This is a genomic window from Duganella aquatilis (assembly GCF_009674565.1).
GTDB lineage: Bacteria > Pseudomonadota > Gammaproteobacteria > Burkholderiales > Burkholderiaceae_D > Rugamonas > Rugamonas aquatilis.
This window is the reverse complement of record NZ_WKJL01000006.1, coordinates 115,100-219,472: the sequence shown is the minus strand read 5'-3', so window position 1 is coordinate 219,472 and position 104,373 is coordinate 115,100. Positions and strand designations below refer to the sequence as shown.

The following is a 104,373-nucleotide window of genomic DNA, read 5'->3' as shown; positions in this document are numbered from 1 at the left end:
ACCGGGGTCAGTTCTGCCAATCGCACACGAGCCCTGCCGTAGCGGCTGCTACGGCAGGGCTCGTGTGCGATTGGCAGAACTGACCCCGGATTGGGTTACGCGCGGGCCTTGGTGACCGCGATCTGGTCGAGGATATGTTTCGGCACTTCAGCGTAGTGCTTGAACTCCATCGTGTAGGTCGCCCGGCCTTGCGTCAGCGAACGCAGCGTGGTCGAGTAGCCGAACATCTCGGCCAGCGGCACCGAGGCGCGGATGATCTTGCCTCCGCCGCCAGGGATCTCGTCCATGCCCTGCACCATGCCGCGCCGCGCCGTCAGGTCGCCCATGGCGTTGCCCATGAACTCTTCCGGCGTTTCCACCTCGACCTGCATCACCGGCTCCAGCAACACCGGTCCGGCGCGCTTCATGCCGTCCTTGAAAGCCATCGAACCGGCCATGCGGAAGGCGTTCTCGTTCGAGTCGACATCGTGGTAGGAGCCGAACGTCAGCGTGGCGCGCACGTCGACAACCGGATAGCCGGCCAGCACGCCCTGCTTCAGCGTTTCCTGGATGCCCTTGTCCACCGCCGGGATGAACTCGCGCGGCACCACGCCGCCCTTGATGGCGTCGACGAACTCGTAGCCCTTGCCCGGCTCCAGCGGTTCGACCGTCAGCACCACGTGGCCATACTGCCCACGTCCACCCGACTGCTTGACGAACTTGCCTTCGACGTCGCTGGCGGTCTTGGTGATGGTTTCGCGGTAAGCCACCTGCGGCTTGCCGACCGTGGCCTCGACGCTGAACTCGCGCCGCATGCGGTCCACCAGGATCTCCAGGTGCAGCTCGCCCATGCCGGACATGATGGTCTGGCCCGATTCCTCATCGGTATGCACGCGGAACGACGGGTCTTCCTGCGCCAGGCGGTTCAGGGCGATGCCCATTTTTTCCTGGTCGGCCTTGGTCTTCGGTTCCACCGCCTGCGAAATCACCGGCTCGGGGAAGATCATTTTTTCCAGCACGATCACATGCTCCGGCGAACTCAGCGTGTCGCCGGTGGTCACGCCCTTCAGGCCCACCGCCGCCGCGATGTCGCCGGCGTAGACTTCCTTGATCTCCTTGCGCTCGTTGGCGTGCATCTGCAGGATGCGGCCCAGGCGTTCCTTCTGCGACTTGGTCGGGTTATAGACCGTGTCGCCGGAATTCACCACGCCCGAATACACGCGGAAGAAGGTCAGCTGGCCGACGAACGGATCGGTCATGATCTTGAACGCCAGCGCCGCGAACGGATCGCTGTCGGTCGGATGGCGCTCGATCGGCTGGTCGTCCTCGTCGGTACCGGCGATCGCCGGCACATCGACCGGCGACGGCAGATATTCGATCACGGCATCCAGCATGGCCTGCACGCCACGGTTCTTGAAGGCGCTGCCGGCCAGCATCGGCACGATCTCGTTGCGGATGGTGCGCAGGCGCAGGCCCTGCTTGATCTCTTCCTCGGTCAGCACGCCGCCTTCCAGGTATTTTTCCAGCAGTTCTGGCGTGCCTTCGGCGGCCGCTTCGACCATCTTGTCGCGCCACTCCTGGGCCACGGCCTGCAGGTCGGCCGGGATGTCTTCATAGGTGAACTTGACGCCCAGCGTCTCGTCGTCCCAGTTAATCGCGCGCATCTTGACCAGGTCGATCACGCCATGAAAATTGTCCTCGGCGCCCAGCGGCACCTGGATCGGCACGGCCACGCCCTTCAGGCGGTTGGCGATCTGTTCGCGCACGCGGAAGAAGTCGGCGCCGACGCGGTCCATCTTGTTGATGAAGGCGATGCGCGGCACCTTGTACTTGTTGGCCTGGCGCCACACGGTTTCCGACTGCGGCTGCACGCCGCCGACGGCGTCGTACACCATCACGGCGCCGTCCAGCACGCGCATGGAGCGCTCCACTTCGATGGTAAAGTCGACGTGGCCGGGGGTGTCGATGATGTTGATGCGGTGCTCGGCGAAATTGCCGGCCATACCTTTCCAGAAGGCGGTCGTCGCAGCCGAGGTGATGGTGATCCCGCGTTCCTGTTCCTGCTCCATCCAGTCCATCGTGGCGGCACCGTTATGTACCTCACCGATTTTATGGTTGACTCCGGTATAAAACAGGATGCGCTCCGTCGTCGTCGTTTTGCCAGCGTCGATGTGCGCGCTGATGCCGATGTTGCGGTAACGCTCGATGGGGGTCTTGCGGGTCATTACGATCTCCTTGGGTGTACAACTTGGGAAGTCTCAGGTGCGGCACTCCGTGCCGAATTCAAGACCTCATTAGCGTGCGACATGATTAATGGCAATTAATGTAGTCTGTAACATAATCCGTTAGCTTACCTCTCACCTGGACAATCTGCATGCGAGTACGCCCCCAAACCACCCTGTTCCTGACTTTAGGCATGGCTCCGGCTCTGGCTTTAGCCCAGGCTTCCGACCTTGAACTGCGACTGGAGCGCTGCTCGGTCCTCGGCGACGCCAGCGCGCGCCTGGCCTGTTACGACGGCCTGTCGAAGAGCGCACCGGCGGTCCAGGCCGCCGGCGCCAACGCCATCGTCGCGCCCGCCGCCGACGCCAACAACGGCACGGTCGCCTCGGCCGATGCGCCGGCCCGTACCCAGCCGGCCGGTCCGCCGCCGGAACCGAAGGTGTCGCCCAAGGTCGCCGAGCTGACCACCATACCGCCGGAGGACACGGTGTCGCGCATGGTGCAGGAATGGGAGCTGGACCGCTCGTCGAAACGCGGCGTGTTCAATTTCCGCCCCCATCGTCCCACCTATTTATTGCTGGCCAATTACAGCACCAGCTCCAACGATACGCCTTTTCAGGACTTTACGCCCGGCGGCATCAAATCCAAGCACGTGGAGCTGACATACCAGATCAGTTTCAAGATGAAGATGATAGAGCAGCTGCTCAGCACCCCGGTCGACCTGTGGTTCGGCTACACCCAGAACAGTTTCTGGCAGGCTTACAACCGCGCCGCCTCCAGCCCGTTCCGCGAAACCAACTACCAGCCCGAGCTGATGCTGACCACGCCGCTGAACCTGGACCTGGGCATCCTCGACGTGCGCTACGCCACGCTGGCGCTGAACCACCAGTCGAACGGCCAGACCTCGACGCTGTCGCGCAGCTGGAACCGGATTTATGCGGAAGTGGGGGCGGAAAAAGGCAAGTTCGGCGTCTCGTTCCGCCTGTGGAAGCGGCTGGACAACGCACGCTCGGACAACGACAACATCGATATCACCGATTTCATGGGCCATGGCGACATCCGCGCCACCTACCGCTTCGACGGCCACGAGCTGTCGCTGCTGGCGCGCCGGAATATTTCGACCGGCCACGGCGCCTTGCAGGCCGGCTGGGCCTTCCCGGTGGCGGCCAACCTGAACGGCTATGTGCAAGCCTTCAGCGGCTACGGCCAGAGCCTGATCGATTACAACTACTCGCAGAAATCGATCGGCGCCGGCTTCCTGGTCAAGTTTTAACGGGGATTGCCGCCCAGGATGCGCGCCGGCAGCATGACCACGGCGCGCAGCAGTTCGAACACGCCTTCGACGCCGATGCCGATCAGGCGGAACGGCAAGGTAATCAGCCACAGCAACGGATAGAGCACCAGCGCCAGCAAGGCCAGCGGCCAGCACAGGAACAGCAGCACCAGCCACAAAACAAAACTCAGCATGAGAAGCTCCCGATTCGGTTAATGTTGTCTATGCTGCGTACCTTAACGGCGCGGCGTCCGGCGGACAATCGCCGTGCGACCAACTGCAAAAATACAGCGTCCAAGGGCGCTTTTGGCCGATAAACGGCGCGGCGGCTTGGGATAGAATCATAAAAACAACAATATTTCCTGCTATGGCGGCTGCGTGCAACGGCAATTCCACTACCTTGGGACGGCGTCTGGTCCGGCTGCTGCTATGGTGGGCAGCCTTGCTGCCGCCGGCGCACGCCGCCACGCCCGGCCCGATCGACCTCCACCACGCCGGCTGGACCACGCGCGACGGCGCGCCGGCCATGGCCATGACCATGGCGCAGACCAGCGACGGCTGGCTGTGGTTCGGCGGTCCCAACGGCCTGTTCCGCTTCGACGGCGCGCGTTTCGAGCGTTACGCCGACTTGGTGCTGCCGGCCAACTCGATCAGCATCCTCAGCGCCCAGCCCGCGGGCGATTTATGGATAGGCTACCGCTTCGGCGGCCTGAGCCGGCTTACCCAGGGCAAGTTGCGCAGCTATGACGAGCACGACGGCCTGCCGCGCAGCGTCTCGGTCTGGGGCATCGAGCCGGACGCCAGCGGCCGCATGTGGGCGGCGACTCCGCGCGGCATGTTCTATCTCGACGGCGAACGCTGGCATGCCGCCGAGGCGGATTGGGGATTGACACGCTCGACCTACAAAACGCTGATGCGCGACCGCCACGGCGTGCTGTGGGTTCAGGGCGACGACGGCATCGCCACGCTGGCGCCCGGCGCCAGCCGATTTGTCCGCGTGCCGCGCCAGAGCGGCGTGGGTGTCGTGGCCGAGGTGCCCGATGGCAGCGTCTGGAGCTGGGATGGGCAGAATAACCGGCTCAACCGCCTTACCGCGCCGGCCGACGGCGTCGCGCCGCGCCGCTGGCAGCTGCACGGCGAGGTCGGCGCCGTGTTGTTCGACCGCGCCGGCAACCTGTGGGCCGGGCGGCAGGACGGCGTCGAATACCACACGGCGCGCGGAACGGCCGTCACCGGCCCGCAACAGGGCCTGACCGGCGGCGCCGTGACCGCGCTGCTGGAAGACCGCGAAGGCAATGTCTGGGTGACCACCGCGAACGGCGTCGACCGCTTCCGCGCCAAGCGCCTGACCCGTATCCCGGTCACCGAACATCCCGGCCGGCTACCGATTGCCGCCGACAGCCAGGGCGGCATGTGGGCCGGACGCACGCACCTGGAACGGCAGGAACACGGCAACTTTGCCGCCAGTCCCCTGTGGCCGGCGGCCGCCAGCTACTGGACCGATCAGATTCACTGCGCCTATCTGGATCCCGACGGCGTGCTGTGGCTCGGCGGCTTCGGCGGCCTGTGGCGCAAGGATGGCGAGCGCGTCAGCCGGGTCGCCCTGCCCGACGGCCTGAATGCCGTCCAGTTCAGCGCCATCGCCCGCGATCGCCAGGGACGGCTATGGATTTCCCTGCTGTTGTTCGGCATCTTCAGGCAGGATGAGCATGGCAGCTGGACCAGGATGGACGGCAGCAATGGCTTGCCCGAGGCGCCCGCCCGCGCGATGGCGCCCGGTCCCGGCGGCGACCTGTGGCTGGCCTATCCGCGCAACCGCGTGGTGCGGCAGAGCGGCCAGGGCTGGCGCGTGTATGGTCCGGCGGACGGCGTTCAGCTTGGCGCGGTGCTGGCCATCCATGCTCGCGGCGACCACGTCTGGGCCGGCGGCGAGAACGGCCTGGCGCGGCGGCAGGGCGAGCGCTTCATCACCGTGACCGGCAACGATGGCCAGACCTTCAGCGGCGTCAACACCATGGTGGAACTGGCCAACGGCGATCTGTGGATCAACGCCGTGTCCGGCCTGTTCCGCTTGCCGGCGGCGGAAATCGCCACGCTGCTGAACACGCCGGGATACCGCCTGCGCTATGAGCGGATCGACAGCCTGGATGGCCTGGAAGGCACGGCGCCCTTCCTGGCGCCGACGCCTACATTGGCGCGGGCCACGAACGGTTACCTCTGGGTCACCACCACAACCGGCCTGTTCCGCTTCGATCCCGCCGGCCACGCCGCCCGGCCCGCGCCGCCGGTCATCATCCGCAAACTCGGCGCGGCCGGGCAGCTACGCCCCGCCGTTCCAGGCACACGGCTGCCGCCCGGCAGCGGCTCGCTCCAGATCGAGTACACAGCAATGGCGCTGGGAATGCCGGAGCGGGTGCGTTTCCGCTATCGCATGGACGGGGTCGATACGCGCTGGCAGGAAGCGGGCCGCCGCCGCACCGCCTACTACAGCAATCTGGACGCCGGCAGCTACCATTTCCAGGTGCAGGCCGCCAATGAGGCGGGCGAATGGGACAAGGGCGTATCGACGCTGGATTTCGAGATCGAACCGACCGTCACGCAAACCTGGTGGTTCAAATGCCTGTGTGCGCTGGCCGTGCTGGCCGCGTGCTGGCTGGCCTACCGCCTGCGGCTGCGGCGGATGACGGCGCAGTTGACCGCCAGGATGCAGGAGCGGCTGGATGAGCGCGAACGCATCGCACGCGAGCTGCACGACACGCTGCTGCAATCGGTGCAGGGGCTGATTCTCCACGTCCACGCGGCCGCCATGCGCCTGCCCGAACCGGAGCCGGCGCGCGAACTGATCGAGCAAGCGCTGCAACGGGCCGACGACGTGCTGCACGAGGGCCGCGACCGCGTACGCGACCTGCGCAGCAACGATCACTGCGAACAGGACCTGGCCGAAGTGCTGGCCGCAGCCGCCTGCCGCGCCCAGCCGCCCGGCGCCATGCCGATGCGCCTGCGGGTGGAAGGCACGGTGCGCGCCTTGCATCCCGCCGCGCAGGAAGAAGTGCTGGCGATCGCCCGCGAAGCCATCGTCAACGCCTACCGCCACGCCCAGGCGACGCTGATCGAAACCCAGGTCATCTATAGCGCGCGGGAGCTGCGCCTGGTGGTGCGCGACAATGGCGGCGGGATACCGGCGGAGGTGCTGGACAGCGGCGAACGCGAGGACCACTGGGGCATGCCCGGCATCCGCGAACGCGCCAAACGCCTGAAAGCCAGGCTGCAGGTGCGCAGCGAACCCGGCGCGGGCACCGAATGGGTACTCACCCTGCCCGGCCGCGTCGCCTACGCCGACCAGCTCAAACGCCGAAAATCCCCCGGTTGATGGCGATCATCACCGCATGCGTGCGGTCGTTGGCGGCCAGCTTGGACAGGATGCTTTTCATGTGACCCTTGACCGTATCTTCGGTCACGCCCAGCAGCAGCGAGGCGCGGCGGTTGGAATTGCCCTTGGCGACCAGCCGCAGCACCTCCACCTCGCGCGCGCTCAAGGCGTCGCAGGCCGGCCGCGCCGCCAGTTTCACCGCCACCTCGGGCGGCAGCGGCCGGCCGCCGGCGTGCACCGTCGTCAGACAGCTGAACAACTCTTTCCTCACCGTGTTCTTGAGCAGATAGGACACCGCGCCCAGGCGCAGCGCGCGGGCCACCTGGGCATCGCCGCCGTAGGTGGTCAGCGCCACGATGCGCGCCTCGGGATGCAATGCCAGGATCGCGGTGATGGCCTGGGCGCCGTTCATGACCGGCATTTGCAGGTCCATCAGCACGATGTCGGGCCGGTGCTGGCGGTACAGCTCGACCGCCTGCCGGCCGTCGCCGGCTTCGGCCACCAGCACGAAGTTGTCGTTGGAGGCAAACACGGCGGCCAGGCCTTCACGTATCAACGGATGGTCGTCGGCCACCAAAACGCGGATCGGCGAGGCTGAAGCCATGTCAAATCTCCATGTAGACGGTTCCGTGACTATACTTCAATGTAGCTACTCTTTCGAGTATAGGAGATGGGCGGGAGCGGACTTACATTGATCGCCACCACTTCACCCGGGAGAAAAACATGCTTTCCACCTTTAGTTCCGTCCGCCGCCTTGGCCTGCGCTGCATCGCGGCGTCCCTGCTGTCAGCCGCGGCGATGGGCGCCAACGCGGCGGCCCCCATCGACGTCAAAGTCGACGGCTTTACCGACAAATACGCGCAGGTCAACGGCGTGCGCCTGCACTACAAGGTTGGCGGCAAGGGCTCGCCGGTGCTGTTGTTGCACGGCTATGGCCAGACCGGCCACATGTGGATTCCAGCCATGAAGGCGCTGGTCAAGAACCACACCGTCATCGTGCCGGACCTGCGCGGCGCCGGCGGCTCGGAGAAGCCGGAAAAAGGCTACGACAAGAAAACCATGGCGGTCGACGTTCACGAACTGGTCAAGACCATCAGCAGCGAGCCGGCCGCCGTGGTCGGCCACGACATCGGCATGATGGTGGCGTACGGCTACGCCGCCCAGTTCCCGGCCGACACCAGCAAGCTGGTGGTCATGGACGCGTTTGTACCCGGCATCGGCGACTGGAAAAACGCCTTCCCGCGCGCGGCCGTCTGGCACTTTTACTTTTATGGCGACACGCCGCTGGCGCTGGTGAAGGGACGCGAGCGCATCTACTTTGAACACTTCTGGAATGACTTTTCGGCCGACAAGGGCAAGTCCATCAAGGAAGCGGACCGCCAGCTGTACACGGCGGCGTATTCCCAGCCGGGCGGTATGCGCGCGGGCTTTTCCTACTTCAGCGACTTCGACCGCGATGCCGCCGATTTCGAGCCGATGAGCAAGACCAAGCTGACCATGCCGGTGCTGACCATCGCCGGCGAAAAATCGGCGGGCGACTTCCTCGGCAAGCAGGCGCAACTGTATGCGACCAACGTCAAAAGCATCATCGTGAAGGGATCGGGACACTGGCTGATCGACGAAGCGCCGGATCAGGTGGTGCCGGCGCTGGTCGACTTCATCCAGTAATTACTGGCCGACGCAGATAATCTTGGTAACGTATTCCTTGGCGTTCGGCTTCTTCTTGGTGGCCCAGGCGACCGCCTCGTTGGCTTCCGCGATGGTCAGCACCGAGGCCTTGTCCTTCGATTTGATGAAGGACACGCCTTCGAATACGCCTTCCTTGCTGCGCATGACTTTGGCAAACACGGGCGGCTTGGTTTCGCCGTCGGCGATCTTGTTTTGCTGGATCAGGTAGCGTTGGTCGTTCTCGGTCATACATTTCTCTTTCGTAAAAGACGAAATATACGCTCCGGAACGACCGCCGTGGGGACTTTTTACGCGAAGGCGGGCATGTGCTGCGCGGGCTGCAACACGGCTTCGTACAGCACTTCGGCCTTCAGCGTGGCTTGCAGCGAGGCGATCGAACCGCCGGCGCGGTACTGGAAACTCACTTGCAGCACGTCGCCCTCGCGCGCCTTGACCGGGACGTTCAGCGGCACCGCCATGTAGGGATTGAGCCAGTCGATGGTGCTGGAACGCTCCTGCACCACGGCCAGGATGTTCTTGGTGACGAAGCGCATGGCGTTGACTTCGCCGTTGCGCTCGACCACGAACTTGCCCTGCCACGAATAGATCAGCTCGTTCGGCTGGTTGAAATCGATGATGCTGTACACCGCCGGCTGGGCCAGCTCCACCGTGCCCGGATAGATGGCGGCGGTTTCCTGGAACTGCACGATCGGCGCGCAGAAGCCCTCGAAATCGTATTCCTGTTGCAGCGGCTGCACCGCCATGATCACCGCTTCCGGCAGGAACAGCGGCAGCGGGCCGCCGAAGCGCTCCAGGTAGCGGCGCTTGAACGATTCGATCACTTCCACCTGTTTTTCGCGCAGCATGCCGACGTGGATCATCTCGCAGATGACGACGTCGACCGGCTCCGGCGGCATGTATTCGAAGGCGTCGGCGTGGATCACCTCGACTTTTTCGCCGTTCGGGTTCATCGCCAGGAATTTGCGCGCTTCCTTGACCATGTCCGGGTTAAACTCGACGCAATAGACCTTGGACGCGTTGGCGGCCGCGAACCACGACAGCACGCCCGTACCGCCGCCCAGTTCCAGCACTTTCGCGCCCGGCTTGACGCCGTAGGCGATGGCCGACTTGAAGCCATGCATGCGGTTTTGGTCCATCAGCATATTGTGATGGTAGTGGACCGGAATAAACTGCCCCAGATAGCAGCTCTCGATTTCGCGTTCGTTCAGCATTGGTCGTCCTTGGTAGATGCGCTGGGGACATTATGGTGAAGAATGTTGCGACACTATGCCGGGAACTGGCCGGCAAATACCCTCCAATTCATTTGCGCCGCTCATCGTTAAGCAAAAATCACTATTGCGTTTATACTAGCGGCGATTAATCACGGAGATGTCATGTCTGTACAGTTTCGCAACAACGTTCATTGCCATGGCGATGGCCCCGCCACCATCATGTTTGTGCACGGTTACGGCTGCGACCAGCAGATGTGGCGCTTCATCTACCCCTCGTTCCTGGGGCGCTACCGGGTGGTGCTGATGGACCTGACCGGCAGCGGCGGCTCCGACCTGGGCGCCTACGACCGCGAGAAATACAGCACGCTGCACGGCCATGCGGAGGATGTGCTGGATGTGATCGGCCTGTACGCGAAGGCGCCGGTGGTGTTTGTCGGGCACTCGGTGGCCGCGATGATCGGCATGCTGGCGTCCATCATGTCGCCGGAAAAGTTTGTGGCGCAGATCATGGTCGGGCCGTCGCCGTCGTTCATCAACGATGACGATTACGTCGGCGGCTTCAATGTGGAAGACATCGACGGCCTGCTGCAGATGATGGAGCTCGACTACGACAGCTGGATCAAGCGCATGGCGCCGGTGATTATGGGCGCGCCCAGGCAGCCGGTCTTGCAGCAGGAACTGCTGACGCGCTTCCAGAAGAACGATCCCGAGATCTCGCGCCATTTCGCCCGCGTCACCTTCACCGCCGATCACCGTGCGGACGTGGAAAAATCCACCGTCCCGGCGCTGATCCTGCAATGCAGCGATGACATGATCGCCCCGCGCGAAGTGGGCGACTGGCTGCACCAGCATCTGCCCCACAGCGAACTGGCCGTCATCACCAACATCGGCCACTGCCCTCACCTCAGCTCGCCTTCCGCCAGCTCCGACATCATCAACGACTACCTGCTGCAAATCCAGGCTTGACGAGGCAGCGCTAGCGCGGTTTTTTGTTGGCAAGGAAGGTGTTGATGGTTTTGGCGATCCAGGGCTTGTCGGCCTTGAGGGCGAATTCGGCGGCGGTGAGGTGGAAGCCGCCGTCTTTCAGCGTGGCGTCGGCGCCTTGTGCGAGCAGCAGTTCGACCACTTTTTCCTGGCCTTCGCGGGCGGCGATCATCAGCGGCGTCATGCCGGACGGCGTCTCGGCGTCGATGTAGGCGTATTTGTCGAGCAGGATGGTGGTGATTTCCACGCTGCCGGCGGCGGCCGCGTAATGCAGCGCGGTCCAGCCTTTCTGGTTCACCTGCGCGCCGCGCTGCAATAGCTCCAGCACCGCCGTCTTGTTGTTGCGGAAGGCGGCCATCATCAGCGCGGTGTTGCCGTTGGGCGCCTTCGCTTCGATATCGATGCCCTTCTGGGCCATCAGCACGCGCGCCACGTCCAGCGCTTCGTAGCGCATGGCGACGATCAGGCCGGTCTCGCCGTTGGCGTCCCGTATATTGGGATTGACGCCGCGCGCCAGCATTTTCCGGACGCGGTCGGCGCCATCCAGCTGGGCGGCGCGGAAGAACTCGACTTCGTCGTCGCTCTGCTCGGCCGCGCAGACCGGCGCGGCCACCGCAGAGGCCAGCCCCAGCAGGATCAACCGCCGCGTGCGCCGCATCAGGCCGCCACGTTGAACAGTTTGCGGAAGTTGGCGGTGGTTTGCGCCGCCACTTCTTCCACCGACACACCCTTGAGCTGGGCCAGGTATTCGGCCACGTGCGCCACATAGCCCGGCTCATTCATGCGGCCGCGATACGGCACCGGCGCCAGGTACGGCGAATCGGTCTCGATCAGGATGCGCTCCAGCGGCAGTGCCAGCGCCACCGCCTGCAAGTCCTTGGCGCTCTTGAAGGTCACGATGCCGGAGAACGAGATATAGAAGCCCATCTCGATCGCCGCACGCGCCACTTCCAGCGACTCGGTAAAGCAGTGCATCACGCCCGCCACGCCGCCCGCCTCCGTGCCCGCACCCTCTTCGCGCATGATGCGGATGGTGTCTTCGCTGGCGCTGCGGGTATGAATGATCAGCGGCTTGCGGGTGATGCGCGACGCCTTGATGTGCGTGCGGAAGCGCTCGCGCTGCCATTCCAGGTCGCCTTCCAGACGGTAGTAATCCAGTCCGGTTTCGCCGATGGCGAGGATTTTCGGATCATCGGCCAGCTGCACCAGCTGTTCGACGGTCGGTTCCGGCGTGTCCTCATAATCCGGATGCACGCCGACCGAGGCGTAGATGTGCGGATACGCGTGGGCCAGCGCCAGCACCTGCGGGAAATCCGGCAGATCGACCGACACGCACAAGGCATGGGTCACCTTGTTGTCGGCCATCTTGGCGAGGATTTCAGGCATGCGAGCGGCCAGCTCAGGAAAATTGATGTGGCAATGAGAGTCGATATACATGCCGCGATTGTACCTGATAGCGCCTGCCACCCGTTTTGTGGAAACGATACCACCCCAGATCAAGAAAACGCTTTCATTTTTAATATTGTCGGGATAGTATCGCTCTGCGGTATGTAATTACATTACACAAAAATATAGGGGACATATGAGTACTACCGAAATCTTCCTGCTCGCGATGTTGCTGATCTTCGTCGTGCCTTTCCTGGTCTGGCGCCTTGGGCGCACCGACTATTTCGCTCCGCTGGTGATCGTGCAGATCATCATGGGCATCATCCTCGGACCGGGCGTCATGGGCGCTTTGTTCCCGGATTACCACAAATTCGTCTTCAATCCGGACGTGGTCAAAACCCTCAACGGCGTCGCCCAATGGGGCGTGATGCTGTTCGTGATGCTGGCCGGTATCGAGCTGGACCTGAAAAAAGTCTGGCAGCACCGCCGCGAAAGCGTCACCACCGCCGGCCTGTCGCTGGGCGTGCCGCTGGTGTTCGGCTGCGCCGCCGCCCTGCTGCTGATGAACTACCAGGGCTGGATGGGCGCCAAAGCCGCCAACTGGCAATTCATGCTGGGCACCGGCATGGCCTGCGCCGTCACCGCGCTGCCAGTGCTGGTGCTGCTGATGGAAAAGCTGCAGATCCTGCGCCAGCCGATGGGCCAGCGCATCCTGCGCTACGCCAGCCTGGACGACGTCGCCATCTGGGGCGTGCTGGCGCTGATCATGCTGGATTGGGAACGCGTCGGTCGCCAGCTGGGCTTCCTGGTCGCGTTTGCGTTGCTGACCTTTGCCTTCCGCCGCCTGATGAACCGCCTGCAAAACAGCGACCGCTGGTACGTCGCCATGATCTGGCTGATCGCCTGCTCGTTCGGCGCCGATTGGGCCGGCCTGCACTTCATGGTCGGCGCCTTCCTGGCCGGCGTGGTGATGGATGCGGACTGGTTCGGCCAGGAGCAGCTGGACGCGCTGTTCAAGAACGTGCTGCTGGTGCTGATGCCGGTATTCTTCCTGAGCACCGGCCTGCGCACCAAGTGGGATCTGGGCGGTTACTCGGTGTTCTTCGTCGGCGGCCTGCTGTTGCTGGCGTCGGTGGGCGGCAAGCTGGCGGGCGCGCACATCGCCGGCAAGCTGCTGAACTGGAAGAGCGGTGAAGCGTCGATCATCGGCTGGCTGCTGCAATCGAAGGGCCTGATCGAAATCATCTTCGCCAACATCCTGCTGGACAAGCAGATCATCACCAGCGAAACCTTCACCGCGCTGTTGCTGATGGCTGTCGGCAGCACCATGCTGACCATTCCCATCGTGTATCCTAAGCTGAACCGCGCACAACACCGTGGCCTGGTCAGCCAGGCCAGCTCTTGAGGAAGTAACATGGCACGCACCGGATTAACGAAATCGGAAGTCAAGGCCAGCCGCGACCAGCTGCTGGCCGAGGGGCGCTACCCGTCCGTCGATGCGGTGCGCCATGTGCTGGGCACCGGCTCCAAGTCGACCATCCACCGCTATCTGAAAGAACTCAGCGACGACGACAGCCACCCCGGCATCAAGCGCGACGATACCGCGCGCAGCCTGCAAACCATGGTCGAGCAGCTGGCCAGCCAGTTGCATGACGACGCCGAACGCCGCTACCGCGCGCTGTACGCCGAGCACCAGCAGGCGCTACGGGAAAAGGAAGACGAGCTGGACGCGCTGCGCGCCACCATCGAGCGGCTGACCGCGCGCGTGGAAGAACTGGAGATCGACGCCTACGCCGCCCAGCCGCACGACCACGGCTTCGGCGACTTCAGCCACCTGCAAGCCAGCTCGCGCGGCGGGCTGAACGACAGCACGCCGTTCAGCATGGTGCTGTCCGGCGGCCGCTCGTCAGTGTTTGATGTGGACAGCCGGCAGATCCAGCTTACGCCACGCGCTTACCCAGGATAATCAGGTCGCGCTCGATGCCGCGAAGTTACAGGGTGTGGGTGGCGCGCGAAGAGCGCAACGCGGCGCCGAGGATTTCTTCAATGCGCAGGCGGGCGCGCTGGCCGCTCTCGTCGTCCGGAAAATGCACGCCGATGCCCTGCGCCTTGTTGTTGTGCGCGCCGGGCGGCGTGATCCAGGCGACCTTGCCGGCGATCGGGTATTTGTTGGGATCGTCCATCAGCGCCAGGATCAGGTAGATCTCGTCGCCGAGCTTGTACGGCTTCTGGGTCGGCACGAACATGCCGCCGTTTTTCAGGAACGGCATGTAGGCGGCATACAGCGCCGCCTTTTCCTTGATCGCCAGCGACAACACCGTCGGCCGTGGCGTCAACGGCACGGTGTTCGGGTCGAGTGGGCTGGCAGCGGACATTCCTTACCTTTCAGGCGCAGCAGTTGGCGTAATCGAGCAGCATATCCTCCAGGAACAGCTTGGGCGACAGCGGATGGTCGGCGGTCGCGCGGCGGTCATTGGCGCCCTTGATCGCGGCCATCAACCGGCTGACGTGGATCTTGTCGGCCACGCCGGCCAGCTCTTTCTGGTAGCGAGGATAATAGCGGATGCTGCCTGCCAGTTTGTAGGAAAACACATCGTAAAGCCAGCGCTGCAACCAGGACACCGGACCGCTCAATGGCACTTTCTGCAACTTGTCGGCGACTTTCAAGGCGCCTTCCACGCTCGGATGGGCCAGCAGTTGCAGCAGCATTTCCAGCTCCTCGCGGTTGCCGGACTCCGCCTGCGCCATGGCCGCCAGCGGCGCGCCGCCCTGCTCACGCAGCCAGCTGTCGGCATCCGGCACGCCCTGTTCCTTCAGCCAGGCCAGCGCCTCGGCATGGCTAGGCATCGGCAGCGCGAACTTGCGGCAGCGCGACAGGATGGTCGGCAACAGGCGGTCCAGGCTGTTGGAAGCCAGCAGGAACACGGTGCCCGGCGGCGGTTCTTCCAGCGTCTTCAGCAAGGCGTTCGAGGCCGGCATGTTGAGCGCTTCGGCCGGATACAGCACCACCACGCGCAAGCCCTGGCGGTGGGTCGAGATGTTCATGAAGTCCGCCAGATTGCGGATCTGCTCGATCTTGATTTCCTTGGAGGGCGTCTTGGTCTTGGCGGCCTTCTTGGTCTCGCCTTCGCCCTCTTCGCCGTCGACCGGCTCGTCTTCCATCGATTCCGGCCGCACACGGCGGTAGTCCGGATGGTTCTGCTGCGAGAACCAGCCGCAGGACGCGCACACGCCGCAGGCGTGACCGTCCGGCAGCACCGCCTCGCACAGCAAACCCTGGGCGAAGGTTTCGATAAAGTCGGATTTGCCGATCCCGGCGGCGCCATGGAACAGGATGGCGTGCGGCATGCGCTGGCGCAGCGTTTGCAGCTGCTGCCACGACGATTCCTGCCACGGGTAGATGGAATTACTCATTATTCAGTATTCTATGTCAAAAGCATGCGTCGAGGATGGCCGCAATCTGCTCCTGGATCGCGGCGATGCTCTGCGTCGAATCGATGACGCGGAAGCGCTGCGGGAACTGCGCCGCGCGGCGCAGGTATTCGGCGCGGGTGGCGGCGAAGAAGTCGGCCTTCTCCTGCTCGAACTTGTCGAGGTCGCGGGTGGCGTCCAGCCGCGCGCGCGCCACTTCCAGGGGCACGTCGAACAGCAGCGTCAGGTCCGGTTGCAGCGCGGGATGCACCCACTGCTCCAGCACCTCCAGCTTGGCCACGCTCATGCCGCGGCCGCCGCCCTGGTAAGCGAAGGTGGAATCGGTAAAGCGGTCGGAAATGACCCAGGCGCCGCGCTTCAGCGCCGGCTCGATGACCTGCGCCAGGTGCTCGCGGCGGCTGGCGAACACCAGCAAGGCCTCGGTTTCCAGGTCCATTTTTTCGTGCAGCACGATCTCGCGCAGCTTTTCGCCCAGCGGCGTGCCGCCCGGCTCGCGCGAGCTGACCAGCTCGGCGCCGCGCTGCTTGATGTAATCGGCGACGAAGGCGATGTGCGTCGACTTGCCGGCGCCATCGATGCCTTCAAAGGTGATGAATTTACCCATGTATTCTTATCGTTGATACTGATTGACTGCCCGATTGTGATCGTTCAGGTTGTCGGAAAACTGACTGGTGCCGTTGCCCTTGGAGACGAAATACAGCGCCGCCGTCCTGGCCGGCGACAGCGCCGCCATCAGCGACTGCACGCCCGGCAGCGCGATCGGCGTCGGCGGCAAGCCGGCGCGCGTGTAGGTATTGTACGGGGTGTCGGTTTCCAGGTCTTTTTTGCGGATCTTGCCGTCGTATTTGAGGCCCATGCCGTAGATCACGGTCGGATCGGTCTGCAGCAGCATGCCCAGCTTCAGGCGGTTGACGAACACGCCGGCGATCATCGAGCGCTCGGACTTCTGCCCGGTTTCCTTTTCCACGATGGAGGCCATGGTCAGCGCCTCGTACGGGCTCTTGTACGGCAGCGCCGGGTCGCGCTTGGCCCAGGCGTCGGCCAGGCGGGTCAGCATCATCACGTGCGCCTGCTTGTAGATTTGCAGGTCGCTGGCGCCCTTGGCGAACAGATAGGTATCCGGGAAGAACAGTCCCTCCGGTTCCTTGTAGTCGGAGGCGATGGCGCCCAACACTTCCTGGTCGGTCAGCGCCACGGTGTCATGCTTGAGGCCCTTGTGGGCGGCGATGGCGGCCCGCATCTGGCGGAAGGTCCAGCCCTCGATGATGGTCAGCTGCTCCTGCGCGAACTCGCCGCGCGCCAGCTGGTCGATCAGCCGCAGCGGCGTCGAGCCCGGCTTCAGCTCGTAGGAGCCGGCTTTCAGCTTGCTGCTCTTGCCGGTCGCGCGCGCCAGCAGATTGAACAGCAGTGGCTGGATCGGCACGCCCGCTTCGGCGATCTGCTGGCCTGCCGCATGGGCGCCGCTGCCCGGCGTGATGACGAAATCAATGGCCTCGGCATCACCAGGGATGATGGGATTCTGCGACCAGTACATGAAATAGCCGCCGCCGGCGATGGCCAGCAAGATGCACAAACCGATTATTTTTTTGATAAAAGCCATTGTTAAAGCCATCTGATTGGATCAAGTCGCACAGCTTGCCAGTTCTTGGCAGTGTCCGCCAGTGCCGTGTTTTGCGCGCCATCCGACGCGATCTGCGCGACATCACTATAATGAGCCCGTAATGATAATGCTTTAACCGTCAAAAGATTGAAAATTATGTCTTCCTGGAATGAACTTTTAGCACAGCAGGCCACTCCGCTGAGCACCACGCAACTGGCCGCCGGCTTCGTCGCCTCCATCACCGACCTCGGCCTGATCGCCCTGGACGGCGAGGAGTCGGCCAGTTTCCTGCACACGCAGCTGACCAACGATGTCGAGCACCTGGGCCTGGGCGAAGCGCGCCTGGCCGGCTACTGCTCGCCGAAAGGCCGCCTGCTGGCCTCGTTCCTGATGTGGCGCAGCGCGTCCACTATCTTCCTGCAACTGGCGCGCGACATCCAGCCGGCGGTGCAGAAGCGCCTGGCCATGTTTGTGCTGCGCGCCAAGACCAAGCTCAGCGACGCGACCGAACTGCCGGGCAACGCGGTGCTGCTGGGCCTCGGCGGCAACCAGGCCGATACCGTCTTGCAAAAGTGGTTTGACAGCCTGCCGGCCAAGCCGTTCGCCAAGCTGGATCACCCGCTGGGCACGCTGATCCGCGTGGCCGACGTGTTCGACGCGCCGCGCTATCAGTGGCTGATGTCGGTGGAAACCGCGCAGGCCGTGGCGCCGGAACTGGCGGCCCAGCTCAGCGTCGGCGGCGCCGATGCCTGGCAGCTGTCGGAAATCCACGCCGGCATCGCCCACATCAGCAAGGCCACGCAGGAGCAGTTCGTGCCGCAGATGATCAACTACGAACTGCTGGGCGGCGTCAATTTCAAGAAAGGCTGCTACCCGGGCCAGGAAATCGTCGCCCGCAGCCAATACCTGGGCAAGCTGAAACGCCGCACCACGCTGGTCAGCATCCCTGACCTGACGGCGGCGGCCGGCATGGAAGTGTTTGCCACGGCCGATCCGGAACAACCTTGCGGCATGATCGTCAACGCCGCAGCCAACGGCCAGGGCGGCGTCGACGCGCTGGTGGAAATGAAGCTGGCCGCCATCGAGGCGGCCTCGGTGCGCCTGGGCTCGGCCCAGGGCACGGCGCTGAATTTCCTGGCCATGCCTTACGTGCTGGAACCGCTCGATCTCTAGCATGGATCTCTACATCTACTACAAGGTCAAGGACGCCGACGCGGCGTCCTTGCAGGCGGCTGTCGTCCCGATGCAGGCGACGCTGGCGCAGCGCCACGGCGTTGCGGGCCAACTCAAACGTCGTCCGGAGGGCAAGGACGGCGTGCAGACGTGGATGGAAGTGTATCCGTCCGCGCCGGAAGGATTTGCGGCGGCGCTGGATGCAGCCGTCGCCGCGGCCGGCCTGTCCGCATGGACCAGCAGCCCGCGTCACACCGAAGTGTTTGGGGATGTCGTCTCATGTGCCTGATTGTCTTTGCCTGGCAAGTGGTGCCGGCCGTGCCCCTGATCGCCGCCGCCAACCGCGATGAATACTATCAGCGCGCCACCGCGCCGGCCGCGCCGTGGCCGGAACATCCGCAGATCTACGCCGGCCGCGACCTGCAGGCCGGCGGCAGCTGGATGGGCATCACCCAGCCAGCCGAAGACGGCGCGCCGTCGCGCTTTGCCGCCATCACCAACATCCGCGCGCCGTCCGAGCACAAGGACGAGGCGCCGTCGCGCGGCCATCTGGTGGCCGACTACCTGGCCGGCAGCATGACGCCGCAGGAATACGTGGCGCAGATCCGCGCCACCGCCGGCCAGTACAACGGCTTCAACCTGATACTGGGCGACCGCGACACCCTGATCTGGTATTCCAACAAGGGCGACAACGACCCGCGCAACGGCCAGCCGCTGGCGCCCGGCGTCTACGGCCTATCGAACGCGCTGCTGGACGCGCCGTGGCCGAAAGTGCTGAAGACCAAGGCCCAGTTCGCCAGCCTGCTGTGCCTGGGCGCGCCGGAAGAAGCCTTCTTCGAAATGCTGTCCGACACCACCCCGGCGCCGGACCAGCGCCTGCCGGAAACCGGCGTGCCGCTGGACCTGGAGCGCGTGCTGTCCGCCGTGCGCATCGAAAGCCCGAGCTACGGCACCCGCACCTCCACCGTCGTCAAACTCTACGCCGACGCTCCCGCCACGCTGCACGAGATGCTGATTCACTAGGTGCTGCGGCCCGCCTTCCGCTCCAGCAGCGCGCGGAAGGCGGTGAACACCTTGCGCATGGCCGGGGCCTTGTAGGGAAACATGTCTTCCGGGTCCATGGCGTGCACGATCATGGCGTTGTCGGCCTCGAAGATCAGCAGGTCGCCGTTCGGCATTTCGGCGCAGTCGATACCCAGGTATTGCAAGCCCATGCGTTCGTTAATCGCTTGCAGCGCGGCCTGGTGGCGCACGGCGAAGCCCTGGTCGAAGCGCGCCATTTCCGCCGCTTCCTCGGCGCGCTTCTCGGCGCTTTCGGTCATGCCGGCGTTCAGGTAGTGGATCATCCAGTTTTGCGAAATCGCGTAGTGGCAGATGTAAGGCCTGCCTTCGATGAGCACCACGCGGTATTTGCGGAACATGCCGTCGGCGCCGCGGTAATCGACAAAGCGCGACACGTAGAACTGCGGCCCCTCCACTTCCTGCAGATACTTGCCCAGCGCGGCGGGCGTATCGACCTTTTGCAGATTCGTACCGGCATGCGAGCCCAGCGGCCGCACGATAACCGGGAAGCCGCCGTCCGGCAGCAGGCTTTCGATCGCCTGCGTGCCGGCGGCAATCGCATTCAGCGTGCTCAGGCCGGTACGCACCGACACCGGCATTTCCACGCCAGCCAGCCCGCGCAGCGCGGCGCTGAGGCCGTCACGCGAGGTCGCGCGCAGCTGTTCCGGACGGTTGATGACGGGACGCGGCCAGTCGCTGGTGTATTCGATCAGGCGTTCCAGCAACGGCTGGTTGGCTTCCGACTCGGCCACAGCCACCAGCATCACATCATGGTCCGGCACTTCCTCCGGAAAATCTTCGTCGGCGCGCAGGTACAGCAGTTCCAGCGTGACGTCGCTGTTCTCCACCAGGAATTCGACCGGCGTGTTGGACATCAGGTCGCCCGGTCCCATCAGCACCAGCAAGGTCAGGCCCGGCTCGGGCTGCTGCGCGGGAATCGTGTAATGCGGTTGCAGCATGATCGCTTCAGCCTGCACCGCCAGCGCGTCGTCGCGGTTGCCCGTCAGTTGCAACACGGTGGAAAAATCCATGTAGGCGTGGGCATCGTTCGGATAAGTCTGTGCGCGTTCCAGCAGGACCTGGCCGAGCGGCGCCAGGTCTTCACCGGCAAAGGCGCGGCGCATCAGGGGGGCGACGCCGATCAGGGGCGCATTGTGCTGGCCGATTATGCTTGCATCAAAAGTCATGCGGACTCCGTAGTAATAAATTGCGGACGCGCGGCGCCCAGTTTCAGCACCGCATCCAGCAGCGCGTCGATATCTTGTTGACCGGTACGGTGGTTGACGATGGCCACGCGGATCGCCAGCTTGCCGCGGATGGTTGTAGCGGAGGGGGCGGCAATGCCGGACTCCTGCACGTCCGCCACCAGCCCGGCGTTGAATGCATCCACGTCGCCGGCGGCGCGGTAGCGGAAGCAGACGATGTTGAGCGCCACCGGCGCCAGCAGTTCCAGTTCCGGCTGGGCGGCGACACGCTCTTCCAGATAACGCGCCAGCAAGCAGGTTTCGTTGATCACCTGGCCGATGCGTTCGGCGCCGAACACCTGGAAGGTGAACCAGGTCTTCAAGGCGCGGAAGCCGCGCGACAAGTCCGGACCGAAATCGCACGGCCACGGCGAATTGGCCGCCATGCCGCGCGCGTCGCGGCGCAGATAAGTGTCGCGGCTGGCGAAGGTGTCCAGATGCATGGCGCCGTCGCGCACCAGGATGAAGCCGGCGTCGTACGGCACCTGGCCCCACTTGTGGAAATCGCAGGCGACCGAGTCGGCCAGCTCGATGCCGTCCAGCAGCGGACGCAGCGCCGGCGCCAGCGCCGCCAGCGCGCCATACGCGCCATCGACGTGGAACCACAGGCCGTTGCGCTCGCACACCGCAGCCAGCAGCGGCAGCTCGTCGATCGCGCCGACATCCACCGTGCCGGCGGTGCCGGCGACAAAGAACGGCTGCAAGCCGGCCTGGCGGTCGGCGGTGATGGCGGTTTCCAGCGCCACCACGTCCATCTGGAATTGCGCGTTCATCGGAATTTTGCGCAGGTTGGCGCTGCCGAGGCCGGCCAGGTCCATCGCCTGCGCGATGCAGCCGTGCGCCCCGGCCGAGGCATAGGCCACCAGCTGCCGCTTCGGCGGAATGCCGTGGCTGCGCACCTCGCGGCCCAGCGCGCGGAAACGCGCCACCAGCAAGGCGATCATATTGGCCATGGAACTGCCGGTGACGAACAGCCCGGAGGCGGTCGCCGGGAAACCGAACAGCTCGGCCATCCAGCGCACGATCTGCCGTTCGACTTCAATCGGGATATGGTCGCGGCCGCCGCAGTTGGCGTTGAGGCCGGCCGCCAGCATCTCGGCCAGCATGCCCACCGGCGTGCCGCCGCCGTGCACCCAGCCGAAGAAGCCGGGATGGGTATTGCCGATCGCATTCGGCAGGATGTGCTGCATGAACTGCTGGTGCACCGCGGCCAGCTCGCTGCCCTGCGCCGGCATGCCGCTGCGGAAAGCGGCGCGGGCATCGTCGGGAATCGGCTGCCAGACCGGCCGCTGCCGGATGTCTTGCAAATAGTCAATCATATCGTCCAGCATGCGGTGGCCCTGCGCACGGAACTGTTGCCAATCGGCCGGGTCCAGCGGGCCGGCGAAATTTTCTTGCGTTTTCTTTGCCATGTGACTCAATTTTTCTTCAGACCTGCCGTTATCACCAGTAGCGGGGCAATTTATCCAAGGCCGGCGCCCCACTTACACGAAGGAAACCGTTCAACATGGACACGAGCAGCATCAACCGTTCGGATTTGCTACCCGTTGCTACCGCCCCGGTGGCGGCGGTGTCCGTGCCTGCCTCAGGGAAAAATGCAGATACAGCTACCGCACAGTCTATTGTCGCCGGTAAAGACGATCCTGCGTCCAGAATTCCTGGTAAAACTGAGTTAAGAAAGTCGGTTGACGCGATAAATCGTTTCCTCGAAAACAATAGTGAGGTAAAGTTCAGTATAGACGACGCCAGCGGCCTGTCGGTGGTGAAGGTCATTGATACTGAAACAAAGAAGGTTATACGCCAATTTCCGTCAGAGCAATCGCTGGAAATAAGCAAGAATCTCCACAGTTTGAAAGGCTTGCTCATCGACAGCAAGGCATAGTAGCGCAACTTGATCAACCACGAAGCCGACCTGCTCCCCTCCACCGCCGAGCTACTGATTGCCGGCGGCGACGACAGGTTGACGCTGGACGCAGGCACCGGACGCTCCCGCTATGCCTGCCGGCCGACGCCGGACCCCGACCTGGTCTCCCTCGGATCGGTCACCGCCTCCCATATTTCCCCGAACGCATATCAGGCTGCCACCGCGCTGCGGGACCGCTGCGCCCGCGAGCTGCGCTCGGAACCGGAGTTGGTCGTCTACCGGCGCGGACTGGCCAGCGCGCGCCGGCGCCTGCTGGCGTATTGCGGCTGCGACCCGCAGGATAGCCCGATGGCGCTGCTGGCGCCGTCCGGCACCGACCTGTTCATGCTGGCGGCCAACCTGCGCCAGCCGCAGTGCACGGTATTGATCGACGGCGCCGAAACCGGCAGCGGCGTGCCGCTGGCCCTGCTCGGCCCGCGCCAGGGCGCGCCGCATCATGTCGCCATGCGGCATGCGGACGGCAGCCTGCGCGATGCCGCACAGGTCGACGCCGAATACGCCGCCATCGTCAACACGGCGGCGCAGCGCGGCCAGCGCGTGCTGCTGGTGCTGACGGATATCAGCAAGACCGGCTTGATTTCGCCGTCCATCGCCTCGGTGCTGGCGCTGCGGGCGCGCTGGCCGCAGCTGCTGGATGTGATGGTGGACGCCTGCCAGTTCCGCCTCGATCCCGTGACGGTGCGGACCTACCTGGCGCACGGCTTCATGCTGGCGCTGACCGGCTCCAAGTTCATGACCGGTCCGACCTTCAGCGGCGCCCTGCTGCTGCCGCGCGCGATGGCGGCCAATGCCGTCGATGCCTACACCGACCGCGCCAACTTCGGCCTGCTGCTGCGCTGGGAAGCCGCGCTGTTCGAGATGGAACGCTTTGCCGCCGTGCCGCAGGATGTTCGCCTGCAATGCGTCAACCGCTTTGCCGACGCCATCCGGCAAGGGGTGGCCGACCATGCGGCGCTCACGCCGCTGCCGGTCAGCGCCATCGACCGTTCGGCCTTGGATGTGGCGGCAGGCTGGGATCATGTGCAGACGGTATTCCCCTTCACGCTGCGCGGCGCCGATGGCAAGCTGCTGAACGGCGACGAAGCACGCCGGCTCTATCTGCAACTACAGTTGCCGGCGATTGGCGCCCGCCGCTATCAGCTGGGCCAGCCGGCCGCAGCCGGCGCGCTGCGCCTGTGCCTGAGCGCGCGCATGATCGCCGATCTGCATGAGGGATTGCGGCAGGATGTCGCCGCCGAGGTGCCGGCGGCGCTGGAACGCATTGCGCAGCTGCTTAGCTGAAGTTGCGCTGCATATTGATGTGGGCGATGCCCGCTTCGTAGAACTCTTCGCCTTCGATGGCAAAGCCGTGGCGCTCATAGAACGGCGCGGCATGCGTCTGCGCGCTCAGGGCGACGTACTGGTCGCCGCGTGCGCGCGCCTGCGCCATCAGCGCCTGCAGCAATTCGCCGCCGACGCCGCTGCCGCGTGCGATCTTGCGCACCGCCATGCGGCCGATGTGGCCGTCCGGCAGCAGGCGGCCGGTGCCGATCGGCGTGCCGTCGGCATCGTAGGCCACCGCGTGCAGGCAGACGGCGTCCATCTGGTCCATCTCCAGCTCGGCCGGAACGTTTTGCTCCTCAACGAAGACTTCAAAGCGGATCAGCTTCGCATCCGCGTTGAGGGTGCCCCAGTCTCCCAACTTGATTTCGTGCTTGCTCATTATTGCCATCCTGTTTTTGCAAAAGCACGATTGTAGTACGTCAGCCCGGCTGCTTGGAAGCGCCCTGGATTTTGGCGCGCAGCGCCTCGCGGATCTGCGGCGCGGCGGCGTAGGGATCGGGCGGATTGGCGCCGGCCACGATGTGTTCCATGCGCTCGCGCACGCCGGCCAGCGCGTCCGGATGCGAATAGATGTAGAACTGGCCGTCGGCGATGGCCTTGAAGGTGATCTCCGCCACGTCCTCGGCCGACACCTTGCCCGACGATACCGCCTTGTCGGTCATGACCTGCGCCGCCACCTGGCTGGCGGTCGGACGGTCGGTCATGCGCACGTCTTCCGGGCGGTTGCGGTGCGACTGGCTGATGCCGGTCGGCACAAAGTACGGGCACAACACCGAAGCGCCGATGGGCGCGCCGACCAGCTGCAAGTCCTGGTACAGCGTTTCCGACAGCGATACCACCGCATGCTTGGAGACATTGTAGACGCCCATCGCCGGCGCGTTCAGCAGGCCGGCCATCGAGGCGGTATTGACGATGTGGCCTTCAAATGCGTCATCCCTGGCAGCCGCATCCAGCATCAGCCTGGTAAAGATGCGCACGCCATGGATCACGCCCCAGACGTTGACGCCCATCACCCATTCCCAGTCGGCCTCGGTGTTTTCCCAGATCAGGCCGCCGGAACCGACGCCGGCGTTGTTGAACAGCAGGTGGACGGCGCCGAACTCGGCCACCGCCGCATCGGCCAGCGCCTGCACCTGCTCGGCCTTGCGTACATCGCAGATGCGGCCGATGACGCTGGCGCCCTGTGCACGCAATTCTTCCAGCGCGCGCTCCAAGGCGTCGCTTTGCACGTCGGCCAGCACCAGCTTCATGCCTTCGCGCGCCGCGACGTTGGCGAATTGACGACCCAAACCACTTGCACCGCCGGTGATGACGGCGACTTTGTCTCGGAATGTTTTCATTTTTTAGATGAGCTTCACCAGTTGTTTGCCAAAATTACGCCCTTGCAGCAGGCCCATGAACGCTTCCGGTGCGGCGGCCAGGCCGTCCGCCACCGATTCGCGGAACTTGATTTGACGATTGGCGACCAGCACGGCCAGTTCCTGCAAGCCCTGCTGCCAATACTCCATGTGCTCGGTGATGATGAAGCCGCGCACGGTCAGACGATTAATCAACAGCAGTCGCGAATTCCTGATCGGCATATCGGCGCCGTTGTAGCCGGCGATCAGGCCGCACAGCGCGATGCGGGCGAAGGCGTTGGTGCGCGCCAGCGATGCGTCCAGGCAGGCGCCGCCGACGTTTTCAAAGATGGCGTCAACGCCGTCCGGCGTGGCGGCGGCCAGGTCGGCCTCCAGCTTGCCGGCCTTGTAATCGACGCAGGCGTCGAAGCCCAGTTCGTCCACCACGTAGGCGCACTTCTCCGCGCCGCCGGCGATGCCGACCACGCGGCAGCCGCGCAGGCGCGCCAACTGGCCGACCACGCTGCCGACCGCGCCGCTGGCCGCCGACACCACCACCGTTTCGCCGGCCGCCGCTTCCATGATGTGGTTGAAACCGTACCACGCCGCCATGCCCGGCATGCCGACCACGCCGAGGAAGGCCGACAGCGGAATGCGCGTGGTGTCGAGCTTGCGCAGCAGCACGCCGTCCGACACGCCCATCTCGGACCAGCCCAGCATGCCGTTGACGTATTCGCCCACCTTGTAGAACGCGTTGCGCGAGGCGATCACCTGGCCGACGGTGCCGCCGATCATGGTGTCATTCAGTTGCTGCGAGGTGGCGTAGCTTTTGGCGGCGCTCATGCGGCCGCGCATGTACGGGTCCAGCGACAGGTAGTGGTTGCGGATCAGCACCTGGCCGTCGGCCAGTTGCGGCACCGGCACGGTCTCCAGCCGGAAGTTGTCGGCCGTGACCGCGCCGCGCGGACGCGCCGCCAGCACGATGCGCTGATAAGTTTCAGGAATGCTCATACCGCCGAAACGCCTCCGTCCACCGCCAGGATCTGACCGGTGATGTGCTTGCCCGCGTCGGAGGCGAACAGCACGGCTGCGCCTTTCAGGTCTTCGTCGTCGCCAAGGCGGTTCAGCGGCGCGTGGCCGGTCAGCTGGTCGCCCATGGCGGACAGCAGGCCCTTGGTCATCTTCGACGGGAAGAAGCCTGGCGCCAGCGCGTTGACGGTGATGCCGTAGCGGCCCCATTCACCCGCCAGCGTGCGCGTGAAGTTGACCAGCGCGCCTTTCGAGGTGTTGTAGGCGATGGTCTGCATGGTGCCCGGCGGATTGCCGGCCAGGCCCGCGATCGAGGCGATGTTGATGATGCGGCCGGACTGGCGCGGAATCATCGAGCGCTTGCCGACCAGTTGCGACACCACGAAAATGCTGCGGATGTTCAGGTCCATCACCTTGTCCCAGGCTTCGACCGGATGGTCCTCGGCCGGCGCGCCCCAGCTGGCGCCGGCGTTGTTGATCAGGATGTCGATGTGGCCGAGGTGGGCGATGGCGGCATCAACTAGTGCTTCGGCCTGCGCGTCCTGCGACAGGTCGGCGGCGATCGAATGCGCGCTGATGCCGCGCTGGGTCAGGAAGGCGACGGCTTCGTCAAGCTCGGCCTGCTTGCGGGCCGAGACGACGACGCGGGCGCCCTGCTCGCCCAGCGCCAGCGCCATTTGCAGGCCCAGGCCGCGCGAGCCGCCGGTGACCAGCGCGGTTTTGCCGGCCAGTGAAAACAGTTCTTGTGTGGTACGCATGGTGTGTCTCCTTGTATCGCCCAGCCTCGTCACCGCGAAGCTTGAGCTGGCTAATCCTTGTTAAAACCACGCATCCTGCATGTCGAGCGTGGTGGTGTCTATGCTGGCCAGCAGCGCCAGCTGCGGCCCCACCTTCGGCAACTCCCACTGGAAGAAATACCGGCATGCCTGCAGCTTACCGCGATAGAAATCCACATCGCCGTCCGCCAGCGACGCCGCCGCCAGCAAGGCCTGCTGCAGCCAGATCCACGCCACCACCACGTGCCCCACCGCTTCCAGATACGTGCTGGCGTTGGCCAGCGTCTTGTTCAAATCGCCGACAGCATACAGTTTCTGCGTGACTTCTTCCACGCTCTGCCAGGCTTGTTCCAGCGCATCCGCATGCGCCAGCAATTCAACGCTGATGGTAGCCAGGCCCGGACCGACCGCATCCGGCGCGCCGACGCTGCCGCGCACCTTGCGTACCGTCTTGCGCAACTCGGCGCCAAAGGCGCGGAACAAGGCGCCGTCCTGCAGTACCACCTTGCGGCCCAGCAGATCGAGGCCGTGGATGCCATGCGTGCCTTCGTGGATGGCGTTCAGACGATTGTCGCGGTAAAACTGTTCGACATTGTATTCGCGCGTGTAGCCGTAGCCGCCGTGCACCTGGATCGCCAGGCTGTTGGCCTCCACGCACCACTGCGACGGCCAGGATTTGGTGATCGGCGTCAGGAAATCCAGCAGCCGCGCCGCATGTTCGCGCGCTTCCGGCGTTTCCGCGCTGTTCTGCTCGTCGACCAGGCGGGCGCTGTACAGCACCAGGCCGAGGCCGCCTTCGACATAGGCTTTCTGCGCCAGCAGCATGCGCCGCACGTCGGTGTGCTGGATGATCGGCAGTTGCGGCTGCGACGCATCCTTCTGCGCCGGATGGCGGCCTTGCGGACGGTTGCGCGCGTAGTCGAGCGCATGCAGGTAGCCGGTGTAGCCCAGCACCGCCGCGCCGAGGCCGACGCCGATGCGCGCCTCGTTCATCATGTGAAACATATTGGCCAGGCCATGGTGCGGCTTGCCGACCAGGTAGCCGATGGCGCCGCCCTTCTCGCCGAAGTTGAGCAGGCAGTTGGTGGTGCCGCGGTTGCCCATCTTGTGGTTCAGGCCGGCCAGCGAGATGTCGTTGCGCGCGCCCAGCGAGCCGTCGTCATTGACCAGGAATTTCGGCACGATGAACAGCGAGATGCCTTTGACGCCCGGGATCAGCTTGCCGTCCTCGCCGGGAATCTTGGCCAGCACCAGGTGGACGATGTTTTCGGACAGTTCATGCTCGCCGGCCGAGATCCACATCTTGTTGCCGGTCAAACGGTACTGGCCTTCGCCGTCGGGCACGGCGCGCGTGGTGATGTCGGACAGGCTGGAGCCGGCCTGCGGTTCGGACAGGCACATGGTGCCGAAGTAGCGGCCTTCCAGCATCGGATTGACGAAACGGGTGATCTGCTCCGGCGTGGCGCACTTGAGCAAGGTGTTGGCGTTGCTCATCGTCAGGAAGGTGTAGGCCGAGGTGCTGACGTTGGCGGCAGTCAGATAGGCGGCCAGCGCCTTCTCGACCACCACCGGCAGCTGCATGCCGCCGCGTTCGTAGTCCTGCCCGGCCGCCATCAGGCCGGCCAGCGAGAAGGCGTCCAGCGCCGTCTTCACTTCCGGGATGATCTGCACCTTGCCGTCCACCACGTGCGGCTCGTTGCTGTCCGCTTTCTTGTTATGCGTGGCGAACAGTTCGGTGGCCAGGCGTTCGGCGGTATCGAGCGCCGCGTCGAAGGTCTCGCGGTTGTGGTCCTGGAAGCGGTCGCGCCGCGTCAGCGCCTCCGCGTCCAGCCATTCGTACAGCATGAAAGACAGGTCGCGGCGCGACAGGATGGTCGAGCGCATGCTGCTTACACCACTTCGAACAGGCCGGCCGCCCCCTGGCCGCCACCGATACACATGGTGACCACCACATATTTGACGCCGCGCCGCTTGCCTTCGATCAGCGCATGGCCGACCAGGCGCGCGCCGGACACGCCGTAAGGATGGCCGACGGCGATCGCGCCGCCGTTGACGTTGAGACGGTCCATCGGAATGCCCAGCGTATCGGCGCAATACAGCACCTGCACGGCGAAGGCTTCATTCAGCTCCCACAGGCCGATGTCCTCGACCTTGAGGCCGGCTTTCTTCAGCAGCTTGGGCACGGCGAACACCGGGCCGATGCCCATTTCATCCGGCTCGCAGCCGGCGACGGCGAAGCCGCGGAACACGCCCAGCGGCTGCAGGCCCTTGGCGGCCGCGGTCTGCGCGTTCATCACGATGGCCATCGAGGCGCCATCGGAGAACTGGCTGGCGTTGCCGGCGCTGATCACGCCGCCCGGAATCGCGGTGCGGATCTTGGACACGCCTTCGTACGTGGTATCGGCGCGGATGCCTTCGTCGGCCGCGATGGTCACTTCGCGCGACAGCAGCATGCCGGAGGCCTTGTCGGCCACGCCCATGACCGTGGTCATCGGCACGATCTCGGCGTTGAACAGGCCGGCGGCCTGGGCGGCGGCGGCGCGCTGCTGGCTCTGTACGCCGTATTCATCCTGACGTTCACGGCTGATGTTGTAGCGCTTGGCGACGGTTTCGGCGGTTTGCAGCATCGGCCAGTAGATTTCCGGCTTGTTCTGCGACAGCCAGACTTCCTTATACATATGCATGTTCATTTCCTGCTGCACGCAGGAAATCGATTCGACGCCGCCGGCCGCATAGATATCGCCCTCGCCGGCGATGATGCGCTGGGCTGCGGTGGCGATGGTCTGCAGGCCGGACGAGCAGAAGCGGTTGATGGTCATGCCGGCGGTGGTGACCGGGCAGCCGCCGCGCAAGGCGATCTGGCGCGCGATGTTGCCGCCGGTGGCGCCCTCGGGATTGGCGCAGCCGGCCAGCACGTCTTCCACCTCTCCCGCCTCGATGCCGGCGCGCTGTATGGCGGCCTGCAACACATGGCCGCCCAGCGTGGCGCCGTGCGTCATGTTGAACGCGCCTTTCCAGGATTTGGCCAGACCCGTGCGGGCGGTAGAAACAATGACGGCATCGATCATGAGAGTCTCCTATAGTGAAGGTGTTGTTTGAGCCAGAATACCATGTTTTTAGTACGGTCGTTCGTAAATATCGTTGTAAGTTTCACGTAAGCTTCAAGCAAGCATCGCGTAAGGTTTCGCGCCCACACTGCAATTAAGCTGACGAAGTAATAACTTGCTTATCACTATCTCAGCTGGGGAAAAAACATCCTAAAAAATCAAAGGAGACACATCATGGCAAATCCAGGTACCGCTGATCCGCGTAACCTATCCGGCAAGGCCGCGCCGATCACCGCCGAAGAGCGCAAGGTGATCTTTGCGTCCTCGCTCGGCACCGTGTTCGAATGGTACGATTTCTATCTGTACGGTTCGCTCGCACCGATCATCGCCAAGCAGTTCTTCATCGGCGAACCCACCACCACCTTCATCTTTGCGCTGCTGGCGTTTGCGGCGGGCTTCATTGTGCGTCCGTTCGGCGCCGTCGTGTTCGGCCGCCTGGGCGACATGGTCGGCCGCAAGTATACCTTCCTGATCACCATCCTGATCATGGGCGCCTCCACCTTCATTGTCGGGCTGTTGCCCGGATACGCGGCGATCGGCATCGCGGCGCCCATCGTGCTGGTCGGGCTACGGATTCTGCAGGGCCTGGCGCTGGGCGGCGAGTATGGCGGCGCGGCCACCTACGTGGCCGAGCATGCGCCGGCCGGCAAGCGCGGCTCGTTCACCGCGTGGATTCAAACCACCGCGACGCTGGGCCTGTTCCTGTCGCTGCTGGTGATCCTGGGCACCCGCACCGCCATCGGCGAGGAAGCGTTCAATGCCTGGGGCTGGCGCGTGCCGTTCCTGGTGTCGGTGCTGCTGCTCGGCATTTCGGTGTGGATCCGCATGTCGATGCATGAATCGCCGGCCTTTGCCAAGATGAAAGCCGAAGGCAAGACCTCGAAGGCGCCGCTGAGCGAAGCCTTCGGCCAATGGCGCAACCTGAAAGTCGTGATCCTGGCGCTGATCGGCCTGACCATGGGCCAGGCGGTGGTGTGGTACACCGGCCAGTTCTATGCGCTGTTCTTCATGACCCAGGTGCTGAAGATCGATGGCGCCAGCGCCAACATCATGACCGCCCTGGCGCTGGCCTTGGCGACGCCGTTCTTCATCTTCTTCGGCATGCTGTCGGACAAGATCGGCCGCAAGTGGATCATCCTGGGCGGTTGCCTGATTGCGGCGGCCACCTACTTCCCGCTGTTCGGCGCGCTGACCCACTACGGCAACCCGCAGCTGGAAGCAGCGCTGAAAAATTCGCCGGTGGTGGTGTATGCTGATCCGGCTTCGTGCCACTTCCAGTTCAACCCGACCAACACCAAGAAATTCCCGTCGTCGTGCGACATCGCCACCGGCATGCTGTCCAACGCTTCGGTGAACTACACCACGCAGGATGCGCCAGCCGGCAGCGTCGCCAAGATCAAGGTCGGCGAGAAGGAAATCACCTCGTTCAACGCGATCATGACGCCTGACGGACTGAACTTCGATAAACCATCGAAAGACAGCGAAGCGGCGCTGAAGAAAGAAGTCGGCGGCGCGATCAAGGCGGCCGGCTATCCAGCGAAAGCGGATGAAGCGCAGATGAACAAGCCGATGGTGGTACTGATCCTGTTCATCCTGGTGCTGTACGTGACCATGGTGTACGGCCCGATTGCCGCCATGCTGGTGGAAATGTTCCCGACCCGCATCCGCTACACCTCGATGTCGCTGCCCTACCACATCGGCAACGGCTGGTTCGGCGGCCTGCTGCCGACCATCTCGTTCGCGCTGGTGGCGTTCAAGGGCGACATCTACTACGGCCTGTGGTATCCGATTATCGTCGCCCTGATCACCGTCGTGATCGGTGCGCTGTTCGTCGGCGAAACCAAGGACAACAACATCTACGCGGCCGACTAAGCCCCGCCGCTCCACACAAAGCCGCCTCCGGGCGGCTTTTTTCATCCGGGGTCAGTTCTGCCAATCGCACACGAGCACGGCGGTAGGCGCTCCATTTTGCGGACTATGCGGCTGACGGTGCGGTAGGAGATGCGAAAGTGTGCGGCGATCTGCGTCATGGTGTAGGCGGTGGAGAAATATGCCTGGGCGATCGCTTCATCGCGATCGACAAATCTGGCCTGATATTCAGGCAGTGATAGCGCGAGCGCGCGCCGGTGTTCGCGCGGCACCTCATCGAGCAAATCCAGCGATTGCGCGGAGCGGTGGGCGGCGACGAAGGCATCATCACCAAGCAAGAGTTGGTGACGTGTCTTGTTGATCGGGCTGCTCAAGCAGCAACTCAGCTCGCAGCCATGGCGGCGATGGCTCCGCTTGGATAGTGAGCGCGTAGCTGCTCCACGGCCACTCATCCAAGGTGTCCACCATCTTTGCCCGAATCGGATTCAGAACAACATAACGCGCCAGCTCGCGCAGATGACTTTCCTTTTGCACCAGGATTGCCCTGTAACGGCCCTGGAATACATGGCCGACGAGATGATGCCTGCGATTAAAATATTGCGAGTACATGCCATTCAACTGCCGCATTCCATCAGACAGGTTTGGCTCGGCAGTTTCGATCAGCAGATGATAATGGTTCGTCATCTGACAAAAGCTGTACACGATGGAATTAAAGCGCACGCATATTTTTGCGAGCATTTCCAACCACGCGAACCGATCAGTATCGTCGCGATAGATGACATGCTGCCGGTCGCCGCGAGCGGTGACGTGGTACAGGGCGCCGGCAAATTCCAATCGTAGAGGGCGGCTCATTTGGGCACCCTACATCAGTCCGCAATCATGGAACATGACGCGGATCAGCAAAACCATATTTTGAGCGACTACCGCTGCGCTCGTGTGCGATTGGCAGAACTGACCCCGGATAAAAAAACCGCCCCGGAGGGCGGTTGAATTGCCGAAACGTACTCGGTTCAGGCGGCTTTGCGGCGGCGGGCGATGAAGCCCAGCAGGCCCAGGCCGCCCAGCAGCATGGCGTAGGTTTCTGGTTCCGGCACTGCGGCGATGTTCGACGAGGAAAATTCCACGCGCAGGCCGGTCGGGTTGCCGCCGTTCTGCTGCCAGTTGGTGACCACGAAGTCCAGCGTGTTCACGCCGGAAACGAAGCCGCTGTTGGCGCTGAACGAGGCCCAGTCGGTAAAGCCGGTGGCGGTGCTGATGACATTGTTGTTCAGCTTGACCGTGACGGCGTTGTCGGCGGCAAGGCGGCCCACGAACGAGGCGGTCGAGGCGTTGTAGCCGGTCAGGTCGAACGACAGCGTGTAGGTATAGGTGCCGGCGCTCCAGGCGTCAAAGGTCTGGCCCTGGCTGCTGGTCGGCGTGATCCACTTCGACGTGGTGCTGTTGGCCAGCCACGGGTTGATCGGCCATTGGCTGTCGTTGGTGATGACCGGCACGGTGTTGGTGATCGTGGTGTCGCTGCTGGCCGCGCTCAGGGTGTAATGGGTGTCGCCGCTACCGGCGGCACCAATGTCGCCGTTGGCAGCGACGCCGGTATTTTGCAGGCCGGCGATGCTGGCTGCGTGTGCGGAACCAATTGCTGCGATTGCCAGTGCGGCGGTAATGACGATACGTTTCATGAGACCCCCTAATAATTGATTGGTGAAGTTGCCAGCATCAATCAGGATGCCATTTTTTCATCATCGAACCATTTTTTGGGGTTGCGAAGAGGTAACTTCTGTTGACGTAATTATATAGGAGTTTTGTGAAAATGCTCAAGAGACATTAATATTTCTTTAAGGCATGTGTCGATTTAATCACACTTTGTTTGGAACGGCGACGGCCGCGCAGGCTAGCCGGATTGTCGCCGTTCATTCGTGGTACTTAGCTGTTAAAGTTTTTCCCTTCCGATGCCAGTTTTTGCAACAACGGCGCTGGCTGCCATGCTTTGCCCTCGTGGCCCCGGGCATATTTGTTAATCGCCGCCAGCACATTCGGCAAGCCGACGGTGTCGGCGTAGAACATCGGACCGCCGCGGTACAGCGGGAAGCCGTAGCCGGTCAGATACACCATGTCGATGTCGGATGCGCGCAAGGCAATGCCCTCTTCCAGGATCAGCGCGCCTTCGTTGACCAGCGCGTACACCAATCGCTCGACGATTTCCTGGTCGCTGATCTTGCGGCGCGTGATGCCCAGGTCGGCCGAGTGCTTGACGATCATGGCGTTCACGTCGTCGTTCGGATAGGCCTTGCGGTCGCCGGCCTTGTAGTCGTACCAGCCGGCGCCGGTTTTCTGGCCATAGCGGCCCATTTCGCACAGCAGGTCGGCGGTTTTGGAATAGCTGATCTCCGGCTTTTCGACGTAGCGGCGCTTGCGGATGGCCCAGCCGATGTCGTTGCCGGCCAGGTCGCCCATGCGGAACGGGCCCATGGCAAAGCCGAACTTTTCAGCCGCCTTGTCGATCTGTTCCGGCAGCGCGCCCTCTTCCAGCAGGAAGCCGGCTTGGCGGCTGTACTGCTCGATCATGCGGTTGCCGATGAAGCCGTCGCACACGCCCGACACCACGCCGGTTTTCTTCAGCTTCTTGGACAGGGCCAGCGCGGTGGCCAGCACGTCCTTGGCGGTTGCCTTGCCGCGCACGATTTCCAGCAGCTTCATCACGTTGGCCGGCGAAAAGAAGTGCGTGCCGATCACGTCCTGCGGACGCCGGGTGAAGCTGGCGATCTTGTCGACGTCCAGCGTCGAGGTGTTGGTGGCCAGGATGGCGCCCGGCTTCATCACCTCGTCCAGCTTGCGGAACACCGCTTCCTTGACGCCGATTTCCTCAAACACGGCTTCCACCACGATGTCGGCCTGGCCGATCTCGTCATAGGACAGCGTGCTGCTCAACAGGCCCATGCGCTGATCGAGTTTTTCCTGGGTCAGCTTGCCCTTCTTCAGCGTGTTCTCGTAGTTCTTGCGGATGGTGGCGATGCCCTTGTCCAGCGCTTCCTGCCTGGTTTCCAGCAGCTTGACCGGAATGCCGGCGTTCAGGAAATTCATGGCGATGCCGCCGCCCATGGTGCCGGCGCCGATGATGGCGGCCGACTTGATCGGGCGCACCGGCGTATCGGCCGGCACATCCGGCACCTTGCTGGCGACGCGTTCGGCAAAGAAGGCGTGGCGCAGCGCTTTCGATTCGGTGGTCTGGATCAGGTGCAGGAAGCGCTCGCGCTCGAACTTCATGCCGTCGTCAAATTTCATGGTGACCGAGGCGGCCACGGTTTCCACGCATTCCAGCGGCGCCGGGAACGGGCCGGACATGGCCTTGACGGTGTTGCGCGAGAATTGCAGGAAGGCTTCGTGGTTCGGGTAGTCCACCTTGCGGTCGCGCACTTTCGGCAGCGGACGCACGTCGGCGATTTTCTCGGCGAAGGCCACGGCCGTTTGCAGCAGGTCGGCGTCGGCGGCAAAGATTTCATCGAACAGCGCCGGCAGTTTTTCCGACAGCACCGGGTTGCCGGAGACAATCATGTTCAGCGCCGGCTCCAGGCCCAGCACGCGCGGCAGCCGCTGCGTGCCGCCGGCGCCCGGCAGCAGGCCCAGTTTGACTTCCGGCAGCGCGATCTGCGCGCCCGGCATGGCCACGCGGTAGTGGCAGCCCAGCGACAGTTCCAGCCCGCCGCCCATGCAGACCGTGTGGATGGCCGCGACGACCGGCTTGGTCGAGCCTTCGGCGGTGGCGATGAAAGTGTGCAGGCTCGGTTCGGCCAGTGCTTTCGGCGTGTTGAATTCCTTGATGTCGGCGCCGCCGGAGAACGCCTTGCCGGCGCCGGTGATGACGATGGCCTTGACGGCATCGTCGGCCAGCGCGCGCTGGATGCCGTTGACGGCGGCGGTACGCGTCGCCAGGCCCATGCCGTTGACCGGCGGATTATTCAGCGTAATGACGGCTACGGCGCCGTGCACTTGGTATTCAGCAGTCATGTCTCTTCCTTATCTTTTTTGGTGGGAGGGCTACCCGTGAACTATACCGCATAAAAGAACGACCGTCTTTTTATTTGATTGCGACAACTGTCGCGCAGCTCGCACTTTTGGCGCAGGAGACCACGCTTTGCAATGCGGAGAACATGCGAAAAAGATGTTGCTTTAGACTCACAATACACCAAGTTATTACTGTGCTCGCCTTGCTTCGGTTTTAAATAAACGAAATAATAAATACTACTCGCACATATTCCCCGCCCCCGAATATCAAAATAATTCTCACCGAATATCACAGTTATTAAACCGATTACGATATTTGGCATTTCTTCATATTTGATAGGGATTCTCCAATGAATGCTCCAAGCCAGGTAATTCAAACGCAGGACGTCGAACTGCAAGCCATCCATGCCGCATTGAACCGCGTGCAGGCGGTCATTGAATTTGACCTGGAAGGAAAAATTCTGCACGCCAACGAGAACTTCCTGCGCGTGCTGGGTTACTCGCTGTCGGAAGTCCAGGGCCGCCATCACTCCATGTTCTGCGAGCCGGAATTTGCCGCCAGCCCCGCCTACAAGCAGTTCTGGGCGCGCCTGGCCGCCGGCGAATACGAGCACGGCGAATACAAGCGCCTGGCCAAGGGCGGCCGCGAAATCTGGATCAACGCCTCGTACAACCCCATCATGGACGCCGACGGCAAGCCGTACAAAGTGATCAAGTTCGCCACCGACATCACCGATACGCGCATGCGCAACGCCGAGTACGAAGGCAAGGTCAGCGCCATCGTCAAGGCCCAGGCCGTGATCGAATTCGACATGAACGGCAACGTCCTGAGCGCCAACGATAACTTCCTCGACGTCATGGGTTACTACCTTGATGATATTAAAGGCGAACACCACCGCATGTTTGTCGACCCGGATTTTGCCGCCAGTGCAGACTATAAACGTTTCTGGCAAAAATTGAATCGTGGCGAGTTCGATAGCGGCCGTTATAAACGTGTAGGTAATAATAAGAAAACTGTCTGGATACAGGCGACTTATAATCCCATCATGGATTTGAACGGCAATCCGTATAAAATCGTCAAGTTTGCGACCGATATTACCGCCCAGGTCGAACTGGAGCACTCGGTGGCCGCCAAGGCCAAGTCCGACGGCGAGAAAATCGCCCGCCTGCTGGACTCGGTCGAGCATGCCGCCAACGGCGACCTGACCAGCAAAGTGCTGGTCGAAGGCGACGAACCGCTGGATCAGCTGGCCGAAGGCATCAGCAAGATGATCGACGACCTGCGCAAGGTGATCAGCAACGTGGTGATGTCCGCCAGCGGCCTGGCCGACGCCTCCACCACCATTTCCGAGCGCTGCAACGGCGTGGCGGTCGGCACCCAGGCGCTGGGCGCCACGGTGGAACAGATGAACGCCTCCATCGACGGCCTGACCAGCTCGATCAACACCATCGCCGGCAACACCTCGGACGCCGACGCCATGGCCAAGTCGACCCAGAACGAAGCCGAAATCGGCGCCAAGGCGGTGGCCAAGTCGATCGAAGCGATGGACCTGATCAACCGTTCGTCGGAAGACATCGGCGAGATCGTCAAGGTGATTTCCGATATCGCCAACCAGACCAATATGCTGGCCTTCAACGCCGCCATCGAAGCCGCCCGCGCCGGCGAGCACGGCCTGGGCTTCTCGGTGGTCGCCGACGAGGTGCGCAAGCTGGCCGAGCGCTCGTCGCAGGCCACCAAGGAGATTTCCAAGCTGATCAACGAGTCGGTCAAGCGCGTTTCCGCCGGCAGCGAAATTTCGCGCCAGGCCAGCGACGCCTTCGACAAGATCCTGGCCGGCGTGGTCAAGACCACCGAGGCGATTTCCGACATTTCCAAGGCCACCAACGAGCAGCTGCTGACGGCGCGCGAAGTCAGCACCGCGGTGCAGTACATCGCCGAGGAGGCCGAGAAATCGGCCGCCGCCTGCGACAGCATCGCCCGCTCGACCGAAGGCTTGAACCAGCGCGCAGGCGATCTGAACAAAACCGTATCCGGCTTCACGGTGTAATCATGGAAGCCACCGGCTTTAGCCCGGCGACGCTGAGCGCGCTGATCGCGCTGGTGCGCAAGCACACCGGCATCGCCATGACGGAACGTAAAAGTGTGCTGCTGGAACGCCGCCTGCGCCCGCGCGTGCAGGCGCTGAACCTGGGCAGCTACCAGGCATACCTGGACAAGGTGGAGCAGGACCGGGCCGAGATTCCGCATTTTATCGACCTGGTGACCACCAACGACACGCTGTTCTTCCGCACGCCGCAGGTGTGGGATTACGTCGAGAAGGAATTCCTGCCGCAGTGGTGGGCCGCGCATCCGGGCCAGCGCCTGAAAGTGTGGTCGGCGGCCTCCTCCAGCGGCGAGGAACTGTATTCGATGGCCATGCTGTGCGAGGAATTCGCCGCCGCCAACGCCGGCTTCGGCTACCAGATCCATGCGACCGATATTTCGCAGCAGATCCTGGCGCTGGCGCGCGACGGCCAGTACACCGGCCGTTCGGTTGAACGCATCCAGTCCACGCATCCGGACTGGGTCAAGAAGTATTTCCGTCCCAGCGCCAATGGCCTGCGGGTGGTGGATGCCCTGAAAAAAAACGTCGAGTTGGCCCAGCATAATTTGCTGACTCCCCTAAAGCCTGGCAAACAGTTTGACCTGGTATTTCTGCGCAACGTACTGATCTACTTCGATCAGGAACAGCAGCAGACCATCCTGCAGCAAGCCCGTTTGAGCATGACATCCCACGCGATCATGATCGTGGGCGAATCCGAATCGATCACTGGCCTAAACACCGCCTACCAGTTCGACCGGCCGATGATATATAGAATGGAATAGGCGGTGTACCATGCAAGCGATCTTCAATCTCCCGTTACAGCAGCCCCTGCCGGGCGCTCCCCTGCCCTGGGCCGGCGTCGAGGCGCTGGACCGCGCGGATAGTCCGCGCGCACCGCTGCAGGTGGCGATGGGCCAGCTCAAGCTTGGCATCCGCACCGAGCAGCTGCAGGCGCTGCTGGGTTCCTGCGTCGGCATCGGCCTGATCTGGAAGAAACGCGGCCGCTGCGCGCTGGCCCACTGCCTGCTGCCGGAATGCCCGCAGATGGCCGATGAATTCGGCGCGCGCTATGTCAACCAGGCCGTGCCGTCGCTGCTGCGCCTGCTGGGCGCGACCGAGGCGGATTATGCGGATATCGAAGTGATCGTGGCCGGCGGCGCCACCATGCTGAACAGCTGCTCCAGCCGCCTGCAGATCGGCCAGCAAAACGCCGACGCCGCGCGCAAGCACCTGCGCAAGCACGGCCTGAACGTCACCTATTGCCGCATCGGCGGCAAGTGCGGCCGCACCATGACCATCGATTGCGCCACTTGCACCTACTCGGTGCAGGAAATCGTCACCAACCAGGGAGCCGCGCATGCCTGATGCTTCGGCAACGTCCGGAACCGAACTGTTCGGGTCCTTCGTGCTGGGCGAGGATGAATTCGCCCTGCCCGCCAGCTGCTTCCGCGAAGTGGTGAACTATCCGGCCAAGGTGACGGCGCTGCCGCTGTCGCCGCGCTTCCTGGAAGGCGTGTTCACGCTGCGCGGCAGCGTGATCCCGGTGGTCAACCTGGGCCGCGTGTTCGACGCCGGCGCCCGCGCGGCGCAGCCCACCGACAAGATTGCGATTCTCGATTACCAGGGCGTGCTGGTCGGCATCCTGTTCGACGCCACCGGCGAAATCCTGCGCGTGCGGCCGGAGCAGCGCAGCACGCTGAGCTACACCGACGGCGAGAAGCGCGGCGTGGTGGCCGGCACCATCATGCTCGACCATGGCGCCCGGCTGGTGCAGATCCTCGATCCCGACGCCCTGGTGCGCATCGAAAACGTGCCGCAGGTGCTGGCGCTGCAGTCGGCCGCCGACAAGGAAACCCGCCGCCACCAGGGCGAGCGGCGCCAGTGCGTCAGCTTCCACGTCGGCGTTTCCGCGTTTGCCTTCGAGATGGGCGCGATCCAGGAGATCATCCGCGTGCCGGAATTGCAGGCCTCGGTGCTGAACAGCGCGCTGTGCCTGGGACGCATCAACTTCCGCGGCGCGCCGGTGGCGGTGGTGGACTTTGCCACGCTGCTGAACGCGGCGCCGGGCGACGCCCCGGTTGGCGAGCGGACCTTCGGCGCGGACCAGCGCATCATCGTGGCGCGCATCGATGACGCCACCATCGGCTTCCTGGTCGATTCGGTCGACAACATCGTCAATTTCTACCGCGAAGAAGTCATGCCGATTCCGCTGTTGAGCAAGGCGCGCGCCGGCATGTTTGCCGGCTGCCTGTCGAAGCCGGACCTGGGCGACATCTTCTTCCTCGATCACCAGCAGATCTTCTCCAGCAGCGAAATCAAGGAAATGCGCACCGGCCACGCCAACCTGTATCCCAAGGACGAGGCCATCATCGCCAGCAACGAGCGGCGCGATGCGCGGCGCAGCCAGCGCCAGGTCTACATCACCTTCGCGCTGGACAACAGCTACGCGGTGGAGATCAAGCAGGTGCGCGAAATCATCGACCTGTCGGTCGGCGAGATCACGCGCCCGCCCGGCCTGCCCGCCTTCATGCGCGGCATGATGAACCTGCGCCAGCAGATGGTGACGGTGATCGACCTGCGCAGCCTGTACCAGATGGCGCCGCTGGCCGACACCGCGCAATCGAAGATCCTGGTGGTGGAGCGCGGCGAGGAATGCTTCGGGCTGATGGTGGACGCGGTGGAAAACATCATGACCATCGAGGACAGCCGCCGCTACGGCGCGCCGAAGATGATGCGTAATCCAAACTCGCAGGGCGATCCGCGCAGCGAAATGGACGAGGTCATCAATATCGACGGCACGGACGGGGCGCAGAAGACGCTCAGCGTGTTCCAGTGCGACCGCCTGCTCGAACGGCTGGCCAGGGAGATTCCGGCGCTGGCGGCATGAGGCCTGGTGGAGTACAGTAGCAGTATTGCTAACCTGGAGTTTCCCCACCATGCCGATGCCGATATCCCGCCGTTCGATTGCCCTGTTGATTCCGATGAGCCTGCTGGCCGCCAGCGCCTATGCGATTTCGCTGTCCGACCTCAGCAACCAGGACGCGTCCGGCGGCCTGAAGGCGGCGCTGGAAACCGGCTCCAACGCCGCCGTGGCCAAGCTGGGCGCCGATGGCGGCTTTCTCAACAACGACAGGGTGCGCATTCCGCTGCCCAAGATCCTGGAACAGGCGCGTCCGATCCTGAAAATGACCGGCAAGGGCCAGCAGCTGGATGACTTGGTGGTGCAGATGAACCATGCCGCCGAGTCCGCCGTGCCGATGGCTAAGCCGCTGCTGATCGACGCCGTCAAGTCGATGAGCATCACCGACGCCAAGAATATCCTGACCGGCGGCGACACCTCGGTCACCGATTTCTTCCGTTCCAAGACCCAGGACAAGCTGGCGGTGCAGTTCCTGCCGGTGGTGAAGAAAGTCACCGACAAGTCCGGCTTGGCCACCAAGTACAACACCGCCATGAGCCTGGCGCCGAAGATGGGCGTGCTGGCCAAGGACCAGGCCACGGTGGAAGGCTACGTCACCCAACGCGCGCTGGACGGCCTGTACACCATGATCGCCGAGGAAGAAAAAGCCATCCGCGCCGACCCGCTGGGCACCGGCAGCAAGCTGATCGGCAAAGTCTTCGGCGCGCTCAAATAGGTTGGTTTTCTCCTGAGCCCGGTTCGCCGGGCTTTTTTTTCGCCTTGAATTTGTGGCCGGGCCGGATTAAGATAGATAGGTAGCCTACCTATCATCCTAGCCATGACCACCGACATTTCCCCGCAGGCGATCGCCCTGGCCGACGAGCTTCGCACCGCCCTGCACCACGTATTCCGGCGCCTGCGCCAGGAAAGCGACAACGATCCGTCCGGCCTGACGCTGCAGCAGAAAATGCTGATCTCCACCATCAGCCAGCAGCCCGGCATCGGCGTGGCCGACCTGGCGCGGCAGGAAAAGCTGCGCGGGCCGACCATGAGCGGCCACATCAAGGCGCTGGAAGCGCTCAAGCTGGTCAAGCGCGACGCCCCCGATCCCGAGGACCGGCGGCGCAGCGGCCTGCTGCTCACCGAGCACGGCGCCGCGGTGCTGGAGGAACTGCGCGCGCGCCGCCGCGACTGGCTGGCGCGCAAGCTGGCACAGCTGCCGCCCGAAGGCGCGGCCGCACTGCGCAATGCACTTGTTTACCTGAATGAGATCGGCGAATGAAGACTTCCATCCGTAACATCTACATCGGCCTGGTCATCATGATCGGCCTGGCGGCGCTCGACCAGAGCATTGTCGCCACCGCGCTGCCGCGCATCGTCTCCGACCTCGGCGGCATGTCGCACCTGTCCTGGGTGGTGACCGCCTATGTGCTGGCCTCCACCGCCACCATGCCGCTGTACGGCAAGCTCAGCGACCAGTACGGCCGCAAGCTGCTGCTGTACGCGGCCATCATCATTTTCCTGCTCGGCTCCGCTCTGTGCGGGCTGGCGCAGAACATGGCCGAGCTGATCGCCTTCCGCGCGATCCAGGGCCTGGGCGCGGGCGGCTTCATGCCGCTGGCGCAGATCGTCATCGGCGACCTGGTGCCGCCGGCCGAGCGCGGCAAGCGCCAGGGCAGCATCGCCGCCGTGTATGCGCTGACCAGCGTGCTGGGACCGGTGCTGGGCGGCCTGCTGACCGACTGGCTGTCGTGGCACTGGATCTTCTACGTCAACCTGCCGGTCGGCGCGGTGGCGCTGTATGTGATCGCCAAGTCGATGCCGCACGATAAGCCGCACCATGCGCACAAGATCGACTACCTCGGCTCGGCGCTGCTGACTGGCGCGGTGACGGCGGCGCTGCTGGTGCTGGCGCTGGGCGGCACCGAATGGGCCTGGGATTCGCGCGAAATCCTCTACACCGCCGTGCTGGCCGTGGTGCTGACCGTGGCGCTGCTGTTCCACGTGCGCCGGGTGCCGGAACCGGTGCTGCCGCCGGATTTGTTCGACAACCGCGTGTTCAACGTCGCCAGCGTGGTGCTGGCGCTGACCTTCGTCGGCATGATGGGCTCCAGCGTCTTCTTCCCGCTGCTGTTCCAGATGGTGATGGGCGCCTCGCCCGCCAGTTCCGGCCTGCTGACGATGCCGATGATGGTCGGCCTGGTGCTGTCGTCGGCGCTGGGCGGCCGCGTGCTGGCCAGATCCGGCCGCTACAAGCCGGCGCAGGTGGTGGGCCTGGCGCTGGCCACGCTGTCCTTCGGCGCGCTGGCCTGGGGCATCCTCGACAACGCCGGCTACATGGTGCTGGAGCCGGCGATCTTCGTGCTGGGCGCCGGCCTCGGCCTGGTGATGCCGAACATGACCATGGCGGTGCAGAACGCCCTGCCCGCCATGCGGCGCGGCGTCGGCACCGCCATGCTGGGCTTCTTCCGTTCGCTGGGCGGCTTGGTCGGCGTGACCGGCTCCGGCGCGATCCTGGCGCAGCAGTTGCACGGGCAGGCCGCGAATGCGCTGCTGTACCGCCACGCCATCGGCAGCATCTTCGGCGTCGGCACGGTGATGGTGGGATTGGGACTGGCGATGCTGGCCTTCCTGCCGGAAGTGCCGCTGGCCGCGCAGCAGCCAGTCAAGCAATAACAAAACGGGCGCCTGTAGCGCCCGTTTTGATTAGTGGCCCAGGGCCAGCGCCGGACGGCGCAAGGCCGGACGGTTGCCGCCGTGGCGGCTGGCCGCAACGCTCTCGACCTTGAAGGTGCTGACCATTTCTTCCAGCTGGGCAGCCTGTTCCTGCATGGAGTTGGCGGCGGCCGCCGCTTCTTCCACCAGCGCGGCGTTCTGCTGGGTAACTTCGTCCATCGACACGATGGCCTGGTTGATCTGGTTGATGCCTTCGCTCTGCTCTTCGCCGGCGATCATGATTTCGGTCATGATGCTGGTCACGCGCTCGACGCTGCTGACGATTTCATTCATCGTCGCGCCGGCCTTGTCGACCAGCTGGTTGCCGGCGTCGACCTGTTCCACGGATTCGGTGATCAGTTCCTTGATTTCCTTGGCGGCGGCCGCCGAGCGTTGCGCCAGGTTGCGCACTTCGGTGGCGACCACGGCGAAGCCACGGCCCTGCTCGCCGGCGCGGGCGGCTTCCACGGCGGCGTTCAGCGCCAGGATGTTGGTCTGGAAGGCGATACCGTCGATCACGCCGATGATGTCGGCGATCTTGCGCGACGAGGTGTTGATGTTGCCCATGGTGTCCACCACTTGCGACACCAGTTGGCCGCCCTTGCCTGCCACGTCCTGCGCGCTCAGCGCCAGCTGGTTGGCCTGGCGGGCGTTGTCGGCGTTCTGGCGCACGGTCGAGGTCAGTTCTTCCAGCGACGAGGCGGTTTCTTCCAGCGCGGCGGCCTGGTTCTCGGTACGGCGCGACAGGTCCAGGTTGCCGGAGGCGATCTCGGCGCTGGCGGTGGCGATGGCGCTGCTGCCGGTGCGGATGCTGCTGACGGTGCTGGACATCTGGTCCTGCATCTTCTGCAAGCCCTGCATCAGTTTGCCCATCTCATCGTTGCGCGAGATGTCGATCTGGTTGGCCAGGTTGCCGGTGGCGATCTGGTCGAAGTGGCCCAGCGCGTGTTGCAGCGGACGCAGGATGGCGCGCAGCAAACGCACGGCCGAGAAGATGATCAGCGCGGCGCCCAGCACCAGCGCCACGGTGTAGCTCTTGGTGAAGGTCGAGAAGAACGACTGGCTCTGCTCGTAGTGGTCCTTGGCCGAGGTCAGTTGGTAGTCTTCCAGCTTGACCGAGGCGGCGTCGAAAATGCCGAACTGGGCCGACAGGGTTTTCATCGACAGGTTTTCAATCTTGTCCTGGTCCTGCGCGCGCAGCGCCGAGATCAGGGCGCGCAGTTCGCCCACGTAGACCGCGCGCTTGCCTTCCAGATCCTTGGCCAGCACTTTCTCATCGTCTCCCAGCGGCAGCGCCAGGTATTCTTTCCAGGCCTTGTCGGAATCCTGGATGAAGCCTTCGGCGCGGCCCAGGGTTTTTTCCAGGTCCGGCGCTTCCGGATGGAACACGCCGCGGTCGATCACGAAGCGCGAACGGTTCAGGAAGTTCTTGGCGTTGCCCAGCGAGATGGTCGAGGCCATCTGGTTGGAGTACACATCTTTCAGTGCGAAGTTAACGGTATTCATGCCGAAGATGCTGAGGCCGCCGAGGACCAGCATCAGGATGCCGATCACGGACATGGTGGCGATCAGGCGCGTGCGGATGGTTATGCTATTGAACATAGTTTTTCTCGTCTTATTGGATGGGCCGGGAGCGTGTCGAATAGCTAACTATCGCCGGACTGGTGCTTGCCGGGATACGCGCCTGGATTGGCCGAGGTGGCCATTAAAAAAGTGCCGTAGGGCAATAATGTAATGGCAAAGCCGTTTGACGTCAAACCATTTGTTCCTGAAATAATTCTGATATTGATAGTTAGAAACAATCATCCCGGCGCGCAGCCGGGATGATTTCAGGCCGCAAAACGCCTGTTCATGCGGTCGGCAGACGGTAATCGCGGTATTGCTCGCGCAGCTTGTTTTTCTGGATTTTGCCCGTGCCGCCCACGGGCAAAGCCTGCGAAAAAACCACGTCATCGGGCAGCCACCACCTGGCGACCTTGCCGTCGAAATGGGCCAGCAACTCCTCGCGGCTGAGTACGTGTCCGGCGCGCAGAACCACCACCAGCAGCGGCCGCTCATCCCATTTGGGATGGAAAACACCTATACAGGCGGCCTGCATCACGGCCGGGTGGGACATGGCGATGTTCTCCAGATCGATGGTGCCGATCCACTCGCCGCCGGATTTGATGACATCCTTGGCGCGGTCGGTGATCTGCATGAAGCCGTCCGCGTCGATGGTGGCGACGTCGCCGGTCGGGAACCAGCCGTTCTCCAGCACGTCGCCGCCCTCGTGGCGGAAGTAGCTGGCGATAATCCACGGTCCCTTGACCAGCAGGTTGCCGGCGCTGACGCCGTCCCACGGCAATTCCTCGCCCAGTTCGTCAACGATCTTCATGTCGACGCCGTAGATGGCGTGACCCTGCTTCTGCAGGATCTTGCGCTGCTCTTCCTTCGGCAAGTCCATATGCTTGGCCAGCAGGCCGCCGGTGGTGCCCAGCGGCGACATCTCGGTCATACCCCAGCCGTGGATGACTTCGACGCCGAAGTCGTCGATCAGCGTATTCATCATGGCTGGCGGACAGGCCGAGCCGCCGACCACCGTGCGGCGGAAGGTCGAGAACCTGAGCTGGTTTTGCAGGCAGTAGTTGATCAGGCCCAGCCAGACTGTCGGCACGCCGGCCGAGAACGTCACTTTTTCCTTCTCCATCAGCTCGTAGACGGATTTGCCGTCCAGCGCCGGGCCGGGAAACACCATTTTCGCGCCGGACAGCGGCACCGAGTACGGCAAGCCCCAGGCGTTGACGTGGAACATCGGCACCACCGGCATGACGGCGTCGCGCGAGGACACGTTCAACACGTTCGGCAAGGCCGACGCATAGGCGTGCAAAACCGTCGAGCGGTGGGAATACAGCGCGCCTTTCGGGTTGCCGGTGGTGCCGGATGTGTAACACAGTGTAGCGGCGGCGTTTTCGTCGAACACCGGCCAGGCGTAGTCGCCGTCCTGCGCGGCCAGCAGGTCTTCGTAGCACAGCAGCTTGGGAATGCCGGCGTCGGCCGGCATGGCGCCGGCGTCGCCCAGCAATATCCAGCCCTTGACGCTCCGGCAGTGCGGCGCGATGGCCTGAACCAGCGGCAGGAAGCACGCATCAAACAGCAAATACTGGTCTTCGGCGTGGTTGCAGATGTAGGCCATTTGCTCCGGGTGCAGACGCGGATTGATGGTGTGCAGCACCGCGCCGCTGCCGGACACGGCATAGTAAGCTTCCAAATGTCGATAGCCGTTCCAGGCCAGCGTGGCGACGCGCTCGCCCATTTGCACGCCCAGCTGCCGCAGCGCCTGCGCCAGCTGCTTGGCGCGGCGGTGGCAGTCGCGGAAGGTGTAGCGGTGCAGGTCGCCCTCGACGCGCTGCGAGACGATCTCGCTGCTGCCGTAGTGGCGGGCGGCAAAGTCGAGGATGGTCGGGATCAGCAGCGGCTGATCCATCATCTGGCCCATCAGTGGCGCTGGGGATGGCATGGTCGTCTCCGATTGTTTTATAGGCAAAGTTTCGTGCGCTGGCCGCTACAGCGTCAACGGTTTTCGATGCTGCACTGCCGCATTCGCGCACTGCGGTAAAATCCGAGGCTTAGTCAACCTGGAGTACATCATCACAGTCGCCAATCTGCCGCTGGACAATTCTTTCGCGTCCTTGCCGCCTGCTTTCTATACCCGGTTGATGCCGACACCGCTGCCCTCGCCTTACCTGGTGAGCGTCAGCGCGCCGGCGGCGCAACTGCTCGGCCTGTCGCCTTCCGACCTCGCCGCCAGCCTCGACATCCTGATCGGCAACGCCGTGCCGGACCGCGCGCAGCCGCTGGCAGCCGTGTATTCCGGCCACCAGTTCGGCGTTTGGGCCGGCCAACTGGGCGACGGCCGCGCCATCCTGTTCGGCGACGTGCCGACCGCGCAAGGTCCGCTGGAACTGCAATGGAAAGGCGCCGGCCTGACGCCGTATTCCCGCATGGGCGACGGCCGCGCTGTGCTGCGTTCGTCGATCCGCGAGTTCCTGTGCTCGGAGGCGATGCATGCGCTGGGCGTGCCGACCTCGCGCGCGCTGTCGGTCGCCGGTTCGGATCAGGGCGTGGTGCGCGAGACGGTCGAAACCTCGGCGGTCGTGGTACGCATGGCGCCCAGCTTCGTGCGCTTCGGCTCCTTCGAGCACTGGTACTACCGCCAGAAAAACGATGAGCTGAAGCTGCTGGCCGATTACGTCATCGACCGCTTTTACCCGGCGCTGCGCCAGGCCGAAAATCCCTACCGCGGGCTGCTGGAGGAAGTCACGCGCCGCACCGCGCACATGATCGCGCACTGGCAGGCGGTCGGCTTCATGCACGGCGTGATGAACACCGACAATATGTCCATCCTCGGCCTGACGCTCGATTACGGCCCCTATGGCTTCATGGAAGCGTTCGACGCCAACCACATCTGCAATCACACCGACCAGCAGGGCCGCTATTCCTACGCCAACCAGCCGCAGGTGGGCCACTGGAACTGCTACGCGCTGGCGCAGGCGCTGCTGCCGCTGATCGGCGAAGTCGAGGAAACGCAAGCCGCGCTGGATGTCTACCAGCCGGAATTCGCCGCCAAGCTGGACGAACTGCTGCACGCCAAGCTGGGCCTGCAAGTGCTGGACCAGCACTTCGACACCGACCGCGCGCTGCTGGACGATATGTTCGCCATGCTGTCCGGCGTGGATTTCACGCTGTTCTTCCGCCGCCTGAGCGGCGTGCGCGCGGCCGACGCCAGCGGCGACGAAGCGCTGCGCGACCTGTTCATCGACCGCGCCGCCTTCGACGCCTGGGCCGAACGTTACCGCGCGCGCCTGCGCGCCGAGCAGAGCGACGACGCCGCGCGCGCGCTTGCGATGAATCAAGTCAACCCCAAATACGTGCTGCGAAACTATCTGGCCCAAGTGGCCATTGAAAAGGCGCAAAATAAGGACTTTTCCGAAGTGGAACGCCTGCTGGCAGTGTTGCAGCGCCCCTACGACGAACAGCCCGAGCACGAGCACTACGCCGCCCTGCCCCCTGATTGGGCCAGCCATCTTGAAGTCAGTTGTTCTTCTTAAGCGAGAAATAAGCCATGAGCAATAAAGTTGTCAAATCCGACGCCGAATGGCGCGCCGAACTGGACCCGATGGAATACGAAGTCACGCGCCATGCCGCGACCGAACGTGCTTTTACCGGCAAATTCTGGGATCATCATGAGCACGGCATCTACACCTGCGTCTGCTGCAATACGCCGCTGTTCCGGTCCGACGCCAAGTTTGATTCCGGCTGCGGCTGGCCGAGCTATTTCGAACCGCTCGATCCGGCCAATGTGATCGAAAAGGTCGACCGTAGCCATGGTATGCTGCGCACCGAAATCATTTGCGCCGTTTGCGATGCCCACCTTGGCCACGTGTTCCCGGACGGTCCGCCGCCTACCGGGCTGCGTTATTGCATCAACTCGGCGTCCCTGCGCTTTGACCCACAAGACTAATAAGACACCATGAAATTCCTGTTCGACCTGATCCCGGTACTGCTGTTCTTCGGCTCCTACAAGCTGGCTGGCTGGAACGCCGAAGCGGCGCAGCACTTCATCAACACCCACCTGAGCGGCATGATTTCCGGCGGTTCGGTGACGGCGGAACAGTCGCCCATCGTGATCGCCACGCTGGTCGGCATCCTGGCCACGATGGCGCAGATCGGCTGGATCAAGCTGCGCGGGCGCAAGGTCGACGGGATTTTATGGCTGTCGCTGGGCATGTTCGTCGTGTTCGGCGGTCTCACCATTTACCTGCACGACGAGGATTTCATTAAATGGAAACTGAGCATCGTGTATTGGCTGTTTGCCGCCGCGCTGCTGGTGAGCGACCTGGTGTTTAAAAAAAACCTGATGCGCAAATCGATGGGGGAGATGATCGAATTGCCGGACCAGATCTGGACCCGCCTGAATATCGCCTGGATCGCCTTCTTTGCGTTGATGGGCGTATTGAACTGGTATCTGGCGTTTGTGCTTTTCAAAGGCAATACCGACGCCTGGGTCAGTTTTAAAGCGTTTGGCGCCACCGCCATCATGTTTGTGTTTATCGTCGCGCAAACCATTTACCTGTCGCGTCACATGAAGGACCAGGCATGAATCAGATTCAAGATACCCGCATGGAACGCATGCGCGCGGCCTTCGAGGCCAAACTGGCGCCGGTCGAACTGGTGCTGGACGACGACTCGGCGGCCCACGCCGGCCATGCCGGCGCCGCCTCTGGTGGCGGGCATTACAACGTCAGAATTGTTTCGTTACAATTCGAAGGCCTTAAACTCGTCACAAGACATCGACTCGTGTATGATTCCGTGCACGATATGATGCATAAAGAAATTCATGCATTGGCCATTACCGCATTGGCTCCGTCCGAAGTATGATGTCGTGCTTGGGTCTGGAAGTGGCTGCTGTCGCCTTTTAAAATAATTGAAGACAAAGAACGATAGTTAGTCCAAGTCCATCCAGGCAACTCGCTAAAACTTTTTCCAAAACAGGAATTAATAATGACTTTCAAGCCAGCTAAGTTGCTGATTGCACTTCTCGTTGTCGCCGTACCAGCTTTTGCGCAGAACGTTGCCGTTGTTAATGGTAAAGCTATCCCGACCTCGCGCGTGGAAGCTGTTGTCAAGCAAGTCGTGGCCCAGGGCCAGCAGCCAGATTCGCCGCAACTGCGCGAACTGATCAAGAAAGACCTGATCGGCCGCGAAGTGATGATGCAAGAAGCTGAAAAGCAGGGTTTTGGTAAAAACGCCGATGTGAAGACCGCCATCGAAAACGCCCGCCAGGCCATCATCATCAACGCCATGGTTGCCGATTACCTGAAGAAAAATCCGGTATCGGACGCGGAAATCAAGGCTGAGTACGATCGTTTCGTCGCTCAAGCCGGCGACAAGGAGTACCACGTGCGCCACATCCTGCTGGCCACCGAAGCGGAAGCCAACGACGTGATCGCCAAGATCAAGGGCGGCGCCAAGTTTGAAGACCTGGCCAAGCAGTCGAAAGACACCGGCTCGGCAGCCAATGGCGGCGATCTGGACTGGGCTTCGCCTTCGTCCTTCCCACCAGTATTCTCGCAAGCTTTCGTCGCGCTGGGCAAAGGCCAAGTGACCGAGAAGCCAGTACAGACTCCGAACGGTTTCCACGTGATCAAAGTGGACGACATCCGCGCCGCAAAACTGCCGACTCTGGAAGAAGTGAAGCCGCAAGTGGCTGAAGCGCTGACCCAGAAGAAACTGCAAGCTTACCAAGAAGAACTGGTAAAGAAAGCAAAAGTGCAGTAATGTAATGAAAGGCGGCGCCCTGCGGGGCGCCGTTTTTAATTCTGCGTAGGTATGATGCACCTTCAGAGTGTAATTTTTAAAGGATTTAGATAATGATGTTGAAGCCAGCCCGTCTGATGTTAGCCCTGATCGCTGTCGTTGCAGCACCAGCATTCGCGCAGAACGCTGCGACCGTCAATGGCAAGGCTATTCCTGCCTCCCGCGTTGATCAAATGGTCAAGCAGGTTGTCGCCCAGGGCCAGCAGCCTGATTCGCCGCAGCTGCGCGAGATGGTCAAGAAAGAACTGATCGGCCGCGAGGTGCTGCTGCAGGAAGCCGATAAACAGGGTTATGGCAAGAAGCCTGATGTAACCGCTGCGATCGACAACGCCCGTCAAAGCATTATCATCAATGCGATGCTGGCTGATTATGTGAAGAAAAATCCGGTGTCGGACGCTGAAATCAAGGCGGAATACGACAAATACAAAGCTGCCATGGGCGGCACCGAATATCACTCGCGTCATATTCTGGTCGCCACCGAACAGGAAGCCAAGGATATTATCGCCAAGCTGAAAGCCGGTGGTAAATTCGAAGAGCTGGCCAAGGTATCGAAAGACGGTTCGGCCAATAACGGCGGCGACCTGGGCTGGATGACTCCAGGCAAACTGGTCAAGCCATTCGCTGACGCCATGGTGGCACTGAAAAACGGTGAAATCACCCAGACGCCAGTAAAAACCGAATTCGGCTACCATGTCATCAAGCTGGAAGAATCGCGTCCAGTCAAACTGCCGTCGCTGGAAGAAGTCAAACCGCAGGTGGCTGAAGCCCTGCAACAGCGCAAGATCGTCGCTTACCGCGAAGAGCTGCTGAAAAAAGCAAAAGTCCAGTAAGCTGGATCGCTGAACAAAAAGCGCCTGCATGCAGGCGCTTTTTTTACGTCTGAAGAATCGCATGACAACTGAATTCCTCAACGGCGTCGAAGCCGCCCTCGCCTCCGTCACCGACGCTGCCCGTGCGCCGGCCATGCGCGCCTATATGCGCGGCCAGTTCGATTTCCTGGGTGTCGGCACACCGCAGCGCCGCGCGGCCGCCAAACCGCAGATACGCGCTTTAAAAGGCGCCGACGCCGACCAGCTGCTGGCGCACGCCCGCGCCCTGTGGCGGCTGCCGCAACGCGAATATCACTATGTGGCGCTGGACTTACTGGCGCTGCACTGGAAAGAACTGGCGGTATCGGATATTCCCGCACTGCTGGAACTGGTGCAGGATAAATCGTGGTGGGATAGCGTCGATGCGCTGGCCGGCATTATCGGCGACGTCCTGCGCGGGCAGCACGATTATATGGACGCCGCGCTGCAGGACAAGAATATCTGGGTGCGGCGCATCGCCCTGCTGCACCAACTGGGCTGGCGCGATAAAACCGACGTGCAGCGGTTATTCAGTTATTCCCTGGCGCTGGCGCATGAAAAAGAATTCTTCATTCAAAAAGCCATCGGCTGGGCATTAAGGGATTATGCCCGTCACGCACCGGACGCGGTGCGTTCATTCACCCACAAAGAAAAAGAGCGGCTTGCGCCGCTCAGTTTCCGCGAGGCGAATAAACACATCGGGGTCAGTGCCGACATTCGGACACGAGCACAACCCTAGCATTCGCTAAGGTTGTGCTCGTGTCCGAATGTCGGCACTGACCCCGGTTTAATTAGCCGACGAACTGGCGGGCGTTGCGGAACATGCGCATCCACGGCGATTCCTCGCCCCACGCTTCCGGCGCCCACGAATGCTGGACGGTGCGGAATACGCGCTCGGCGTGCGGCATCATCACCGTGAAGCGGCCGTCCGCCGTGGTCACCGAGGTCAGGCCTTGCGGCGAGCCATTCGGGTTGTACGGATAGGCTTCGGTGGCGACGCCACGGTTGTCGACGAAGCGCATGGCGGCCACGGCTTCGCTGATGCTGCCGGTCTGCGAGAAGTCCGCATAACCTTCGCCGTGGGCGATGGCGATCGGCGTCTGCGTGCCGGCCATGCCTTTGAAGAAGATCGACGGCGAATCCAGCACTTCCACCATGGCGAAGCGGGCTTCGAATTTCTCCGACTTGTTGGTCGTGAACTTCGGCCATGCGTGCGCGCCTGGAATCAGCGGCTTCAGGTTGCTCATCATCTGGCAGCCGTTGCAGACACCCAGGCCGAAGCTGTCGCTGCGGGCGAAGAACTTGGCAAACTGGTCCGACAGCGCGCTGTTGAACAGGATGGTCTTGGCCCAGCCTTCGCCGGCGCCCAGCACGTCGCCGTACGAGAAGCCGCCGACGGCGATGATGCCCTGGAAATCATCCAGCTTGGCGCGGCCCGCGATCAGGTCGCTCATGTGGACGTCGACGGCGGTAAAGCCGGCCTGGTGCATCACATAGGCGGTCTCGATGTGCGAGTTGACGCCCTGCTCGCGCAGGATGGCGACACGCGGACGCACGCCGGTGGCCAGGAACGGCGCGGCCACGTTGTCGCTCAGGTCGAAGGTGACTTTCGGCGTGATGCCTGGGTCTTGTTCGTCCAGCAGACGGTCGTACTCAGCATCGGCGCAGGCCGGATTGTCGCGCAGGCGGGCGATGCGCCAGCTGGTTTCGCTCCACAGGCGGTGCAGTTCGGCACGCGGCTTGTTGTAGATGACCTTGGCGTCGCGGGTGAATTCGATCACGCCACGGTCGTTCGGCTTGCCGATGATGTGGCTGCATGCGCCCAGATTGAAGGAGCGCAGCACGTCCATGACCAGCGACTTCTCGTCGGCGCGCACCTGGATCACGGCGCCCAGCTCTTCCGAGAACAGCGCGCGCAGCGTCTGCTCGTTGCGGCGCTCGGCGATTTGCGTCGCCCAGTTCTTGGCGTCGCCCTGATCGGCGCCGTGGCCCTCTTCCAGCGTCAGGATGTCGAGGTTGATCGACAGGCCGGCGCGGCCGGCGAAAGCCATCTCGGTCAGCGTGCCGTACAGGCCGCCGTCCGAACGGTCGTGGTAGGCCAGCAGCTTGCCATCGGCGTTCAGTTGCTGGATGGCGGCGAAGAAGCCCTTGATGTCTTCCGGATTGTCGACGTCCGGCACGGCGCTGCCCAGCTGGCCCATGACTTGCGCCAGCGACGAGGCGCCCAAGCGGTTCTTGCCGCGGCCCAGGTCGATCAGAATGATGGCGGTATCGCCGGCATCGGTGCGGATCTGCGGCGTCAGCGATTTGCGCACGTCGTACACCGGCGCGAACGACGACACGATCAGCGACACCGGCGACAGCACGGCCTTGGCTTCATCGCCGTCTTTCCAGGTGGTGCGCATCGACAGCGAATCCTTGCCGACCGGGATGGAAATACCCAGCGCCGGGCACAGCTCCATGCCGACCGCCTTGACGGTGTCGTACAGCGCGGCGTCCTGGCCAGGCTGGCCGCAGGCGGCCATCCAGTTGGCCGACAGCTTGATGTCTTCGATCGAGCGGATCGGCGCGGCGGCAATGTTCAGCACCGCTTCCGCCACGGCCATGCGGCCCGAGGCGGCGGCGTCGATCACGGCCAGCGGCGTGCGTTCGCCCATGGCCATCGCTTCGCCCTTGTAGCCTTCGAAGCTCATCGCGGTGACGGCGCAATCGCCGACCGGCACCTGCCATGGGCCGACCATCTGGTCGCGCACCGACATGCCGCCCACGGTACGGTCGCCGATGGTGATCAGGAAGGACTTGTCGCCAACGGTAGGCAGCAGCAGCACGCGCTTGGCGGCTTCTTCCAGGTCCATGCCGGTCAGGTCGATGGCCGGGAAATCGTTTTGCACGTGGTGCACGTCGCGCTGCATTTTTGGCGGTTTGCCCAGCAGGACGTCCATCGGCATGTCGACCGGATCGTTGCCCAGTTCCGGATCGATCAGCTTCAGCTGGCGTTCTTCGGTGGCGGTGCCGACCACGGCGAACAGGCTGCGCTCGCGTTCGCAGATCGACTGGAACAGCGGCAGGTCGGCAGGTGCGATCGCCAGCACGTAACGTTCCTGCGATTCGTTGGACCAGATTTCTTTCGGCGCCATGCCGCTCTCTTCCAGCGGAATCTTGCGCAGGTCGAAGATCGCGCCGCGCTTGGCGTCATTGGTGATTTCCGGGAAGGCGTTCGACAGACCGCCGGCGCCCACGTCGTGGATCGAGATGATCGGGTTTTTCGGACCCAGCTGCCAGCAGGCGTTGATCACTTCCTGGGCGCGGCGTTCCATTTCCGGATTGCCGCGCTGGACCGAGTCGAAGTCCAGGTCGGCGGTGTTGGTGCCGGTCGCCATCGACGACGCGGCCGAGCCGCCCATGCCGATGCGCATGCCGGGACCGCCCAGCTGCACCAGCAGGCTGCCGACCGGGATGTCGTTCTTGTGCGTGTGCTGCGACGAGATGTTGCCGATACCGCCGGCAATCATGATCGGCTTGTGATAGCCGAACACGGTGTCGTGCGCGCCGGCGAACTGCTTGCCGATGTTCTGTTCGTAGGTACGGAAGTAACCGCCCAGCACCGGACGGCCGAATTCATTGCTGAACGCGGCGCCGCCCAGCGGACCGTCGATCATGATTTGCAGCGGCGACGCGATGCGCTCCGGCTTGCCGTAAGGGTTGCCGGTGTCGCGGTAGTCGCCGTCCTTGACCGGCGCCGTGACGACGGCGTCGCTTTCCCACGGACGCACGGCGCCCGGCAGCAGCAGGTTGGACACGGTGAAGCCGGTCAGGCCCGCCTTCGGCTTGGCGCCGCGGCCGGTTGCGCCTTCGTCGCGGATTTCACCGCCGGCGCCGGTCGAGGCGCCTGGGAATGGCGAAATCGCGGTCGGGTGGTTGTGCGTTTCCACTTTCATCAGCGTGTGGGTCAGCTCGGTGATCGGCGCGTACTGCTGGCCTTCGCCTTGCGGGAAGAAACGCATCACTTCCGCGCCTTCCATGATCGACGAGTTGTCGCTGTAGGCAACCACGGTGCCTTTCGGCTGCAGCTGGTGGGTGTTCTTGATCATGCCGAACAGCGACTTCGGCTGGGCGACGCCGTCGATGGTCCAGTCGGCGTTGAAGATCTTGTGACGGCAGTGCTCCGAGTTCGCCTGCGCGAACATCATCAGTTCGACGTCGGTGGGATTGCGGCCGGCCTTGGTGAAAGCGGCGTCCAGATACTCTACTTCATCGTCCGACATGGCCAGGCCGAGGTCGGTATTCGCCTTGTCCAGCGCAGCCTTGCCGCTGCCGATCACGTCCACCGATTCCAGCGGACGCGCCTGCAGTTCGCTGAACAGGCCGGCTGCGTCGTCCGGCGAGCGCAGCACCGATTCCGTCATGCGGTCGTGCAGCAAGGCGGCCACCACCTGCAATTCCTCATCGCTGAGCTTTTTGGTCGCGCCCAGCGCGGTGCCCAGGATGCCGGTCTTCAGGTTGATCCGGTACGCCACGCCGCGCTCGACGCGCTTGATGTGCACCATGCCGCAGTTGTGGACGATGTCGGTGGCCTTCGAGGCCCACGGCGAAATCGTGCCGAAGCGCGGGATCACGAAGAACTCTTCGGCGTGGCCTTCGGTGTTGTCGGCGTGGGCCGGCTCGCCGTAGGTCAGCAGGCCCTGCAGGCGGCTGGTGTCGTCGGCCGACAGCGGCGCGCCGGCGTCGATGAAGTGGACATAGCGCGCCTGGACGGCGGCAACGGACGGCAGCACCGCTTGCAATTGGTTCAACAGGCGTTGGCTACGGAATGCGGACAGGGCATTGGAGCCCGGCAGAATCAGCATGGTTGGAAGATAGTTGATGCAGCTGGGCTGCGGTTTAAAGGGAGATGGGGCACTAGATACTGGTCTTGCGAGATTTTCCTTTGCGCGCATTATACCCGCTATCAGCGTTGCCATATAGTGCCACTCGCGGACAAAAGCTGCCACAGAAGCAACATTTGACGCCAAAAAACAGGTATTTTCACTTGCCTTGGGGTATGCTGATCGAAACTTATCCTGGATGTAGAAACAATGGCTGAATATAGCGACTTGTCGGTGCTGATCGTTGACCCCAATCCGGGGATGCGCGGCAACCTGCACAATATGCTGAGCCAGTCGTCGATCACCAAGATCGATTACGCGGTAAGTTCGGGCACGGCGATCCGCCAGCTGACCAAGAAACCGTTCGATATCATCTTGTGCGAGTACGACCTGGGCAACGGCAGCGGCGAAGCGAACGGCCAGGACGGCCAGCAGCTGCTGGAAGACCTGCGCCTGCACAAACTGATCTCGCCGTGGACCATCTTCATCATGCTGACCTCGGAGGGCGAGTACGGCAAGGTGATCGGCGCCGCCGAGCTGACGCCGACCGATTACGTGCTCAAGCCGTTCACCGTGGACGCCCTGCTCCAGCGCATCCGCCGCGCGGTAGACCGGCGTACCGTGTTTTTGCCGATTTATCAACTGGTTGAATACGGCGACGTGCGCAAGGCGATTGCCGACGCCAAGGTCGCCGAAGAAAAAAATCCGCGCTACGCCGTCGATTTCGCCCGTTTGCGCGCGGAACTGCTGTTCTCGCTCGACGAACTGGGCGAGGCGGAAATGGTCTACCAGTGGATACTGATGACCCGTCCGGTGGCCTGGGCGCATCTGGGGCTGGCGCGCTGCCGCTTCGGCCTGCAGAAATACATCGAGGCGCAGGAAACCCTGTCGCAGCTGCTGGAACAGAATCCGCGCTACATGGCCGCCTACGACCTGCTGGCGCGCACCCACGAGGCGCTGGGCCAGCAGGAAGCGGCCAAGCGCATCCTGGAAGATGCGGTGGCGATCTCGCCGCACATGGTGCGCCGGCTGCGGCACCTGGGCGAAGTGGCGTTCGAGACCGGCGACGTCGGCGTTGCCGAAAAAGCCTTCAAGCAGGTGGTGGCCAAGGCCAAGTATTCGGAATTCCGCGATCCCGAGGACCACGTCAAGCTGGTCAAGACGCTGGTGAAAAAAGGCGATGCCAACCAGGTCAGCGGCGTCATCCGCGACATGGAGCGCTCGCTGCGCGCCGGGCCGAACGTGGACGTGTGCAAGGCGATCGCCGCCGGCCTGCTGCAGGAAATGAGCGGCAACATGACGGCGGCGGCCACCGAGCTGACCAACGCCGTGAATGCGGTGGCGGGCAGCCGCGGCCTGTCGACCAGCCTGAAGATCGGGCTGGTGCACAGCTGCCTCGGCGTCAAGCTGGACCAGCAGGCGTCGGACCTGATGCTGAACCTGATGAACGATACCGAAAGCGGCGTCTCCATGGACGACGCGGTGCAGGTGTTTGAAAAAGCCGGCCGCCACGACCTGGCGCAAGGCATGGGCGAACAGATCAAGATTCAGGTGGACGAGCTGATCGCGCACGCCAGCGAGCAGCGCCTGCATGGCGACCTGCGCGCGGCGGTGGATACCCTCAACGCCGGGCTGCGCAAGGCGCCGGGCAATATGTCGCTGCTGCCGGCGGCCACTTCGGCCATCCTCAAGCAGCTGGACGACCTGGGCTGGGAAGCGCCACTGGCCGAGCAGTGCATGTTCCTGATCGAGCGCATGCGCCGCCTGGACCCGGCGCATCCGTCACTGGAAGCGCTGACGGCGCAATATCACCACACCCAGCGCAAGTACGGTATTTCGGCCGTGGCCTGAGATCAGTCGGGGCTGACCACCTGGTAGCCCTTGGCTTTCAACGCATCCAGATAATGCTCCGGACCGACAATGTCCGACAGCCGCAGCATGGCAAAGCTGGTGGTGTTGGCGGACAGCGCCTTCTCGGCCGCGCTGATCCAGGCTTCCTGCACGCGTTCCTTCACGTTCTGCCAGCTCTTCTGGTTCTTGACGAAATCGGCGTTGCGCATGGCGTCGCGACATTCGGTTTCCTGGTCGGCGTAACTGAGCTTGCGGATCGCTTCCAGGTCGCCCTTGGCCCAGGCGTTGGCGCGCACGCGCATGGCGTCGAGGTCGCTTTCCAGGCGCGTCAGCGTCTTGTCGAAACAGGCGGTGTCGGCCAGCGATGATTTCTTGAAATCCTTGACCATCTGCGACGCATCGTCCATCTCCAGCGCGATGCTGGTGTCGGTCTTCTTGATCTTGCGTTCCTTGACGATGGCGTTGATTTTATTGGTGACGTCGTAACCGTAGCCGAGTCCGGACTGCTTCAGCGCCGCGCCGTACAGCGCGTCCGCCACGAAGATCGGCCGTTCGCGCTCGATGCTGTCGTCCTTGCCGAGATATTTGGCCTTCAGCGGCTGCCAGCGGGCGTAGACGTCGGCCGGCAGCACATCCTTCAAGGTGGCGCCGTCGGGATTCTTCTTGATGCCGATCAGGCTGGGCAGCAGCGTCAGGCCGCGAAAAAAGCCGACATGGCCATGCGCGCCGGGCAAGGTCAGGTATTCCTGCGATTGCGCCAGCACCGATTCCACCTGCTGCGAGCGCCACTCCATTTTTTGCGGCAGCGGCGCGTAGGTGGCGAACACCCACAGCACATGATCGTCCTTGCTGATCTTCCACATGCCCGGCCCCGGACGCTGGCCCACCAGCAGAATGGTTTCCGGCGGCGCTTCGGCTTCCGCTTCCTGGACTGGCGGCGTCGCCACCGATTCGGTTTGCGCCAGCGCGGCGCTCAGGGGCAACAGCAGGCAAACTGCGGGCAGCAGGCGTTTCAGCATCGGAATCCTTGTCAGAAAGCGATCAAACCGTGGTTGAGGCAGTGGTTGATGATGAAGCAGGAAGCAAAGTACAAACCGCAAAGCAGGAAGGCGGAAACGATGGCGGCACGCGGCGAACTGGTGGACCGGAAGATCCTGTGTAATGTGCGCATGCCGTGCTCCCCTTGCCTGTCTAAAACCTGACTGTACGCCGACGGTCATTTGATAGACAAGCAAGGATTCACGGGTAGCGGATTGTGATGCCGAGGGTATCGCCTGGCGCGCCTAGCCCTGTTTCGGACCGAAACCGCCACCGCCAGGCGTCTCGATGATGAACACGTCGCCCGGCTGCATATCGGTCTTGCCGATGTGGCCCAGCACATCCACGCCGCCATCCGCGCGCTGCACGCTGTTGCGGCCCAGCGCGCCCGGTTCGCCGCCGGCCATGCCGAACGGCGGGTGGATGCGGTTGTTCGACAGGATGGCAGCCGTCATCGGTTCCAGGAAGCGCACCTTGCGCACGCCGCCGTTGCCGCCGTGCCAGCGCCCCGCCCCGCCGCTGCCGGCGCGGATTTCGTAGCTATCCAGCCGCACCGGGAAGCGGAATTCCAGGATTTCCGGATCGGTCAGGCGCGAATTGGTCATATTGGTTTGCACCACCGAGGTGCCGTCGAAGCCGTCGCCCGCGCCGGAGCCGCCGCTGATGGTCTCGTAATACTGGTACTTCGCGTTACCGAAGGTGAAGTTGTTCATGGTGCCCTGCGCCGCCGCCATCACGCCCAGCGCGCCGTACAGCGCGTTGGTGATGCAGGTCGAGGTCTCCACATTGCCCGAGACGACCGACGCCGGATAGTGCGGATTCAGCATCGAGCCGGGCGGAATCAACACCTTCAGCGGCTTGAGGCAGCCGGCGTTCAGCGGAATCTCGTCGTCCACCAGGGTGCGGAACACGTACAGTACCGCCGCCATGCACACCGCCGACGGCGCGTTGAAGTTGTTGTCCAGCTGCGGCGAGGTGCCGGTGAAATCGATCTCCGCGCTGCGCGACGCCTGATCCACGCGCACCGCCACCTGTATCTGCGCGCCGTTATCCAGCGGCAGCGTGAACGCGCCATCCTTCAGGGCGCTGATCACGCGGCGCACCGCCTCCTCGGCGTTGTCCTGCACGTGGCCCATGTAGGCCTGCACCACCTCCAGCCCGAAATGCGCAACCATGCGGTGCAGCTCTTCGACGCCTTTCTGGTTGGCGGCGATCTGCGCGCGCAGGTCAGCCAGGTTCTGATCGGGATTGCGCGCCGGGTACTGCGCGCCGGCCAGCAAGGCGCGCGTTTCCGCTTCGCGCAGCTGGCCGCCGTCCACCAGCTTGAAGTTATTGATTAAGACGCCCTCCTCTTCGATCACGCGCGAATCCGGCGGCATGGAACCGGGCGTGGTGCCGCCGATATCCGCATGATGGCCGCGCGAGCCGACGTAGAACAGGATGTGCGCGCCGGCCGCGTCGAACACCGGCGTTATCACCGTCACATCCGGCAGGTGCGTGCCGCCGTTGTACGGATCGTTGAGCATGAAGAAATCGCCCGCGCGCATCCGGCCCGCGTTCTCGCGCATCACGGTCTTGATGCTCTCGCCCATGGAGCCCAGGTGCACCGGCATGTGCGGCGCGTTGGCGATCAGGTTGCCGTCGGCGTCGAAGATGGCGCAGCTGAAGTCCAGCCGCTCCTTGATGTTGACCGAATAGGCGGTATTCTGCAGCCGCAGCCCCATCTGCTCGGCGATCGACATGAACAGGTTGTTGAATATCTCCAGCATCACCGGATCGGCCGTGGTGCCGATGGCGCGGCGCTCGGGCAGCGCCGCCACGCGTTTCAGCACCAGATGGTCGTTCAGCGTGACTTCCGCCTGCCAGCCCGCTTCCACGATGGTGGTGGCGTTGGCTTCGGCGATGATGGCCGGGCCTTTGACGACGTCGCCGATGCGCGTGGCTGTACGCTGGTACAAGCTGGTTTGCCGCCATTTGCCGCCGGTGTACATCGGCACCACCGCATGCGGCATCAGGCTGGTGACGCGGCGCGGCGCCGGCTCCACTGCTTCAGAAGGCGCGTCGGATTTGCCAATGGCTTCCACCGACACCGCTTCGACAATCAGCGCGCGCGACTGCATCAGGAAGGAATAGCGTTTGCGGTAGGCGGCCTCGAACTGCTGGCGCATGCTGTCCACCGTATCGAACAGCACAATCAGCGCGGTGTCCGTGCCCTCGTAACGCAGATGCACGCGACGGATCAGCGTAATGCGGTCATCGTCCACCTGCTGGTGATGCAGGTCGGCGCGCGCCTGCCGGCCCAGTGCATGCAGGCGCGCTTCCAGCTCCTCGTGCGAGCTGGCGTCGTCGTTCAGGCGCGTTTCGACTGCCGCCTCGCGCATCGCCGTCTGGTCGGCCAGGCCCATGCCGTAGGCCGACATGACGCCGGCCAGCGAATGCACGAACACTGTTTTCATGCCCAGCGCATCGGCCACCAGGCAGGCGTGCTGGCCGCCGGCGCCGCCGAAGCTGGTCAGCGCGTACTCGGTCACGTCGTGCCCGCGCTGGACGGAGATCTGCTTGATGGCGTTGGCCATATTGCCTACCGCGATATCGAGGAAGCCTTCGGCCACCTGCTCCGGCGTGGTGTCCGTGCCGGTGGCGTGGGCGATCTGCGCGGCCATGTCGGCGAAACGCTGGCGCACCGTGGCGGCGTCCAGCGCCTGCTTGCCGTCCGCGCCGAACAGCTGCGGGAAGTGATGCGGCTGGATCTTGCCCAGCATGACGTTGCAGTCGGTGACCGCCAGCGGCCCGCCGCGCTGGTAGCTGGCCGGGCCGGGATTGGCGCCGGCGCTGTCCGGGCCGACGCGATAGCGGCTGCCGTCGAAATGCAGGATCGAACCGCCGCCCGCCGCCACCGTGTGGATGCTCATCATCGGCGCCCGCATGCGCACGCCGGCCACCTGCGTCTCAAACACCCGTTCGAACTCGCCCGAAAAGTGCGACACATCGGTCGAGGTGCCGCCCATGTCGAAGCCGATCACCTTGTCGAAGCCGGCCAGCTTGCTGGCGCGGACCATGCCGACGATGCCGCCGGCCGGGCCGCTGAGAATCGAGTCCTTGCCCTGGAAGGCGCGCGCGTCGGTCAGGCCGCCGTTGGATTGCATGAATTGCAGGTTCACGCCCGGCAGCTCGTTCGCCACCTGATCGACGTAGCGGCGCAGGATGGGTGACAGATAGGCGTCGACCACCGTGGTGTCGCCGCGCGCCACCAGCTTCATCATCGGGCTGATGTCGTGCGAGACCGAGACCTGCGTGAAGCCCATGTCGCGCGCCATGTCGGCCACCTTGGCTTCGTGCGCGTGGTAGCGGTAGCCGTGCATGAACACCACCGCCAGCGAGCGCAGGCCCATATCGTAGGCCTGCGCCAGGCCGGCGCGCGCCGCTTCCAGATCCAGCTTGGCGACCGTCTCGCCATGCGCGCCGATGCGCTCATCGATTTCGATCACATGGCTGTACAGCAGCTCGGGCAGCAGGATGCGGCGATCGAACAGGCGCGGACGGTTCTGGTACGCGATGCGCAGCGCATCGCGGAAGCCGCGTGTGATCGCCAGCGCGGTCGGCTCCCCCTTGCGCTCCAGCAGCGCGTTGGTGGCCACCGTGGTGCCCATCTTGACGGCGCCGATCTGCGCCACGGGAATCGGCTTGCCCCTGGCGACGCCCATCAGTTGGCGGATGCCGGCGATGGCGGCGTCGGCGTAGTGCTCGGGATTTTCGGACAGCAGCTTGAGCGTCCGCAGCCGGCCATCAGGCGGACGCGCCACGATGTCGGTGAACGTGCCGCCGCGGTCGATCCAGAATTGCCAATCCATGCCTGCCTCGCTATGCTGTGAAGCGCCTATTGTAGTGCCGCCGGTACGCCGCCTGCCAGACGGCTCGACAGAAATTTAGATGTTAAGATGGCACCATGAATCCACTTTACACCGTTGCTGAAATCCGCGCCGTCGAGTACGCGGCAGCCGCCACGCTGCCGCCAGGCGCCTTGATGCAACGCGCCGGGCAGGCGGCGGCCAACGCCGCGCTGGACTTGCTGCCGTTGTCGACCGCGCAAGCCAAGGTGCTGGTGCTGGCCGGCCCCGGCGACAACGGCGGCGACGCGCTGGAAGCGGCGGCGCATTTATCCTACACCGGTGCGCAGGTGACGCTGATTCACCTGGCGCCGGCCGATGGCCGCGTGTCCTCGGACGAGCGCCAGGCCGCGCTGCAACGCGCCAAGGTCAGCGACGCCCGTTTCCGCGGGCTGGAAGACGCCAATATTGCCGCCACCGAGTGGAACCTTGTAATCGACGGTTTGTTCGGCATCGGCCTGAAGCGGCCGCTGGACGGCGCGCTGCGCACGCTGGTGGAAACGGTGAACCAGCTGCACTGCAATGTGCTGGCACTGGATGCGCCCAGCGGCCTCGATGCCGACACTGGCTGTGTGGTGGGGCCGGACGGCGTCGCCATTCGCGCCACGCACACCATCACCTTCATCGGCAACAAGCCGGGCTTGCATACCTGCGATGGGCGCGACTACGCCGGTTTGGTGGATGTCGCGCGGCTGGAAATCGACGCCGGCCTTTTCGCGCCGGCGTCTCTGCACCTGAACGAAGTCAAATTCTTCTCGCGTCATCTGCACGTGCGGCGCCACAATTCGCACAAAGGCAGCTACGGCAATGTGGCGGTGATTGGCGGTGCGCGCGGCATGAGCGGCGCGCCGATTCTGGCCGCGCGCACGGCGATCAACAGCGGCGCCGGCCGCGTCTACGCGCTGTTTGTGGAGGATGCGCTGCCCTGCGATCCGGGCCAGCCGGAGCTGATGTGCCGCATCGCCGGCGATTTTGAGCTAAATACCGCCACGCTGGTGATCGGTCCCGGCCTGGGCGACTCGTCCGCCGCGCATGCGGTGCTGGACCAGGCCATCGCCAGCGACAGCGCGCTGCTGGCCGACGCCGACGCCCTCAACCTGCTGGCCGGCGACGCCGCGCTGCAAACCAGGCTGGCGCAGCGCCAAGCCGCCGTGGTACTGACGCCGCATCCGCTGGAAGCCGCGCGGCTGCTGGGCAGCAGCATCGCCGCCGTACAAGCGGACCGGCTGGCGGCGGCGCGCACTTTGGCGGCGCGTCTGCAAGCGATAGTCGTGCTGAAGGGATCGGGCACGGTGATTGCGGCGCCGGACGGCAAGGCCGTCATCAACACCACCGGCAATCCGGCGCTGGCCACCGCCGGCACCGGCGACGTGCTGGCCGGCCTGTGCGGCGCGCTGCTGGCGCAGGGCTGGCCGCACTGGGAAGCGGCGCTGGCGGCGGTGTGGCTGCACGGCATGGCCGCCGACGCGCTGGTCACCGAAGGCTGCGGCCCGATCGGCCTGACCGCCGCCGAACTGATCCCCGCCATCCGCACCGCCCTCAACCGCATGGTCCAGCACCACACCCGCTGATAAACCGGGGTCAGTGCCGACATTCGGACATTCGGTCGTGAGCGACCGAATGTCCGAATGTCGGCACTGACCCCGGTTTGGCGTTTTAGACCAGGCGGCCGGCGGCGATGGTGATGGTGCGGCCGCAGCGGGCGGCCATGGCCTGGTCGTGGGTGACCAGTACCAGCGTCGAGCCGTGCTGGCGATTCAGTTCGAACATCAGCTGGATCACGGCTTCGCCGGTGGCGGCGTCGAGACTACCGGTCGGTTCGTCGGCAAACAGTAGCGGCGGCTCAGTGACGAAGGCGCGCGCCAGGGCGACGCGCTGCTGCTCGCCGCCGGACAGGTATTTCGGATAATGCTTCAGTCGGCTACCCAGGCCGACGCGCGCCAGCATCGCTTCGGCGCGCTCGCGGGCGCCGGAAATGCCGGCCAGTTCCAGCGGCAGCATGACGTTTTCCACCGCTGTCAGATGCGCCAGCAGCTGGAAGGACTGGAACACAAAGCCCAGCTTTTCCTTGCGCAGCGCGGCGCGGCCGTCTTCGTCCAGTGCATAAATGTCTACGCCGTCCAGCACCACTTTGCCGGCGCTGGGCGTGTCCAGACCGGCCAGCAGGCCTAGCAACGTCGACTTGCCGGAACCCGAGGCGCCGACGATTGCCAGCGTCTCAGCCTTTTGCACGGTAAAATCCACCTCGTGCAGGATCGTCAGCTCGCCGCTGGCGTCGGCGACACGCTTGGCCAGGCCGCTGACGGCAATGGCCGGCTGCACATCCGCCGCCGCCTTCACAGGCGACGCCGCCAGGGCCGGGCCATCCGGCATGAAATGAGTTGACGCATTAGGGAAATCGGGCATGCTGAATATGTTTAAACGTTTATCTGGAAAATCACTGGCCGCCCTGCTCCTGCTGTCGGCAGCGGCGAGCGCCTATTCTGCACCAAAAACCGTGCTTGTGCTCGGAGATAGTTTGTCTGCCGAGTACGGCTTGTCGCGCGGCACCGGCTGGGTCGCGCTGGCCGAGCAGAAACTCAAGCAAAACAAGATCGACGCGGTGGTGGTCAACGCCAGCGTCAGCGGCGAGACCACCAGCGGCGGCCGCTCGCGCCTGCCCGCGCTGCTGACCAAGTACAAGCCCGACCTGGTGGTCATCGAACTGGGCGCCAACGACGGCCTGCGCGGCCTGCCGGTGGCCGCCGCCCAGGCCAATCTGCGCGCCATGAACGACGAAGCGGCCAAGGCCGACGCCAAGGTGATGCTGATCGGCATGCGCATGCCACCCAACTACGGCCGCGATTACGCCGACAAATTCTTCGCCATGTACGGCACGCTGAGCAAGGACATCAAGGCGCCGCTGGTGCCGTTCATGCTCGATGGCGTGGCCGACAAGCCGCAGCTGTTCCAGGCCGACCGCCTGCATCCGCTGGCCGAGGCGCATTCGATCATCCTGGCCAATATCTGGCCTACCCTGCAAAAAACCATCAAGGCAAAATGAAGTATCCAGAAGTATTGGGCATCGACCAGGTGCTGGCCCAGCTCCACACCTTCGACGCCATCATCGACGCCCGCAGCCCGGTCGAATTCGCGCAGGACCACCTGCCCGGCGCCATCAACGCGCCGGTGCTCGACGACGAGGAGCGCATCCGCATCGGCACTATGTACAAGCAGGTGGGCGCGTTCGACGCCAAGAAGGTCGGCGCGGCCCTGGTCGCCAGGAACATCGCCAGGCACATCGAGGAACTGTGGATCGACAAGCCGCGCGACTGGCGGCCGCTGGTCTATTGCTGGCGCGGCGGCAACCGCAGCGGCGCGATGGCGCACATCCTGGCCAAGATCGGCTGGCCGGTGGTGCAACTGGACGGCGGCTACAAGGCGTTTCGCCAGGAAGTGAACACGGCGCTGGAACAGCCGCCGGCGCTGCATTTCAAGGTGGTGTGCGGCACCACCGGCAGCGGCAAGAGCCGCCTGCTGGAGACGCTGCACGCGCAAGGCGCGCAGGTGCTGGACCTGGAACAGCTGGCCGCGCACCGCGGTTCGGTGCTGGGCCAGCTGCCAAGTCAGCCGCAACCGAGCCAGAAGGCGTTCGAGCGCCATATCTGGGACGTTATGCGCCGCTTTGATCCGGCGCGGCCGGTGTTCGTCGAGGCCGAGAGCAAAAAGGTCGGCAACCTGCGCGTGCCCGCCGCGCTGATGGATGCCATGCGCGCCGCCGACTGCATCGCCCTGACGCTGTCGCGCGCCGACCGCGTGCGCCTGCTGATGCAGGACTACCAGCACTTCCTCGGCGATCCGGCCCTGCTGAACGGCCAGCTGGAGCACCTGACGCAGCTGCACGGCCGCGAGAAGATCGCCCGCTGGCACGCCATGTCCGACGCCGGCCAGATGGCGCCGCTGGTGGAAGAACTGCTGGCCGACCACTACGATCCGGCCTACCTGCGCTCCATCGACCGCAATTTCACCCGCTACAGCCAGGCCGTGCCGCTGGCATTGGACGACATCGACAGCGCCGCTTTCAACGCCGCTGCCCTACAATTGATCGCCACTACGCGTTAACCACAACGTCCACAACAGTGCATCCCCCAAAATAGTGCATGCGGGCCTCCAGGCCCGTAAACACTTTGTTACAAAGCAGCGTCCGTAGTGCTGCTTAGGGGTTCTACGTAGCCGCACCAAGTAATCGACGGCGCCGGTCGCCATCCTTCCCGCAAAAAGTATTTACATGGCTTTCACCATGAAATTCATGGCATGGCTTTTGCGAAGAGTTAAGAAAAATTGCTTTAGTTTCATTTCTTAAACCTTGAAGGAGCGGTACCAATGAAGCACCCCAAGCACATCAAGCGCCGTCTGTTGACCCAAGCCGTTCTGCTGGCCATGCAAGCTGCGGCCGCCTCCGCCGCCTTTGCGGCCGATGACACCGCCGTCGCCACGCCTGCCGCACCGGTCGTGACCGACAATGTGGAAGCCGTCATCGTCACCGGCACCCGCCGCAGTGGCCTGAAAGCCGTCGACAGCGCCTCGCCGATCCAGGTGCTTGACTCCGGTTCGCTGGAGCGTACCGGCCAGCCCGACCTGATCCAGGCGCTGGCGCAGAATCTGCCCTCCTTCACCGCCCAGGCCTTCGGCGGCGACACCGCCAACCTGACGCTGTCGGCCCGCCTGCGCGGCCTCAGCCCGAACGACACGCTGGTGCTGGTCAACGGCAAGCGCCGCCACACCACCGCCAACCTGGCCGTGCTGTCCGGGCCGTTCCAGGGCGGCGCCGCGACCGACCTGAACTTCATCCCGGTCGCCGCCATCGACCACATCGAGGTGCTGCAGGACGGCGCCGCCGCCCAGTACGGCACCGACGCGATTGCCGGCGTGATCAACATCATCCTGAAGAAAGACAGCTCGGGCGGCTCGCTGACCACCACCGGCGGCGCCTATATCGACCAGGGCGGCCAGACCGGCGACGTCTCCTTCAACCAGGGCTTCGCACCGAGCGACAACAGCTACATCAACATCACCGGCGAACACAAATACCACGGCCACAGCGACCGCTCCGACATCGACCCGCGCGTGGTCAGCGCCGCCAACATGGCGGCCATGCCGACCCTGACCAAGGCCGACGGCTACCCGTACGCGAACAAGATCTCCGGCGACGCCGCCTACCACATCTCGCTGCTGTCGCTGAACGCCGGCGTCGATCTGGGCGGCGTCGAGCTGTACAGCCTTGCCACCTACGGCAAGAAGACCGCGCAGTCGTACGAAAACTACCGCCTGCCGAACCGCCTGCCGAAGATCTATCCGAACGGCTTCAACCCGCTGGAAGCGATGGACGAGAAGGACTATGCGTTCACCGGCGGCGCGCGCGGCACGGCGGCCGGCTGGAACTGGGACTTGAGCTCCACCTACGGCCAGGACAAGGCCGACATCGGCGTGATCAACTCGGCCAACATCGCGCTCTACAACGACACCGGTTCGACGCCGACCAATTTCCACGCCGGCGCCTTCACCGCCAGCCAATGGACCACCTCGCTGGACATCAGCAATGAATACGCGGTTGGCTGGGCCACGCCGCTGTCGGTGGCTGCGGGCCTGGAATATCGCCGCGACACCTATGAAATCGGCGCCGGCGACGCCGCCTCGCGCTACAAGGAAGGCTCGCAATCGTATCCTGGTTTCTCGCTGACCGACGCCGGCAGCCACAACCGCAACAACAAATCGGTGTACATCGACCTGGCCGGCTCGCCGATCGCCAACCTGAAGCTGGACGTGGCGGCGCGCTACGAGAACTACAGCGACTTCGGCAGCGCACGCGTGGGCAAGATCACCGGCCGCTACGACTTCACGCCAGAGTTCGCGCTGCGCGGCACGGTCAGCAACGGCTTCCGCGCGCCGACCATGGCCGAGCAGTACTACTCGGCCACCAACGTGTCGCCAACGCAGGCGTCGGTGCAGCTGGCGCCGAACTCGCCGGCGGCGGCGCTGGTCGGCATCAACGGCCTGAAACCTGAGAAGTCCCAGAACTACAGCGTCGGCTTCGTGCTGCATCCGATGCCAAAAGCCACGCTGACGGTGGATGCCTACAGCATCAACATCCACGACCGCATCATCGGCAGCGGCACGGTGTTTGGCTCGGGCAATGCGGTGAACGCGCCGGCGGTGGTGGCTGCCATCAAGGCCAACGGCAATATCCTGGACCCGACCGTGACCAAGACCGGCATCAGCATCTTCTCCAACGCCGCCAACACCAAGGACCAGGGCGTCGAAGCGGTGTTCTCGTATGGCAGCAACTTCGGCGATGCAGGCAAGGTCGACTGGTCGGCCGCCGCCAACTACAACAAGGTGGAGGTGACCAAGGTCAACCAGGCGCCGTCGCAACTGCTGCCGCAGAAGCTGCTGGACCAGGCAGCGATCGCCTCGCTGGAGAAATCGTCGCCGAAGGTGCGCGTGAATCTGGGTGCGTTGTGGAAGAAAGGCGACTGGAGCGTCAATCTGCGCGAATCGATCTACGGCCCGTCGTCCAACTATAACTCGCTGGACAACGTGACCTACTACGAGACCAAGATCAAGACGCTGGCGACCACCGACCTGGAAGTATCGTACCGCCTGACCAAGGCACTGACCGCATCGGTCGGCGCCAACAACCTGTTCAACAAGTATCCGGACAAGGTGAACCAGGCGTACATCGCGGCGGCGCGCGCTGCGCTGAACACGGCGGCGGTGACGCAGTATCCTTCGTTCTCGCCGATCGGCATCAACGGCGGCTACTACTACGCGCGTTTGAACTACACGTACTAAGCAGTCCGGCGGGTAGCCCACCAGCAGCACAGGGAGCCCGCCGTCACCATCGCCGCGCCTTGCCAGAAACTGGCCGGCAACGCGGTACGCAAAATGGCGGCGCTGAATGCCGAGGACAGCACCGGCGCCGCATACGACACCGCAGCCAGCAGCGCCAGATTGCCATGCGCCAGTGCGCGATTCCAGCTGGCATATCCCAGCGCCATCACCGCCGCCGCGCACAGTAGCGCCGCGACCGTGCCGACACCGCCCACCGCAGGCAGCGCCGCGCCGCTCGCCGCGAACTTCAGCCACAACACCACACTGGTCAGCATAAAGAACGGCACGATGGCATCCGTGCCCTGCGCCAGCGGCTTGGCGGCCGTGCAGTACACCGCCCACAGCAGCGCGCCGGCCAGTGCCAGTCCGTAACTCAGGGGATTGTGCGCCGCATTGGCCGCGATGTGCGCGGGCGACCAGCCTTCGCCGCCACCCAGTATCCACGCCACGCCGAGCAGCGAGAACAGGAGTCCGGGCGCCAGCCACAGCTTGGCGCGCTGGCGGCCGTTCAGCACCATCAGCGCAACGGTCAGGCAAGGCCACAAATAGTTGAGCAGGCCGACTTCAATCGCCTGGGTGCGGTCCTGCGCGAAGCCCAACGCCAGGGCCAGCGCCACCTCGTAGCCGGCGAACAGCGCGCCGCCGATCAGCAGGTAGCGACGCGGATACAGCCGCAGCGGCGTCCAGCCGCGCAACACCAGCAGCATCAGCGAGGCCAGCGTGTAGATCATCGCCGCCCCGGCCACCGCGCCGGCGCTTTCGCTGAACAGGCGTAGCAGCGATGGCGCCGTGCTCCACAACAGAATGGCAGCGAGGCCGAGCAGCGTTCCCCTGGTTTGCGTCATTGTAAAAAGGGCCGCTAGTTGCGGCCCTTGTTGGATTACTTCACTTCAGTCACGGTGGTTGTCGTCGCAACCGGCTTGAGGATTTTGACCTTGGCCTTTTGCTTCAGGAACTCGATGTACTGCGCCATCTCTTGCTGCGCCAACAGGTTGCCGATCTGATCGGCTTCCGATTTGCGCTGCGCCTCATCGGCGGTGGCAGGCTGCTGCACTTTGCCGATGCGGTACACGCCGTAACCCATGCCTGGCACGTCAACGCCAACGTAAGCTGGCAGTTTGGTGGCGTCGGCCTTCATGATCGACTGCATGGCCAGGCCGTTGATGCCATCAGGCTTGGAGCGCGACACCAGCTTGGCGGCGCCGAAACCGGTCGCATCGCCAGACTTCTTGAAGGCAGCCAGTTTCTCTTCGCCAGCTTTGGCGGCCAGTTTGGCGGCTTCTTCCATGGTCACGCGCTGACGGATCTGCGCATCGACTTCGGCCAGCGGACGCTTGCTCGCCGGCTTGAATTCGACGATACGGCCCGACACCAGGGTGCTCGGTGCAGTCTCAACCGCTTCGGTATTGCGCTTGCTGCTCAGCGAATCGTTGGAGAACAGCGCGCTCAGGAACTTGGCGTTGTTGAACGCTGCGGCGCCGGCGGCCGGCGATGCGGTGCGCGATACGTTGGCGGCGGTCTCGATCTTCAGGCCCAGCTTGTCGGCAACCGGTTTCAGGCTGTCCGCTTGTTCGTAGACGGTGTTGGTGAAGGTTTCAGCCATTTCCGAGTACTTCTTGGCGGCCTTCTGCTTCTTCAGCAGATCGGTGATGTCGGCTTTCACCACGTCCAGCGGCTTGACCACGGCTGGCTTCAGCTCGGTCACGGTCAGCACGTGGAAGCCGAATTCCGACTGCACCGCATCGCTGATCTCGCCTTGCTTCAGCTTGCCGATGGCGGCTTCGACCGGCGCTACCATCACGCCTTTTTCGATCACGCCCAGATCGCCGCCCTGCTCGGCCGAACCTGGATCTTCCGATTTGGCTTTGGCCACCTTGGCGAAGTCGCCAGGGGTCTTGCGCAGTTCGGCCACGATGGCTTCGGCCTTGGCCTTGGCGGCCGCGGTGTCGGCGGCGCTGGCGCCCTTCTTCACGGCGATCAGGATGTGGCTGGCGCGGCGGGTTTCCGGCGTGGTGAACTGGGCCGAGTTCTTGGCGTAGTAGTCCGACACTTCGGTGTCGGTCACGCTGACCTGGCTCATCACGGCGTCGTTGTTCAGCACCACGTATTCGATCTTGGCCTGCTCAGGCACTTCGAAGAACTTGCTGTTCTTGTCGTAGAAAGCCTTGACCATCTCGTCGGTCACTTTGACCTGCGGCACGAAGTCGGCCACCGGCAGCAGCAGTTCCTGCACTTCGCGCTCTTGCGAGGCGATGTCGGACAGGGTCTTGGCGACGGTGCGCGGCGCGAAGCCGGTGCCTTCGATGGAGGTGGCCAGCTGCTGCAGCGCCATGTCGCGGCGCATGCGGGCGTCGTTGTCTTCAGGACGGATGCCTTGCGCGGTCAGGATGGCGATGTAGCGCTCCTTGTCGAAAGCGCCAGGGCCGCCGAACATGTCGATGATGGCTTTTTGCAGCTGCGCGTCGGACACGCTCAGGTTGTTATGGATGACTTCTGCAGCGATGGCGCGTTGCGCGATCAGCTGGTCGAAGATGTTCTGCTTGAACTCCGGCGTGTCGAACATTTTCTGGTCGAACTGCGCGCCAAGGCGCTGGCGGTAGGTATCCAGCTGATTGCGCACGGCGTTGTCGAACTCCTGCTGGCTCAAAGGCTTGCCATCGATCTTGGCGATGGTGCTGGCGTCGTCGCCAAAGCTTTTGTAACTGCCGATGCCGACAAATGCAAACGATGGCACGATGATGATCGCCAGGAAGATTTGCATCAAACGTTGATGGGTACGAATAAATTCAAACATGGTCTGCCAATTCGGATTGAGTGGGACTTGCACATACAAAAAAGGCGAACTCGCGTTCGCCAATTCCGGTTGCTGGATTTTACAAGGAATATATCGGATATTCAATGTTGAATTATAGGCCCGAAAAAGAAAAACCCCGCAGCTCATATAAGCTGCGGGGTATCTTGTTCTTGGCGGAGCGGACGGGACTCGAACCCGCGACCCCCGGCGTGACAGGCCGGTATTCTAACCAACTGAACTACCGCTCCTTTGGGTACTACTCGATTTGTATTTGCTGGCGGAGCGGACGGGACTCGAACCCGCGACCCCCGGCGTGACAGGCCGGTATTCTAACCAACTGAACTACCGCTCCAGCAAACTACAAGGTGCTACATACTACTTTAAAACTTACGTTTTGGCAAACTTGTTTTTTCAAACATCTGGTGGGCGGTGAGAGGCTCGAACTCCCGACCTAAGCCTTGTAAGGGCTCCGCTCTACCAACTGAGCTAACCGCCCGTTTGCCTGTGGTGAACAGCTTTACAGCCTGTGCTGCTCACCGAAGTCCGTTAGTTTACAGCATCTTTCAAAGCTTTACCAGCTTTAAATTTAGGAACTTTAGCTGCGTCGATGGTGATCTCTTCTTTGGTGCGCGGATTGCGGCCGGTGCGGGCAGCGCGTTCGCTCACGGAGAAGGTACCAAAGCCAACCAGGGTCACGCTGTCGTTCTTTTGCAGGGTGGTGGTAACACCGTCAATCACTGCGTCCAGTGCGCGAGCAGCAGCCGCTTTCGAAATATCAGCGGTGGTAGCGATATGGTCGATCAATTCAGTCTTATTCAAAGCAATTCCCCGTCACATAGGTTATATCTGTTGCCGCCTTAAAATGCGGCAACGCGAAAATTTCAGGCCGTATTAAACAAGCCAGCCCACCAGTGTGTCAAGGCTGCACAATAGAAAAATAAGTAAAAATAAAAAAACAGGCGCTATATAAGCGCCTGTTTTATTGATATTACAGCTACAACGTTAGTGTTTTACCACCTCGGTCTGGCCATCCGGTTTGGCGGCGGCCGCCGCGACGGCTTCCACCGGCGCAGTTTCCACCAGCGGCTCCGGCTGGCGCTCTAGGGCGATTTCCAGCACTTTGTCGATCCAACGCACCGGCACGATCTCCAGCTTGTTTTTGACATTGTCCGGAATGTCGGCCAGATCCTTGACGTTCTGCTCGGGGATCAGCACGGTTTTGATGCCACCGCGCTGGGCCGCCAGCAGTTTTTCCTTCAAGCCGCCGATCGGCAGCACTTCGCCGCGCAGCGTGATCTCGCCGGTCATCGCCACGTCGGCGCGCACCGGAATGCCGGTGAAGACCGACACCATCGCCACCGTCATGGCGGCGCCGGCGGACGGACCGTCCTTCGGCGTCGCGCCTTCCGGCACGTGGATGTGGATGTCCGACTTCTCAAACACTTCGTTCTTGATGCCGAGGCGATTGGCGCGGCTGCGCACCACGGTGCGGGCTGCTTCGATCGACTCTTTCATCACGTCGCCCAGCGTGCCGGTGCGGATCACACCGCCCTTGCCCGGCATCTGCACGGCCTCGATGGTCAGCAGATCGCCGCCCACTTCGGTCCATGCCAGGCCGACCACCTGGCCGATCTGGTTTTCTTTCTCGGCCACGCCGAAGTCGTAGCGGCGCACGCCCAGGAACTTGTCCAGGTTTTTCGGCGTGATCGTCACTTTCTTGTCCGACTTCTTCAGCAGCAGCATCTTGACCACCTTGCGGCAGATCTTCGACACTTCGCGTTCCAGCGAACGCACGCCGGCTTCACGGGTGTAGTAACGCACGATGTCGCGCACCGTCGCTTCGCTGATCGAGATCTCGTCCTCTTTCAGGCCGTTGTTCTTGACCTGTTTCGGCAGCAGATAACGCTGGGCGATGCTGGTTTTCTCGTCCTCGGTGTAGCCCGACAGGCGGATCACTTCCATACGGTCCAGCAGGGCCGGCGGAATGTTGTACGAGTTCGAGGTCGCCACGAACATCACATCCGACAGGTCGAAGTCGACCTCGATGTAGTGGTCCGAGAAGGTGTGGTTCTGTTCAGGATCCAGCACCTCCAGCAGCGCCGACGACGGATCGCCGCGGAAGTCCGCCCCCATCTTGTCGATCTCGTCCAGCAGGAACAGCGGGTTGCGCACGCCGACTTTCGCCAGCGATTGCAGCACCTTGCCCGGCATCGAGCCGATGTAGGTACGACGGTGACCGCGGATCTCGGCCTCGTCGCGCACGCCGCCCAGCGCCATGCGCACGAACTTGCGGTTGGTGGCGCGGGCGATCGATTGGCCCAGCGAGGTTTTACCCACGCCTGGAGGACCGACGAAGCACAGGATCGGCGCTTTCAGCTTGTCGACGCGCTGTTGGACTGCAAGATATTCCAGGATGCGTTCTTTGACTTTTTCCAGGCCGTAATGATCGCCTTCCAGCACTTTTTCAGCGTTGGTGAGGTCGTTGTTGACCTTGGATTTCTTCTTCCACGGCAGGCTGACCAGGGTGTCGATGTAGTTGCGCACCACGGTGGCTTCGGCCGACATCGGCGACATCAGTTTCAGCTTTTTCAGCTCGGCGGTAGCCTTGTCCAGCGCCTCTTTCGGCATCTTGGCCAGGGCGACCTTCTTCTCCAGTTCGTCCAGGTCGGCGCCGTCTTCGCCCTCGCCCAGTTCCTTCTGGATGGCCTTGACCTGTTCGTTCAGGTAGTACTCGCGCTGCGACTTCTCCATCTGGCGCTTGACGCGGCCACGGATGCGCTTCTCGACCTGCAGGATGTCCAGTTCGCCTTCCAGCTGGCCCAGCAGATGCTCCAGGCGCTTGGCGACGCTGAAGATCTCCAGGATCACCTGTTTCTGCTCCAGCTTCAGCGGCAGGTGCGCGGCGACGGTGTCGGCCAGGCGGCCGGCGTCGTCGATGCCCGACAGCGATGCCAGGATCTCAGGCGGGATTTTCTTGTTCAGTTTGACGTACTGGTCGAACTGCTGAACGATGGCGCGGCGCATGGCTTCGATTTCCGAATCGTCGCCCAGCTCGGAATCGAGCGGCGTCAGATCGGCCACGAAGTGCGTCGGCGCGTCGGTGATTTTGTTGATGCGCGCACGCTGAGCGCCTTCGACCAGCACCTTGACGGTGCCGTCCGGCAGTTTCAGCATTTGCAGAATATTGGCCACGCAGCCGATTTCGTAAATATCGGAGGCAGAAGGTTCGTCCTTGGCAGCGGCTTTTTGCGCGGCAAGCATGATGCTCTTGCCCTGCTCCATAGCGGCTTCCAGCGCCTTGATCGATTTTGGGCGCCCTACGAACAGCGGTATCACCATATGCGGAAATACGACGACGTCCCGCAGTGGCAATAACGGCAGTTGAGTTTGCTCAGTTAATTTGGAAGTTGTCATGGCGTACCTTATGTGAAAGCGTGATTATGATGTGGGCGCTGTTATGCCAAATCACAAGACCGACCTGCAAGAAATATTCCTCATATAAAAGAATGTTTTCCAATTATGCCAAGTCGCTCTAAAAGAATGCCAAATAAAAAAGCCACGCGCGACAGGCCGTCACGAGTGGCTTTCCGAATGAAGCCTGCATTCTTTTATTGATTTTTATTGTACCGCCTTGCCCCACGGATGCGAAATGAATTTTACTGTCGCGTGGGGCAAGTGTGCACAAGTTATTTAATTCTCACCAGAAGCCTTGGCCTGTTCCTGATAAATCAACAATGGTTTTGCGCCACTGGTAATGGTATTTTCGTCGATCACCACTTTAGTAACATTGGTTTCATTTGGCAGCTCATACATGGTATCGAGCAGCGCGTGTTCCAGGATCGAACGCAGGCCGCGGGCGCCGGTTTTGCGCGCCAGGGCTTTCTTGGCGATCGCGTGCAGGCCGGCCGGGCGGATTTCCAGTTCCGCGCCTTCCATTTCCAGCAGCTTCGAATATTGCTTGATCAGCGCATTCTTCGGCTCGACCAGGATCTGGATCAGCGCTTCTTCGGTCAGCTCGTTCAGCGTCGCCACCACCGGCAGACGGCCCACCAGCTCAGGGATCAGGCCGAACTTGATCAGATCTTCCGGTTCCGCTTCCAGCAGCACTTCGCTGACGTTGCGCTCGGACTTGCTTTTCACCGAGGCGCCGAAACCAATGCCGGATTTCTCCGAACGGTTCTCGATCACCTTGGCCAGGCCGTCAAACGCGCCGCCGCAGATGAACATGATGTTGGTGGTGTCGATCTGCACGAAGTCCTGGTTCGGGTGCTTGCGGCCGCCTTGTGGCGGCACCGAGGCCATGGTGCCCTCGATCAGCTTCAGCAGCGCCTGCTGCACGCCCTCGCCCGACACGTCGCGGGTGATCGACGGGTTGTCCGACTTGCGCGAGATCTTGTCGATCTCATCGATGTAGACGATGCCGCGTTGCGCCTTGTCCACGTCGTAGTTGCAGCTTTGCAACAGTTTTTGGATGATATTCTCGACGTCCTCGCCCACGTAGCCGGCTTCGGTCAGCGTGGTGGCGTCGGCGATGACGAACGGCACGTTCAGCATGCGCGCCAGGGTCTGCGCCAGCAGGGTCTTGCCCGAACCGGTCGGACCGACCAGCAGGATGTTGGACTTGGCCAGCTCGACGTCGTCTTTCTTGCCCAGGTGCTTCAGGCGCTTGTAGTGGTTGTACACCGCCACCGACAGGATGCGCTTGGCGGTCTGCTGGCCGATCACGTACTGGTCCAGCAGGTCCTTGATTTCGTGCGGGGTCGGCAGGTCCGACTTGGCGCCCGAGACCGACTCGATGGCCGAGGTCTCGTCGCGGATGATGTCATTGCACAGGTCGATGCATTCATCGCAGATGAAGACCGACGGGCCGGCGATGAGCTTCTTCACCTCGTGCTGGCTTTTGCCGCAGAACGAGCAATACAGAAGTTTTTCGCCGCTGGAGGATTTTTTGTCTGACATGGGCAGTTTTCTTTGGTTACAGAATGGCTTGGCCATTGCCGGTTAGCAAGTTTGAAGACTGGAAAAAATCCGCCTACACCACATGCTACCCGAAATAAAAACGAAACGCCCGAACGATTAATCGTCCGGGCGTCTTTTTAGCAATGCTGCGGGGGAAGCATTAAGCCCGGTTGGTCAACATTTTGTCGATCAGACCGTACTCTACCGCTTCTTCCGCCGACATGAAGCGATCACGATCGGTGTCTTTGGCGATCTGCTCGACGGTTTGGCCACTGCGTTCAGCCATGATCGAGTTCAGACGGTGGCGCAGGTACAGGATTTCCTTGGCCTGGATTTCGATATCCGACGCCATGCCCTGCGAACCGCCCGACGGCTGGTGAATCATGATGCGCGAGTTCGGCAGCGAGAACCGCTTGCCCTTGGCGCCGGCGGCCAGCAGGAACGCGCCCATCGAGGCGGCGATGCCGGTGCACAGCGTCGACACGTCTGGCTTGATGAACTGCATCGTGTCGAAGATCGCCAGGCCGGCCGAAACCGAACCGCCAGGAGAGTTGATGTACAGCGAGATGTCCTTGTCTGGATTTTCGCTTTCCAGGAACAGCAGCTGGGCGACCACCAGATTGGCCATCTGGTCGTTGACCGGACCGACCATGAAGATAATACGTTCCTTCAGCAGACGCGAGTAGATGTCGTAAGAGCGCTCGCCGCGACCGCTTTGTTCCACCACCATCGGCACCAGGCCGAGCATTTCGGTGTCCAGCGCCGGATTTCGGTTCATACCAGTCATTCCATTTCCTTGTGAAGCAGCTATAAAGGCCGGGTGTATCCAATAATACATCATCCGGCCCAAACTGAATTACGCTTGTGCGTTGCTTCCCATCAGTTCGTCAAAGGCGATAGCCTTGGACGAAGTCTTCGACAGGCCCAGGACGTAGTTGACGACGTTTTCTTCCAATACAAGGGCTTCGACTTCAGCCAGACGACGACGATCGCTGTAGTAGTACTTCAGCACTTCGCGTGGGTCTTCGTAGCTCTGTGCGAAGTCTTCGATCTGCGCCTTCACCTGTTCAGGCTGGGCTTGCAGGTTGTTTTCGCCGACCAGTTGCGACAGGATCAGGCCCAGGCGTACGCGACGCTCGGCTTTTTCCGCGAACAGTTCTGGTGGGAACGGCACGTCCTTGACGTTCATGCCGCGCTGCGCCATGTCCTGGCGGGTCATTTCGGCCAGACGCTCGGTGTCCTGGGCGATCAGCGATTGTGGCACGTCCAGGGTCGCGGTTTTCACCAGCGCTTCCATCACGGCTTCCTTGTTGCGTGCTTTCACGCGGCCAGCCACTTCACGTTCCAGGTTGACTTTGATGTCGTCGCGCATTTTGGCGACGTCGCCGTCCGCCACGCCCAGCGACTTGGCGAATTCGGCGTCGACTTCCGGCAGGTGCGCCCATTCCAGTTTTTTCAGCGTGATGGTGAACGAGGCGGTTTTGCCGGCCACGTCTTTACCATGGTAGTCCTCTGGGAAAGCCAGTGGGAAGGTCTTGGCTTCGCCGACTTTCAGGCCGACGGTGGCGGCTTCGAATTCCGGCAGCATGCGGCCTTCGCCCAGCACGAACGGGTAGTCTTCAGCTTTGCCGCCTGGGAACTCAACGCCGTCGATCGAGCCGACGAAGTCGACGGTCACGCGGTCGCCGTTGGCAGCAACAGCTTCGCCGCCGTCGCCGTGTTCGCCGGCTTCGCCCTTGGTGTGGAAGTGCACGCGCTGTTTGCGCAGGATTTCGATGGTCTTGTCGATTTCAGCATCGCTGACGTCGGCTTTGACGGTTTCGATTTCCACGGTGGTCAGGTCGCCGATGACGACTTCCGGGTAGATTTCGAAGGTCGCGTCGAAGCTCAGGACGCCGGCTGGCGATTCTTGCTTAGGCTCGATGTTCGGGAAGCCAGCAACGCGCAGCTGGGCTTCGTTTGCGGCGTCGTTGAAAGCGCGGCCAACTTTATCATTCAGCACTTCGGTTTCGATCTGATAACCGTACTGTGCTGCGACCATTTTCAGAGGAACTTTGCCCGGACGGAAGCCTGGTGCCTTAGCCGTTTTGGCTTGCACTTTCAGGCGCTTCTCAACTTCAGCGCGGACTTCGGTCAGCGGGAAGGAGATCGTGATACGACGTTCGAGTTTGCCCAAGGTTTCGACTGCAGTTGCCATGTAAAAATCGTCCAAAAAATAAAAAGTACAGTTGGTGCGAGGAGGGGGACTCGAACCCCCACACCATTGCTGGCGTCAGGACCTAAACCTGGTGCGTCTACCAATTTCGCCATCCTCGCGGCATGTGTGCACAAAAGCAAAGGGCGACCCGTAAGTGAAAACGGTCGCCCTATTCCCGCTCTTTGATGCAGGAGCTTTCAACTTCAACGCGGTATTTTAACGGGTTTTTCGCGGAATGGTGGCGTTTTTTAGTATGTCGCCAACATTCCGCGCAAATTTCTAATTATTTGCCTGTTTTAGAGGCTTTTTCACTCTGAACCAGGCCGCATACAGCGCCGGCAGGAACAATAAGGTCAGCGCCGTGGCCAAAATAAGCCCGCCCATAATCGCCACCGCCATCGGGCCCCAGAATACCGAGCGCGAAAGGGGAATCATCGCCAGCGCCGCCGCCGCCGCCGTCAGGATAATCGGGCGGCAACGGCGCACCGCCGATTCGACGATCGCGGTCCACGGATCGTGGCCGGCCTTGATGTCCTGCTCGATCTGGTCGACCAGGATCACCGAGTTGCGGATGATCATGCCGAACAGCGCGATGATGCCCAGGTTGGCCACGAAGCCCAGCGGACGACCGAGCACCAGCAGCGCCATCGCCGCCCCGGCCACGCCCAGCGGACCGGTCAGGAACACCAGCAGCGCCCGGGAGAAGCTGTGCAGCTGCAGCATCAGCAGCGTGAAGATCAGGAAGATCGCCAGCGGCAGGTTGGCCGCGATCGACGCCTCCGCCGCGCCGCTGTCCGAGGCCGCGCCCTTGACCGTGATGGCATAGCCGGCCGGCAGCGCGTCGCGCAGCGCCTTCAGTTTCGGCTCGATCTGGCCCGACACCGTCGGCCCCTGGATGTGGTCACCCACATCCGACTGCACGGTGATGGCCCAGTCGCGCCCTTCGCGCCATACCACGCCCGGTTCCCACACGAAGTGCGCGCGGGCCAGCTGGCTGATCGGCACCGACTTGCCGCTGGCGGTCGGGATATTGGTATCGTTCAGCACCGAAATCGTCGCCCGCTCCTCGACCGGCTGGCGGATCTGGATGTCGATCAGCTTGATGCCTTCGCGGAACTGGCCGATGGTGGTGCCGGACAGGATGGTGTTGGCGGCGCGCATCACCGTTTGCGAGGTCACGCCCAGCGCGCGCATCTTGTCCTGGTCCAGGTCCAGGCGCAGCACCTTGATCGACTCATTCCAGTTGTCGTTGACGCCGATGGTGTTCGGATTGGCGCGCATGATGTCCTTCACCTGGTCGGCGATGGCGCGCACCTTGTCCACCTCGGTGCCGGTCACGCGGAACTGCACCGGATACGGCACCGGCGGCCCGTTCGGCAGCAGCTTGACGCGGCCGCGCACCTCCGGGAAATCATGCTTGAAGACGTCGACGATCTTGTCGCGCAAGGCGGCGCGCGCCTTCAGGTCCTTCGGCAGCACGACGATCTGCGACACATTGGTCTGCGGGAAAATCTGGTCCAGCGGCAGATAGAAACGCGGCGAACCGGTGCCGACGTAGCTGGTGACGCTGACCACGCCTTCCTGCTTGCGGATGAAGGCTTCAAACTTCTTCACCTGCGCCTCGTTGGCGACAAAGGTCGTGCCTTCCGGCGTCCACATCTCGACCATCAGTTCGGGGCGGCTGGAATCCGGGAAGAACTGCTTCTCGATGAACTTGAAGCCGTACACGCCTAGCGCGAACACCGCCAGCGTGGCGCCGATCGTGATCCAGCGGTACTCGACGCACCAGTTGACCAGCGCGCGGAACTTGCGGAAGCCCGGCGTATCGAACAGGTCGTGCTCGCTGCCGCCGTCGGCATGCGGCTTGACCTTCAGCAGCACGTAGCCGAGGTAAGGCGTGAACGTCACCGCCACCACCCACGAAATCACCAGGGCCAGGGCGTTGACCGAGAACAGCGAGAAGGTGTACTCGCCCGCCGCCGACTTGGCCAGGCCGATCGGCAGGAAGCCTGCCACCGTGATCAGCGTGCCGGTCAGCATCGGGATCGCGGTGGATTTGTAGGCGAAGGTGGCGGCGTCGAAGCGCGACATGCCCTCCTCCATTTTGCGCACCATCATTTCGACGGCGATGATGGCGTCATCCACCAGCAGGCCCAGCGCGATGATCAGCGCGCCCAGCGAAATCTTGTGCAGGTCGATTTCCAGCACGCGCATGAACAGGAAGGTGACCGACAGCACCAGCGGAATACTCAGCGCCACCACCAGGCCCGGACGCACGTCCAGACGCAGCTTGGGCTTGCTGTGCAGGCCCAGCGCGACAAAGCTCACCGCCAGCACGATCAGCACCGCCTCGATCAGCGTATGCACGAACTCGCCAACAGACTCCTTGACCGCCTCCGGCTGGTCCGACACGCGCTCCAGCTCGATACCGACCGGCAGCTTGGCCTTCAGCTCGGCCACGGTTTTCTCCATGTGCTTGCCGAGCATGATGATGTTGCCGCCCTTCTCCATCGACACGCCGAGACCGATCACTTCCTTGCCGTTGAAGCGCATCTTGTTGCCCGGAGGATCCTGATACTGGCGCTTGATGGTGGCGAAGTCGCCCAGGCGGAAGGTGGTGCCGTTGGCGCGCAGTTCCAGGTCTTCCAGATCCTTGACCGTCTTCAGCGCGCCGGTGACGCGCACCTGCAGGTTGTCGCTCGGAGTCACCAGCACGCCGGTGGCTTCCACCGTGTTCTGGGTGGCGATCTGGTTGACGATGGCCTCGAACGGAATGCCCAGCTGGGCGAATTTCTGGTGCGAGAACTCGATATTGATCTTCTCATCCTGCACGCCGAACAGCTCGACCTTGGACACCAGCGGCACGCCCAGCAGCTGCTGGCGCACGAAATCGGCGTAATCCTTCATCTCGGCATAGGTAAAGCCGTCGCCGGACAGCGCGAAGATGGAGCCGTAGGTATCGCCGAATTCATCGTTGAAGAACGGCCCCTGCACGCCGGAAGGCAGCGTCAGCTGGATATCGCTGATCTTCTTGCGCACCTGGTACCAGGCTTGCGACACGTCCTTGGGCGGCGTCGATTCGCGCAGCTTGAGGATGATGGTGGTTTCGCCCGGCTTGGAATAGCTGGAAATCTCGTCGATGCCCGGCGTTTCCTGGAGCTTTTTCTCCAGCTTGTCGGTGACCTGCTCGGCCATTTGCAGCGAGGTCGCGCCCGGCCAGTTGGCCCGCACCACCATCGCGCGGAAGGTGAACGGCGGATCTTCATCCTGGCCCAGGTTGGAATAGCTGAGCGCGCCGCCTATCAGCAGCACCGCGATCAGGTAGCGGGTCAGTGGAATGTGTTCCAGCGCCCAGCGCGAGAGGTTGAATCCTTCCTTCATTTGGCGGCCTTCGGCAAGTCGTCACCCAGGATCTTGACCTTCTGGCCCGGCTTCAGCAGGTTGACGCCGGCCGTCACCACGGTCTGGCCCTGCTTGACGCCGCCGGCCAGCACGATGTCGTTGCCGGCCACGCCGCCGATGGTCACCGGCACCAGCTTGACGGCGCCCTGCTCCACCACCCACACCGAGGTGGTGGATTTCTCATAGAACAGCGCGGTCAGCGGCACCTTGATCTGCGGCGCCGGCGTCTTGGACGCGAACTGCACCAGCGCGGTCATGCCCAGCTTGGCTTCAGCCCAGGCATCAGGAATCGATACCTTGACGGTGTAGGTACGGGTGGATGGATCGGCCACCGGCGAAATCTCGCGGATCTTGCCGGCCACCGTGTTTTTCGGATCGGCCCACAGGCGCACCTGCACGTCCTGCACGCGGCGCAGCGTTTCGACCTTGTCTTCCGGCAGGCCGATGACGATTTCCTTCTCGCCCGACTTGGCGACGTGCACCACCGGCGTGCCGGCAGTCACCACCTGGCCAATTTCCGCATCGACTTCGGTCACCACGCCATCGACGTCCGCCACCAGCGCGGCGTAGCCGGCCTGGTTGGCCTGGCCGCGATACGCCGCCTGCGAAGCATCGACGCTGGCCTGGGCGGCCTTGAAGGTGGAATCCTTGGCATCCAATACCGACTGGCTGACAAAGCTCTTGCTGACCAGTTCCTGGTAACGCTTGAGGTCGGCCTTGGCCAGGTCGCGGTTGGTTTCGGCGGCGCGCAAGTTGGCCAGGGCCTGGGCTTGCGATAATTGCAAGTCCTGCGGGTCGAGCTGCATCAGCACCTGGCCCTTCTTGACCAACGTGCCGACGTCGACCTTGCGACTGACGATCTTGCCGCCGACACGGAAGCCGAGGCGCGATTCGACGCGCGCCCGCACTTCGCCGGAAAACTCGGCATTCACGTCGACATCGCTGCCGACCAGCTGAATGGCGCGCACGGGACGGATATCCTCGGTTTTCTCTTCCGGTTTGGAGCAAGCGCCAAGCAGGGCCAGCGCCGAGGCGGCGACCAGCATATTCTTGAGAGTGGACACAGCGGCTTCCTTTTAATGACTGACAGGTTATTTATAAATTATAAGCCGAATAACTCGGTTTGCAAATGACTGGCGCGTCATTAATTTTGACCTTGCTCTTATTTCATGATGGCACTACCATTACGCGCTGGAAACCTCACCCCGGCACCTGCCGCTTGCCCTGTTCTATGCCGGTCGATCACTACGAAAACTTCCCTGTCGCTTCGATTCTGCTGCCCAAGCGCTTGCGCCCGGCGGTGGAAGCCATCTATGCCTTCGCCCGCAGCGCCGACGATCTGGCCGACGAAGGCGATGCTGCGCCGGAAGAACGGCTGGCCGCGCTGAACACCTACGAAGCGGCGCTGGCCCGCATCGGAGCGGGCGCGACCGATCATCAGCCCATGTTCGAGCGGCTGGCGCAGGTGGTGCGGGAATACGATCTGCCGCTCAAGCCGCTGTACGAGCTGTTGTCGGCCTTCAAGCAGGATGTGATGGTGACGCGCTACGCCAGCTACGACGCGCTGCTGGATTATTGCTCCCGCTCGGCCAATCCGGTCGGCTTCATGATGCTGCACCTGTATGGCGCGGCGGACGAGGAAAATGTGCGCGATTCGGACGCGATCTGCACGGCGCTGCAGCTGATCAACTTCCTGCAGGATGTGGCGGTGGATCTGCACAAGGAGCGTATTTATATCCCGCTGGAGGATTTGAACCGCTATGCGATCTCGCCGGCGGCGCTGGACCACGCGAGCGCGCGTCCGCGCTGGCGTTCGCTGATGCGGTTTGAAGTCGACCGCGCGCGCAAGCTGATGCTGAGCGGCGCGCCGCTGGCCTTGCGCCTGCCAGGCCGGATCGGGTTTGAGCTGCGCATGGTGGTCCAGGGCGGCCTGCGCATCCTCGACGCCATCGAGGCGGCCGAATATGACGTCTTCCTGCACCGTCCACAGCTGACGCGGCGCGACTGGATGGGCATCTTCTGGGCCGCCGTCCGCATGAAAAAGCGCCTGAAAGCCGAGCTCCGCACCGCTTGACTCACCTCAATTGACGCCGCCGCCGACAAGCCTATACTGGGAATCCGGCGGATGGAGCAGCGACCATGGCAGACATGACCAGCGAGGAAGTTGACGCAAAGCTCGTCGCCAATGAGGCGCGCAGCGATGCCCAAGTCGCGGCCATTCTCGCCAAAATCGACAATCTCGTAGCGCGCATGGAGGCCATGGAGCAGCAAATGCGCGACATCATCGTGTCGATGAATAATCTCAAAAAAACCGTGATTCTGACCGGCATCAGCTCGGTCCTCGCCATCCTGTTCGGCACGGCGGGCTTCAATGCGGCATTGGTGAACAACATGGCCAGCGCCTATCAATCCGGCAAAGAAACAGGACAATGGCAAAGCGACCTGCGCAAACAAAGCGAAGAAAATCGTCAATGGCAGACTGAACTCAGGCGACAGGCGGAGGCCTCCGACCAGAAATCTGTCGACATGGACAAGAAATTAGGTGAGATGCAAGCCTTGCTGAACTCCATCAAACAGGAGCGAGAGTCCGGGAGGCGCTGAGTTTTTGGTCGTTGCGTTCGCGTGCGGACGGCACGGCGGAGGAAGGCGGCGCCGAGACTTTGGGCAGCGTGACGGGCGTCGACGGCTTGGACTGCTTGAGCACCAGCTCGCGCATCATCGCCGCTTCCGTCACCGACAGCGCCGTCTGGCAATTGACGCCTTCGTTGGAAATCTGCCACTCCTGGTATTCCCCGACACTCAGCGTGTGCTGCTTGCGCTCATCCAGCAGCTTGCAGCGGCTTGCCACCTCGCGCGCCTCCTGTAAATTCTGCGTGTAATACGTGGCCGTTTTCATCGGCGACGTATCCTCCGCAGACGAGCCCTGGCATCCAGCAAACACTGGAATAACGAACAAGGCTGTGACAATCTGAAGATTCATACGTAAGCAACTCCGACAAAGGTAACATATTGTATCCGCAAAACGCCTTAAGTTGCAGACCACTATGTTCCCCCTTCCTATAGAATAGCGGCTTCGAATAGCCTATTGCTTTTTATTCATGTCCCCCGACGACTACTGCCAGCAAAAGACCGCCCAAAGCGGCTCCAGTTTTTACTACAGCTTTTTGTTCCTGCCGCCGGAGCGTCGCCGTGCCATTACCGCCCTGTACGCGTTCTGCCGCGAAGTGGACGACACCGTGGATGAATGCACCGACGAGTCGATCGCCCGCATCAAGTTGGCCTGGTGGCGCAAGGAAATCAACAATATGTATGCCGGCAGCCAGACCCACCCGGTCACGCAGGCGCTGCACCCGCACCTGCAGGTCTACGACCTGAAGGAAGAACACTTGCAGGCCATCATCGACGGCATGGAAATGGACCTGAACCAGACCCGCTACCTCGACTACCCGGCGCTGAACAAATATTGCTGGCACGTGGCCAGCGTGGTGGGCATCCTGTCGGCCAGCATCTTCGGCGTGACCAATCCGCAGACCTTGCAATTCGCCGAAAAGCTGGGCCTGGCCTTCCAGTTGACCAACATCATCCGCGACGTCGGCGAGGACGCGCGCAAGGGCCGCATCTACCTGCCGATCAACGAGCTGCAACAGTTCAACGTCACCGCCGCCGAGATCCTCAACGCCAAGCATACCGACAAGTTCGAAAAGCTGATGGCGTTCCAGATCGCCCGCGCCCAGACCGTCTACGACGAAGCCTTCGCGCTGCTGCCCAAGGAAGACCGCCGCGCCCAGCGCCCCGGCCTGATGATGTCGGCCATCTACCGCACCCTGCTGACCGAAGTGGAAGCTGACGGCTACCACGTGCTGCAACACCGCATTTCCCTGACGCCGCTGCGCAAGCTGTGGCTGGCCTGGAAGACCTATATTCGTGGCTGATCCGGAAATCGCCGGCACGCCGGCCGACAAGCGCGGCAACGCGGAGCGCGGCCTGACCTACCGTTCAGTGGCGGTGATCGGCGCCGGCTGGGCCGGCTGCGCGGCGGCCGTCGAACTGGCCCAGGCCGGCTACAAGGTCACGCTGCTGGAAGCCGCGCGCACCCTGGGCGGCCGCGCGCGCCGCGTGGAAACCGACCGCGCCCACCTGGACAACGGCCAGCACATCCTGCTTGGCGCCTACAGCGAATCGCTGCGCCTGATGAAGCTGACCGGCATCGACCGCGAGCAGGCGCTGCTGACGCTGCCGCTGCAAATGCGCTACCCGCCCAACACCGGCGGCATGGATTTCGCGGCGCCATCGCTGCCGCTGCCGGCCCCGCTGCACCTGGCGGCCGCCCTGTTCCGCGCCCAGGGCCTGACGCGCGAAGACAAACTCAGCCTGGCCCGTTTCTCGACCACCGCCCGCTGGATGGGCTGGCAACTGCACCAGGACTGCAGCGTCAGCGACCTGCTGCAACGTTTCGACCAGACCCCGCGCCTGATCCAGCTGATGTGGCGCCCGCTGTGCCTGGCAGCGCTGAACACGCCGCCGGAACGCGCCTCGGCCCGGGTATTCCTCAACGTGCTGCGCGACAGCCTGGGCGCCAAGCGCCGCGCCTCCGACATGCTGCTGCCGCGCGCCGACCTCAGCGCGCTGTTTCCGGAAGCGGCCGCCGCCCATGTCGCAGTCCGCGGCGGCACCGTCCGCAGCGGCGCCAAAGTGCAGGCCATCCACTCGATCGAAGGCCGCCTGTGGCAGCTGGACATCAGCGGTTCGGCGGTCGGCGGCACCTGGAGCACCTATTTCAGCGGCGTGGTGCTGGCCACCGGCGCCAGCCAGGCCGCCGCCCTGCTGCACGATATTCCCGAGCGCGACACGGCCGCCCTGTGCAGCCAGCTGACCGCCTTCGAGCCGGAAGCCATCACCACCGTCTACCTGCAATACACCGCCTCGGTACGGCTCGACCTGCCGTTCTACGCGCTGCTGGACGATCCCTACAACCACCACTACGGCCAGTTCGTGTTCGACCGCGGCCAGCTGGACGCCAGCCAGCCCGGCCTGCTGGCGGTGGTCATCAGCGCCTCCGCGCAGTCGGCCGACCAGCCGCAGGAACTGCTGGCCGAAGCCGTGGCGGTACAGCTGGCGGTGGATTTCCAGCGCCCGGAACTGGGCCGGCCGGAATGGTTCAAGGTCATCACCGAAAAACGCGCCACCTACGCCAGCACGCCCGGCCTGCAGCGGCCGTCCAACGACAGCGGCCTGCCGGGCCTGGTGCTGGCCGGCGATTACACGGCCGGCGACTACCCCGCCACGCTCGAATCGGCGGTCCGCAGCGGCGTCGCGGCCGCCGCACTGTTGAAGAGGAGCACCGCCCAGTAGCCCTTTTCGGTCGCCTGTCGGTCATTTCTGCAGCCTGTCACATGCCGCTGGCATCTGGACGGGTGGCTGCGTACAGTCGCATCATCGGCAAAGCCTTATATTGCGATGAACTTAGAGAAACATTGGGAAGCTGACATCATGACCAAGCAGGAATACCTCGACGCGCTCACAAAGGCCATGCAGGGTCTGCCGCCGGAAACGGTGGCCAAGACCCTGGCCTATTACGAGCAGCGCTTCATCGACGGCCTGGTGGCCGGGCGGAGCGAGGCCGAGGTGTACCAGGAGCTGGACGAGCCGCGCAAGATCGCCATGACGCTGCGCGCCAACGCCCATATGAGCGCCTTCGAGCAAAAGAAAACGCCGTTCAACCTGGCGCGGGCCATGGTGTCCTTCATCGGTCTGGCCATCTTCAACCTGTTCATGGTGATTCCGGCCATGGTGTACGCCAGCCTGCTGGGCGCAATCTACATTTCGGCCTTTGCCTTCTACATCGGCGGCGTGGCGCTGACCGCCAGCGGCCTGTCGGGCCAGAACGAACTGGCGCTGGAAGGCCCGCTGCGCCAGATCATGGAATTCACCAATTCCCACTTCGACACCCAGGCCGAGGAAGAAGACAGCCAGGGCTGGCGCGTCTCGATCAACAACATGGGCGTGGAAGTCGGCAAGGAAGACCCGGACAGCCAGCCGACCGACAGCGAGGGCCTGAGCCGCAGCGGCCGCCTGCTGAACCGCGCCGAATCGGTCGCCGCCGGCGACGTCCACATCACCACCGATTTCGACAGCGGCGCCCGCACCACCCAATCCCTGATCGGCTTCGGTCTGATCCTGGGCGGCATCGGCCTGTGCCTGATCAGCGTGGTGCTGACCCGTTACACCGTGATAGGCCTGAAACGCTACGCGGCGATGAATGTCTCGCTGCTGCGCGGACGATGAGGACAATATGCGCGCTTTAATGAAAATCGGAGCCGGCCTGCTGGTGCTGGCGTTTGTGCTGATCGGCGTCAGCTACAGCATGCTGAAGGCCTACGGCAGCAGCAGCCCGACCAGCACCGCCGGCCGCTCGCTGGGCAGCGAGACCCGCAAGATCGACGCCATGGCCACCTCGGTGGAACTGAGCGGCCCGATCGACCTGATACTGATGCAGGGTCCGACCGCCTCGCTGCGGGTGCGCGGCGAACAGCGTTCGCTGGCGAATATCGAAACGGTGCAGGACGGGCGCGATCTTCACATCGGCACCAAGGGCATGCTGCTCAACCCGCGCCATCGCTTGCAGGTGGAACTGGTGCTGCCGTCGCTGGAGGAACTGGTGGTGAGCAGCAGCGGCGACACCAAGGTTTCCGGCTTCAACGGCGAACAGCTGGAACTGCAGCTGCATGGCTCGGGCAATGTGGCCTTCAGCGGCCGCTATCGCTCGCTGACCGCCGGCGCCCACGGCAGCGGCAACCTGAATCTGAACGCCGGCAGCACCGAAAACGTGGAACTGGAAATGGTCGGCTCGGGCCAGATCACCGCGTCCGGCAGCTGCAAGGTGCTGACCGCCGAACTGACCGGCTCCGGCGACCTGGATGCGCGCCACCTGGCGGCTGAAAAAGTGACGGTGAACCTGAAAGGCTCGGGCACCAGCCATGTCTTCGCCAAGCAGTCGGCCGACCTGACGCTGCGCGGCAGCGGCGATATCCGCGTGCTGGGCAATCCCGACCAGCGCAACGTCAGCCGCACCGGTTCGGGCGACGTCAGTTGGGAGTGAGCTGGCGCCACGCCAGCGCATCGCGCGCCGCCGCCACGCCGCCGGCGAAGCAGCCGGTGAGCAGATAGCCGCCGGTCGGGGCTTCCCAGTCGATCATCTCGCCGGCGACGAATACGCCAGGCGCCGCCTTCAGCATGGTTCCCTGCAGCGCTTCCCAGCGCACGCCGCCGGCGCTGCTGATCGCCTCGTCGATCGGGCGCGGACGCGCCAGGCGTACCGGCAAGCGCTTGATCGCCGCCGCCAGTTGTGCTTCGTCGCTGAACTGTTCCTTGCCCAGGCACTCGCGCAGCAGCCCGGCCTTCACACCTTTGAGCCCCAGGCGACTTTGCAGGTGGCTGGCCATCGAGCGCGCGCCGCGCGGCCGCGATACCTCGTCCAGCACCCGCTGCCCGCTCCAGTCAGGCATCAGATCCAGCCAGATGGTGGTGTGGCCCTCGGCCGCGATCTGGTCGCGCAGCGCGGCGGACAAGGCGTAAATCAGGCTGCCTTCCACACCGCCCTGCGTCACCACGAACTGTCCCTGCTTGCGCATTTCAACGCCCTGCGCATCGCGCGCGATCACGGCCACCGTCATCAACGGTTCGCCGGCATAACGGCTGCTGAAAAACGCGCTCCAGTCTACATCGAAGCCGCAATTGGCCGGCGCCAGCGGCGCCACCTCGACGCCGCGCGCCGCCAGCAGCGGCAGCCACGCGCCGTCCGAACCAAGCCGCGCCCAGCTGCCGCCGCCCAGGGCCAGGATCACCGCGTCCGCGCGCACGGCCAGTTCGCCGTCCGGCGTGGCGAACAGCAGCGCATCGTCGCGCCAGCCCTGCCAGCGATGGCGCATGTGGAACTGCACGCCGCTTTCGCGCAGCCGATGCACCCACGCGCGCAGCAGCGGCGCCGCCTTCATATCGGTCGGGAACACGCGGCCGGAGGTGCCGACAAAGGTCTCCAGTCCCAGGCCATGCACAAAGTCGCGCACCGCCTGCGGGCCGAAGGCGTCCAGCATGGGCCTGAGCGGCTGCGCGCTGGCGCCGTAACGGGTGACGAAATCAGGATAAGCCTCGGCATGCGTGATATTCATGCCGCTGCGCCCGGCCAGCAAAAACTTGCGGCCAACCGACGCCATGGCATCATAGACGTCCACCTGCGCCCCGCCCTGCGCCAGCGTCTGCGCTGCCATCAGCCCGGCGGGGCCGCCGCCGATGACGGCGACGCGAAAAGGTGTCAAACTAGACTGCATGCATTCGGTCCAATAAAAAACGAGGGAGATACGATGGGTGCGATATTCTGGATGAAGCGCTTCCTGCTGGCCGGCGTGCCGCTGTTCGCGATCCTGGCCGCGGTGGAGTGGCTCAAAGGCTCAACCGCGAAAGAAGACTACCTGAGCGCCGGCGCATGGGCGCTGATCGCCGCTGCGATATTCACCTACGCGAGCTGGCGCCGCTACCGGCACGCCAAGGCCTGCGGCATGTGCGACGACCTGGCCGCCGCCCGCAAGCGCAAAAAGACCACCTAGCCGCCGGTCACCGGCGGGAAGAACGCCACTTCGGCGCCGTCGGCAATCGCCGTATCGGCGCTGCACATCACCTGATTGCAAGCCATGCGCAGCGCCGGATGGCCCAGCGCCTCGCGCCACTGCTCGCCGCGCGCGGCCAGATGCTCGCGCAACGCGCCCAACGTGGCGACGCCGGCCGGCAGCGCCATCGATTCCGACGACGCCCCCACTGCCTCGCGCACGCTGGCGAAAAATTTTACGGTAATAACCATCGGTACAATCAGTACAATAACTCGTTAAACGGTATAAATCGAACCAGGTCGCCGCTGGCGATGGCCTGGCCCGGCGGATTGTCGATCACGCCGTCGCCCCACACTGTCGACGTCAACACGCCGGAACTCTGGTTGCGGAACAGCTCCACGCCGCCCGCCTCGTTGATGCGCGCGCGCAGGAACTCGTTGCGCTTGTCAGCCTTCGGCCAGTCGAAATCGGCGCGCATGGTGAAGGCGCGCGGCGCAATCGGGCCCTCCACGCCCTGCAGGCGCAACACGAACGGCCGCACGAACAGCATGAAGGTGATGAAGCTGGACACCGGATTGCCCGGCAGGCCGACAAAGAACGCCTGCTGCACTTCACCGAACGCCAGCGGCTTGCCCGGCTTGACGGCGATCTGCCACATATTCAGCTTGCCCTCGGCTTCCACCGCCGGCTTGATGTGGTCTTCCTCGCCGACCGACACGCCGCCGGAGGTGATGATCAGGTCATGTCCCTGCGCGGATTCGCGCAGCACCGAGCGCGTGGCGTCCAGCGAATCCGGCACGATGCCGAAGTCGGTGATCTCGCAGCCCAGGTTTTCCAGCAGCGCACGCAGCGTGAAGCGGTTGGAGTTGTAGATGGCGCCTGGCGCCAGCGGCTCGCCCGGCATGGTCAGTTCGTCGCCGGTGAAGAACACGGCCACGCGCAGCTTGCGCCGCACCGGCAGTTCGGCCAGGCCGACCGAAGCGGCCAGGCCCAGCTCCTGGCTGCGCAAACGCACGCCGGCCGGCAGCACCACGCTGCCGGAGGTGATGTCTTCGCCGGCGCGGCGTATCCATTCGCCGGACTTCGGCGCATGCTTGACGGTGACCACGTTGCCAGCCAGTTCGCACTGCTCCTGCATGACGACGGCGTCCGCGCCTTCCGGAATCATCGCGCCGGTGAAGATGCGCGCGGCGGTCCCCGGCAGCAGAGGCTGGCCGACATGGCCGGCCGGAATGCGCTGCGATACCGTCAGCGACGCCTGGCCGCTGGCGCAATCGGCGGCGCGTACCGCGTAGCCATCCATCTGCGTGTTGTCAGCGCCCGGCACGTTCATGCCGGAGACCTGTGCGCTGGCCAGCACGCGGCCATTGGCAGCCAGCGTGGAGATGACTTCGACCTCCTGCACCGGCCGCACGGCGGCCAGCATCAGGTCCAGCGCTTCACGAACGGCCAGCATCGGCTTGCGTTCCATTACAGGCCCGTATTGGCAGCGATGTACGCCTTCATGGCGGCGACATCAGGTTTCATGACCACGAACTTCTGTGGCAGGTCTTCAATGTTCTCGAAGCCTTTCGGACGCTCGGCGTCTTCGCCCAGCGCTTCCAGGATGGTTTCGTTGAACTTGGCGGCCAGCGCGGTTTCCAGCACGATCATGGTCACGCCGGGTTCGAGGTTTTCCTTGGCCACCTTGATGCCGTCGGCGGTGTGGGTGTCGATCACGATGCCGTAATCGTCGGCCACGTCGCGGATGGTGTTGACGCGGTCGTCGTGGGTGGACTTGCCGGACTTGAAGCCGTACTTCGCCACCAGCTTGAATTCATCGCCGTCGCTGCCCGGTTTGCCGGACAGGTCGAAGCCGCCCCGTGTTTCCACTTTCTGGAACAGCGCGCGGGTGCGGTCGCCGTCGCGGCCCACCAGTTCATACACGAAGCGCTCGAAATTGGACGCCTTGGAGATGTCCATCGATGGGCTGCTGGTGTGGTAGGTCTCGGCCGACTTGCGCACGCGGTACACGCCGGTGCGGAAGAATTCATCCAGCACGTCGTTCTCGTTGGTGGCGGCCACCAGCTTGTCGATCGGCAGGCCCATCATGCGGGCGATGTGGCCGGCGCAGATATTGCCGAAGTTACCCGACGGGACGGTGAACGAGACCTTCTGGTCGTTCGACGTGGTCGCGGCCAGGTAGCCGCGGAAGTAGTACACCACCTGCGCCACCACGCGCGCCCAGTTGATCGAGTTGACGGTGCCGATCTTGTACTTGGCCTTGAATTCCAGATCGTTGGACACGGCCTTGACCATGTCCTGCGCATCATCGAACACGCCTTCGATGGCGATGTTGTAGATGTTCGGGTCCTGAAGGCTGAACATCTGCGCCGTCTGGAAGGCGCTCATCTTCTTGTGCGGCGACAGCATGAAGACACGGATGCCCTGCTTGCCGCGCATCGCGTATTCGGCAGCGCTGCCGGTGTCGCCGGAAGTGGCGCCGAAAATATTCAGCTCCGCGTTCTGCTTGGCCAGCGCATATTCGAACAGGTTGCCCAACAACTGCATGGCCATGTCCTTGAACGCCAGCGTCGGGCCGTTGGACAGCGCTTGCAGCACCAGTTTGGTGCCGTTCTCTTCTTCCAGCACGCGCAGCGGCGTAATCTGGCTGGCCTTCTCGCCCTGGCGGGCGTTCTTGTACACTTCCTTGGTATAGGTCTTGGCAGTCAACGCGCGCAGGTCGGCTTCCGGAATATCGGTCGCGAACTTCTTCAGAATTTCAAACGCCAGGTCGGCGTACGACAGCTGGCGCCATGCATCCAGCTCGGCGCCGCTCACCTGCGGGTATTCGGTCGGCAGGAACAAGCCGCCATCGGTGGCAAGGCCGCCCAGCAGAATGTCGGAAAATTGTTGGGAGGACGAAGCTGCGGCCGACGCGGCGGCGCGGGTAGACACGTATTGCATAAATGAGAAAGAATCCAGTTGAGCTGCAGAACGGTACAAAGGCGAGGGGTTATTATAGTGCCCCTCGGGCCTTCCCGTAAAAATTCACGTTGTTTTATGGTCATCCCGCCATTCTGCGGTGCTGGCTGGGGCGCGACCCAGGCCCTATACTGTGACACTCCAGCATCTCGCCGTCACCGACATGAAGTCCCACGCCAGTTCATCCCAACCGCAGTTCATCAGCTATCTGTGGGCCTGCTTCGGCACCCTGCTGCTGGTGGCGGCGGCGTTCATGTTCTATGTGTGGACCGAAAAACGCATCGACCAGGCCAATGACCTGCGCTACGCCTCGCACAATCTGGTCGAGGAGCTGCGCCAGTCTTCCGACGATCTGACGCGCATGGCGCGCACCTACGTGGCCACCGGCGATGCGCAATACCGCCGGAACTACAACGAAATCGTCGACATCCGCGACGGCCGTTTGCCGCGCCCGCGCAACTACGAAAACGTCTACTGGGATCTGGTGCTGGCCAACGGCCAGCGGCCGCGCGAAGGCGACGCCGCCATGCCGCTGATGCAGATGATGCGCGAAGCGCGCTTCGCGCCGGAGGAACTGGCGCTGCTGGCGGCCGCCAAGAACGAATCGGACAAGCTGGTGGGCCTGGAGATCGCCGCCATGGACCTGCGCGAGGCCGGCGGCGACGTCGCCCAGGCTACCGCCATGCTGCACAACACCGCCTATCATCGCGCCAAGGCCGACATCATGCGCCCGATCGGCGCCGTCAACGACAGCGTCGACCACCGCACCCGCCTGCTGGTGGAGGAAACCGCGCTGGACGCCAACATGGCCAGGGCGGCTTTCATGTTCAGCGCCGTGGTGCTGGTGATCCTGGTATGGCGCGCCAAGCGCCGGCTGGACGCCTCGCTCGGCTGCTCGGTCGACCAGCTGCAGGCCGGCATGGAAAAGCTCGGGCGCGGCGACTTCTCCGATCCGTTGACCGTCTCCGACAACGCACGCGACAGCGTGTGGGGCTGGCTGGCGCACACCCAGCAAGGCCTGGCGCGGCTGGACGCTGAACGCAATGAGGCGGTCGAACGCATCCAGCGCATCAGCCGCCTGTATTCGGCCCTCAGCCAGTGCAACCAGGCGATTGTGCGCAGCCATAGCGAGGCCGAACTGTTCGAGCGCATCTGCCGCGACGTGGTCAGCTACGGTGGCATGGCGATGGCATGGATCGGCATGATCGACAAGGAGCATGGCCGCATCGTGGTGGCCGCGTCCTACGGCGGCGGCGTCGAATACCTGGACCAGCTGGAAGTGTCGCTGGACCCGAACACGCCGGAAGGCCGCGGGCCGATCGGCCTGTCCTATCACAGCGGCCAGCCCTACTGGTGCCAGGACTACCAGCACGCGCCGGAAACGGCCTACTGGCATGCGCACGGCACGCGCTACGGCTGGGCGTCATCGGCCGCGATTCCGCTGCGCCGCAACGGCGAGATCATCGGCTTCTTCGCGCCCTACTCCAGCGCCGTGAACGCGTTCGACCACGATGTGCGCGAACTGCTGCTGGAAATGACGCTCGATATCGAATTCGCGCTGAAGAACTTCGACCGCGAAGCGGCGCGCCAGCAGACCGACCAGCGCGTGCAGTACCTGGCGCACTACGATGTGCTGACCGGCCTGCCGAACCGCTCGCAGTTGCACGAACGCGCACGCCAACTGCTGGACCAGGCCCGCACCAGCCGCTGTTCGATGGCGCTGATGATGCTGGACCTGGACCACTTCAAGGACATCAACGATTCGCTGGGCCATACGGTGGGCGACTCGCTGCTGTCCGAACTGGCGCTGCGCCTGACCAGTTGCATCCGCGAAGGCGACATGGTGGCGCGCCTGGGCGGCGACGAATTCATTTTCGTGCTGCGCAATGTCGGCAGCAGCGAGGCAAGCGACGTGGCGCGCAAGCTGCTGGACATGACCGGCCAGTCCTACACGGTCGGCGTGCACGACCTGAAGGTCACGGCATCGATCGGCATCGCCATGTATCCGGACGACGGGCTGGATGTGGAGACGCTGCTGCAACGCGCGGACGCCGCCATGTACCAGGTCAAGCGCGCCGGCCGCCATGACTTCCGCTTCTTCACGGCCGCCATGCAGCAGCGCGCCGCCCGTCATTTACAGGTGGTGAACGCGCTGCGCTACGCACTGGAACGGGAGCAAATGCACGTGGTGTATCAGCCGCAGGTGTCGCTGAAGACGGGCCGCATCGTCGGCGCCGAAGCGCTGCTGCGCTGGAGCACACCGGAGCTGGGCGTGGTGTCGCCGGCGGAATTCATCCCGGCCGCCGAGGAAAGCGGTTTGATTGTGGCGATTGGCGATTGGGTGCTGCGCCAGGCCGTGCGCCAGGCGCGCGCATGGCTGGACGCCGGCTTCCCGCCGATGGTGATGGCGGTGAACCTGTCGGCCATCCAGTTCCGCACCGCCGATCTGCCCTCGCATGTGGCGCAGGTACTGTATGAAGAAGGCCTGCCGCCAGAATACCTGGAACTGGAGTTGACGGAAGGCGTGGCAGTGCAGGATCCGCAGGGTGCCATCGCCACCATGAACCAGCTGCACGATCGCGGCATCCGCATGTCGATCGACGACTTCGGCACCGGCTTCTCATCGCTCAGCCACCTGAAGAAGTTCAAGGTCTACAAGCTGAAGATCGACCAGTCCTTCGTGCGCGACATCAGCACCGACAGCGAAGACAAGGCCATCGTCAGCGCCATCATCAACATGGCGCGCAGCCTGGGGCTGACCACCATTGCGGAAGGCGTGGAGACGATGGAACAGCTGGAGTTCCTGCGCGAGCAGGACTGCGATGAGATGCAGGGCTACCATTTCAGCAAGCCATTGACGCCGGACGCCTTCCGCGCCCTGCTGGAACGTTAAGCCTTCACGCTCCGCGCCGCCGAGATGCGGTTGAAACCGAAGCCGGCGACCAGGATCGCCAGCACCAGCGCCTGCGCGCCCAGCGTTTCAGCGGTCGGCAGCACGCCGAGGATGTCGACGCGCGGGAAGCTGACCGGCGTCACGCCTATCCATCCGGCTTCCTGCAAGGCGGCCATGCCCTTGCCGATCAGGATCACCGCCAGCACCGCAACAAAGCCCGAAGTGAAGGAGAAGAACTTCCCGATCGGCATGCGCGCGCTGGAGCGCAGCAGCACCCAGGCGATGATCGCCAGAAGGACCACCGCCGCGACAAAGCCTCCCAGCAGTGCACCGCCGTTGCCGTCCGCCGCCAATGCGGAGTAGAACAGCACCGTCTCGAACACTTCGCGGTAGACAGCGATGAAGGACAGCGCGAACAGGCTCCACGCGGTCCTGCGGCTCATGGCGGCCGACAGCTTCTCGCTCAGATATTCCTGCCAGCGTCCGGCGCTGCTCTTCTGGTGCATCCACAGGCCGACGCTCAACAGCACCAGCGCCGCGAACACGGAGCCGACGCCCTCGCTCACTTCGCGGCTGGCGCCGCTGATCGTCACCAGATAGGTCGCGGCTACCCAGGTCAGTATGCCGGCTGCCAGCGCGCCGATCCAGCCCGTGTGCACATACGGCAGAACGTCCTTGCGTTGCGCCTTGCGCAGGAAGGCGACGATGCCGATCACGATCAGCAGCGCCTCGACGCCTTCGCGCAGCAGGATGGTCAGCGCGCCGACAAAGGTGGTCATCGGGTCGGTCTTGGCGTCACCCAATTCGGTTTCTACCAGCGTGAACAGCTGCATCAGCTCCTTGCCGACCGCGTCGGCCTTCGCGACGTTGCCGTCGGCGACTGCGGAGCGGTATGCCAGCATCGCGCTTTCGACGGCGGCCAGCAGCGATTTGTTACGGGCGCCGACCATCGGCTCGATCGGCTCGAAGCCGTCCAGATAGGCGGACAGTCCGAGTTTTGTCGCCGTCGCGCGGTCGCCGGCATGCAGGGCGGTCAGACTTTCGGCCAGGCGCGCACGCGACAGCGCCAGGCCAGATGGCTTAAGCGCTTCGGCTTCGGCCGGCTTGCTGCGGATGTAGGCGGTCAGGTCGTGCGCCGTCTGCACGCTGGTTTTGGCGGCGATGGCTTCCTGCGTCAGCGTGGTGACGGCGGCCAGGTCGGGGAAATGGGCGCGCACCGCCGGATCATCCTTCCACAGCTTTTCGCCGCGTTTGCGTGCGGCGGCGTCGTAGGACAGGCCGCCGATGAAGAAGGCCAGATCCCAGCGGTCCGCTTCTGGCAGCGCCGCGAAACTGGCCATCGACGTACCGGCCACGCCTTGCGATACCACCTGGTACAGCGCTAGCAGGCTGCGCGACTGGGCGCGTTCGGCGTCTGAGAATGCGATTGGTTTGGGATCGAGCGAGGCTGCCAGCGGACCATCGCCATGACCGGCCGCGCCGTGACAGGCGGCGCACTGCGCGGCATACAGCGATGCGCCGCGCGTCAAGTTCGGCATGGCTTTCGGCGCCACCGGGATCGGATAGGCGGCGATCAGCAATGCGTTGGCGTGATGCGCGAGGCGCTTCACTTCGGCCGCATCGGCCTTGCGCATGACGGCGGCACGCAGGTCCGCCACCGCAGCCAGCACGCCCGCCTTGGAGGCATGCGCCGGCAGGCTGGCGGCCTGCTTGGAGGCGTTGTCGGTAAAGTCCAGCATTTCCGCATATTCGGATTCGCTGGTCGCCACGCCGTTTGCGACCGCGCCGCCGTAATCGACTGCGACGTAGTCAATCAGCTGCCACAACTGCTTTGCACCGGCGTTTGGATCGCCGCCCTGTGCATGCACGGTTCCGCTCAGGCAGAGCGCCAGCAGCACTATCGACCAGATTCTTGTCGCAATCAACATGATTCTTATTCTCATTGTTTATTCAAGTTGGCGACTATATGTCAATTTTGAAGTTTCTGCAGGTTGACATGATTGATTACATATGTAATCGTTAACCGCATGAATAAACCTATCCAAATCAGCGAAGCCGAGTCGCAAGTCATGGAAGTGCTGTGGAGCGGCAGCCCGCACACGGCGGAAGACGTGGTGGCGGCGCTCAGCAGTCAACAGCAATGGCAGGAAGCCACCATCAAGACGCTCTTGAACCGTTTGCTCAAGAAAGGAGCGGTGCGGGCGGAGAAGGAAGGCCGGCGCTTCCTCTACTCTCCTCTTTTGACGCGGGACCAGTGGCTGGCGGCGGAAAGCGGCAGCATGGTGGAACGCCTGTTCGGCGGCCGCATTGCGCCGCTGGTCGCGCATTTCGGCCAGCACGGCAAGCTCAGTGCAGGCGACCTGGAAGATCTCAAACGACTGGTCAAAGAGCTTGGCGATGGCAAATGACATCTTGCGCGGGCTGCTCGCAGTCAGCTTGACCGCCGGCGTCGTGATGCTGTTGCTGTGCGCCGCGCGCGTTCATCTGCGCCGTGCTTTCGGCGCGAAGGTTGCCTATGCCGCCTGGGCCGCCGTGCCGGCAGCCGTGATAATGGCGCTGCTGCCGGCTGCGCGCATGCCTGCGCCGGTACAGCAGGCGGTGTCGCCGCTGCGCCATATCGCCGGTATCAGCGCGCCCGCCGTGCTGCCGGCGGCCGCGCCATGGCAGCCATGGCTGGTGACGCTCTGGCTGATCACCGCCGCAGCGATGCTGGCATGGCTATGGCGCGCGCATGTCCGCTATCGCAGCAGCCTTGGCACGCTGCGCTTGCAGGATGGCGTCTTTTACAGCGCCAGCGAAGGCCCGGCAGTGGTCGGCCTTTGGCGTCCCATCATCATCGTGCCGGACGATTTCGTCGTGCGCTACACGGCGCAGGAGCAGCAACTGATCCTCGCTCACGAAGCGGTGCACGTGCGCCGCCGCGATCCGCTAATGAACGCCCTGTGCGCACTGCTGCAATGCGTGCTGTGGTTCCATCCGCTGGTGCACCTCGCGGCGCACCGCTTCCGGCGGGACCAGGAACTGGCGTGCGACGCCGCCGTCATGCATGCGCATCCCGGTCTGAAACGCAGCTACGGCGAGGCGATGCTGAAAACGCAGATGTCCGACCAGACCGTACTGATTCACTGCCACTGGCAATCCGTCCACCCACTAAAGGAGCGCATCATGCAATTGCAGCAAACTGCCCCAACACCATTCCGCCGCCTGCTGGGCCGCGCCACCATCACCGCCCTCGTCGCCGCTTGCGGCTATGGCGCCATGGCGGCCAACGCCCGTGTCGAAAGCACGGATCGATACATGGTGAAGATGAAGCTGAACGCCGGCGGCGACGCCTCCGCGCCAGCGCTGCTGGTTCAGGAAGGCGTTCCGGCCACGGTGGAAAGCAAAGGGAGCGATGGCGTGTGGCGCACCGAGCTAGTGCTGAAGAAGGCCGGCGATAACTCGGTGTTCGTGAAAACGGTCATCAAGCATGATGACCGCGTGGTCGGCAATCCAGGCTTGCTGGTGCCGATCGGCGAAACCGCAGCTGTCGCCGTTGACGACTTCAAGCTGCAGCTCGCCGTCAGCAGGCAGCGTGATTGACGGTGATGACGTGAATCGCCAGGCCGCCCAGGGAGGTTTCCTTGTACTTGGCCTGCATGTCCGCGCCGGTCTGGCGCATGGTCTCGATCACTTCGTCGAGGCTGACGAAATGGGTGCCGTCGCCCTTTAACGCCAGCGAGGCGGCCGTGATGGCCTTGACCGCGCCCATGCCGTTACGCTCGATGCACGGAATCTGCACCAGGCCACCGATTGGATCGCAGGTCATGCCCAGATGGTGCTCGATGCCGATTTCGGCGGCGTTCTCGATCTGGCCGTTGCTGCCGCCCAGCGCAGCGACCAGACCCGCTGCAGCCATGGCGCAGGCCACGCCCACTTCGCCCTGGCAGCCGATTTCCGCGCCGGAGATCGACGCATTGCGCTTGCACAGCATGCCGATGGCCGCTGCCGTCAGCATGAAATCGCGCACGCCGCTGACAGGATCACTCGGCTTGCAGTCTTCCGCGTAGTAGCGCAGCACCGCCGGGATGATGCCGGCAGCGCCGTTGGTGGGCGCCGTCACCACGCGGCCGCCGGCGGCATTTTCTTCATTCACCGCCATCGCGTACAGGCTAACCTGGTGCATGGCGTCGTGCGGCAGGCTGTCGGTCTTCGGTGTGCGCGTTTGCGACCACAGGCCAGCGGCGCGGCGTTTGACGTTCAAGCCGCCCGGCAGTTGGCCCGGCGTTTCCAGGCCATGGGCGATGCAGTCGCGCATGACGCGCCAGATCTTATCCAGGCCCGCGTCCAGTTCTTCGTCGCTGATGCGCACGCGCTCATTCGCGCGCAGCATTTGCGGGATGGTCAGGCCGCTGCGCACGCCGTGCGCCAGCAGTTCGTCCATGGTGGCGAACGGGTAAGGCACGCTCACCGAAGCTACCGCCGCCGCTTCCTCGCCCTCTTCCCGGATAAATCCGCCGCCCACCGAGTAGTAGACTTTGGAGACGGCGCCGCCGTCCTTGCGGGTCAGCGTGAAGCGCATGCCGTTCGGATGCTCCGGCAGCGATTCGGCCATGTGGAACACCAGGTGCGTGCCGCGCTTGAACGGCACGGCGTGGCGGCCCAGCAGGTTCAGTTGGCCGGCCGCTTCAGCTTCCGCCAGCTGCGCATCGACGCGCGTGGGCGCCACGTCTTGCGGCGTTTCGCCCATCAGGCCCAGAAGAATGGCTTTGTCGGTGGCGTGGCCGATGCCGGTCAGGGCCAACGAGCCGTATAGCTCGGCCTTGACTTCGGCCACGTCATCCAGCGGAGCGTTATCCTGCAAGAACCGGCGCGCGGCAACCATCGGACCCACGGTGTGGGAACTCGACGGGCCGACGCCGATCTTAAATAAATCAAAAACGCTCATGTCCATCAGGTGTCTCTCTCTTTCTCGTTGCAGGCGCGCTCTCAGGCGGCCTTGCTCAGGCTGACGTCGATATTCGCCAGCATACTGTCTACCATTTCATCCACGCCGATACGCGCTTTCCAGCCCCAGTCGGCGGTGGCGGTGGCGTCGTCCAGGCTTTGCGGCCAGCTGTCGGCGATGGCCTGGCGGCTGTCCGGCTTGTAGGCGATCTTAAAGTCCGGCAGCTTGCGGGTGATCGCCGCGGCCAGCTGCTCCGGATTGAACGACACGCCGGCCACGTTGTACGACGAACGCACCTTGACTTGCTCCGCTGGCGCATCCATCAATTCGATGGTGGCGCGGATGGCGTCGGGCATGTAGATCATCGGCAGCGTGGTTTGCGGGCCGAGGAAGCATTCATAACGCTCGCCGCGCAGCGCCGAGTGGAAGATCGCGATCGCGTAATCGGTGGTGCCGCCGCCCGGAGGCGATTTGTAGCTGATGATCCCTGGATAGCGGATCGAGCGCACGTCCACGCCGTATTTCAGGAAGTAGTACTCGCACAGACGTTCGCCGGCCAGTTTGCTGATACCGTAGATGGTGGTCGGGTCCATCACCGTCAGCTGCGGCGTGTCGGCGGCCGGCGTGTTCGGGCCGAAGGCCGCGATCGACGATGGCCAGAACACCTTCAGCGGCTTGCCGATGGCGCCGCGCTCGCGCGCCACTTCCAGGATGTTCAGCAGGCCGTCCATGTTCAGCGTCCACGCCTTCAGCGGCGCCGCTTCGCCGGTGGCCGACAGCATCGCCGCCAGCTGGTAAACCTGGGTGATGCCTTCATCGGTGACCAGCGCGGCCAGCGCCTGCTTGTCCAGAACGTTCAGCGTGGTGTAGCGCGCTGCGTTGTACAGGTTGGTCGGGCTGACATCGCTGGCGATGACGTTCTGCGCGCCGTGCTGCGCGGCCAGTGCTTCCACCAGTTCGCTGCCGATCTGGCCATTGGCGCCGATGACGAGGATTTTTTGTTGTTCCATTTCTGTGTTCCTGACGATTTTCATATTAGTTCTTCAGCAGGCCAAGTTCGCGGCCGGCCTGTTCGAATGCTTTGAGCACGGTGTCCAGCTGTTCGCGGGTATGCGCGGCAGACAGTTGGACACGCACGCGCGCCTGGCCCATCGGGACCACCGGGTAGAAGAAGCCGCTGAGCAGCACGCCCAGTTCATACATTCGTGCAGCGAACTTCTGCGCCACCGGC

88 protein-coding genes, 4 tRNA genes and 1 pseudogene (1 of these 93 running past the window's edge) are annotated in these 104,373 nt (G+C 63.3%); 42 read left to right on the top strand and 51 right to left on the bottom strand.

The window, feature by feature from the left end; genetic code table 11:
* Nucleotides 1–95: 95 nt before the first annotated feature.
* Nucleotides 96–2,204, bottom strand: a complete 2,109-nt coding sequence (gene fusA, locus GJ698_RS11685) for an elongation factor G (RefSeq protein ID WP_154357782.1) — start codon at nucleotides 2,202–2,204, stop codon at nucleotides 96–98.
* A gap of 149 nt (nucleotides 2,205–2,353) precedes the next feature.
* On the opposite strand from fusA, the gene GJ698_RS11680 reads away from it, so the two are divergent.
* Nucleotides 2,354–3,475 (top strand): phospholipase A, encoded by a 1,122-nt coding sequence (locus tag GJ698_RS11680; protein WP_229259948.1) that lies wholly within the window; start codon nucleotides 2,354–2,356, stop codon nucleotides 3,473–3,475.
* Here the strand turns inward: GJ698_RS11680 and GJ698_RS11675 are convergent.
* On the bottom strand, nucleotides 3,472–3,669 hold the full coding sequence (locus tag GJ698_RS11675) for a hypothetical protein (RefSeq protein WP_154357781.1): 198 nt from the start codon (nucleotides 3,667–3,669) through the stop codon (nucleotides 3,472–3,474). The two genes, GJ698_RS11680 and GJ698_RS11675, sit on opposite strands and share 4 nt — an antisense overlap.
* 206 nt (nucleotides 3,670–3,875) lie before the next feature.
* Here GJ698_RS11675 and GJ698_RS11670 point away from each other — a divergent pair, with 206 nt between their 5' ends.
* Complete coding sequence (locus tag GJ698_RS11670) at nucleotides 3,876–6,845, top strand: sensor histidine kinase (RefSeq protein ID WP_166454852.1); 2,970 nt, start codon at nucleotides 3,876–3,878, stop codon at nucleotides 6,843–6,845.
* Here GJ698_RS11670 and GJ698_RS11665 read toward each other — a convergent pair.
* Nucleotides 6,820–7,449 carry a response regulator transcription factor gene (locus GJ698_RS11665; RefSeq protein ID WP_154357779.1) on the bottom strand — a complete coding sequence of 210 codons (630 nt, stop codon included), beginning with the start codon at nucleotides 7,447–7,449 and terminating at the stop codon, nucleotides 6,820–6,822. The genes GJ698_RS11670 and GJ698_RS11665 overlap by 26 nt on opposite strands.
* A gap of 119 nt (nucleotides 7,450–7,568) precedes the next feature.
* Between GJ698_RS11665 and GJ698_RS11660 the strand changes: the two genes are divergently transcribed.
* Nucleotides 7,569–8,513 (top strand): alpha/beta fold hydrolase, encoded by a 945-nt coding sequence (locus tag GJ698_RS11660; protein WP_154357778.1) that lies wholly within the window; start codon nucleotides 7,569–7,571, stop codon nucleotides 8,511–8,513.
* Here GJ698_RS11660 and GJ698_RS11655 read toward each other — a convergent pair whose 3' ends face one another.
* A complete protein-coding gene (locus GJ698_RS11655) occupies nucleotides 8,514–8,762 on the bottom strand; it encodes a hypothetical protein (RefSeq protein WP_154357777.1) in 249 nt (82 codons plus the stop codon).
* Between the two features lie 59 nt (nucleotides 8,763–8,821).
* Nucleotides 8,822–9,745 (bottom strand): class I SAM-dependent methyltransferase, encoded by a 924-nt coding sequence (locus tag GJ698_RS11650; RefSeq protein ID WP_154357776.1) that lies wholly within the window; start codon nucleotides 9,743–9,745, stop codon nucleotides 8,822–8,824.
* Between the two features lie 162 nt (nucleotides 9,746–9,907).
* Here GJ698_RS11650 and GJ698_RS11645 point away from each other — a divergent pair, with 162 nt between their 5' ends.
* The gene (locus GJ698_RS11645) at nucleotides 9,908–10,711 is read left to right on the top strand and encodes an alpha/beta fold hydrolase (protein ID WP_154357775.1); all 804 of its coding nucleotides are present in this window, start codon (nucleotides 9,908–9,910) and stop codon (nucleotides 10,709–10,711) included.
* A 10-nt stretch (nucleotides 10,712–10,721) separates the two neighbouring features.
* On the opposite strand, the gene GJ698_RS11640 is transcribed toward GJ698_RS11645, so the two are convergent.
* Both GJ698_RS11640 and GJ698_RS11635 read right to left on the bottom strand, forming a co-directional pair.
* Nucleotides 10,722–11,387 carry an ankyrin repeat domain-containing protein gene (locus GJ698_RS11640; RefSeq protein WP_154357774.1) on the bottom strand — a complete coding sequence of 222 codons (666 nt, stop codon included), beginning with the start codon at nucleotides 11,385–11,387 and terminating at the stop codon, nucleotides 10,722–10,724.
* Nucleotides 11,387–12,166, bottom strand: coding sequence for a TatD family hydrolase (locus tag GJ698_RS11635; RefSeq protein WP_154357773.1), 780 nt, complete (start codon nucleotides 12,164–12,166; stop codon nucleotides 11,387–11,389). Before GJ698_RS11635 ends, GJ698_RS11640 begins: the two co-directional genes overlap by 1 nt.
* Nucleotides 12,167–12,311: 145 nt before the next feature.
* Here GJ698_RS11635 and GJ698_RS11630 point away from each other — a divergent pair, with 145 nt between their 5' ends.
* Nucleotides 12,312–13,520, top strand: a complete 1,209-nt coding sequence (locus GJ698_RS11630) for a cation:proton antiporter (RefSeq protein ID WP_154357772.1) — start codon at nucleotides 12,312–12,314, stop codon at nucleotides 13,518–13,520.
* A gap of 9 nt (nucleotides 13,521–13,529) precedes the next feature.
* Nucleotides 13,530–14,081: a DNA-binding protein gene (locus tag GJ698_RS11625; protein ID WP_154357771.1), complete on the top strand. Its 552-nt coding sequence runs from the start codon at nucleotides 13,530–13,532 to the stop codon at nucleotides 14,079–14,081.
* 25 nt (nucleotides 14,082–14,106) lie between these two features.
* On the opposite strand, the gene GJ698_RS11620 is transcribed toward GJ698_RS11625, so the two are convergent.
* From GJ698_RS11620 to mltG, 4 genes are read right to left on the bottom strand one after another with little or no spacing between them, the layout of a single operon-like run.
* Nucleotides 14,107–14,490, bottom strand: a complete 384-nt coding sequence (locus GJ698_RS11620) for a PilZ domain-containing protein (protein ID WP_154357770.1) — start codon at nucleotides 14,488–14,490, stop codon at nucleotides 14,107–14,109.
* A gap of 10 nt (nucleotides 14,491–14,500) precedes the next feature.
* A complete protein-coding gene (locus tag GJ698_RS11615) occupies nucleotides 14,501–15,529 on the bottom strand; it encodes a DNA polymerase III subunit delta' (RefSeq protein ID WP_154357769.1) in 1,029 nt (342 codons plus the stop codon).
* Between the two features lie 16 nt (nucleotides 15,530–15,545).
* Complete coding sequence (tmk, locus tag GJ698_RS11610) at nucleotides 15,546–16,151, bottom strand: dTMP kinase (RefSeq protein ID WP_154357768.1); 606 nt, start codon at nucleotides 16,149–16,151, stop codon at nucleotides 15,546–15,548.
* A gap of 6 nt (nucleotides 16,152–16,157) precedes the next feature.
* Nucleotides 16,158–17,147: an endolytic transglycosylase MltG gene (gene mltG / locus GJ698_RS11605; protein WP_154357767.1), complete on the bottom strand. Its 990-nt coding sequence runs from the start codon at nucleotides 17,145–17,147 to the stop codon at nucleotides 16,158–16,160.
* Between the two features lie 156 nt (nucleotides 17,148–17,303).
* Between mltG and ygfZ the strand changes: the two genes are divergently transcribed.
* Genes ygfZ through GJ698_RS11590 form a run of 3 tightly spaced genes read left to right on the top strand, consistent with a single transcriptional unit; the run spans nucleotide 17,304 to nucleotide 19,343 of the window.
* Nucleotides 17,304–18,320 (top strand): CAF17-like 4Fe-4S cluster assembly/insertion protein YgfZ, encoded by a 1,017-nt coding sequence (gene ygfZ, locus GJ698_RS11600; RefSeq protein WP_154357766.1) that lies wholly within the window; start codon nucleotides 17,304–17,306, stop codon nucleotides 18,318–18,320.
* Nucleotide 18,321: 1 nt separating this feature from the next.
* Nucleotides 18,322–18,609, top strand: coding sequence for a DUF4936 family protein (locus GJ698_RS11595; RefSeq protein WP_154357765.1), 288 nt, complete (start codon nucleotides 18,322–18,324; stop codon nucleotides 18,607–18,609).
* Nucleotides 18,600–19,343: an NRDE family protein gene (locus tag GJ698_RS11590; RefSeq protein ID WP_154357764.1), complete on the top strand. Its 744-nt coding sequence runs from the start codon at nucleotides 18,600–18,602 to the stop codon at nucleotides 19,341–19,343. The genes GJ698_RS11595 and GJ698_RS11590 overlap by 10 nt, the downstream gene beginning before the upstream one ends.
* On the opposite strand, the gene GJ698_RS11585 is transcribed toward GJ698_RS11590, so the two are convergent.
* Nucleotides 19,340–20,569: an ATP-grasp domain-containing protein gene (locus GJ698_RS11585; RefSeq protein WP_154357763.1), complete on the bottom strand. Its 1,230-nt coding sequence runs from the start codon at nucleotides 20,567–20,569 to the stop codon at nucleotides 19,340–19,342. The genes GJ698_RS11590 and GJ698_RS11585 overlap by 4 nt on opposite strands.
* Nucleotides 20,566–22,038, bottom strand: a complete 1,473-nt coding sequence (locus tag GJ698_RS11580; protein ID WP_229259947.1) for a pyridoxal phosphate-dependent decarboxylase family protein — start codon at nucleotides 22,036–22,038, stop codon at nucleotides 20,566–20,568. Before GJ698_RS11580 ends, GJ698_RS11585 begins: the two co-directional genes overlap by 4 nt.
* Nucleotides 22,039–22,133: 95 nt before the next feature.
* On the opposite strand from GJ698_RS11580, the gene GJ698_RS11575 reads away from it, so the two are divergent.
* Together GJ698_RS11575 and GJ698_RS11570 are read left to right on the top strand one after the other, a co-directional pair.
* Nucleotides 22,134–22,508, top strand: coding sequence for a flagellar protein FlaG (locus GJ698_RS11575; RefSeq protein ID WP_154357762.1), 375 nt, complete (start codon nucleotides 22,134–22,136; stop codon nucleotides 22,506–22,508).
* A 9-nt stretch (nucleotides 22,509–22,517) separates the two neighbouring features.
* Nucleotides 22,518–23,831 carry a hypothetical protein gene (locus GJ698_RS11570; RefSeq protein WP_154357761.1) on the top strand — a complete coding sequence of 438 codons (1,314 nt, stop codon included), beginning with the start codon at nucleotides 22,518–22,520 and terminating at the stop codon, nucleotides 23,829–23,831.
* Here GJ698_RS11570 and GJ698_RS11565 read toward each other — a convergent pair.
* From GJ698_RS11565 to GJ698_RS11540, 6 genes are read right to left on the bottom strand one after another with little or no spacing between them, the layout of a single operon-like run.
* The gene (locus GJ698_RS11565) at nucleotides 23,824–24,252 is read right to left on the bottom strand and encodes a GNAT family N-acetyltransferase (protein WP_371865252.1); all 429 of its coding nucleotides are present in this window, start codon (nucleotides 24,250–24,252) and stop codon (nucleotides 23,824–23,826) included. The genes GJ698_RS11570 and GJ698_RS11565 overlap by 8 nt on opposite strands.
* 40 nt (nucleotides 24,253–24,292) lie before the next feature.
* Nucleotides 24,293–25,213: an SDR family oxidoreductase gene (locus tag GJ698_RS11560; protein ID WP_154357759.1), complete on the bottom strand. Its 921-nt coding sequence runs from the start codon at nucleotides 25,211–25,213 to the stop codon at nucleotides 24,293–24,295.
* 3 nt (nucleotides 25,214–25,216) lie between these two features.
* Entirely contained in the window at nucleotides 25,217–26,221 is a 1,005-nt protein-coding gene (locus GJ698_RS11555) for an NADP-dependent oxidoreductase (protein ID WP_154357758.1), read from the bottom strand.
* Nucleotides 26,218–26,997: an SDR family oxidoreductase gene (locus GJ698_RS11550; protein ID WP_154357757.1), complete on the bottom strand. Its 780-nt coding sequence runs from the start codon at nucleotides 26,995–26,997 to the stop codon at nucleotides 26,218–26,220. The genes GJ698_RS11555 and GJ698_RS11550 overlap by 4 nt, the downstream gene beginning before the upstream one ends.
* A gap of 60 nt (nucleotides 26,998–27,057) precedes the next feature.
* Entirely contained in the window at nucleotides 27,058–28,899 is a 1,842-nt protein-coding gene (locus GJ698_RS11545; protein WP_154357756.1) for an acyl-CoA dehydrogenase, read from the bottom strand.
* A gap of 5 nt (nucleotides 28,900–28,904) precedes the next feature.
* On the bottom strand, nucleotides 28,905–30,083 hold the full coding sequence (locus GJ698_RS11540) for an acetyl-CoA C-acyltransferase (RefSeq protein WP_154357755.1): 1,179 nt from the start codon (nucleotides 30,081–30,083) through the stop codon (nucleotides 28,905–28,907).
* 213 nt (nucleotides 30,084–30,296) lie between these two features.
* On the opposite strand from GJ698_RS11540, the gene GJ698_RS11535 reads away from it, so the two are divergent.
* Nucleotides 30,297–31,994, top strand: a complete 1,698-nt coding sequence (locus GJ698_RS11535; RefSeq protein ID WP_154357754.1) for an MFS transporter — start codon at nucleotides 30,297–30,299, stop codon at nucleotides 31,992–31,994.
* Nucleotides 31,995–32,035: 41 nt separating this feature from the next.
* Here the strand turns inward: GJ698_RS11535 and GJ698_RS30925 are convergent, their stop codons facing one another.
* The 4 genes from GJ698_RS30925 to GJ698_RS11520 form a co-directional block, all read right to left on the bottom strand.
* Nucleotides 32,036–32,365, bottom strand: a complete 330-nt coding sequence (locus GJ698_RS30925) for a helix-turn-helix domain-containing protein (RefSeq protein ID WP_229259946.1) — start codon at nucleotides 32,363–32,365, stop codon at nucleotides 32,036–32,038.
* The gene (locus tag GJ698_RS30920; RefSeq protein ID WP_229259945.1) at nucleotides 32,319–32,843 is read right to left on the bottom strand and encodes a transposase; all 525 of its coding nucleotides are present in this window, start codon (nucleotides 32,841–32,843) and stop codon (nucleotides 32,319–32,321) included. Before GJ698_RS30920 ends, GJ698_RS30925 begins: the two co-directional genes overlap by 47 nt.
* Before the next feature lie 158 nt (nucleotides 32,844–33,001).
* Nucleotides 33,002–33,667 (bottom strand): FxDxF family PEP-CTERM protein, encoded by a 666-nt coding sequence (locus GJ698_RS11525; protein WP_154357753.1) that lies wholly within the window; start codon nucleotides 33,665–33,667, stop codon nucleotides 33,002–33,004.
* 244 nt (nucleotides 33,668–33,911) lie between these two features.
* Entirely contained in the window at nucleotides 33,912–35,993 is a 2,082-nt protein-coding gene (locus GJ698_RS11520; RefSeq protein WP_154357752.1) for a 3-hydroxyacyl-CoA dehydrogenase NAD-binding domain-containing protein, read from the bottom strand.
* Nucleotides 35,994–36,340: 347 nt separating this feature from the next.
* Here GJ698_RS11520 and GJ698_RS11515 point away from each other — a divergent pair, with 347 nt between their 5' ends.
* The 8 genes and pseudogenes from GJ698_RS11515 to GJ698_RS11485 all read left to right on the top strand — a co-directional run bounded on the left by GJ698_RS11515 (nucleotide 36,341) and on the right by GJ698_RS11485 (nucleotide 43,649).
* On the top strand, nucleotides 36,341–38,038 hold the full coding sequence (locus GJ698_RS11515) for a methyl-accepting chemotaxis protein (RefSeq protein ID WP_154357751.1): 1,698 nt from the start codon (nucleotides 36,341–36,343) through the stop codon (nucleotides 38,036–38,038).
* Between the two features lie 2 nt (nucleotides 38,039–38,040).
* Nucleotides 38,041–38,856, top strand: coding sequence for a CheR family methyltransferase (locus GJ698_RS11510; protein ID WP_154357750.1), 816 nt, complete (start codon nucleotides 38,041–38,043; stop codon nucleotides 38,854–38,856).
* A gap of 10 nt (nucleotides 38,857–38,866) precedes the next feature.
* Nucleotides 38,867–39,439 (top strand): chemotaxis protein CheD, encoded by a 573-nt coding sequence (locus GJ698_RS11505; protein ID WP_154357749.1) that lies wholly within the window; start codon nucleotides 38,867–38,869, stop codon nucleotides 39,437–39,439.
* Nucleotides 39,432–40,373, top strand: a pseudogene (locus GJ698_RS31410) (chemotaxis protein CheW); the annotation flags it as partial. The gene GJ698_RS11505 and the pseudogene GJ698_RS31410, both read left to right, overlap by 8 nt.
* Before the next feature lie 45 nt (nucleotides 40,374–40,418).
* Nucleotides 40,419–40,961, top strand: a complete 543-nt coding sequence (locus GJ698_RS31405; protein ID WP_371865256.1) for a chemotaxis protein CheW — start codon at nucleotides 40,419–40,421, stop codon at nucleotides 40,959–40,961.
* A gap of 55 nt (nucleotides 40,962–41,016) precedes the next feature.
* Nucleotides 41,017–41,709 (top strand): DUF4197 domain-containing protein, encoded by a 693-nt coding sequence (locus GJ698_RS11495; RefSeq protein ID WP_154357802.1) that lies wholly within the window; start codon nucleotides 41,017–41,019, stop codon nucleotides 41,707–41,709.
* A 102-nt stretch (nucleotides 41,710–41,811) separates the two neighbouring features.
* Entirely contained in the window at nucleotides 41,812–42,255 is a 444-nt protein-coding gene (locus GJ698_RS11490) for a MarR family winged helix-turn-helix transcriptional regulator (protein ID WP_154357747.1), read from the top strand.
* The gene (locus GJ698_RS11485) at nucleotides 42,252–43,649 is read left to right on the top strand and encodes an MDR family MFS transporter (RefSeq protein ID WP_154357746.1); all 1,398 of its coding nucleotides are present in this window, start codon (nucleotides 42,252–42,254) and stop codon (nucleotides 43,647–43,649) included. The genes GJ698_RS11490 and GJ698_RS11485 overlap by 4 nt, the downstream gene beginning before the upstream one ends.
* A 30-nt stretch (nucleotides 43,650–43,679) precedes the next feature.
* Here the strand turns inward: GJ698_RS11485 and GJ698_RS11480 are convergent, their stop codons facing one another.
* Both GJ698_RS11480 and GJ698_RS11475 read right to left on the bottom strand, forming a co-directional pair.
* A complete protein-coding gene (locus GJ698_RS11480; protein WP_154357745.1) occupies nucleotides 43,680–45,290 on the bottom strand; it encodes a methyl-accepting chemotaxis protein in 1,611 nt (536 codons plus the stop codon).
* A 247-nt stretch (nucleotides 45,291–45,537) separates the two neighbouring features.
* Entirely contained in the window at nucleotides 45,538–47,184 is a 1,647-nt protein-coding gene (locus tag GJ698_RS11475) for a 3-(methylthio)propionyl-CoA ligase (protein WP_154357744.1), read from the bottom strand.
* Nucleotides 47,185–47,383: 199 nt separating this feature from the next.
* Here GJ698_RS11475 and GJ698_RS11470 point away from each other — a divergent pair, with 199 nt between their 5' ends.
* From GJ698_RS11470 to GJ698_RS11440, 7 genes are all read left to right on the top strand, one after another.
* Nucleotides 47,384–48,775 (top strand): protein adenylyltransferase SelO, encoded by a 1,392-nt coding sequence (locus GJ698_RS11470; RefSeq protein ID WP_229259944.1) that lies wholly within the window; start codon nucleotides 47,384–47,386, stop codon nucleotides 48,773–48,775.
* Nucleotides 48,776–48,789: 14 nt separating this feature from the next.
* Entirely contained in the window at nucleotides 48,790–49,188 is a 399-nt protein-coding gene (gene msrB, locus GJ698_RS11465; RefSeq protein ID WP_154357743.1) for a peptide-methionine (R)-S-oxide reductase MsrB, read from the top strand.
* Nucleotides 49,189–49,197: 9 nt separating this feature from the next.
* Entirely contained in the window at nucleotides 49,198–49,827 is a 630-nt protein-coding gene (locus GJ698_RS11460) for a septation protein A (protein WP_154357742.1), read from the top strand.
* Complete coding sequence (locus GJ698_RS11455) at nucleotides 49,824–50,105, top strand: BolA family protein (RefSeq protein ID WP_154357741.1); 282 nt, start codon at nucleotides 49,824–49,826, stop codon at nucleotides 50,103–50,105. The genes GJ698_RS11460 and GJ698_RS11455 overlap by 4 nt, the downstream gene beginning before the upstream one ends.
* 123 nt (nucleotides 50,106–50,228) lie before the next feature.
* Nucleotides 50,229–51,005, top strand: a complete 777-nt coding sequence (locus tag GJ698_RS11450) for a peptidylprolyl isomerase (RefSeq protein ID WP_154357740.1) — start codon at nucleotides 50,229–50,231, stop codon at nucleotides 51,003–51,005.
* Between the two features lie 92 nt (nucleotides 51,006–51,097).
* On the top strand, nucleotides 51,098–51,874 hold the full coding sequence (locus GJ698_RS11445) for a peptidylprolyl isomerase (protein ID WP_154357739.1): 777 nt from the start codon (nucleotides 51,098–51,100) through the stop codon (nucleotides 51,872–51,874).
* A gap of 61 nt (nucleotides 51,875–51,935) precedes the next feature.
* The gene (locus GJ698_RS11440) at nucleotides 51,936–52,631 is read left to right on the top strand and encodes a DNA alkylation repair protein (protein ID WP_154357738.1); all 696 of its coding nucleotides are present in this window, start codon (nucleotides 51,936–51,938) and stop codon (nucleotides 52,629–52,631) included.
* A 52-nt stretch (nucleotides 52,632–52,683) separates the two neighbouring features.
* Here GJ698_RS11440 and purL read toward each other — a convergent pair whose 3' ends face one another.
* Nucleotides 52,684–56,739 carry a phosphoribosylformylglycinamidine synthase gene (gene purL, locus GJ698_RS11435; protein ID WP_154357737.1) on the bottom strand — a complete coding sequence of 1,352 codons (4,056 nt, stop codon included), beginning with the start codon at nucleotides 56,737–56,739 and terminating at the stop codon, nucleotides 52,684–52,686.
* 228 nt (nucleotides 56,740–56,967) lie between these two features.
* On the opposite strand from purL, the gene GJ698_RS11430 reads away from it, so the two are divergent.
* Nucleotides 56,968–58,608, top strand: a complete 1,641-nt coding sequence (locus tag GJ698_RS11430) for a tetratricopeptide repeat-containing response regulator (protein ID WP_154357736.1) — start codon at nucleotides 56,968–56,970, stop codon at nucleotides 58,606–58,608.
* 2 nt (nucleotides 58,609–58,610) lie between these two features.
* Here the strand turns inward: GJ698_RS11430 and GJ698_RS11425 are convergent, their stop codons facing one another.
* Both GJ698_RS11425 and GJ698_RS11420 read right to left on the bottom strand, forming a co-directional pair.
* Nucleotides 58,611–59,627 carry a TraB/GumN family protein gene (locus tag GJ698_RS11425; RefSeq protein WP_166454851.1) on the bottom strand — a complete coding sequence of 339 codons (1,017 nt, stop codon included), beginning with the start codon at nucleotides 59,625–59,627 and terminating at the stop codon, nucleotides 58,611–58,613.
* A 264-nt stretch (nucleotides 59,628–59,891) separates the two neighbouring features.
* The gene (locus tag GJ698_RS11420; RefSeq protein ID WP_154357734.1) at nucleotides 59,892–63,497 is read right to left on the bottom strand and encodes a hydantoinase B/oxoprolinase family protein; all 3,606 of its coding nucleotides are present in this window, start codon (nucleotides 63,495–63,497) and stop codon (nucleotides 59,892–59,894) included.
* 95 nt (nucleotides 63,498–63,592) lie between these two features.
* Here GJ698_RS11420 and GJ698_RS11415 point away from each other — a divergent pair, with 95 nt between their 5' ends.
* Nucleotides 63,593–65,104: an NAD(P)H-hydrate dehydratase gene (locus GJ698_RS11415; protein ID WP_154357733.1), complete on the top strand. Its 1,512-nt coding sequence runs from the start codon at nucleotides 63,593–63,595 to the stop codon at nucleotides 65,102–65,104.
* Between the two features lie 85 nt (nucleotides 65,105–65,189).
* Here GJ698_RS11415 and GJ698_RS11410 read toward each other — a convergent pair whose 3' ends face one another.
* The gene (locus GJ698_RS11410; RefSeq protein WP_154357800.1) at nucleotides 65,190–65,906 is read right to left on the bottom strand and encodes an ABC transporter ATP-binding protein; all 717 of its coding nucleotides are present in this window, start codon (nucleotides 65,904–65,906) and stop codon (nucleotides 65,190–65,192) included.
* Between the two features lie 40 nt (nucleotides 65,907–65,946).
* Between GJ698_RS11410 and GJ698_RS11405 the strand changes: the two genes are divergently transcribed.
* From GJ698_RS11405 to GJ698_RS11395, 3 genes are all read left to right on the top strand, one after another.
* The gene (locus GJ698_RS11405) at nucleotides 65,947–66,576 is read left to right on the top strand and encodes an arylesterase (RefSeq protein ID WP_371865254.1); all 630 of its coding nucleotides are present in this window, start codon (nucleotides 65,947–65,949) and stop codon (nucleotides 66,574–66,576) included.
* Nucleotides 66,573–67,634 carry a tRNA 2-selenouridine(34) synthase MnmH gene (mnmH, locus tag GJ698_RS11400; protein WP_154357731.1) on the top strand — a complete coding sequence of 354 codons (1,062 nt, stop codon included), beginning with the start codon at nucleotides 66,573–66,575 and terminating at the stop codon, nucleotides 67,632–67,634. Before GJ698_RS11405 ends, mnmH begins: the two co-directional genes overlap by 4 nt.
* Nucleotides 67,635–67,895: 261 nt before the next feature.
* The gene (locus tag GJ698_RS11395; RefSeq protein ID WP_229259942.1) at nucleotides 67,896–70,364 is read left to right on the top strand and encodes a TonB-dependent receptor plug domain-containing protein; all 2,469 of its coding nucleotides are present in this window, start codon (nucleotides 67,896–67,898) and stop codon (nucleotides 70,362–70,364) included.
* Here the strand turns inward: GJ698_RS11395 and yddG are convergent.
* The 13 genes from yddG to GJ698_RS11330 form a co-directional block, all read right to left on the bottom strand.
* Nucleotides 70,361–71,248, bottom strand: a complete 888-nt coding sequence (gene yddG / locus GJ698_RS11390) for an aromatic amino acid DMT transporter YddG (RefSeq protein ID WP_154357730.1) — start codon at nucleotides 71,246–71,248, stop codon at nucleotides 70,361–70,363. The genes GJ698_RS11395 and yddG overlap by 4 nt on opposite strands.
* 35 nt (nucleotides 71,249–71,283) lie before the next feature.
* Nucleotides 71,284–73,197, bottom strand: a complete 1,914-nt coding sequence (locus GJ698_RS11385; protein WP_154357729.1) for a SurA N-terminal domain-containing protein — start codon at nucleotides 73,195–73,197, stop codon at nucleotides 71,284–71,286.
* Nucleotides 73,198–73,368: 171 nt separating this feature from the next.
* Nucleotides 73,369–73,445, bottom strand: a tRNA-Asp gene (locus tag GJ698_RS11380).
* A 27-nt stretch (nucleotides 73,446–73,472) separates the two neighbouring features.
* Nucleotides 73,473–73,549: transfer RNA gene (locus GJ698_RS11375), tRNA-Asp, on the bottom strand.
* Nucleotides 73,550–73,617: 68 nt separating this feature from the next.
* Nucleotides 73,618–73,693: transfer RNA gene (locus GJ698_RS11370), tRNA-Val, on the bottom strand.
* A 50-nt stretch (nucleotides 73,694–73,743) separates the two neighbouring features.
* Nucleotides 73,744–74,016, bottom strand: coding sequence for a non-specific DNA-binding protein Hbs (gene hbs / locus GJ698_RS11365; RefSeq protein ID WP_154357728.1), 273 nt, complete (start codon nucleotides 74,014–74,016; stop codon nucleotides 73,744–73,746).
* A gap of 183 nt (nucleotides 74,017–74,199) precedes the next feature.
* Nucleotides 74,200–76,611, bottom strand: a complete 2,412-nt coding sequence (gene lon / locus GJ698_RS11360) for an endopeptidase La (RefSeq protein WP_154357727.1) — start codon at nucleotides 76,609–76,611, stop codon at nucleotides 74,200–74,202.
* A gap of 276 nt (nucleotides 76,612–76,887) precedes the next feature.
* Nucleotides 76,888–78,156, bottom strand: a complete 1,269-nt coding sequence (clpX, locus tag GJ698_RS11355) for an ATP-dependent Clp protease ATP-binding subunit ClpX (RefSeq protein WP_154357726.1) — start codon at nucleotides 78,154–78,156, stop codon at nucleotides 76,888–76,890.
* 160 nt (nucleotides 78,157–78,316) lie between these two features.
* Nucleotides 78,317–78,934 (bottom strand): ATP-dependent Clp endopeptidase proteolytic subunit ClpP, encoded by a 618-nt coding sequence (gene clpP, locus GJ698_RS11350; RefSeq protein ID WP_371865248.1) that lies wholly within the window; start codon nucleotides 78,932–78,934, stop codon nucleotides 78,317–78,319.
* Nucleotides 78,935–79,012: 78 nt separating this feature from the next.
* Nucleotides 79,013–80,353, bottom strand: coding sequence for a trigger factor (gene tig, locus GJ698_RS11345; protein WP_154357724.1), 1,341 nt, complete (start codon nucleotides 80,351–80,353; stop codon nucleotides 79,013–79,015).
* A gap of 32 nt (nucleotides 80,354–80,385) precedes the next feature.
* Nucleotides 80,386–80,472, bottom strand: a tRNA-Leu gene (locus GJ698_RS11340).
* Nucleotides 80,473–80,632: 160 nt separating this feature from the next.
* Nucleotides 80,633–83,734 carry an efflux RND transporter permease subunit gene (locus GJ698_RS11335; RefSeq protein ID WP_154357723.1) on the bottom strand — a complete coding sequence of 1,034 codons (3,102 nt, stop codon included), beginning with the start codon at nucleotides 83,732–83,734 and terminating at the stop codon, nucleotides 80,633–80,635.
* Nucleotides 83,731–84,801, bottom strand: a complete 1,071-nt coding sequence (locus GJ698_RS11330; protein WP_154357798.1) for an efflux RND transporter periplasmic adaptor subunit — start codon at nucleotides 84,799–84,801, stop codon at nucleotides 83,731–83,733. Before GJ698_RS11330 ends, GJ698_RS11335 begins: the two co-directional genes overlap by 4 nt.
* A 185-nt stretch (nucleotides 84,802–84,986) precedes the next feature.
* Here GJ698_RS11330 and hpnC point away from each other — a divergent pair, with 185 nt between their 5' ends.
* Both hpnC and GJ698_RS11320 read left to right on the top strand, forming a co-directional pair.
* Complete coding sequence (gene hpnC, locus GJ698_RS11325) at nucleotides 84,987–85,829, top strand: squalene synthase HpnC (RefSeq protein ID WP_154357722.1); 843 nt, start codon at nucleotides 84,987–84,989, stop codon at nucleotides 85,827–85,829.
* 65 nt (nucleotides 85,830–85,894) lie between these two features.
* On the top strand, nucleotides 85,895–86,356 hold the full coding sequence (locus tag GJ698_RS11320; RefSeq protein WP_154357721.1) for a hypothetical protein: 462 nt from the start codon (nucleotides 85,895–85,897) through the stop codon (nucleotides 86,354–86,356).
* Here GJ698_RS11320 and GJ698_RS11315 read toward each other — a convergent pair.
* Entirely contained in the window at nucleotides 86,325–86,651 is a 327-nt protein-coding gene (locus tag GJ698_RS11315; RefSeq protein WP_154357720.1) for a hypothetical protein, read from the bottom strand. The two genes, GJ698_RS11320 and GJ698_RS11315, sit on opposite strands and share 32 nt — an antisense overlap.
* Nucleotides 86,652–86,853: 202 nt before the next feature.
* Here GJ698_RS11315 and hpnD point away from each other — a divergent pair, with 202 nt between their 5' ends.
* From hpnD to GJ698_RS11295, 4 genes are all read left to right on the top strand, one after another.
* Nucleotides 86,854–87,687: a presqualene diphosphate synthase HpnD gene (gene hpnD, locus GJ698_RS11310; RefSeq protein ID WP_154357719.1), complete on the top strand. Its 834-nt coding sequence runs from the start codon at nucleotides 86,854–86,856 to the stop codon at nucleotides 87,685–87,687.
* A gap of 52 nt (nucleotides 87,688–87,739) precedes the next feature.
* Nucleotides 87,740–89,107, top strand: coding sequence for a hydroxysqualene dehydroxylase HpnE (gene hpnE, locus GJ698_RS11305; protein WP_154357797.1), 1,368 nt, complete (start codon nucleotides 87,740–87,742; stop codon nucleotides 89,105–89,107).
* Between the two features lie 138 nt (nucleotides 89,108–89,245).
* Nucleotides 89,246–90,040 carry a DUF1700 domain-containing protein gene (locus GJ698_RS11300; protein ID WP_154357718.1) on the top strand — a complete coding sequence of 265 codons (795 nt, stop codon included), beginning with the start codon at nucleotides 89,246–89,248 and terminating at the stop codon, nucleotides 90,038–90,040.
* A 19-nt stretch (nucleotides 90,041–90,059) separates the two neighbouring features.
* Nucleotides 90,060–90,854: a head GIN domain-containing protein gene (locus tag GJ698_RS11295; RefSeq protein WP_229259940.1), complete on the top strand. Its 795-nt coding sequence runs from the start codon at nucleotides 90,060–90,062 to the stop codon at nucleotides 90,852–90,854.
* Here GJ698_RS11295 and GJ698_RS11290 read toward each other — a convergent pair.
* The gene (locus GJ698_RS11290; RefSeq protein WP_154357716.1) at nucleotides 90,841–92,082 is read right to left on the bottom strand and encodes a TIGR03862 family flavoprotein; all 1,242 of its coding nucleotides are present in this window, start codon (nucleotides 92,080–92,082) and stop codon (nucleotides 90,841–90,843) included. The two genes, GJ698_RS11295 and GJ698_RS11290, sit on opposite strands and share 14 nt — an antisense overlap.
* 33 nt (nucleotides 92,083–92,115) lie before the next feature.
* Between GJ698_RS11290 and GJ698_RS11285 the strand changes: the two genes are divergently transcribed.
* On the top strand, nucleotides 92,116–92,358 hold the full coding sequence (locus GJ698_RS11285; protein ID WP_154357715.1) for a hypothetical protein: 243 nt from the start codon (nucleotides 92,116–92,118) through the stop codon (nucleotides 92,356–92,358).
* Here GJ698_RS11285 and moaD read toward each other — a convergent pair.
* Genes moaD through thrC form a run of 3 tightly spaced genes read right to left on the bottom strand, consistent with a single transcriptional unit; the run spans nucleotide 92,355 to nucleotide 95,304 of the window.
* Nucleotides 92,355–92,609 (bottom strand): molybdopterin converting factor subunit 1, encoded by a 255-nt coding sequence (moaD, locus tag GJ698_RS11280; protein WP_154357714.1) that lies wholly within the window; start codon nucleotides 92,607–92,609, stop codon nucleotides 92,355–92,357. The two genes, GJ698_RS11285 and moaD, sit on opposite strands and share 4 nt — an antisense overlap.
* An 8-nt stretch (nucleotides 92,610–92,617) precedes the next feature.
* Nucleotides 92,618–93,829, bottom strand: a complete 1,212-nt coding sequence (locus GJ698_RS11275; RefSeq protein WP_229259939.1) for a molybdopterin molybdotransferase MoeA — start codon at nucleotides 93,827–93,829, stop codon at nucleotides 92,618–92,620.
* Nucleotides 93,829–95,304: a threonine synthase gene (gene thrC / locus GJ698_RS11270; RefSeq protein ID WP_154357713.1), complete on the bottom strand. Its 1,476-nt coding sequence runs from the start codon at nucleotides 95,302–95,304 to the stop codon at nucleotides 93,829–93,831. The genes GJ698_RS11275 and thrC overlap by 1 nt, the downstream gene beginning before the upstream one ends.
* A 151-nt stretch (nucleotides 95,305–95,455) precedes the next feature.
* Between thrC and GJ698_RS11265 the strand changes: the two genes are divergently transcribed.
* Nucleotides 95,456–98,215, top strand: coding sequence for a putative bifunctional diguanylate cyclase/phosphodiesterase (locus GJ698_RS11265; RefSeq protein ID WP_371865245.1), 2,760 nt, complete (start codon nucleotides 95,456–95,458; stop codon nucleotides 98,213–98,215).
* On the opposite strand, the gene GJ698_RS11260 is transcribed toward GJ698_RS11265, so the two are convergent.
* Complete coding sequence (locus GJ698_RS11260; protein WP_229259938.1) at nucleotides 98,212–100,143, bottom strand: cytochrome c/FTR1 family iron permease; 1,932 nt, start codon at nucleotides 100,141–100,143, stop codon at nucleotides 98,212–98,214. The genes GJ698_RS11265 and GJ698_RS11260 overlap by 4 nt on opposite strands.
* 99 nt (nucleotides 100,144–100,242) lie before the next feature.
* Between GJ698_RS11260 and GJ698_RS11255 the strand changes: the two genes are divergently transcribed.
* Together GJ698_RS11255 and GJ698_RS11250 are read left to right on the top strand one after the other, a co-directional pair.
* Entirely contained in the window at nucleotides 100,243–100,623 is a 381-nt protein-coding gene (locus tag GJ698_RS11255; RefSeq protein ID WP_154357711.1) for a BlaI/MecI/CopY family transcriptional regulator, read from the top strand.
* Nucleotides 100,613–101,797: a M56 family metallopeptidase gene (locus GJ698_RS11250; protein WP_154357710.1), complete on the top strand. Its 1,185-nt coding sequence runs from the start codon at nucleotides 100,613–100,615 to the stop codon at nucleotides 101,795–101,797. The genes GJ698_RS11255 and GJ698_RS11250 overlap by 11 nt, the downstream gene beginning before the upstream one ends.
* Here GJ698_RS11250 and GJ698_RS11245 read toward each other — a convergent pair.
* The 3 genes in view from GJ698_RS11245 to kbl are tightly spaced (at most 35 nt apart) and all read right to left on the bottom strand, a layout consistent with a single transcriptional unit that may run on beyond the window.
* Complete coding sequence (locus tag GJ698_RS11245) at nucleotides 101,778–103,148, bottom strand: L-serine ammonia-lyase (RefSeq protein ID WP_154357709.1); 1,371 nt, start codon at nucleotides 103,146–103,148, stop codon at nucleotides 101,778–101,780. The two genes, GJ698_RS11250 and GJ698_RS11245, sit on opposite strands and share 20 nt — an antisense overlap.
* Before the next feature lie 35 nt (nucleotides 103,149–103,183).
* A complete protein-coding gene (locus GJ698_RS11240) occupies nucleotides 103,184–104,152 on the bottom strand; it encodes an NAD-dependent epimerase/dehydratase family protein (protein WP_154357708.1) in 969 nt (322 codons plus the stop codon).
* A gap of 25 nt (nucleotides 104,153–104,177) precedes the next feature.
* On the bottom strand, nucleotides 104,178–104,373 hold the 3' portion of the coding sequence (kbl, locus tag GJ698_RS11235; RefSeq protein WP_154357707.1) for a glycine C-acetyltransferase. The gene runs 1,010 nt beyond the window's last position; the window shows 196 of its 1,206 coding nt (coding positions 1,011–1,206); its start codon lies beyond the right edge, outside the window — the gene reads right to left on this strand; its stop codon occupies nucleotides 104,178–104,180.

What these genes read in the sequence shown, in the direction of transcription:
- GJ698_RS11295 (WP_229259940.1), top strand. Translation starts at nt 90,060, where the DNA reads ATGAAAATCGGAGCCGGCCTGCTGGTGCTGGCGTTTGTGCTGATCGGC.
- yddG (WP_154357730.1), bottom strand. Translation starts at nt 71,248, where the DNA reads ATGACGCAAACCAGGGGAACGCTGCTCGGCCTCGCTGCCATTCTGTTG.
- GJ698_RS11535 (WP_154357754.1), top strand. Translation starts at nt 30,297, where the DNA reads ATGGCAAATCCAGGTACCGCTGATCCGCGTAACCTATCCGGCAAGGCC.
- GJ698_RS11655 (WP_154357777.1), bottom strand. Translation starts at nt 8,762, where the DNA reads ATGACCGAGAACGACCAACGCTACCTGATCCAGCAAAACAAGATCGCC.
- GJ698_RS11240 (WP_154357708.1), bottom strand. Translation starts at nt 104,152, where the DNA reads ATGGAACAACAAAAAATCCTCGTCATCGGCGCCAATGGCCAGATCGGC.
- GJ698_RS11590 (WP_154357764.1), top strand. Translation starts at nt 18,600, where the DNA reads ATGTGCCTGATTGTCTTTGCCTGGCAAGTGGTGCCGGCCGTGCCCCTG.
- moaD (WP_154357714.1), bottom strand. Translation starts at nt 92,609, where the DNA reads ATGGTTATTACCGTAAAATTTTTCGCCAGCGTGCGCGAGGCAGTGGGG.
- GJ698_RS11415 (WP_154357733.1), top strand. Translation starts at nt 63,593, where the DNA reads ATGAATCCACTTTACACCGTTGCTGAAATCCGCGCCGTCGAGTACGCG.
- thrC (WP_154357713.1), bottom strand. Translation starts at nt 95,304, where the DNA reads ATGCAATACGTGTCTACCCGCGCCGCCGCGTCGGCCGCAGCTTCGTCC.
- GJ698_RS11450 (WP_154357740.1), top strand. Translation starts at nt 50,229, where the DNA reads ATGACTTTCAAGCCAGCTAAGTTGCTGATTGCACTTCTCGTTGTCGCC.
- GJ698_RS11320 (WP_154357721.1), top strand. Translation starts at nt 85,895, where the DNA reads ATGGCAGACATGACCAGCGAGGAAGTTGACGCAAAGCTCGTCGCCAAT.
- GJ698_RS11635 (WP_154357773.1), bottom strand. Translation starts at nt 12,166, where the DNA reads ATGTATATCGACTCTCATTGCCACATCAATTTTCCTGAGCTGGCCGCT.
- GJ698_RS11575 (WP_154357762.1), top strand. Translation starts at nt 22,134, where the DNA reads ATGGACACGAGCAGCATCAACCGTTCGGATTTGCTACCCGTTGCTACC.
- tmk (WP_154357768.1), bottom strand. Translation starts at nt 16,151, where the DNA reads ATGGGTAAATTCATCACCTTTGAAGGCATCGATGGCGCCGGCAAGTCG.
- clpX (WP_154357726.1), bottom strand. Translation starts at nt 78,156, where the DNA reads ATGTCAGACAAAAAATCCTCCAGCGGCGAAAAACTTCTGTATTGCTCG.
- GJ698_RS11565 (WP_371865252.1), bottom strand. Translation starts at nt 24,252, where the DNA reads ATGAGCAAGCACGAAATCAAGTTGGGAGACTGGGGCACCCTCAACGCG.
- purL (WP_154357737.1), bottom strand. Translation starts at nt 56,739, where the DNA reads ATGCTGATTCTGCCGGGCTCCAATGCCCTGTCCGCATTCCGTAGCCAA.
- GJ698_RS11495 (WP_154357802.1), top strand. Translation starts at nt 41,017, where the DNA reads ATGCCGATATCCCGCCGTTCGATTGCCCTGTTGATTCCGATGAGCCTG.
- GJ698_RS11420 (WP_154357734.1), bottom strand. Translation starts at nt 63,497, where the DNA reads ATGGATTGGCAATTCTGGATCGACCGCGGCGGCACGTTCACCGACATC.
- hpnD (WP_154357719.1), top strand. Translation starts at nt 86,854, where the DNA reads ATGTCCCCCGACGACTACTGCCAGCAAAAGACCGCCCAAAGCGGCTCC.
- GJ698_RS11515 (WP_154357751.1), top strand. Translation starts at nt 36,341, where the DNA reads ATGAATGCTCCAAGCCAGGTAATTCAAACGCAGGACGTCGAACTGCAA.
- GJ698_RS11405 (WP_371865254.1), top strand. Translation starts at nt 65,947, where the DNA reads ATGTTTAAACGTTTATCTGGAAAATCACTGGCCGCCCTGCTCCTGCTG.
- fusA (WP_154357782.1), bottom strand. Translation starts at nt 2,204, where the DNA reads ATGACCCGCAAGACCCCCATCGAGCGTTACCGCAACATCGGCATCAGC.
- GJ698_RS11650 (WP_154357776.1), bottom strand. Translation starts at nt 9,745, where the DNA reads ATGCTGAACGAACGCGAAATCGAGAGCTGCTATCTGGGGCAGTTTATT.
- GJ698_RS11460 (WP_154357742.1), top strand. Translation starts at nt 49,198, where the DNA reads ATGAAATTCCTGTTCGACCTGATCCCGGTACTGCTGTTCTTCGGCTCC.
- GJ698_RS11445 (WP_154357739.1), top strand. Translation starts at nt 51,098, where the DNA reads ATGATGTTGAAGCCAGCCCGTCTGATGTTAGCCCTGATCGCTGTCGTT.
- GJ698_RS11395 (WP_229259942.1), top strand. Translation starts at nt 67,896, where the DNA reads ATGAAGCACCCCAAGCACATCAAGCGCCGTCTGTTGACCCAAGCCGTT.
- ygfZ (WP_154357766.1), top strand. Translation starts at nt 17,304, where the DNA reads ATGTCTTCCTGGAATGAACTTTTAGCACAGCAGGCCACTCCGCTGAGC.
- GJ698_RS11290 (WP_154357716.1), bottom strand. Translation starts at nt 92,082, where the DNA reads ATGCAGTCTAGTTTGACACCTTTTCGCGTCGCCGTCATCGGCGGCGGC.
- GJ698_RS11385 (WP_154357729.1), bottom strand. Translation starts at nt 73,197, where the DNA reads ATGTTTGAATTTATTCGTACCCATCAACGTTTGATGCAAATCTTCCTG.
- GJ698_RS11510 (WP_154357750.1), top strand. Translation starts at nt 38,041, where the DNA reads ATGGAAGCCACCGGCTTTAGCCCGGCGACGCTGAGCGCGCTGATCGCG.
- mltG (WP_154357767.1), bottom strand. Translation starts at nt 17,147, where the DNA reads ATGGCTTTTATCAAAAAAATAATCGGTTTGTGCATCTTGCTGGCCATC.
- GJ698_RS11505 (WP_154357749.1), top strand. Translation starts at nt 38,867, where the DNA reads ATGCAAGCGATCTTCAATCTCCCGTTACAGCAGCCCCTGCCGGGCGCT.
- tig (WP_154357724.1), bottom strand. Translation starts at nt 80,353, where the DNA reads ATGGCAACTGCAGTCGAAACCTTGGGCAAACTCGAACGTCGTATCACG.
- GJ698_RS11440 (WP_154357738.1), top strand. Translation starts at nt 51,936, where the DNA reads ATGACAACTGAATTCCTCAACGGCGTCGAAGCCGCCCTCGCCTCCGTC.
- GJ698_RS11645 (WP_154357775.1), top strand. Translation starts at nt 9,908, where the DNA reads ATGTCTGTACAGTTTCGCAACAACGTTCATTGCCATGGCGATGGCCCC.
- GJ698_RS11640 (WP_154357774.1), bottom strand. Translation starts at nt 11,387, where the DNA reads ATGCGGCGCACGCGGCGGTTGATCCTGCTGGGGCTGGCCTCTGCGGTG.
- GJ698_RS11245 (WP_154357709.1), bottom strand. Translation starts at nt 103,148, where the DNA reads ATGGACATGAGCGTTTTTGATTTATTTAAGATCGGCGTCGGCCCGTCG.
- GJ698_RS11430 (WP_154357736.1), top strand. Translation starts at nt 56,968, where the DNA reads ATGGCTGAATATAGCGACTTGTCGGTGCTGATCGTTGACCCCAATCCG.
- GJ698_RS11585 (WP_154357763.1), bottom strand. Translation starts at nt 20,569, where the DNA reads ATGACTTTTGATGCAAGCATAATCGGCCAGCACAATGCGCCCCTGATC.
- GJ698_RS11250 (WP_154357710.1), top strand. Translation starts at nt 100,613, where the DNA reads ATGGCAAATGACATCTTGCGCGGGCTGCTCGCAGTCAGCTTGACCGCC.
- GJ698_RS11580 (WP_229259947.1), bottom strand. Translation starts at nt 22,038, where the DNA reads ATGGCAAAGAAAACGCAAGAAAATTTCGCCGGCCCGCTGGACCCGGCC.
- GJ698_RS11335 (WP_154357723.1), bottom strand. Translation starts at nt 83,734, where the DNA reads ATGAAGGAAGGATTCAACCTCTCGCGCTGGGCGCTGGAACACATTCCA.
- GJ698_RS11630 (WP_154357772.1), top strand. Translation starts at nt 12,312, where the DNA reads ATGAGTACTACCGAAATCTTCCTGCTCGCGATGTTGCTGATCTTCGTC.
- GJ698_RS11455 (WP_154357741.1), top strand. Translation starts at nt 49,824, where the DNA reads ATGAATCAGATTCAAGATACCCGCATGGAACGCATGCGCGCGGCCTTC.
- GJ698_RS11550 (WP_154357757.1), bottom strand. Translation starts at nt 26,997, where the DNA reads ATGCGTACCACACAAGAACTGTTTTCACTGGCCGGCAAAACCGCGCTG.
- GJ698_RS11560 (WP_154357759.1), bottom strand. Translation starts at nt 25,213, where the DNA reads ATGAAAACATTCCGAGACAAAGTCGCCGTCATCACCGGCGGTGCAAGT.
- GJ698_RS11285 (WP_154357715.1), top strand. Translation starts at nt 92,116, where the DNA reads ATGGGTGCGATATTCTGGATGAAGCGCTTCCTGCTGGCCGGCGTGCCG.
- GJ698_RS11315 (WP_154357720.1), bottom strand. Translation starts at nt 86,651, where the DNA reads ATGAAAACGGCCACGTATTACACGCAGAATTTACAGGAGGCGCGCGAG.
- GJ698_RS11545 (WP_154357756.1), bottom strand. Translation starts at nt 28,899, where the DNA reads ATGCGCTCGACCATCCTGTCGCGCCGCGACCTGTCTTTCATGCTGTAC.
- GJ698_RS11485 (WP_154357746.1), top strand. Translation starts at nt 42,252, where the DNA reads ATGAAGACTTCCATCCGTAACATCTACATCGGCCTGGTCATCATGATC.
- GJ698_RS11680 (WP_229259948.1), top strand. Translation starts at nt 2,354, where the DNA reads ATGCGAGTACGCCCCCAAACCACCCTGTTCCTGACTTTAGGCATGGCT.
- GJ698_RS11620 (WP_154357770.1), bottom strand. Translation starts at nt 14,490, where the DNA reads ATGTCCGCTGCCAGCCCACTCGACCCGAACACCGTGCCGTTGACGCCA.
- GJ698_RS11470 (WP_229259944.1), top strand. Translation starts at nt 47,384, where the DNA reads ATGCCGACACCGCTGCCCTCGCCTTACCTGGTGAGCGTCAGCGCGCCG.
- GJ698_RS11625 (WP_154357771.1), top strand. Translation starts at nt 13,530, where the DNA reads ATGGCACGCACCGGATTAACGAAATCGGAAGTCAAGGCCAGCCGCGAC.
- GJ698_RS11525 (WP_154357753.1), bottom strand. Translation starts at nt 33,667, where the DNA reads ATGAAACGTATCGTCATTACCGCCGCACTGGCAATCGCAGCAATTGGT.
- GJ698_RS11595 (WP_154357765.1), top strand. Translation starts at nt 18,322, where the DNA reads ATGGATCTCTACATCTACTACAAGGTCAAGGACGCCGACGCGGCGTCC.
- mnmH (WP_154357731.1), top strand. Translation starts at nt 66,573, where the DNA reads ATGAAGTATCCAGAAGTATTGGGCATCGACCAGGTGCTGGCCCAGCTC.
- GJ698_RS11275 (WP_229259939.1), bottom strand. Translation starts at nt 93,829, where the DNA reads ATGGAACGCAAGCCGATGCTGGCCGTTCGTGAAGCGCTGGACCTGATG.
- GJ698_RS11615 (WP_154357769.1), bottom strand. Translation starts at nt 15,529, where the DNA reads ATGAGTAATTCCATCTACCCGTGGCAGGAATCGTCGTGGCAGCAGCTG.
- GJ698_RS11555 (WP_154357758.1), bottom strand. Translation starts at nt 26,221, where the DNA reads ATGAGCATTCCTGAAACTTATCAGCGCATCGTGCTGGCGGCGCGTCCG.
- msrB (WP_154357743.1), top strand. Translation starts at nt 48,790, where the DNA reads ATGAGCAATAAAGTTGTCAAATCCGACGCCGAATGGCGCGCCGAACTG.
- GJ698_RS11490 (WP_154357747.1), top strand. Translation starts at nt 41,812, where the DNA reads ATGACCACCGACATTTCCCCGCAGGCGATCGCCCTGGCCGACGAGCTT.
- GJ698_RS11260 (WP_229259938.1), bottom strand. Translation starts at nt 100,143, where the DNA reads ATGTTGATTGCGACAAGAATCTGGTCGATAGTGCTGCTGGCGCTCTGC.
- GJ698_RS11330 (WP_154357798.1), bottom strand. Translation starts at nt 84,801, where the DNA reads ATGCTGGTCGCCGCCTCGGCGCTGGCCCTGCTTGGCGCTTGCTCCAAA.
- clpP (WP_371865248.1), bottom strand. Translation starts at nt 78,934, where the DNA reads ATGAACCGAAATCCGGCGCTGGACACCGAAATGCTCGGCCTGGTGCCG.
- GJ698_RS11425 (WP_166454851.1), bottom strand. Translation starts at nt 59,627, where the DNA reads ATGCTGAAACGCCTGCTGCCCGCAGTTTGCCTGCTGTTGCCCCTGAGC.
- GJ698_RS11520 (WP_154357752.1), bottom strand. Translation starts at nt 35,993, where the DNA reads ATGACTGCTGAATACCAAGTGCACGGCGCCGTAGCCGTCATTACGCTG.
- GJ698_RS11660 (WP_154357778.1), top strand. Translation starts at nt 7,569, where the DNA reads ATGCTTTCCACCTTTAGTTCCGTCCGCCGCCTTGGCCTGCGCTGCATC.
- GJ698_RS11540 (WP_154357755.1), bottom strand. Translation starts at nt 30,083, where the DNA reads ATGATCGATGCCGTCATTGTTTCTACCGCCCGCACGGGTCTGGCCAAA.
- GJ698_RS11300 (WP_154357718.1), top strand. Translation starts at nt 89,246, where the DNA reads ATGACCAAGCAGGAATACCTCGACGCGCTCACAAAGGCCATGCAGGGT.
- GJ698_RS11410 (WP_154357800.1), bottom strand. Translation starts at nt 65,906, where the DNA reads ATGCCGGATGGCCCGGCCCTGGCGGCGTCGCCTGTGAAGGCGGCGGCG.
- GJ698_RS30920 (WP_229259945.1), bottom strand. Translation starts at nt 32,843, where the DNA reads ATGAGCCGCCCTCTACGATTGGAATTTGCCGGCGCCCTGTACCACGTC.
- hpnC (WP_154357722.1), top strand. Translation starts at nt 84,987, where the DNA reads ATGCCGGTCGATCACTACGAAAACTTCCCTGTCGCTTCGATTCTGCTG.
- GJ698_RS11675 (WP_154357781.1), bottom strand. Translation starts at nt 3,669, where the DNA reads ATGCTGAGTTTTGTTTTGTGGCTGGTGCTGCTGTTCCTGTGCTGGCCG.
- lon (WP_154357727.1), bottom strand. Translation starts at nt 76,611, where the DNA reads ATGACAACTTCCAAATTAACTGAGCAAACTCAACTGCCGTTATTGCCA.
- GJ698_RS11665 (WP_154357779.1), bottom strand. Translation starts at nt 7,449, where the DNA reads ATGGCTTCAGCCTCGCCGATCCGCGTTTTGGTGGCCGACGACCATCCG.
- GJ698_RS11480 (WP_154357745.1), bottom strand. Translation starts at nt 45,290, where the DNA reads ATGTTCAATAGCATAACCATCCGCACGCGCCTGATCGCCACCATGTCC.
- GJ698_RS11475 (WP_154357744.1), bottom strand. Translation starts at nt 47,184, where the DNA reads ATGCCATCCCCAGCGCCACTGATGGGCCAGATGATGGATCAGCCGCTG.
- GJ698_RS11255 (WP_154357711.1), top strand. Translation starts at nt 100,243, where the DNA reads ATGAATAAACCTATCCAAATCAGCGAAGCCGAGTCGCAAGTCATGGAA.